The sequence below is a fragment of the Mesorhizobium sp. WSM4813 genome, assembly GCF_055811555.1.
Map to the genome: position 1 here is coordinate 27,587 of NZ_JBVVQU010000013.1, position 97,824 is coordinate 125,410.

Consider the following 97,824-nt stretch of genomic DNA (forward strand, 5'->3'; position numbering starts at 1 on the left):
CGTGGGGCCGGGGCGGCGCCCCCCCCCCCCCCCCCCCCCCGCGGCCCCCCCCCCCCCCCCCCGGGGGGGGGGGGGGGCCCCCCCCCCCCCCCCACGGAGAGGGGGCCGCGCTCTACGAAGCCCCCTCTCCGGCCGCTTCGCGGCCACCTCTCCCCCGCTTCGCGGTGGGCGAGGAACCCAAGTCTTGAGAGGTCGGAGGGACAGCACCCCCGCTGCCCTGCCGGGCATCTCCCCGCAAGGGGGGAGATCTGCAGCTTCACCGATGGCGCGCCTACTTGGCGCCTTCCAGCGCGTCGACCGTCTTCTTCAGATTCTCGTCCGGGATCTCGACCTTGGCCTCGGCGCGCAGCGACTTGACCAGCGCGATGTATTTGTCGCGGATGACCGCCTGACGGGCCTGGTCCTTGACTTGGTCGAAGGCCGGCGGCTGCTTGGCGCGCTTGTCCTCGACCTGGATGACGTGCCAGCCGAACTGCGACTGCACCGGCTGCTCGGTGTATTTGCCGACCGCCAGCGCAAAGACCGCCTTGTCGAACTCCGGCACCATCTGGCCGGGCCCGAACCAGCCGAGATCGCCGCCGCTGGTCTTGCCGCTCGGATCGCTGGTGTGCTCGTTGGCGAGTTTCTGGAAATCGGCGCCGCCGTCGAGCTGCTTGATGATGGCGTCGGCCTCTTCCTTCGACTTCACGAGGATGTGACGGGCATGCACCTCGTTTCTCGGCGGTGTGTTGGCGATTTCCTGGTCGTAGCGGGCGCGAACCTCGGCATCCGTGACCTTGCCGACGACATCCTTCTCGACCATCTCGCCATGCAGGGCGCGCTGCTGCAGGAACGCCATGCGGCGCTGGAAGTCGGGATTCTTGTCCAGGCCGGTGGTAACCGCCTGGGCGGCCATGACCTTGATTTCGATCGCCGCCGAAAGTGCTGCGGCGCGGCGCTGTTCGGGCGGCATCTGCGCGAACTGCTGCGACAGCTCGCCTTCGGCAAGCGCAAGGTCTGCCTCGGTCAGCGTCTGGCCGTTGATCGTGGCGACCACGGCGTTCGGATCGACAGGTGCTGCCGGCTGGGCGGGGGCGGCCGGTTGGGCCGGGGCTGGTTGGGCAGGCGCAGTGTCCTGCGCCATCAGTGGCGACAGCGACAAAGCCGACAGCCCGAATGCCAGGCCGAGGCTGGCGAGCGACGCGCGGCGGAACAATGAGGACATACGATTAACTCCAATAGGGGATAGCTAGAGCGTGATGGCTTCCAGACCAGCCGGATTGTGGCGGAATTTGGCACGGTCGTCAGGGCGAGCGCGCCGTTGACATCGATTGAGCCCCCTCTTATCTGTCCAACGACTTTGCGTCCAGAACCGTTTTCCGGGCGCTTTTTGCGTTTGTCCGCGTTTCACGTGGATTTGATGGGGCCGCCGGCACCCGTCGCAACGACTTGGAATGCTATCGAAAGGACCATTGAATGGTCAGTTTTGGCGGTCTCGCCCGTAAGGTTTTCGGCTCCTCCAACGATCGCCGGGTCAAGTCGACCCGACCGCGCGTCGAAGCGATCAATGCCATGGAAAACGAGATGCGGGCGCTCTCCGACGCCGAGCTGACGGCCCGCACGGAAAAATTCCGCCAGGACGTCGCCAACGGCGCCAGCCTCGATGATCTGCTGGTGCCGGCCTTCGCCACCGTGCGCGAGGCGGCGCGCCGCGTGCTCGGCATGCGCCCGTTCGACGTCCAGCTGATCGGCGGCATGGTGCTGCACAATGGCGGCATCGCCGAGATGCGCACCGGCGAGGGCAAGACGCTGGTCGCCACGCTGCCGGTCTATCTCAACGCACTCGCCGGCAAGGGCGTCCATGTCGTAACCGTCAACGACTATCTTGCCACGCGCGACTCCGAATGGATGGGCCGCGTCTATAAATTCCTCGGCCTTACCGTCGGCGTCATCGTCCATGGCCTGTCCGACGAGCAACGCGCCGCCGCCTACGCCGCCGACGTCACCTACGCCACCAACAACGAGCTCGGCTTCGACTACCTGCGCGACAACATGAAATTCGAGCGCGCCCAGATGGTGCAGCGCGGCCACAGCTACGCGATCGTCGACGAGGTCGACTCCATCCTGGTCGACGAAGCGCGCACGCCGCTGATCATCTCCGGTCCGCTCGAGGACCGTTCGGAAATGTACAACACCATCGACGCCTTCATGCTGAAGCTCGAGCCGGCCGACTACGAGATCGACGAGAAGCAGAAGACCTCGATCTTCACCGAGGAGGGCACCGAGAAGCTGGAGAACCTTTTGCGCGACGCCGGTCTGCTCAAAGGCGAGTCGCTCTACGACGTCGAGAACGTCGCCATCGTCCACCACGTCAACAATGCCCTGAAGGCGCACCAGCTGTTCCAGAAGGACAAGGACTATATCGTGCGCAACGGCGAGATCGTCATCATCGACGAATTCACCGGCCGCATGATGCCGGGCCGCCGCTATTCGGAAGGACTGCACCAGGCGCTCGAAGCCAAGGAGCATGTGGCGATCCAGCCGGAGAACCAGACGCTCGCCTCCGTCACCTTCCAGAACTATTTCCGCCTCTACAAGAAGCTCGCCGGCATGACCGGCACGGCGCTGACCGAGGCCGAGGAATTCGGCAACATCTACAATCTCGACGTTACCGAGATCCCGACCAATCTGCCGGTGATCCGCATCGACGAGGACGACGAGGTCTACCGGACCGTCGAGGAGAAGTACAAGGCGATCGTCAAGGAGATCAAGGAAGCCCGCGCCAAGGGCCAGCCGACCTTGGTCGGCACCACCTCGATCGAGAAATCCGAGCAGCTGGCCGCGCGTCTGCGCAAGGAAGGTTTTACCGATTTCGAGGTGCTGAACGCCCGCCATCACGAGCGTGAGGCGGCGATCGTCGCCCAGGCTGGAAAACCCGGCGCCATCACCATCGCCACCAACATGGCCGGCCGCGGCACCGACATCCAGCTCGGCGGCAATGCCGACATGCGCATCGCCGAGGAGCTTGGCGATATGCCTGAAGGCCCCGAGCGCGAAGCCAGGGAAAAGGCGATCCGCGACGACGTCGCCCGGCTGAAGGAAAAGGCGCTCGCCGCCGGCGGCCTCTACGTGCTCGCCACCGAACGCCATGAAAGCCGCCGCATCGACAACCAGTTGCGCGGCCGCTCAGGCCGCCAGGGCGATCCCGGCCGCTCAAAGTTCTTCCTGTCGCTGCAGGACGATCTGATGCGCATCTTCGGCTCCGAGCGCATGGACGGCATGCTGCAGAAGCTCGGCCTCAAGGAAGACGAGGCGATCATCCACCCCTGGATCAACAAGGCGCTGGAAAAGGCGCAGAAGAAGGTCGAGGCGCGCAACTTCGACATCCGCAAGAACCTGCTGAAATATGACGATGTCTCGAACGACCAGCGCAAGGTGGTGTTCGAGCAGCGTCTCGAGCTGATGGACGGTGAAGGCCTTTCCGAGACCATCGCCGAGATGCGCGAGGGTGTCATCGAGGAGATCGTCGCCAAGGCTATTCCCGAAAACGCCTACGCCGAGCAGTGGAACGTCGCCGGCCTCAAGGCCGAGGTCGCCGAATTCCTCAATCTCGACCTGCCGATCGAGGACTGGGTCAAGGAAGAGGGCATTGCCGAGGACGACATCCGCGAGCGCATCAGTCAGGCCGCCGAGACTGCCGCCAAGGAGCGTGCCGAGCGCTTCGGCCCCGACGTGATGACCTATGTCGAGCGCTCGGTGGTGCTGCAGACGCTCGACCATCTGTGGCGCGAGCACATCGTCAACCTCGACCACCTGCGCTCTGTGGTCGGCTTCCGCGGCTACGCCCAGCGCGACCCGCTGCAGGAATACAAGGGCGAGGCGTTCGAGCTGTTCCAGGCGATGCTCGGCAATCTGCGCCAGGCCGTCACCGCACAGCTGATGCGCGTCGAGCTGGTCCGCCAGGCCGCCGAAGCGCCGCCGCCCGAGGCGCCCGACATGTTCGGCAGCCATCTCGACGGCACCACCGGCGAGGACGATTTCGGCGAGACCGGGCTTCTGGTTCGCCAGGAGACCAACGCCATCGTCGCCCCCGAAAACCGCGACCCCAACAACCCCGCCACCTGGGGGAAGGTCGGCCGCAACGAGGCCTGTCCGTGCGGTTCGGGGAAAAAGTACAAGCATTGTCATGGGGCGTTTGCGTAAAGGGGCGTCATTTTCGGTTATTTGAATAAGTCAGCGGGACAGCGCCCCCTCTGTCCTGCCGGACATCTCCCCCACGTGGGGGAGATCGGCCAGCTTCACCTGATCAGGCCTCTTCAACGTTGGCGATTGGCGAAAGCCGAGGTGACACCCAATCTTCCCACCTGTGGGGGAGATGGCCGGCAGGCCAGAGGGGGGCGCCGTCCCGCCGGCGCACCGGAAATACTTATTACGGATCGGCAACGCCGTCCGCGTGATGCGCATTGCCACCGGCGAGGAAGCGACGACGTGAAGGACGATCTGGCTGCGCATGCGTTAGGTCGAAGGGTGAAAGAAGCGCGCCGAGAAACATCACGCCGGAGCGGCGGCCAAGATTTCGCGAAGGTCGCAAGCCACTGGAATTCGGAAGAAAAATAGGTTTTGAATTTTTTTTGTTGATTTTGCAAAACGCTGAGTTAAGGTGGCGAACCACTCGGGGACCGAATCAATGGATCAATATTCTGAATCTGACGTGCGTGAGGCTCTGGCGCCATATCATGCTCGCATCAAAGCGGTCGTGATGCTTGGCTTCAATGAATGGCTGTCCGTTTCAGAATGCAGGGCGGCGAAGGGTTTCCCTCCGGTTCTCTATCCCCGCACTGTCACCAACTACGTATTCGACGCCATCGCTCGCCATGCGCGCACGGAATTCGGCTTAGACCAGTCAGTACGCGTTCTTGATGAGGCTCAAACGGTGAAATTCTGTTTTGGTGACAAGGTTATCGGTCGATTCAAAAAGGGTGACGAAGACCATTTGGGGCAGAATATCCCTACACAAGCAGTGATTGATTTTATTGACCCGCAGCAGACGTTGCCGGGCTTTCCGCCGGAGGCAGCCAAGGTCGAATTCGTTTGGTCGGCGAACGATATCGGCACCGAGGTACAGACTATATTGGTCGTGGCTCGCGACAATGACCGTGTCCTGTGGTCGTATCCAATAGAGGATGCTGGTGAGGCTGGCGGTAGCGGCGTCGTGGTCTTCCCGACGCGCGAGCCGGATGACGATCAGCCGCTTGTCACGCCAAAAGACAAGCCTTCCGAAGAAACAGCCGAACGCGAATAGCCATGGCAACGTTTGGAGATTTGCTGCGCCTCGCGCGGCAACTAAGAGGATTCACACAAAAGAAGGCCGCTGACGATTTGGGGATCGCGCAGGCGGTTCTCTCTCGGATGGAAAATGGGCTGGTCGAGCCTGATGCTGAGTTCATCGAAGGCGCGTCCCAAACCTTCGATCTTCCAGCGGAGTTCTTCACAATACAGGATACCGTCTACGGCCCCCCTGTCAGCGTTCATACCATGCTGCGCGGCAAGAAGTCAGAAGTCTCTGCGCGTGATGTTGATATGATCACGGCTGAATTGAACGTTCGTCTTTTCCATCTTCGGCGCTTTATGGAGAATGTCGATTTCAATCCTGTGAATGAGCTTCCGGTTTTGGACGTCGAGCTATATGGGTCGATCCCGAAAATAGCATCGGTGGTGAGGGCGCACTGGAAAGTTACCAGCGGGCCGATAAAGAACCTCACGAGGCTCATGGAAAAAGCCGGGATCGTTGTGGGCGAGTCATCGTTCCACGGCGCTCCGGTCAGCGGCGTAACATTTGCAGCCCCAGGTCGCCCACCGCTTGTGCTCGTAAATAAGGATCATCCGGCAGATCGGCTCCGGTTTACGCTGGCGCATGAGTTGGGACATTTGATTATGCACCGGTTCCCGACTGCTCTCATGGAAGACGAAGCCAACCAGTTCGCCTCTGCGTTTCTGCTGCCGCCCCGCGAGCTTGTGGAGGTTTTCCGAGGACGAAAGATAACGCTCGAACTTCTTGCCTCTCTAAAAAAGGAGTGGCGGGTTTCGATGCAGAGCCTTTTGATGTCGGCGCAGAGCCTTAACGTCGTAACCGAAAATCAAGCGCGATATCTCTGGCAGCAGATAAGCGCGCGAGGATGGCGGACCAGAGAACCGGCGAGCCTCGATTTTCCTTTCGATCCGCCGACGGTCCTTCCTACAATTATCAAGTCTCATTTGGACGATTTGGGATTTGATGTGGCCGAGCTTGTTAAAATGTCACGCGTCAGGGAGTGGGAATTCAAGGAACTTTACGGCGCGATCTCCGAAGATCATCCAACGCGTCCGACGCTCCGGATAATCAACTGAAAACTTATACTTGGCACTTAGCATAAAAGTTCAGAGAGCAGGAGCGTGGACAAGCTGCCTGAAACCAAGGTGCTTGTGGATGCCGAAACGTTCTGCAAGCGTGGCTTCTACAAAGGCTCAGTGATCGGAGACATGTAATCGTGATCAACTCAAAGCACGTAAATATCTGATCAACCCGATGGCCGATGAACCGCTTCTTTCCAACGTAGTGAAGCGAATGAAAAAAGGCCGACATCCTCGGTGACAGGGGTTGGTCGTCCGGGTTTTTGAGGATCGGGATGGCCGCGCTGCTTCAGAAAGGGAGCGCCTTTCCCCTTCTGCCTAGTTGGTTTTCCCATAAACGGCGCTCACATAGACCCCATCAATCTGCGGCACAAAAATCCACGAATGCCTCAAGCAGAATGCCGTTTATTCCCGGCCCCGCGCGCAGAGAGTACGACGCAACGCCCCGGCGCCGCCCCTCATCCGCCTGCCGGCACCTTCTCCCCGTGAACGGGGAGAAGGGAGCATTCCGCCACCTCACCCAACCGTTTCTTAATCTGTCTTCGTTAGACGCAGAGCCAGAAAAGAAGCGGAAAACGGAGTGTGATCAGGGTGCGCTTTTCCGCGGCGACGACAGCCGGGCGGTTCCTGCCGCAGCGCCTTGCGCTGCGCGTAAAGCCGCTGCTTGGCCGCGTCGATGCCGTGCTGTTCACCGCCGACGAGCGCGGCGAAGCCGGCCGCATGTCGCTCATCGCCTTTTCCATCCGCATCGTCAGCGCCGCCATCGCCTTCGTCAGCCAGGTGCTGATGGCGCGCTGGATCGGCTCGTTCGAATACGGCATCTTCGTCCTCGTCTGGGTGACGATGGTCATCGTCGGCAACCTCGCCTGCCTCGGCTTCCACACTTCGGTCATCCGCTTCATTCCCGAATACCGCGAGCGCAACATGCTGGCCGAACTGCGCGGCATCGTGCTGACCAGCCGCCTGTTCGTGCTTGTTGCCTCGACCGCGATCGCCGGCTTCGGCGCGCTCGGCGTCTGGCTGCTCTCACCCTTTATCGAAAACTACTATGTCGTGCCGTTCATCCTCGGCTTCATCTGCATGCCGATGATCGCCATGTCCGACCTGCTGCAGGGGCTGGCGCGGGCCAACTCATGGGCGCTGTTTGCGCTGGCGCCGACCTATCTGGTGCGGCCGGTGCTGATCCTGGCGCTCATGGCGCTGATGCTTCTGGTCGGCTTTGCGCCCGACGCCAGGACCGCGATCTTCGCCTCGATCGCCGCCGCCTATGCCACCACGCTCGCTCAACTCATCGGCGTCACCGCGCGCATGGACAGGAATATCCCGGCCGGGCCGAAGAAGGTGCATTTCGCGCAGTGGTTCCTCGTGTCGCTGCCGATCTTCCTGGTCGAAGGTTTTTTCTTCCTGCTCACCAATGCCGACGTGCTGATGGTCGGCGCCTATATGAACCCCAACGACGTCGCCGTGTATTTCGCCACAGTGAAAACGCTGGCGCTGGTGCATTTCGTCTATTTCGCGGTCAAGGCGGGCGTCGCCCAGCGCTACGCGCAATTCACCCATGGCGAGCCCGAAAAGCTCGCCGCCTTCGCCCGCGAAACGGTGTCTTGGACGTTCTGGCCGTCGCTGCTGATGGCGCTGCTGGTGCTGGTGCTGGGCGAGCCGATGCTGAGCCTGTTCGGGCCTGAATTCGTAGCCGGCTACCCGCTGTTGTTCCTGCTGGTCTTCGGCGTCGTCGCCCGCGCCGCCGTCGGTCCCTGCGAAAGCCTGCTCACCATGAGCGGCAACCAGAACATCTGCGCCGCCGTCTACGCCATGACGCTGGCCTTCAACATCGGCCTCAATCTGGTGCTGATTCCGCTTTTCGGCCTGTGGGGCGCGGCGATGGCCACCGCCTTCGCCATGATCTTCGAGGCCGGCGCGCTGTCCTTCACGGTCTGGCGCAGGCTCGGCATCGTCATGGCCATTTTCGTAGCCGCCGAAGGAGCCGCATGATGGCTGCCATCCCGTTGCTCGAGGAAACCAGCGGCGGCCCGGCCGGCGCCATGGTGTCCGGCCTCGCCGGGCTCGCTCGTGAAGCCGACCCGGCCCATCTCGAGCTGCTGGCCAACGACCGGCCCGAGCGCAAACTGGCCGTCTACCCGGCCTCCGCCGGCTTCGATCTGGTCGAGGAACTCGATTATCTCTGCACCCGCACCATCGAGCCCAACGTCTTCTTCAACCCGCGCTTCCTGGCGCCTGCCATGCCGAGGCTGGAAGACCGCGAGGTGCGGCTGGCGGTCATCCGCGACGGCGACGAATACCGCAACCGGCTGCGTTTGCTGGTGCCGTTCTCGGTGGAGCGGCCGGCGATGCCGCTCGGTGTACGGGTCATGCGCACATGGTCGAGCCCGTTCGGCCCGATCGGCACGCCGCTGGTCGACCGTGACGATCCCGTCGGCGTCATCGAGGATTTCTTCTCGATGCTGTCGCGGCCGCATCTCAAGCTGCCGAAAGTCTTGGTGCTGCCCGACATCCGCCTCGACGGCCCGGTGGCCAGCCTGCTGGCGACAGTCGCCGAGACGCGTGGCCTGACGCTGGTCACCACCGGCAAGGCCGAACGCCCGATGCTCGAAAGCGAGATCGACGGCGATGACTATCTGAAGGCCTCGCTGCGCTCGCACCATTATCGCGAGTTCCGCCGCCTGAAGCGCCGCCTTGCCGATCTCGGCAGGCTGGAGCATCTGGTGGCGCGCGGACCGGAAAACATCCGCCATGCCATTGAACGCTTCCTGACGCTGGAAGCAGCCGGCTGGAAAGGCCGCGAGCGCACCGCCATGGCCGTCGACCGCTACCGCGCCGCCTTCGCCCGTGAGGCCGTGCACCGGCTGGCCGAACAGGATCTGTGCCGCATCCATTCGCTGACGCTCGACGACCGCACCATCGCCAGCCTGATCGTCTTCGTCGAGGCCGGCGTCGCCTACACCTGGAAGACGGCCTATGACGAGACGCTCGCCGCCTATTCGCCGGGCACGCTGCTGATGATCGAGGTGACCAGGCAGCACCTCGACGATCCCAACATCATGATGACCGATTCCTGCGCCGTGCCCGACCATCCGGTGATGAGCCGGCTATGGATGGAGCGCAGGCCGATCGGCACACTGGTCATCGGCCTGACGCCGGACGCCGACCGCCTCGCCCGCCAGGCGGCGTCGCAGCTTCACCTCTACCGCGAAACCCGCAACATGGCGCGCCTGCTGCGGAACCGGATGAAGAGCTTGCTGGGACGGCGGTAGGCTTGGTGGTGCTGCTGGTTTCACAGTGGAAGTCGATAATTCCCATCAGTGGCAATCGCAAACCGCTAGGATTAGCCGAAACCTCCACTTCGTCATCCTAGGGCGGAGCAGGAGCGAAGCGACGTCGCGCAGACCCTGGAATCCATGCCGTTACGCAAGAGCGTTGCCACGGTGCAGGACTTTTAATGCCGAGGGACAGCGCCCCCCTCTGTCCTGCCGGACATCTCCCCCACAAGGAGGGAGATTGGCAGCTTCAGCGCTCCGCTCGCTCCTGCGACGGTAGCGATTCGCGAAGCCGGTGGTGACGGCCGATCTCCCCACAAGTGGGGGAGATGTCCGGCAGGACAGAGGGGGGCGCGAAGGAGCGCTACGGAGCGCTTTTATTCTGAACCGCTGCATTCTTCGGCGGATGTCACGGCATGGATCCCAGGGTCTGCGCCGCGTCGCTTCGCTCCTTGCTCCGCCCTGGGATGACGAAGGCACAGTCGAAGACCTAGGTCATCAGGATTAATTCTCCCAACCAGCGGAAAGGATTAGCATCGGCGGTAATACGGCCGCGCAACTGGCATCATTGCCGCCTTGCACGGCCAGAACAAAAAAATCTGGGAGGAATGCATGACGAAAACAACGCACTTCAGGCGCCGCAGTATTCTCGCTTTGATCGGCCTCATCGGCGCCTGCCTGACTGCGGCTGCAGGTCAGGCTGCCGAGCCGGACAAGGCCGAAATCGATGCCCTGAAAAAATCGCTAGCGAAGTACGAAGACTACAAGGCCGCCATCCGCGACCTCTATCTGTCGACGGTCGGATGCGTTTATTACAGCGGCGAAAAAGTGGCTGGAGCTATGGATTATCCTAAGGGCGCGATGGGCATTCATTTCGTCAACGTCGGGAGCGTCAGCCCGACACCAGATCCGACGCGCCCCAATGTCCTCATCTATGAGCCGGTCGACGGCGGCTTGCGCCTAGTGGCCGTGGAATGGCTTGTTCCGCTGACGCCCGACACCAAGGAGCCGCCGAAACTCTTTGGACAGACCTTCCAGGGGCCGATGGAGGGACATTATCCGCTTATCCCGGTGGAGTTCTACCATTACGATCTTCACGCCTGGCTGTTCAAGGACAACCCCCTTGGAATGTTCAGCCCGACGAACCCGGACGTGAAATGCGACAATTACGCGTTTCCGATGCCGGAGCAGCCGACCAAGATGGTGCCGGGGCCGATGTGATGGCGACCTGAGCTACGGAGTCCGATCTAATCAGGAAGGACCGGCCTGGGCCTCGATTGCAGTTATCCCAGGGTGCGCCTGGGGTAACCTCCCACCGAGCTTCCAAGGTTTTCTTGGGTTGGCAATGGTGCCCCTAGCCGGGATCGAACCAGCACTCCTTGCGGAACTCGATTTTGAGTCGAGCGCGTCTACCAATTCCGCCATAGGGGCTCAGGCCTGAGGCCTGGATGGGCGCGGACTATACGGTTGGAGGCCTGTTCGTCAACTGGCCAATTCCCGGCATGCGGCCTTCGCTCAACCCCAGCCTTTCGATTTCGTGAAGCTCTGGCCATTGTGCAGCGCGAAAAATCTTTCTAGACAAGCGGCGCATTAAAGCGCGTCGCGGCTGGAGAGATTCATGTGGCGCGCGTTGGTCTTTGTTTTTATGCATGTCGTTATCCCAAAACCGCTGCGCATTTGGGCGACATACATTAGGGGTGCCGATGCTTCGCGGACTTTACGACTGGACCTTGTCGCTGGCGGCAAAGAAATCCGCCGAATGGTGGCTGGCCTTCATCGCTTTCGTCGAAAGCTCGGTATTTCTCGTGCCGGCCGATGTGCTCTACCTGCCGATGGCGCTGTCGCGGCCGGATCGCGCCTATCGCTACGCGCTGGTCGCCACGCTGGCCTCCGTTCTGGGCGGCATCGCCGGCTGGTACATCGGCCATTATGCGTACGACACGGTCGCGAAGCCGATCCTCGAATTCTACGGCAAGTATGACGACTTCGAGGCGCTGCGCGTCTCGTCGGGCGTCGGCTTCATCATCCTGATGCTGATCACCTCCGGCCTCGCCCATCTGCCGCCGATCAAGGTGGTGACGATCCTGTCCGGCGTCATCGGCGTCAATCTCCTGCTGTTCATCGTGCTGGCTATCGTGGCGCGTGGCGCCCGCTTCCTGTTCCTCGCCTGGCTTCTGCGCCGCTATGGCGAACCGATTCGCGAGTTCATCGAAAAGCGCCTTGGCATGATCGCGGGCGCCGGCGCCGCTGCCCTGATTTCGCTCTATATCGTCGTCAAATACGCCTTCTAGAATGAGAAGTCCGGGCTAGTATGAGAAGTCCGGGCTAGAGCAAGGATGTTCAAATTGACCCATCCTTTGCTCTGACGGGAATGGACGGTAGATCGATGACAGCGACCGTGAATGCCGACACAGGGCGCCAGCACATGCGGACGGCGGTGTTCCTCGCCGTCGCCATGGCCGCCACGGTCGGCTCGGCGCTGGCCTTCCAGTATCTGGGCGGCTACATCCCGTGCAAGCTCTGCCTGGAGCAGCGCACCCCCTACTACATCGGCGCGCCGCTGATGCTGCTTGCGGTGCTGTCGTCGGCGCTGCGCTGGCCGGCTTGGCTGACACGCGGCCTGCTGGCCGTCGGCGGCCTGCTGATGGCCTACGGCGTCTATCTCGGCGTCTATCATTCCGGCGTCGAATGGGCGTGGTGGCCGGGGCCGACCGATTGTGCGGCGGCTGCAGGACCGGTGGACACCGGCGGCAAGGGCGTGCTCGACGCGCTCGACCAATTCGTCCCGCCGTCCTGCGACAAGGCGGCACTGCGCATCCTCGGCCTGTCGCTGGCCGGCTGGAACGCCATCGCCAGCCTTGTCCTGGCGGTCATAGCGTTCCGCGGCGCCTTTGCCCGCGACTGAGCGGCACAGCGCAGAGTTGGTCCAGAAATTCGTCAGGCCGGATCGGGTGACGCGGCTTTCGAGAACCGGAGCGGAGCGTATTCAATTACGTGAGCACCGGGAGCGCAGAAAGCTGCGTCAGGCGGCCGGGCTCGCGGATTTCTGCCGAAACTCTATGGTTCCAGTTCGACATCCCAGTACAGATAATCCATCCAGCTTTCATGCAAATGGTTGGGCGGAAACAGGCGGCCGTTGTTGTGCAGATCATGCACCGTCGGCTGGTAGGGCTTCTGCAGCGGCCACATCTTGGCGTGCGCCGGCATCATGCCGCCCTTCCTCAGATTGCACGGCGAGCAGGCGGCGACGACATTCTCCCACGTCGTCGCGCCGCCGCGATGGCGGGGAACGACATGGTCGAAGGTCAGATCCTCCGGCGTGCCGCAATACTGGCACTGGAAACGGTCGCGCAGGAACACGTTGAAGCGGGTGAAGGCCGGATGCCGCGACGGCTTCACATAGGCCTTTAGGCTGACGACGCTCGGCAGCTTCATCGAGAAGGTCGGCGACGACACGGCGTGCTCGTATTCGGCGACGATGTTCACCCGCTCGAGGAACACCGCCTTGATGGCGTCCTGCCACGACCAGAGCGACAGGGGGTAATAGCTGAGCGGACGGTAATCCGCGTTCAGCACCAGTGCTGGAAGCCCATCCGGAGATACGGCAACCGTCACGTTATTGACCTCCTTGGTTCTAGAACCGATCGGCGTGGATACTGTAAGCCCGACATGACAGGGATGTGAAGCGGCTTGTCGATCAAACGCCACGCCAAAAGCGGCTGATTTCAATGCTTTTTTGTGAATTCAGGCCGGAGGCGCTGCGTCCCTGCCCTTCAATTCGCGATAATACGCCCAAAAAAGCCGCGATGCGACACCTCGCCACGGGCTCCATGATTCGGCGAGCTCGATCAGTGTTTTCTCGGGCGGACGCGGGTCGATGCCGAGCGCGTGGCCGACCGCGCTCTGCAGGGCAACATCGCGTGCCGGGAAGACATCGGGGTGGCCGGCGGCGAACAAAAGATAGACTTCCGCCGTCCACGGGCCGATGCCTGACACCTTGGTCATCGCCGTGATCGCCTCCGTGGCGTCGAGCAAGCAGAGGTGATCGAGGTCGAGGCCATCGACCACCGCCTGGGCCACGGCGATCAGGCCGCGCTGCTTCGGCCGCGACAGTCCGGCCTCGCGAAAGATGGCTTCGTCGGCGGCAAGGATGGCTTGCGGCGTCAACGGATCGACGAGTTTTGTCAGCCGCCCGAAGATCGCGTCGGCGCTGGCGCGGGAAACCTGCTGCGAAACGATGATCGAGGCAAGGCTTCTGAACCCCGGCTCGGACAGCCGAAGCGGCACCTCGCCGGCCATGCCGCGCACCTTTGCAAGACGCGGGTCGAGCAGGCAGAGCGCGTCGAGCCCTTGCGAGATGTCGTCGAGCGTGGCGATGCGTTGCATGTCTGCTTGTTCCCGGCGCAAAATGGCAGATGTAATCCGGCGCAAAGTAGCAACAGGCGAAAGCGCCGCACAACCCGATTGCCGCCGAAGGATGACACTCCTGACATTCCGCTTCGCGCCGAGCCCGAATGGCGAACTGCATCTCGGCCATGCCTATTCGGCGCTGCTCAATCAGAAATTGGCGAGGGCAACGGGCGGGCGCCTTTTGCTGCGCATCGAGGACATCGACACGACGCGCTGCACGCCGGAATTCGAGGCCGGCATTTTTCGCGATCTGAAATGGCTCGGGCTTGGCTGGGAACAACCGGTGCGCCGTCAGTCCGAGCATTTCGCCGACTATCAGGCGGTGCTCGATCGGCTGATCAGGGAAAAGCTCGTCTATCCGGCCTTCATGAGCCGTGGCGAAATCCGCGCCTTCATTGCCGACAGCGAAAAGCGCGGCCGCGACTGGCCACGCGACCCGGACGGTGTGCCGCTCTATCCCGCCGTCGACAAGGCGTTGCCTATGAGGGAACGCCAGCGACGGATTGCCGAGAATGCGCCTTTCGCCTGGCGGCTGGACGTCGATGCTGCGATGGTGCGCGTCGGCACAGACCTGTCATGGCTGGAATTTTCGAATGAGAGGCTTTCCGCAACACGCACGGTGGACGCCCGGCCGCAGGACTGGGGCGACGTCATCGTGGCGCGCCGTGAAATCCCGACAAGCTATCATCTCGCCGTCGTCGTCGATGACGCGCTGCAGGGCATCAGCCACGTCGTGCGCGGCCAGGACCTCTATTCCGCCACCGGCGTGCAGCGCCTGCTCCAGGAGATCCTCGGCCTGCCGCAACCAAGCTACTTCCACCATCGTCTCGTCCTCGGCCCGGACGGGCGAAAGCTGTCGAAGAGTTTTGCGGATACCGGCCTTGCCGCGTTGCGCGAGGCCGGCGCATCACCGGCCGATGTCCGGCGGCTGATTGGGTTCTAGATCGGCGCATACGACCGCAAGTATGAGCGCAGCCTTCAATTCGGATGAGCCTATGGATCAACCGTTTGGTTTTGCTTGCCAGGTTGAACCGCATTACAGCAGTCGGGACGGTCAACCCTCACCGAACACGCGGCAGCCTTCCGAAAATGCCCAGCATCAAGCGGTTCATCCCCGCCTCTTTCGTCGTCCTGTGGGCGACCGGCTTCATTGGCGCGCGGTACGCCATGCCATGGGCCGAGCCCTTCACCTTCCTGGCCGCGCGCTTCGTTCTGGCCGCTGTCCTCTTGGCCGCCTTGATGGCAGCACTCGGTTCCAGGCGGGCGACGCGTGCGGAAGCGCTGCACGCCACAGGCGCGGGCATCCTGATGCATGGCGTCTATCTCGGTGGCGTGTTCTGGGCCATCCACAGGGGCATGCCGGCCGGGCTTTCGGCCTTGATCGTCGGGCTGCAGCCGCTGATCACGGCGGTGATGGCCGGCCGGTTTCTCGGCGAGGCCATCCTGCCGCGCCATTGGGCCGGTCTCGGCATCGGCCTGGTCGGTGTTGTCATCGTGCTGTGGCCGAAGCTCGGAGCGCTCGGCGGCGGCGTGACGGCCGAGACGCTGGCAGCCTCGCTTGTCTCGGTGCTTGGCATGAGCGCCGGCACGATCTGGCAGAAGCGCTTCGCCTCCGGCGGCGATCTTGTGGCGGCCACCATGTGGCAATATGTCGGCGGCGCATCGCTGATGCTCCTGGCCTTGCTCGCTTTCGAGACGCGAACCGTCGTTATAAACGGCGAGCTGATCTTTGCCATGGCATGGCTGGTGCTGGTGCTGTCGATCGGCGCCATCTTCCTGTTGATGGTGATGATCCGCGACGGCGAGATGTCGAAAGTCGCTTCGCTGTTCTATCTGGTCCCGGCTGTCACCGCGGTCATCGCCTGGATATTGTTCGGCGAACAATTGAATCTGGTCCAGATCGTCGGCATGGCGATCGCGACGCTCGGCGTCGGGCTGGCAACCGCTCAGCCGGCCAAAGCATGATCCCGAACCGAAGGTCAGCGAAGCAAAAAGTGGGAACCGGTTTTCGGAGAAGATCATGTTCAAATAAGAATCAGCCAACGCGGGCGCGTGCCTCCAAATAGCGGCTGATCGCGGCGTTGAGCTCGCCGCCGAGGATGAAGATCGCAGAGACGATGTAGAGGAAGACGACCGCGACCATGATCGAGGCAAGGCCGGCATAGGTCGTCACATAGGACGAGAAACGGTCGAGATAGGCGGCAAAGATGGTCGACCCGATGAGCCAGGCAATCAGTGTAAAAATGATGCCCGGGATGATCGAGACGAAGCGGCGCTTGCCCGCGGGCAGCCAGTAATGCACCGCGAACAGCCCCCCGACGATGACGGCGGAGGCGATGATGTAACGCCACAGCGTGATCGTGCCCATATAGGGTTTTACCCATTCGAAATTGGCCTCGGCCAGCCGTCCCAGTATGGGCGCGAAAACCACGAGCACGCTGATCACCAGAAAACCTGCCGTGGCGATCAGCACGAAGGCGATGCTCTGCACCCGGCGATAGATGATGCCGCGCGTTTCGGAGACGCGGTAGGCGCGATTGAGCGAGGTGCGCAGCGCCTCAATCCCGTTCGAGGCGAAGAAGGCGGCAAGCAGCACGCCATAGGTCAACAGGTCGGTGCGCTGGACGGTGAGCACATTGAGCACTTCGCGCGCGATCGGATTGGCGATCTGCTCTGGCCAGGTGTCGAAGACGAGATGCACGGCGGTGTCGGCAAAAGCCTGTGCGCCGAGGAAACTGGCCAGCGTCGTGGCGAAAATCAGAAAGGGGAATAGCGCCATCAGCGCCGTGATCGCCAGATGACTGGCCATCGCCCAGCCATCGTCTGCATCGAAATGGCCGAACGCGTCATAGAGCACGCGTTTGACGGCTACGATCTTTCGCAACACGAACCGCGTTCCCTTCGATTGTCTCGACGCCGCGAATATGGGAAGGGATTGCGGCAAATGGCAAGCCTCGGTCAAACCACGCTTCCCCCTGGAGAAGAGTTGCGCACCATCATCGTCACCGGTGCTTCTTCCGGGATAGGCGCCTATTGCGCCCGGGCGCTGAAGGCGGAAGGGTGGCGGGTGTTCGCGACGGCGCGCAAGCCAGAGGACATCGCTGCCCTCGAAGCCGATGGCATCGAGGGCTTTTATCTGGACTACCGCGAACCCAGTTCCATCGAGACGCTGGTGGCGTCGGTGCTGGAGCGGACCGGCGGACGGCTCGATGCCCTGTTCAACAACGGCGCCTACGCCCAGCCCGGCGCCGTCGAGGACCTGCCGGTCGCAGCCCTCAGAGAGCAATTCGAGGCGAATGTCTTCGGCTGGCATGACCTCACCCGCCGTGTCGTGCCGGTGATGCGCCGCCAGGGCCATGGCCGTCTCGTCCACTGCTCCTCGATCCTCGGCCTGGCGCCGCTGCCCTTTCGCGGCGCCTACTCGGCGTCGAAGCATGCGATCGAAGGGCTGATGCTGTGCATGCATCAGGAACTCCAGGGCAGCGGCATCCACGTCTCGCTGATCGAGCCGGGGCCGGTGACATCGAAGATCGCCAGCAACGGCCTTGTGTGGTTTGTAAGGAATATCGACCGTGAGAATTCCGTCCACCGCCTTGCCTACGAGGCGCAGCTGCAACGGCTGCAGGCCGGCGGCAGCATGTCACGGCTGAAGCCCGGGCCGGAGGTGGTTCATGCGGCCTTGCGCCATGCGCTTCTGTCGCGGCGCCCGCGTCCGCATTATGTGGTAACGGTGCCGGCCAGGATCGGCGTTGTTCTCAAACGCATCCTGCCGGCATCAATGCTCTACCGCCTGCTTGCCAAACGCGCCTGAACGCAATCGACTGGAAACACACTATGGCAACCGTCTTCAACATCCTCGCTGTCCTCGTCATGGTCGCCGTGGTGGTCGTGCTGATCCGCGGCCTCATCAACATGATGCGCGGCGGCTCCGCCATGACCTCCAACAAGCTGATGCAGACGCGGGTGCTGCTGCAGTTCGTGGCATTGGTGCTGATCATGCTGGCGGTGTATTTCACCCGCAACTGACGAGGGTGGCGATTTCGGGAGGCAGAGCGTGGTCAAGCTCAACAAGATCTACACCCGCACCGGCGACGACGGCACCACCGGCCTTGGCACCGGTGAACGGCGGCTGAAATCCGATCTGCGCATCGACGCCTACGGCACGATCGACGAAGCCAATGCCTGCATCGGCATGGCCCGCATCCACACCGCAGCAAAATATCCGGCGGTCGACGCGATGCTCGGCCGCATCCAGAACGACCTTTTCGATCTCGGCGCCGATCTGGCCGTGCCGGATGACGGCAAGCCGCTCGGCTATGAGCCACTGCGCATCACCGCTGCGCAGACCGACCGTGTCGAAAAGGACATCGACCTGCTCAACAAGGACCTGCAGCCGCTCAAATCCTTCGTGCTTAACGGCGGCACGCCGGCGGCGGCTGCCCTTCACCTCGCCCGCACGGTGGCACGGCGGGCCGAGCGCATCATGGTGGCTTTGACGCAGGACCCAGGCGAGCATGTCAACCGTGAGGCGATAAGATACATCAACCGCGTATCGGACTTTCTGTTCGTCGCCGCACGCGCGGTCAATGACAATGGAAACGCCGACGTGCTATGGGTTCCCGGCAAGAACCGCTGAATCCGCGAGGCGGGAGGGGGTCCGATGTTCATCCCGCTTTATGACACCAACCGGCTGCGCCACATCAAGCAGCAATATGTGACGATCGGCCTGATCGCGTTCAACACGCTCATCTACTTCGCCACCGCGCTTGGCGGCGAGCAGTTCACCAACGCCGCTGTGCTGGGCCTCGGCTTCATCCCGTCGGTCGTCCACGACAGCGTCGAACTGGCTCCGCAGTTTGTCGTGATCCCGGAGAGCCTGAGCTACGTCACCTATTCCTTCCTGCATGCCGATATTTTCCACCTCGGCGGCAACATGCTGTTCCTCTGGGTGTTCGGCGACAATGTCGAGGACGCGCTCGGTCATATCCGTTTTCTCATCTTCTACCTGCTGTGCGCCATCGCCGGCGCCTTCTTTCAGGGCCTGATCGCGTGGGACTCGCAAGTTCCGCTGATTGGCGCCTCAGGCGCCATCGCCGGCGTGGTCGCCGCCTATCTGATCCTCTACCCACGCGTGAAGGTATGGGTGCTGGCCTTCGCCCGCATCCCCCTGCGCATCCCGGCCTTCATCCCGCTCATCCTGTGGATCCTGTTCCAGATCGTGATGTTCGCCGCCGGTGGCGAGGATCAGATTTCCTGGGCCTGCCATGTCGGCGGCATCATCGCCGGGGCCGTGCTGGTGCTCATCTTGCGCAATCGCGCCGTACCACTGCTTGCCGGTCCTGAGGAAGAGACCGCGCTGGTCGTCGGCCCGGCACCCGCTGCTGCAGAACCCACGGCAAGTGACCCGCTAGCGCAGCCGGCGCCGCGCTGGGGACGGGGAAGCGCGTCCAGTCCTGACTGAACCGATTTGAGTGCGGCGCGGATGATTTGGGCACCCCCGGATATTGACGTGCGGGGTCGCCGCAACTACGGAAGCTTTCCCACACTAATGCATGTCGCGCAAAAGTGTGCAGCGGTCTTGCGATGACGACATGCATAAACACACAACCTACAGCGCGTCGCGGGAGGCCGGTCAAATGCGACGCGCTTTAGGCGGTCGGAGACTAGAATTCCGTCCGGAATGTCGGCTTTCGACAACTCTGAAGAGGCGCACCCTGCTATAGCGCGCCCGACTATCTTGAAAGAGGTGGCTATCGTGAAAGAGGTGACAGGCAAATGAAGATCCTTGTGCCCGTGAAGCGGGTTGTGGATGCGAATGTGAAGGTTCGTGTGAAGGCTGACGGTTCGGCGGTGGAACTCGCCAACGTCAAGATGGCGATGAACCCGTTCGACGAGATCGCGGTCGAAGAGGCGATCCGGCTGAAGGAGGCCGGCAAGGCGGAAGAGATCATCGTAGTCTCGATCGGGCCGCAGCAGGCGCAGGAGACCTTGCGCACCGCCCTCGCCATGGGCGCCGACCGCGCCATCCTGGTCAAGACCGACGAACAGACCGAGCCGCTGGGCGTCGCCAAGGTGCTGAAGGGCGTGGTCGAGGCGGAAAAGCCCGGTCTGGTCATCCTCGGCAAGCAGGCGATCGACGACGATTCGAACCAGACCGGCCAGATGCTGGCCGCACTTCTGGGCTGGGCGCAAGGCACTTTTGCTTCCAAGGTCGTTATCGATGGCGACAAGGCGAAGGTGACGCGCGAGGTCGATGGCGGCCTGCAGACGGTGGAGCTGAAGATGCCGGCGATTGTCACCGCGGATCTTCGCCTCAACCAGCCGCGCTACGCTTCGCTGCCCAACATCATGAAAGCCAAGAAGAAGCCGCTCGACGAGAAGAGCCCGGCCGACTATGGCGCTGACGTCAAGCCGCGGCTGAAGGTGATCAAGACAGAGGAGCCGGGCGGCCGCAAGGCGGGCGTCAAGGTCAAGAGCGTCGCCGAATTGATTGACAAGCTGAAGAACGAAGCCGGCGTGCTCTAAGAAAATCCGATGAGGCCGGCCTGCAAACGGCCGGTTTCTCCGCTTCCGGTGCTCACGTACTGAAGTACGCTCCGCTCCGGTTCTCGAAACCAACCGTTTTCGACTCGGCCTGACCGGATTTCAGGGTGTCTCGAAAACGAAAGTCAGGGACATCATAATGGCTATTCTTCTGATTGCCGAACACGACAATGCGACGCTTTCCGACCAGACCGCCAAGGCGCTTTCGGCGGCACTGCAGATCGGCTCGGACGTGCATGTGCTGGTCGCCGGCAATGGCGCCAAGCCCGCAGCCGACGCCGCCGCCAAGCTCAAGGGCGTGAGCAAGGTGCTGCTCGCCGAAGCCGACGAACTCACCGAGCGGCTCGCCGAGCCGCTGGCGGCGCTCGTTGTCGGCATAGCCGGTGCTTATGACACGATCATCGCGCCGGCGACCTCGTCGGGCAAGAATGTCGCGCCGCGCGTGGCAGCCCTGCTCGATGTCGCGCAAGTGTCGGAGATCATCGAAGTGGTGTCGTCAGACACCTTCAAGCGGCCGATCTATGCCGGCAACGCAATCCAGACGGTGCAGTCCAGCGATGCCAAGAAGGTCATCACCGTGCGCACCGCCTCCTTCCAGGCTGCACCCGAGGGCGGTTCCGCCCCGGTCGAGACGGTTCAGGCAGCGGCCAATCCCGGCCTGTCGAGCTTCGTCGAGAACAGGCTTTCCGAGACCGATCGTCCGGAGCTGACTTCGGCCAGGATCATCATCTCGGGCGGCCGCGCGCTGGGCTCTTCGGAGAAATTCCAGGAAGTCATCCTGCCGATCGCCGACAAGCTCGGTGCGGCCGTCGGCGCCTCGCGTGCCGCCGTCGATGCCGGCTACGCGCCGAACGACTGGCAGGTCGGCCAGACCGGCAAGGTCGTGGCGCCCGATCTCTACATCGCCGTCGGCATCTCCGGCGCCATCCAGCATCTTGCCGGCATGAAGGATTCGAAGGTCATCGTCGCCATCAACAAGGACGAGGAAGCGCCGATCTTCCAGGTCGCCGACTACGGCCTCGTCGGCGACCTTTTCGTCATTCTGCCGGAACTGCAAAAGGCGCTTTGACGCCTTCTGCCAAAGCGTATTAAATTGTGAAGGGCGGGGTAGACGAAGTCGCCCCGCCCTTTTAGTTTGCACCGCACAAAAAGCAGGCCGCAAAGGCCTTTTGACGGGATCGGTGTAATGAACAAGATCGAGACGATCGGCATCATCGGCGCGGGCCAGATGGGCGGCGGCATCGCCCATGTGTCCGCGCTTGCGGGCTACAAGGTGCTGGTCTACGACATCTCACCCGACCGCATCGAAAAGGGCATCGCCACGATCAGCGGCAACATGGCCCGCCAGGTCGGCTCCGGCAAACTCGAGGAAAAGCTGCGCAACGAAGCTATGGCGCGCATTTCGGCAGCGCCCACCATGGCCGACCTTGCGGGTGCCGATCTGGTGATCGAGGCAGCGACCGAGGACGAGACGGTCAAGCGCAAGATCTACGCCCAGCTCTGCCCGCAGCTCAATCCGGAAGCCATCCTGGCGACGAACACCTCGTCGATCTCGATTACCCGTCTTGCCGCGCAGACCGACAGGCCGGAGCGTTTCATCGGCATTCATTTCATGAATCCGGTTCCACTGATGAAGCTGGTCGAGCTGGTGCGCGGCATCGCCACGGAGGACCAGACCTTCGAAGCGGCGAAGGCCTATGTGAACCATCTCGACAAGACGATCACCGTCTCGGAGGATTTTCCGGCCTTCATTGTCAACCGCATCCTGCTGCCGATGATCAACGAGGCGATCTACACGCTCTACGAGGGCGTCGGCTCAGTCGACGCGATCGACACCGCCATGCGGCTCGGCGCCAACCATCCGATGGGACCGCTGCAGCTCGCCGATTTCATCGGCCTCGACACCTGCCTGTCGATCATGCAGGTGCTGCATGACGGCCTGTCGGATTCGAAATACCGCCCCTGCCCGCTGCTGGTGAAATATGTCGAGGCCGGCTGGCTCGGCCGCAAGACCGGGCGCGGCTTTTACGACTATCGCGGCGAGCATCCCGTTCCGACGCGCTGACCGGCGATACGAGCCAACCGACATCGCGCGCGGTCGCGCTGACCATGCGGCTGTTCTGTCGACAGCTTCGTGGCTGCGGATCGAAGACCGCATCAGGCCGATCCTTGCCCGTTTGCTCGCCGACCGCCGAAGCCCGATGGATTTGGCTCAGACCAGCCCGGCAGAGCGTTCCACGTAAAGTATTTGCAGCCAAGTGGAATCACTTAGCGTCGCACTGCCGGTTCAAATCCAAACGCATTCCGCTTTAGGGTCAAAAACTCAATCAGCGGGCTGCCGCCAATGGCCGAGATGGGTGGTTTTCTGCCCTCCGCCTCGCCAATCGGAACGAGCAGGCAGCGCCATTTCCGGGCATTCGCCGACACAGCAGTGGGGGTCTCGTTACGGGTGGGTGAGCGGATCTTCGTAGCGATCTGCTTTGTTTTTCGCGGGTTGGTTGGCATACACACGCTTTAGGATTGCCGCTTCAGCTCTGATCCGGGCGCGTTGCCTGACCGGCTCGTTGTGCGGGAGGGACTGATATTGACTCTATGGCCCAGCAGGAGCAGTTGCGGCTGGAGGGCAGCGCCGCGAACTCTACGAGCGCTACCGTTATGACGGCAGGAACGAAGAAGCAGCAGGCATGGACCGAATCTATGCCTTCAATCACGCCCAGCATGGCGCGGACATCGGCGAACTCCGGCGAAGAGTTTGCCAGCGGAGATCAGCGCAAGATGTCCGACAGGCTCTCGGGCTTCTTCTCGCCAAGCGACAGATCAAGGCCCGACAGCAGGTCGACGAGATGACTTCGCATCAGGTCGGACGCGTCTTTTGCGTCGTGTTTTTCGATGGCATCGACAAGGGCGTGATGGGCCTGGCTTTCGCAGGTGGTGTCGCGGCGGCGCCAGTAAAGCGCGATGATCAGCGACGACCGCGACAGCAGGTCTTTGACGAAGCCGGTAAGGATCGAATGGCCGGCGATTTCGGCGATCCCGACGTGGAATTTTGCCGACAGCATGATGGCGTCGCTGTCGCGGCCGGCATGCAGGGCCTCATGCTCTTTTTCGAGATGAAGCCGCAGTTGCGCGATCTCGGCCGGCTTTGCCACGCCGGCGGCAAGCGCCGCGACCTTGGGCTCGATCAGCGCCCGCGCTTCGAACACCTCGCGCGCTTCCTGCTTGGTCGGCTGGGCGACGAACGCGCCGCGGTTCGGCTCGAGCCGGGCCAAGCGGTCATGCGACAGCGCCTGCAGCGCCGCGCGTATCACCGCGCGGCTCACCGAATAGATTGAGGCGAGTTCGTCCTCGGGTAGTTTTGTGCCCGGTGCGAGGCGGTGGCTGACGATGGCGTCGCGCAGGCCGGCATAGACCGGAAACCAGCGCATCGCCGGCTTGCCGTCCCGTGTCTTTGGTCGAAGCAGGTCCATCGTCTCATTGTCCCGGCGGCTGGATCGCATAGCGGCGCGAACACCGCGCTTCAGGCCGGACATCGAACATCCTGTGCGGGAATGTCAACAAATTTGCACGCATCAGGATGCACGGCCGGAGGGCGAGAAGGGCGCAAAGATTCCGGCGAAGGATTTTTCGAGTGGTACCTGGTAACCTCCGCGCTTCGAGGTCGACAGGCCAAGGCCGACGAGACTCTCGCAGAGTTTAACCGCGCAGGCGACGCCGTCGAGCACGGGAAGGCCATGTTCGCGGCTGAGCGCGGCGGCGAGATCGGCCATGCCGGCACATCCCAGCACAATCGCTTCGGCCCGGTCGTCGCGGATGGCGCACTCGATTTCCTCAGAAATTCGATGGCGGGCGTTGGAGCCGGGCACTTCGAGCTCCAGAACGGGAACGTCGCTTGCCCGCACCCTGGCGCAACGGCTGGCGAGGCCGTAGCGCACCAGATTGTGCTCGATCGCCGGCACCGAACGCGACAGCGTCGTCACGACGCTGAACCTGCCGGCAATCAGGCTCGCCATGTGAAACGCCGCTTCGCCGATGCCGACCACCGGCATCTCCCCGACGCAGCGCGCTGCGTCTAGGCCGGTGTCGTCGAAGCAGGCGATGACGCAGGCGCTCGCCGCCGGATGTCTCTGGATCTCGCCGATCATTCCCGGGATGGCGAATACCTCGTCGAAATAGCCTTCGACGCTCGGCGGCCCATCCTTCGGATTGATCGCGATGATCCTGGTGCCGGCCGAAGCCGCGCCGCGTGCCGCCTCGCCGATCTTCTCGGTCATGGACGCGGTGGTGTTGGGATTGACGACGAGTATGTCCATTTGCGCTTTCATATTTCGCCGCCGAGATAGAGTTTCTTGATCCGGTCGTCGCCAAGCAGCTCAGCCGAATGTCCGGCCAGCGCGATCTTTCCGGTCGTCAGTGCGTAGGCGCGCTGCGAGATGCGCAACGCCATGCGCGAATTCTGCTCGACCAAGAGAACGCTGACCTTTTCGTCGCGATTGATCGCCACGATGGAGCGGGCGATGTCCTGGACGAGCTTCGGCGCGACGCCGAGCGAGGGTTCATCGAGCAGCAGAAGCTTCGGTTTGGCCATCAGCGCCCGCCCGATCACCAGCATCTGCTGTTCGCCGCCGCTCATCGTGCCCGCCGTCTGGGAATAGCGTTCCTTCAGGCGCGGAAATCGCCCGAGCACCATGTCCAGCGTCCTCGCGATTTCGGCCTTGTCGGTGCGGGTGAAGGCACCCATCATCAGATTGTCGCGCACCGTCATGTAGGAAAAGACGCGCCGACCCTCCGGCACCATGGCGATGCCCATCCTGACCAGCTCGTCCGGGCGCGTTCCGTCGATGCGGTGGCCCTGGAAATGAATCTCGCCGCTGCGGACCTTCTTCAGGCCGGTGATGGCGCGCAGGATCGAGGATTTGCCCGCGCCGTTCGCGCCGATCAGCGCGACGGTCTCGCCCTCGTTGACGTTGAGCGACACGCCCTTCAGTGCATAGACATGATCGTAGTAGAGTTCGACGTCGGAGACTTTCAGCAGTTCGCCCATGGCTAAAATCCGATCGTCTCATCTTCGGCGCCGAGATAGGCCTCGATGACCTTTTCGTTCTCCTGGATTTCCTTTGGCGTTCCCTCGGCGATTTTCACACCGAAGTTCAGGACGACGATGCGGTCGGAAATGTTCATGACGGCGGGCATATCGTGCTCGACCAGCAGGACAGTCACGCCGCGCTTCCGCACGCCGCGCACCATCTCCACCGCGCGCACGGTTTCGTCATGGTTCATGCCGGCGAAGGGCTCGTCGAGCAGAAGCACGGTCGGGTTCGTGGCGAGCCCGATGGCAATCCCGAGCGCGCGCAGATGGCCGTGCGGCAGCGTGCTGGCTATCTCATGCCGTTGCGCGCCGAGATCGAGGAAGTCGATGATCTCGTCGGCCGAGCGGCCGAATTCATCCTCGTCCCGCCGTGCGGTATTCGTGCCGAGATAGAAGCCGGCAAGGCTGGCATTGGAACGCAGGTGATGCGCGATGATGACATTGTCGCGCACCGTCATGCCCTTGAAGATCGTCGTCTCCTGGAACGTGCGCACCACGCCCTTCCGGGCGACGATATGCGGCGCCAGGCCTGAAATCCGCTCTCCTCGGAACAGCACTTCGCCCGAGGTCGGATTGAGGAAAGAGGAAATCAGCTTGAACAGCGTCGACTTGCCGGCGCCGTTGGGGCCGATGACGGAGAGGATTTCGCGTTCGCGGACCACGAAGGAAACATTGTTGACCGCGACCAGTCCGCCGAAGCGTTTGGTCACGGCCTTGATCTGGAGAAGCTCGGTCATGGTCCTAGCCCTGCTTCTTGCCGAACAGCCTGAGGCTGAGTAGGCCGTTGGGAAGGAACAGCATCAGCGCGATCAGCACCGAAGAGAAGATCAGCAACTGGAACTCGCCGGTCTCGAACAGGAAATCCCAGCCGAAATAGAGCACGAAGGTGCCGATCATCGGCCCGAAGACGTGGCCGAGGCCGCCGAGGAAGCAGTTCAGCATGAAGTTCACCGAGTCGGTGACGGTGAAGCTCGACGGATAGATCGACTGCGAGATGGCGACGAACATCGCACCGCCGAGACCGCCGAGGAATGAGGAGATGGCGTAGGCGATAACGCGCAGATAGGCGATGTTGACGCCGATCGAGGAGGCCAGTTCCTCGTTCTGCTGCAACGACTGGCAGAGTTTGCCGATGCGCGAATGGACTAGGCGGTAGAGCGCCGCAAAGCACAGCACCATCAGCACGACCGACACCAGATAGAAGGCGGGACGCGGATTAGCGAGCGTCGCGAAATCTGGAAGGATGGTCAGCCCGAAGATCGAGATGCCGCCGGGGAGCGGAATGCTGACCATACCCTTGGCTCCGTTGGTGATCGGCAGTGCCAGCGCGAGCAGCCGCGCCACTTCGGTCAAAACCAGCGTGACCATGGCGAAATAGACGCCGCGAAGCCTGAGGATGGGCAGTCCGATCAGCACGCTTGCAGCGGCGCAGAATAGCCCAGCCAGCGGCAGTGTCAGCCAGAACGACACACCGTACTGGACGACAAGAATGGCCGAAACATAGCCGCCCATAAGCGCGAAGGCGCCCTGGCCGATATTGATGCGGCCGATGTAGAAAGTCACCCACACCCCGGCACTGGCGATGCTGAGCAGCGCGACCGAGGTCAGCGTGTAGTAGAGGTCGAGCCGACCGGTCGCTTCGATCAGCCAGGGCACGCCGACGAGTACGACCAGCAGGAAGACAGCGACGGCGAGGATGTTGCGTGTACGCTTCATGTCCATCATCCCCACGGCTTACCCATGAGCCCGTTCGGGCGGATGCTCAGGAACACCATCAGCGCGGCGAAGATGACGAGATAAGTGACGTCGCCATATTGGCGTAGCACCGTCAGGCCGACCGATTCCATCATGCCGAGGATGAAGCCGCCGGCGATCGCTCCGCTGACCACGCCGGCCCCGCCGATCATCACCATCAAGAACGCCTTGATCGAGATCGGCCCGCCGATGCCCGAATTGACGCCGGTGATGGCGACCAGCAGCCCACCGACTATGCCGGCAAGCATGGCGCCGAGCGCAAAGCCGATCATCGAATAGCGGTCGACCTCGACGCCCATCAGCTGCGCCGCGACCCGGTCCTGCGCCAGCGCCCGCATGGCGCGTCCCGGCTTGCTGTACTGCATGAAAAGCACGAAGGAGGCGATGAACAGTATGGCGAGTGCGCCGACCAGCAGCCGGTCGTAAGGCATTATGAGGCTGTCGGAGACGAAGACGCCGTTGACGATCTTCGGCACGCCGCGCTGCTTTTCACCGAACAGGAGGAGGATCACCGCGTCGAGGAAGAATGCGACCGCCGCCGCGAGAAGCATCGTACTTTCCTCCCGCACGCTCCGCCTAATCACCGTTCTGAAAAGGAATTTCTCGACCAGCGCTCCAATGACCAGCAGCGTGATCCCGGACGCGACGAGCGCGACGACGAAAGGCATGCCGAGCTGGCCATAGACGGTGTAGGTGACGAAGCCGCCGAGAACGTACATCTGCCCATGGGCAAAGTTAAGCACATTCATCAGCGCGAAGATCAGGGTCAGGCCGAGCGCGATCAAGGCGTATTGCGCGCCAAGATAAAGCCCGTTGGCGATGACTTGTTCCATCAGGATGGTTCCCGGCCATTCAGAGGCTCGAGGCGAATGCACGAGCCTCTGCGGCAATCCGCTTCAGTGCAGTTGCGTCAATCGACTTGAGCGACGAAGAGCGTCTCGAACTTGCCGTCGCGGTATTCCGTGACCACCATCGGGACCGAAAGCTGGCGCTTCTGGCCAAACGACGTCATTCCGACATAGGTCAGCTTGGCATCGCCCTTCAGATAGGGATTGGGCGCCGAGAAAGTGTCGATCGTCTTCTTGAACTCCTCGACATTGTCGATCGCGGCCGGGTTCGCCTTCAGCGTCTCGATGATGTATTCGAGCGCGTAGACCTTGGTGTTGGACTCGTCATTGTATTCGCCGAACATTTTCGTATAGCGGTCGACGAACTCCTTCATCGTGTCGGACGCGATTTCGGGCGTCGATGCGCCGCCGACCGAGATGAAGCCATTGGCCAACTCGCCCGCGCCCTCTTCCAGCACCTTGGCATCCTGCGCCGTTTCGGTGGAGATCAGACCTTCGTAGCCGAGCTCGCGCGCGGCGCGGATCAGCAGCGGCGCATTGCCGGGCGCGACACCCGAAAGCACCAGCAGGTCCGGTTTTTGCAAAACGATCGGCGTCAGTACCGGCGTGAAGTCGCGGGTATCGTTTTGGTAGACATCCGTGGCAGCCACAACCTCGAGCCCGAGCGCCTTTGCCGCGGCAACACCGCCATCCCGCTGGCTCAGCGGATCGGATTCGTTGGCGGCGACAAAGGCAACTTTTTTCACGCCCCTGTTTTCCATGAGATATTTGTAGATCGCCGGAGCCGACTGGTAGTTGGCGATCATGCCGAGCACGGCGTTGGACGCCGGCGGGGTGTAGAGTTCCTTCGGGAATGCGTAGGGAAAATAGATGATGCCCTTGGATTCTGCCACGGGACGCACCGCCGCCGCGCCGTCGTCGACATTCGGACCGACGACATAGTGGATGCCCTCCTGGGCCATCTTCTCCATGCCGGCGATCGCCCGCTTCGGGTCCTTCTGGTCGTCGAAGGTGACGATTTTGATGTCATAGGTCTCGTCACCAATCTTCACACCGGCGGTTTCGTTGATCCAGGCGGCGCGTGTCTGCATCGAGCGGACGTTGGATGTGCCCCACGCAGCGGCCGCGCCACTCGTCACGCCGACAAAGCCGATCTTGAGTTCCTTGTTGGCGGCGTGCACCGTGATTGTGCCGCCGGCCATGATTGCCAGCGCGGAGACGGCGCCGAGCGCGGCGAATGTGATTATTGAACGTCTGTTGATCATTGTTCTTTCCCCTTTGGAGGCCGCGCATTGTTGCGACAGAACTCGACCGATACGCGGACTTTTTTGAGTGAAGGCTCAAATCAATCACCTGTCAACAAAACTTTTAAAGATTGTTGACAATCTTGTGAGCGGTCGTAGATGGAAGAACGCAAAGATTCGAATCGGCGTCGAATTCGGGCCAGTGGTGGCGAGAACCATCGGGCACGGCAACACGTGGTCGATCCCTAGGCGACACGATTAATGTGGCTTCCCGCATCGCAGCCATACCAGCCCCCCGGGACGGTGGCGGCCAGCGGGGCCAGTTAGCATTGCATTCGCGCCCGCGGCCGCTCCCTCGGCCGCGTAGAAATAAAGGGGAAAGGCGGATCGAACCGGAACGATCTTAGCCACCGCCATGTCCATCGTTGGGCTCGGCTATCAGGCTGCGACCGTTCTCGACCAGCGGCAAAGGTCCGGTTCCGAGGTCGCTTAAGACCGCTTCAAGGTCCGGATTGGAGTCAGGATTTGCCCATCGTCTACCCTCGGGTAAAGTCTCGATTGGGTCAGGGCTTGCCGTAGAAGTTCTCCGAACGAAAGGCCGAGAAGGGTCGAACCAGGTCGTTCAGAATGAACGAATTTTGACGTTAGAGCATCACGGTCTCCGATCGCGGGCCGTCGCTACCAGCGCACGAAAATCCGGGCGCCGAGCGCACCGAGCGCGGCGAGGATGGCAATCGCGATCGTGTACCAGGTGGCGACGAAAAGCGGTGAGTCGTCGAAGCAGTGCGCGGCATAGAAAGTTGCCGCCAGCCCGCCGGCGAGCAGGCCCGCCACCGTTCCGGCAAGCACCGGCCGCGTCGGGGCGCCATAGCGCAGCACCGCCAGGAAGACGGCAAGGGGACCGATGCCGATCAGCGGAATGAAGGTCAGGCAGATGACCAGATTGCTGCCGATCAGGCGCGTGCCCCAGTCGGCCGCAGGCACGGAAAGGAGCTCCAGCATCACGGCAACGATCACCAGCAGCGGTGCGGCAATCATCCACGCCGCCGCCCTGCTTGTCGATGCACCGGGTGTCGACAGGGCGCGGATCAAGGCGAAGGCGCTGACAGCCAGAGCAATCGTGAAGACGAACTTGGCGAGGAAGCGCATCGTATGGATGGCGGTGGCGATGTCGGTGCGTGGGCCGATCGCCAGCCAGAACACCACCGCCGCGATCAGCGTAGCCGCACCTGCGCCTATCCACCAGGCCGAGCCAAGCGGCATCGTCGTGCTGCGGGCATCGGCGTCGAGCGCCTTGATGAGATCGTCGGTCCTCATGTCATTCCCGCTTGAACTGTTTGGCCCGCCCGAATTGTTTGGCCCCGAAGCGTTTGGCAATGGCTGCGAGCCCACGATGCAGCGACACGCGCACCGCCGTCTCGCTGATGCCGAACTTCGCCGCCGTCTCGCCGATGGAACGGCCTTCGACCGACACCGACGAAACCACGGAACGCTGCGCCGGCGGCAGGCCGTCCAACGCCCGATTGATGTCGCGCTCGCTGACCGTCTCGGCCTCCGGTTCGGCGAAGGTTTCGGCGATCTCGTCGATCTCGATCTCGATGCGCCGCCCGCGCCGCCGAAAGGCGTCGATCAGCTTGAAACGCGCTATGGCGTAGACCCAGGGCAGCACAGCCAGATCCTGGCGCCAGGTATGCCGTTTAACATGAATGGCCAGCAAGGTTTCCTGCACGACATCCTCGGGATCGACCCCGCCCTGAACGATCTTGCGCCTGATAAAGCCGCGAACGAGAGCAGCCGTCCGGTGCAGAAAGTCGGCGTAAGCCCTTTCATCTCCCGCGATCGCGGCCCGCATCAGCCGGGAAAGCTCGGCCTCGTCCTTGCCGGTCACAAGAGTTCACTCCCCGATATTCGCGCCTCGGCGCTGATTTGTTACGTGGCCGGCGAAATAATGTCCAAGCCAAAATATGGGAATATCACGAAGGTTTCACCTCCGGCGCCCGATTACGCAGCTCATCAATCTTGACTACACCGGTCAGGAATTGATAGGTGCAGCCGTGCTAAATCAAGACCATCGAGATCGAGAGGGATGACGTCCATGAAATATGCTCTTTCCGCCCTTGCCGGTGCCACGGCACTTGCAATCAGCCTGATCGCCGGCCCGGCGATGGCCCAGGACGGCGGCATCGTCGTCTACAACGCCCAGCACGAAAGCCTGACCAATGCCTGGGTGGAAGGTTTCACCAAGGAAACCGGCATCAAGGTCACCGTTCGCCACGGCGGCGACAGCGATTTCTCCAACCAGATCGTCGCCGAAGGCGCGGCGTCGCCGGCCGACGTGTTCCTCACGGAAAACTCCCCGGCCATGGTGCTGGTCGAATCCGCCGGCCTGTTCGCGCCGGTCGATGCCGAGACGCTGGCCCAGGTTCCGCAGGAGTACCAGCCATCCAGCGGCAAATGGGTGGGGATCGCCGCGCGCAGCACCGTCCTTGTGTACAACAAGACCAAGCTGACCGCCGAGCAGTTGCCCAAGTCGCTGCTTGATCTCGCCGATCCGAGCTGGAAGGGACGCTGGGCCGCTTCGCCCTCCGGCGCCGATTTCAAGGCGATCGTCAGCGCCCTGTTGCAGCTCAAGGGTGAGGCCGCAACGGCCGACTGGCTGAAGGCGATGAAAGAGAACTTCACCGCCTACAAGGGCAACAGCACGGTGATGAAGGCGGTCAATGCCGGCGAGGTCGAAGGCGGCGTGATCTATCACTACTACTACTACGGCGACCAGGCCAAGACCGGCGAGAACAGCAAGAACGTCGGGCTCCATTATTTCAAGAACCAGGATCCGGGCGCGTTCGTCTCGGTTTCCGGCGGTGGCGTGCTTGCCTCCAGCAAGCACCCGAAGGAGGCCCAGGCCTTCCTGAAATGGGTAGCCGGCAAGGGTGGTCAGGACGTTCTGAAGACCGGCAATTCCTTTGAATACGCTGTCGGCAAGGGCGCGGAATCCAATCCGGCGCTGGTGCCGTTGGCCGATCTGCAGGCGCCTAAGGTCGACGCGACGACGCTGAACTCCAAGAAGGTGACCGACCTGATGACGGCAGCCGGCTTGCTTTAGTCGGCGTTCGTCCTAAAAGGGCAACCGACTGCGCTCCTGCGGGAATTCGCTTCCGCAGGAGCGCTCTGTTTTCGAGGTGGCATTCGTCCATGACGACAAGCTGCGTTTTTGGCCATTTTTGCGGCCCTTCGACCGTTTCCGCCACCGCGCGGCAGCGGCGCGGCGTCTGAGCTGATGCAGTCTGCGGCCGAACTTGCACGTTCAGGCTTGCCGACCGGCGTGGCGGCTGGGCAATGGACGCGCCGGCGGCAGATATCCTGGATTTCGCTCGCCGCCGTCCTGGTCTCTCTTTTTTCGCTGCTGCCGCTCGCCTTCATCATCTGGATTGCCGTGCAGACCGGCTGGGAAACCGTATCGGCACTGGTGTTTCGGCCGCGCGTCGGCGAACTGCTGGTCAACACCTTGCTTCTGGTGGTGCTGGCCTTACCGATCTGCATCGTGCTCTCGGTGGCGCTGGCCTGGCTGACGGAACGCAGCAGTCTTCCCGGTGCCCGCCTGTGGGCCTGGCTGTCGGTGGCGCCGCTCGCCATCCCCGCCTTCGTCCACAGCTATGCCTGGATCACGCTGGTGCCGGGACTGCATGGCCTGTGGGCCGGCGTTCTGGTTTCCGTCGTCGCCTATTTCCCATTCGTCTATCTGCCGGTGGCGGCAGCTTTGCGCCGGCTCGATCCTGCCCTCGAAGATGCCGCGGCAGCCGTCGGCCTCGGGCCGTGGCGCGTGTTCCGGCGGGTGGCGCTGCCGCAGCTCAGGCTCGCCATCTGCGGCGGCTCTCTGCTGGTCGGCCTGCATCTCCTGGCCGAATACGGCCTCTACGTGTTCATCCGCTTCGACACCTTCACCACGGCGATCGTCGACCAGTTCCAGTCGACCTTCAACGGCCCCGTCGCCAACATGCTGGCGGCGGTGCTGGTGACATGCTGTTTCGTGCTGCTCGGGATCGAAGTGCTGGTGCGCGGCGAGGAGCGCTATGCCCGAGTCGGCTCGGGCGCCGCGCGCCAGCAGCAACGCACAAGGCTCGGCCGCGCCACGCTCCCTTGCTTGGCTCTGCCGGTCGTCACCACCCTGCTGGCGCTGGGCGTGCCGTTCGTCACCATCAGCCGCTGGCTCGTGGCCGGCGGTGCCGATGTCTGGCGCCTCGATGAGATCGGCCTTGCGCTCGGCCAGACCCTGTTCCTGGCGCTCGCCGGCGCCCTGCTCGCCACCATCGCCGCCATGCCGATGGCCTGGATCTCGATCCGCGCGCCGGGACCGCTGCAGCGTCTTCTGGAGGGTTGCAACTACATCGTCGGCTCGCTGCCCGGCGTCGTCGTGGCGCTGGCGCTGGTCACCATCACCGTGCGCGTCGCTCTGCCGCTCTATCAGACCCTGTTCACGATCCTCGTTGCCTATGCACTGATGTTCCTGCCGCGCGCCCTGATCAGCCTGCGGGCGTCGATCGCGCAGGCGCCGGTCGAGCTCGAACGCGCCGCCGCCAGTCTCGGCCGGTCACCGCTCAAGGCGCTCTGGTCGACGACGATCCGCCTGTCGGCGCCGGGGGCCGCGGCGGGCATGGCGCTGGTGGCGCTCGGCATCATGAACGAATTGACCGCCACGCAGATGCTGGCGCCCAACGGCACCCGCACGCTGGCGATGGCGTTCTGGGCGCACAGCGGCGAGATCGATTATGCATCCGCGGCACCTTACGCCCTTATCATGGTGGCGATGTCGCTGCCGCTGACCTGGCTGCTCTATGTCCAGTCGAAGCGGATGGCCGGACGATGAGCTTCCTCGAACTCACCGATGTGCGCAAGCACTACGGCCCGGTGGCCGCACTGGCCGGCGTCGATCTCAGCGTCGCCAGTGGCAGCCGCACCGCGATCGTCGGGCCGTCCGGCTGCGGTAAGACGACCTTGCTGCGGCTGATCGCCGGCTTCGAGCCGCCGGACCAGGGCCGTATCGTGCTCGACGGCGAGGTGCTGGCCAATGGCGGCGCCGCCGTGCCCGCATATCGGCGCGGCATCGGCGTGGTGGCGCAGGACGGCGCCCTGTTCCCGCATCTGAGCATCGCCGCCAACATCGGCTTCGGCATGAGCCACCACGCCGACAAGCGGACCGAGCGCATCGTCGAGCTTGCCTATATTGTCGGGCTCGACAAGGCGATCCTGAAACGGCGGCCGCACGAGCTCTCCGGCGGCCAGCAGCAGCGTGTGGCGCTGGCCCGCGCCATGGCCATGAAGCCGCGGCTGATGCTGCTCGACGAGCCGTTCTCGGCGCTCGACACCGGTCTGCGCGCCTCGATGCGCAAGGCGGTGGCCGAACTTCTGGAGACCGCCGGCATCACCACGATCCTGGTCACCCACGACCAGGCCGAGGCGCTGTCCTTTGCCAGCCAGGTGGCGGTGATGCGCGACGGCAAATTCTCGCAGGTCGGCACACCGCACGAGCTCTATCTCAAGCCGAAGGACAGGATGGTCGCTGAGTTCCTCGGCGATGCCATCATCCTGCCGGCCAAGATATCAGACGGTTTCGCCAGCTCGCCGCTCGGCCGCATCGCCGTCGACAGCACCGAGCGGCGCGATATCGCCCGCATCATGCTGCGACCGGAACAGGTGCTGCTGAAACGGACATCGCGCGAAGGCATGTCGGGCACGCCGGACATGCTGTTCGGCGAAGTGACGGAATCCGAATTCGCCGGTTCGATGTGCACCATCGCGGTGCGGCTGTTAAACAGTCCCGATCCGCCGGACGCAGCCGCGATCGGCAACACGCCGTTGATCCTGCGCAAGCCTGGCATGGACACACCGGTGGTTGGCGAGATCGTCCGGCTGACGGTGTTGGGCAAGGCGCATGTGTTTGCCTGAACGGTCTTGCGTCTCGCGCAGCTCGCCAGCCAAGACGACAGGCTGGCTTCAATCGACCCGTTTTCCGGCCTGATCGAACCAATGCAGCTTTTCGGCTTTGGCCACGACACGCAACTGGTCACCAGGCTTTGCGGCGGCACGCCCTGAGACGCGCACGACGATACGGCCGCCGCCTGCGGCGCAGTGAAGGAAGCTTTCGGCACCGACCGGTTCGACTGCCTCGACGGTCGCCGGCAGGACCAGCGCACCGGGCAGCGCCTCCGCATTGAAGGTGACGTCGGCATCTTCAGGGCGAAACCCCAGCGTCACGGCTGGCGTTTCGGGAGCCGCAAAGCCGATCGCCGTGCCGTCGGCCAGTACCGGGCCTGAGGAACTTCCGGTCAGCGCCAGAAGATTCATCGGCGGCGCGCCGATGAAGGAAGCGACGAAGATCGAGGCCGGCTTTTCGTAGACGTCGAGCGGCGCGCCCGTTTGCTCGACCAGTCCGGCGTTCATGACAACAAGGATGTCGGCCAGCGTCATCGCCTCGAGCTGGTCGTGGGTGACATAAACCGAGGTGACGCCGAGCGTGCGCTGCAAATTCTTGATCTCGACCCGCATCTGGCCGCGCAGTTTGGCATCGAGATTGCTGAGCGGCTCGTCGAACAGGAAGACTTTCGGATTGCGCACGATGGCGCGGCCCATGGCGACACGCTGGCGCTGGCCGCCGGAAAGCTCGCGCGGGCGCCGGTCGAGCAGCGCCGAAAGCTCCAGCACCTTGGCGGTCGAACGCACCCTGCTGTCGATCTCGTCCTTGGGCGTGCCGCGATTGCGCAGGCCATAGGCCATGTTGTCATAGACCTTCATATGCGGGTAGAGCGCGTAGTTCTGGAACACCATGGCGATGTCGCGCTCGGTCGGGCCAATGGCATTGACCACCTTGCCGTCGATGGCGACCGTACCGGCAGAAATGGTCTCCAACCCGGCGATCATCCTCAGCAGCGTGGACTTGCCGCAGCCGGAGGGGCCGACCAGCACGCAAAGCTCCTTGTCGGGAATGGCGATGGAGATGCCCTTCACGGCTTCGACGCCGCTGGGATAGACCTTCTTCACGTCCTTCAGATCGACGGTCGCCATCGGCTTCTCACTTTTCGGATTCGACCAGGCCGCGCACGAACCAGCGTTGCATCAGCACGACCACCAGGATCGGCGGCACGATGGCCAGCATCGCTGTGACCATGACCAGGTGCCATTCGGTGTCGGCATCGGCGAAGGAAACCATCTTCCTCAGCGCGATGACGATGGTGTTCATATCGTTGCTGTTGGTGACGAGCAGCGGCCAGAGATATTGCGTCCAGCCATAGATGAAGAGGATCACGAACAGCGCCGCGATGTTGGTGCGCGACAGTGGCAAGAGGATATCGAAGAAAAAGCGCCATGGCCCGGCACCGTCGACACGCGCCGCCTCGACCAATTCGCCCGGTATGGTCATGAAGAATTGGCGGAACAGCAGCGTCGCGGTGGCCGAGGCGATCAGCGGGATGATCAGGCCGGCATAGGTGTCGATCATGCCGAGATCGACCATCACCTTGTAGGTCGGCAGGATGCGCACCTCCACGGGAAGCATCAAGGTGATGAAGATCAGCCAGAAGAAGGTCATGCGTAGGGGAAAGCGAAAGAACACGATCGCGTAGGCCGACAGAATCGAGATGAAGATCTTTCCCACCGCAACGCCGAGCGCCATGACCGTGGTGTTGAGGAGCAGTCTGCCGACGCTGACACCGCCGATGCGGCCAATACCGCCGAACAGCGCCTCGCTGTAATTGTTCCAGAGCTGACCGCCGGGCAACAGCGGCAGCGGCGGCCTGAGGATGGTTTGCAGCGTGTGTGTCGAGGCAACGAACGTGTAGTAGATCGGAAAAGCCACGATCAATATGCCAAGGATAAGCACGGCATGGGCGATGAATGTGCGGAGTGGGGACTGGCCGATCATCGCTGCCCTCAACCGTAGTGGACTTTGCGTTCCACGTAGCGGAACTGGATGGCGGTGAGCGCAATGACGATGGCCATCAGGATGACCGACTGCGCCGCCGAGTCGCCCAGGATCAGATTGACGAAGCCGTCATTGTAGACCTTGTAGACCAGCGTCTCGGTCGCCTTGCCCGGCCCGCCGCCGGTGACGGCATGAACGATGCCGAAAGTGTCGAACAGGGCATAGACAGTGTTGACGACCAGCAAGAAAAACGTCGTCGGCGCAAGCAGCGGAAAGACGATGGTCCAGAAGCGCTTGGTCTCCCCGGCGCCATCCATGGCCGCCGCCTCGATCAGCGTTTTCGGTACCGCCTGCAGGCCGGCGACGAAGAACAGGAAATTGTAGCTGATCTGCTTCCAGGCAGCCGCGGACACCAGCAGGATCATGGCGTGGGTGCCGTTGAGCAGCGGGTCCCAGGCGATGCCGAGGCTTCTCAGCAAATAGGCCAGCGATCCGATCGAAGGATTGAACAGAAACAGCCACAGCATGCCGGCAATCGCCGGCGCCACGGCATAAGGCCATATCAGCAGTGTGCGGTAGAGGCCTTTACCGCGCACCGCCTTCTCGGCCATGACCGCAAGCAAAAGGGCCACACCCATGGCAACGATCGCGGTCGCAAGCGAGAACACCACCGTGACCTTGATCGAGTTGAGATAGGCCGGATCAGCCAGCACCTTCCGGAAATTGGCGAACCAGACGAACCTGCTCCTCAGCCCGAACGGATCTTGCCTGAGCATCGACTGGTAAAGCGCCTGACCGGCCGGCCAGTAGAAGAAAACCAGTGTTATGGCGAGTTGTGGCGCCACCAGCAGGTAGGGCAGGATCTTGTGGGGAAAGACGATGCGTGGAGACAGGCTGATTTCCCTCGCTACCTCAGGAGACGCCCACGCGAGCTCGCGTGGGCGATATTCAAACCGATACCAACCGGGATAATCTCGTCAGTTCTCCAGCGCTTCCTCGATCGCGGCGTTGCCGCGCGTGACCGCATTGTCAAGCGCCTGCTGAGCGGTTTGCTGGCCGGCCAGCATCTTCTCCAACTCCTCGTTCTGGATATCGCGCACCTGCGGCAGATTCGGCAGGCGCACGCCCTTCGAGTTATCGGTCGGCGCCTTGCCCGTCATCTGCAGGATGGGTGTCTCGCGGCCGGGGTTCTTGTCATAGAAGCCCGATTTCTTGGTCGCCTCGTAGGCGGCGAGCGTCACCGGCAGGTATCCCGACTTCTGGTGCAGATATTCCTGCACATCGGTCTTGGACAGGTAGGCGAAGAAGGCCGCGACGCCCTTGTATTGCTCGTCCGACTTGTTGCCGAACACCCACAGGCTGGCGCCGCCCGGCGTGGTGTTCTGCGGCGCGCCCTTGGCATCGCTGTCGTAGGGAAGCTGGCCGATGCCATAGTTCATGCCGGACTTGACGATGTCGCCGAGGCCGCCCGACGATTCGGTGAAGATGCCGCATTCGCCGGCAAGGAAGATCTGCTTGGCTTCGGAGGTGCGCCCGCCATATTTGAAGGTGCCGTCCTTGGCGAGGTCTGCCAGCGCCTGGAAGTGGTTGACGAAAATCGGCGCGTTGATCTTGAGTTCGACATCCCCGCCGGCCAGGCCGTTTTGCTGGCTGGCCCAGGGCACATCATTCCACGCCGCGAAATTCTCCAGATGGATCCAGGTCAACCAGGTCGAGGTGTAGCCGCATGAGGCGGCGCCGCTCGTCTTGATCTTCTTGGCAGCTTCCCACACCTCGTTCCAGGTCTTGGGCGGGCTGTTCACGTCGAGGCCCGCCTTCTGGAAGATGTCCTTGTTGTAGTAGAGGATCGGCGAGGAGGAGTTGTAAGGGAAGGACAGCATGGTGCCGTCTGGCTTCGAATAATAGCCGACGATGCCGGGCAGATACTGGCTCTTGTCGAAGGTCATCCCGGCACCGGTCATCACCTCGGCCACCGGCTTGATCGCACCCTCGGCCGCCATCATCACGCCAGTGCCGACATCGAACACCTGGAGGATATCTGGCGCCTGCCCGGCACGGAAGGCGGCGATGCCGGCATTCAGCGTCTCGGGATAGGTGCCCTTGAACACCGGCACCAGCTCATAGTCGCTCTGGCTGGCGTTGAAATCCTTAGAAATCTTGTCGACGACCTCGGCATTGGCGCCGGTCATGGCGTGCCACCAGCTGATCTGCGTGACGGCAAAGGCGGAGGTGGTGGAAAGCAGGGTCATGGTGGCGGCGACACCGGCCACGAAGCCGAAGAACTTCATGTTTCATCTCCCGTTTATCATTGGCGAAAGTGGCACTCTCGCAAAGGCAATATGTGCCGCTCGTGACAGTTGGACAACGGTTTTGTTGCGGATCGATGAACTCGATCTCCACTTAAAGTGGTGGACGCTTCGAAATAAGCGCCGATGGAAAGCAATTGAAAAGCCGGCTTACCACTCGAACAAAGGCGGGGACCGGCAGCAATCGCCGGCGCCTAGTCCGACTTGCCGAGCGCCGTTTCGACCAGCCGCTTGGCATCCGGGCTCGACCATTCGGCCGGGCCGTTCATGTGCGCGATCAGGCAGCCTTCTCCGTCGATCAGCATGGTGACCGGCAGGCCGAGCGCCAGGCCGCGCGTCTTGAGATCGTTGAACAGCGCCATCGTCGAATCGCGATAATAGCCGAGCGCTTCGACGCCGGTTTCCTCGAGGAACTTCTTCGGCTTGGTATCGTCGCCGACATCGACATTGACCGCGACGACCTCGAAGGCGTCGCTGCCCATTTCTTTCTGCAGCGCGTCGAGCGCCGGCATTTCGGCACGGCAGGGCGCGCACCATGTCGCCCACAGATTGAGCAGCACCGTCTTGCCGGCATGGTCGGCGAGCGTCAGCGGCTTGCCGCCGGGGTCGTTGAAGGCAAGACCTTTCAGCGATTGCGGCGGATCGGCCGGCAAAAGTGCTGCGACCTGGCCGGTGGCAGCCGCCGCGACCGTCTTGGCGCGGTCGGCCTTGGCGGCGCAGGCGACATCGTCCTTGCTGTCGCCAGCGGCAACTTGAGCGGGCGCGTTGTTGCCAGAACCGCTCTCGCTGACATATACCGCGACCGCGCCGGCCAGCACGCCCGCCACCAAAGCGGCGAGGATGAGGCGCGGGGCCGGAAAAAATTTATTGCCGTCTGCCATTTTCTGAAAACTGCTCCGGAGCACGGGTTATAGCGATGAGCGACAAGAAGGCCAGCAACCAGATGTGGGGCGGACGTTTTGCCTCGGGTCCGGCCGCGATCATGGAAGCGATCAACGCGTCGATCTCGTTCGACCGCAAACTCTACGCGCAGGATATCAGAGGCTCGATCGCCCATAGCGAGATGCTGGCCCAAACGGGCATTATTTCGGCGGCCGATCAAGAAAAAATCGCTCGCGGGCTGAACACGATCCTGACAGAGATCGAAGCCGGCACATTCGAGTTCTCGACCAGGCTGGAAGACATCCACATGAATGTCGAAGCCCGCCTTGCCGAGCTGATCGGCCCGGCCGCCGGCCGCCTGCACACCGCTCGTTCGCGCAATGATCAGGTGGCTGTCGACCTCAGGCTATGGGTCAAGGACGAATGCTTTCGCGTCGCCGAAGCGCTGAAGGGCCTGATCACGGCGTTCCTGGAACGGGCCGAGGAGCATGCGGCGACGGTGATGCCGGGCTTCACCCATATGCAGGCGGCGCAGCCGGTGACCTTCGGCCATCACTGCATGGCCTATGTCGAGATGTTTTCGCGCGACCTGTCGCGTGTTCGCGACGCCATCGAACGGATGGACGAAAGCCCGCTCGGTGCCGCCGCACTTGCCGGCACCAGCTTTCCGATCGACCGGCACCAAACGGCCAAGGCGCTTGGCTTCCGCGAGCCGATGCGCAATTCCCTGGACAGCGTTTCGGACCGCGATTTCGCACTGGAATTCTTGGGGCTGGCGGCGATCTGCGCGACGCATCTGTCGCGGCTGGCCGAAGAGATCATCATCTGGTCGACGCCGCAATTCGGCTTCGTCAGGCTGTCGGACTCATTCTCCACCGGCTCCTCGATCATGCCGCAGAAAAAGAACCCCGACGCCGCCGAACTGGTGCGCGGCAAGACCGGCCGCGTCACCGGCCATCTGGTTGGCCTGCTGACGGTGATGAAGGGCGTGCCGCTGACCTATGGCAAGGACATGCAGGAGGACAAGGAATCCGTATTCGACGCCGCCGAGACGCTTGACCTGATGCTGGCGGCGATGACCGGCATGGTGCGCGACATGACGGTGAACGCCGCCGCCATGAAGAAGGCCGCCGGGTCAGGCTATGCGACCGCGACCGACCTTGCCGACTGGCTGGTGCGCACCCTCGGCCTGCCGTTCCGCGAGGCGCACCACGTCACCGGCCGTGCGGTGGCGCTGGCCGAGGAGAAGAAAATCGGGCTCGACAGGCTGCCGCTGGAAGACTTGCAGTCCATTCACCCCGGCATCACAGCGGACGTGTTTTCCGTGCTTGCCGTGCAAAACTCGGTGAAGAGCCGCACGAGCTTCGGCGGCACCGCGCCGTCGGAAGTGAGGAAGCAGATCCGGTACTGGAAAAAGCACATCGCCAAGGCGTGATTAGGTGCAATGCCAGAAAAACTCGGCTAAAAGCGGCGGGCAAAAGTTTCGGACGGATGGATCGATGACCGCAAGCAGGATTTTGGTGTCGCTCGCGCTGCTGGCGGCGCTGGCAACCGTAACGGCCTGCGGCAGGAAAGCCGGCCTCGACACGCCCTATGAGGCGGCCGTGCAGGCGCGCAAGGACGCACAAAAGGCCGAGCAGCCCGTGCCGCCGGAGCCGGAAAAACCGGTCAAGGACAAGAAGTTCATTCTCGACCCGCTGATCTAGAGCCGATGAGATCGGTCGATCTCATCGTGCGCCAACTTCCGGAACCACTGTTGTGAACCATTTCGACTACCGCGACGGCATGCTATATGCCGAGGACGTGGCAATATCGGGTATCGCTGCAAGCGTCGGCACGCCGTTCTATTGCTATTCGACGGCGACGCTGACCAGGCATTTCCGCGTGTTTGCGCAGGCTTTTGCCGGGCTCGACGCGCTGGTCTGCTATGCGATGAAGGCGAATTCCAACCAGGCGGTGCTGAAGATCCTGGCAAAACTCGGCGCCGGCGCCGACGTGGTCTCAGAAGGCGAATTGCGCCGCGCGCTGGCCGCCGGCATTCCGGCCAACAAGATCCTGTTTTCCGGCATCGGCAAGACCGCCCGCGAAATGGATTTTGCGCTCTCGGCCGGCATTCTGTGCTTCAACGTCGAATCCGAACCGGAACTTGAATTGCTGTCGGCCCGCGCCACGGCACTGGGCAAGGTGGCGCCGATCTCGCTGCGCATCAACCCGGATGTCGACGCCAAGACCCACAAGAAGATCTCCACCGGCAAGGCCGAGAACAAGTTCGGCATTCCCTGGCAGAAGGCGCGAAAGGTCTATGCCCGCGCCGCTGAACTGCCTGGCATCAAGGTCACCGGCATCGACACCCATATCGGCAGCCAGATCACCGAATTGCAGCCGTTCGACGATGCCTTCGCGCTGCTGGTGGAACTGGTCGGCGTGCTGCGCGCCGACGGGCACGCCATCGAGCATATCGATCTCGGCGGCGGCCTCGGCATTCCCTACCGCGTCGACAACAGCCCACCCCCGTTGCCGGACGCTTATGCCCAGATCGTCAGGAAGCACGTCACCAAGCTCGGGCTGAAGGTGATGTTCGAGCCGGGCCGACTGATATCAGGCAATGCCGGCATCCTCGTCTCGCAAGTGATCTTCGTGAAGGAGGGCAACGCCAAGAACTTCCTGGTCGTCGACGCCGCGATGAACGATCTGATCCGGCCGACGCTCTACGACGCCTTCCATGACATCAAGCCGGTGGTGCAGCAGCCGGCTGCAGCACCGCGCATGACGGTCGACGTGGTCGGCCCAGTCTGCGAGACCGGCGATTATCTTGGCCTCGACCGTGACCTGCCGCGGCTGAAGACCGGCGACCTGATCGCCATCGCCACCGCCGGCGCCTATGGCGCGGTGCAGGCCGGCACCTACAACACCAGGCCGCTGGTGCCCGAAGTGCTGGTCGACGGCGACCGTTTCCACGTCGTGCGCCCGCGCCAGACGTATGAGGAACTGATCGGGCTGGATTCGCTGCCCGATTGGCTGGAATAGCCTGCAGCGCTACAGCCGGTGCTGAATCAGCGCCCTGGTCTGCGCAATCCTGCCCTCGTCGCGGCGATAGAACGTCCACTGCTTGATGCGCTTGCTGCGCAGAAGGCCCGCCTGGGTCAGCACTCGCATATGCTCGCTGAGCGTCGCCTGGGTGATCCCCAGCTTTTCCGCGATCAGCAGCGCGCAGACGCCGTCCTCGACCAGATCGCCATCTGCCTGCGGCGAAAAATGCGCGCGCGGGTCCTTCAGCCAATCGAGGATTTGCAGCCTGCGCTCGTTGGCAATCGCCTTGAAGACATCAACCTCTTGCATTTAGCCACTTTGCTAAGTTACTAAAAGATGTCAACCCTGGGAGCAGACCATGCTGAACGGCAATAGGATCACACGCGAACGCATCGCCGCAATGGAGCCGTGCATCCGGCCATTCGTGCGCCACACGCCGGTGCTGCGCGTCGACATGGCCGATTTCGGCCGTCCGCCGCTTAGCGTCGACCTGAAGCTCGAATGCCTGCAGCATTCCGGCTCGTTCAAGGCGCGCGGCGCGTTCACCAATCTTCTCGAACGGCCGGTTCCCAAGGCCGGCGTCGTCGCGGCATCGGGCGGCAATCATGGGGCCGCGGTCGCCTATGCCGCCATGCGGCTCGGCCACAAGGCAACAATTTTCGTTCCCGATGTGAGCCCGCCGGCCAAGCTGGAACGCATCCGCAGCTACGGCGCCGAACTGGTTGTGGGCGGCGCGCGCTATGCCGAGGCGCTGGCCGCCAGCGAAAGCTTCGCCGAAAAGTCCGGCGCGCTGCAGATCCACGCCTTCAACCAGGAGGAGACGCTGGTCGGGCAAGGCACGCTCGGCCTCGAGATCGAGGCCGACCTGCCTGAGCTCGACACGCTGCTGGTCGCCGTCGGCGGCGGCGGCCTGATTGGCGGCATCGCCGCCTGGTTTGCCGGCCGCATCAGGATCATCGCCGTCGAGCCCGAGGGTGCGCCGACGCTTCATCGCGCCTTCGAGGCCGGCCGGCCCGTCGATGCGCCGACTGAGGGCATCGCCGCCGATTCGCTGGCGCCGAAGCGCGTCGGCGAAATGATGTTTCCAATCGCCGAGGCCTTCGTCGAGCGTTCCATATTGGTCAGCGACGATGAGATCATCGCCGCGCAGGCGGCACTTTGGGACCGGATACGAATCATCTCCGAACCGGGCGGCGCTGCAGCCTTTGCGGCGGTCCTGTCCGGCCGTTACGCGCCGGCTGCGGGCGAGCGTGTCGCCGTGCTGGTCTGCGGTGCGAACGCCAATCCGACTAAATTCTGACGATAATGGAGGCAGTCTTGTTCACGTTTTCGGGAACCGCCTCGCCTTCGCCGTGTTTGTTGATATGCTTCGAGTGACGTGCATCTAAGACTTTGAGTCCTTCGCATCCGATTTTCGGGCCGATGCGATAGATTTGTGAGGTTCGGGTTATCCCGCCCGAATCAGGAAGGGCCGATGACCCAACGACCCACCTTCAGCAGCGATCGCAGCCTGGCCGGGCGCCTTGCCCTGAGCCGGCTGGCGACGCGGGTCTCGATGACGGTCGAGCGTGGCTGGCCGTTGCTGCTTCCGCTGGTCATTGTCGCCAGCCTGTTCCTCAGCGCCTCGTGGCTCGGCCTCTTCCTTCTGCTGCCCGACACGGCGCGCATCGGCCTGATGGCAGTGTTCGGCGTCGCAGCCCTTGCCGCGCTCTATCCCCTGCGTTTCTTTCGGGTGCCGTCCAGTGCCGAGATCGACCGGCGCATCGAGGCGGCCAACCAATTGCTGCACAGTCCGGTGCTGGTGCAGACCGACCGGCCGAGCGGCAGGGAGAGCATTTTTTCGCAAGCGCTGTGGCGCGAGCACCAGAAACGCATGGCCGAAAAACTCGGCAACCTCGGTGGCGACCTGCCGCGCACCCGGGTGCCGGAGCGCGACCCGTGGGGGCTGCGCGCCGTGGCGGCGCTTTTGTTGGTCACCGCCTTTGCCTTCTCCTTCGGACCGTCTGGCGGCCGCATCGCAGACGGGTTCAGTGCCCACGCGGCGCGCGACGCGGTGCCGCCGCGCATCGACGCTTGGGTGACGCCGCCGGCCTACACCGGCAGGCCGCCGGTCTTCCTCACGTCCCCAGCCCTCGCCAACCCAGCCCTCGCCGACAATGGCAATCAGGCTGCGCCCACCTTCACCGTTCCGGAAGGCAGCGATGTATCGCTGCGCGTCACCGGCGGTTCCGGCGAGGAAACGCTGAGCTACGCCGACGCCGACGGCAACGCCCGCACCATCGAGCCGGCCGGTCAGCAGGCCGACGCGGCCAAGCCGGCGGCGGCAAGGCCCTCCACGGCAACGCCCTCCACGGTGCGCCAGTTTACCGGAAAGCTGACCGCCAACGGCACGCTGACGCTGAAATCAGGCAATGACGAACTCGGCAACTGGGCCTTCGCAGTGATCCCGGACAAGCCGCCGCAGATCCGCTTCGTCGGCGAGCCGAAACGCGCCGTCAACGGCTCCTTCGAACTCAACTACCAGATCGACGACGACTATGGCGCGGCCTCCGCCAAGGCGGATTTCGTATTGGCCGATCCACCGGCGGCGAATGCGCATCCACTCTATGGCCCGCCCGAAATGCCGCTGACGCTGCCACGCCGCGGCGCCAAGGGCAATGCCGCCAAGACCACGAAGGACCTGACCGAGCATGTCTGGGCCGGCGGCAACATCAAGCTCAGGCTTGTCGCCACCGACGACGCCGGACATACGGCAACCAGCGAAATCAAGACGCTGGTGATGCCGGAGCGGCCGTTCTCCAACCCGCTGGCAAGGGCTGTGATCGAGCAGCGCCGCGTGCTGGCGCTCGACGCCAACGCCAAGAACCGCGTGCTCGACCTGATGGACGCGATCACGCTCAGGCCCGAAGATACGTTCGACAACATGGCGCACTACCTCGCCATCATGAGCGCCCGCACCCGGTTGAAGATGGCCGACAACGACGACAAGTTGCGCGACGAGGTCGCCTACCTCTGGGAGATCGCCCTCGGCATCGAGGAAGGCAATCTTTCCGAAGCCGAGAGGCGGCTGCGCCAGGCGCAGCAGGCGCTCCAGGACGCGATCAAGAACGGCGCCAGCGATGAGGAAATCGACAAGGCGATGAAGGAACTGCGCGAGGCGATGAACCAGTTCCTGCAGGAATTCGCCCAACGTGCGCAGCAGAATCCGAACGCGCCGCAGATGCAGCAGAACGGCCAGGAACTGCGCCAGAGCGACATCGAACGCATGATGGACCAGATCGAGAATCTGGCGAAGTCCGGCGATCGCGACAGCGCGCAGCAATTGCTTTCGCAGCTGCAGGACATGATGAACAATCTGCAGGCCGGACGTCAGCAGCAGGGCGGCCAGCAGAACAGCGAAATGCGCCAACAGATGGACAAGCTCGGCGAGATCATGCGGCGTCAGCAGGAGATGATGAACGAAACCTTCCGCCTGGACCAGATGCAGCGCGGCCAGCAACAGCGCGGCCAGAACCGCGACGAGCAGCTCGGCGAGAACGGTGAGCAGGGCCAAATGGGCGAACAGGGCGAGCAGCCCGGCCCAGGTGAAGACCGCGATCCGCTCGGCCGGCCGAAGCCGATGACGCCGCAGGAATTCGCCGACGCGCTGAAGCAGTTGCAGGAAGGCCAGGGCAAGCTGCAAGGCGACCTCGACCAGCTGAGAAAAGGTCTCGAAGGCATGGGTCTCGAGCCCAATGAAGGGTTTGGCGAGGCCGGCAAATCCATGGGCAACGCCGAACAGGCGCTTGGCGACAGCGATGGCGACCAGGCCGTCGGTCACCAGGGCCGCGCGCTGGAAGCGTTGCGCAAGGGCGCCAAGGACATGATGAAGCAATTGCAGGCCATGCAGGGCGACGAGGGCGACGGTGAGCGGGGCGGCCGCCAGCAGAACGCCGACCGCGATCCGCTCGGCCGGCCACGCGCCACCGAGGGTCCCGATTTCGGCGAGTCGGTGAAGGTGCCGGACGAGATCGACGTGCAGCGCGCCCGCCAGATCCTCGAAGCGATCCGCAAGCGGCTCGGCAACGCGCTCAGCCCCGACATCGAGCGCAGCTATCTGGAGCGGCTGCTGGAGCTGAAATAAAGCCGTCCTCTATATCAGGAAGATCGCAGTGCGCGGATCCAGGTGGCCGCCATCGCCGGGCTGCACACTTTTGGGCGATATGCTCCAGGGTCAAACCCCAATCACTCTGAACGACCGAATTCGACCCTTTTCTGCCGTTCCATCGGAGAGGTTGAAGGGGAAACCATGACCCAACGGCGACATTTGTCTGGACCGTCGGTAGGTCTCGTCAGGGTGGAAACCGGAGTTCGACGCGAACCTAACAGAGAGCTCGCCGGCTGCTCTACGCGCTCAGTCCTCGGTCAAGCCGGCCAGAGAACTATCCTTTCAGAAGCGACGCGGGATCAAGGGACGTCGCCTGGCCGGACGTGACGCGCAGAAGAGGGCTCTTTGCGACCGCGACGATCACTCCGGCACGCCGGAGATGCCCAGCGCCTCGACGTAACTCTCGGCGAACACCTTGTCCCGCCACGGGTTGATCTGTCTCTGCAGGGTGAGCGTGTAGGTCGGGAATGCCTCCATCAGCCGCCGCGCTGCCGCCTGCGCCTCGTCCAGCCGGTTGAGTTTGACCAGCGCCATGATTACCACCCGGTGCGAGGAGCCGTAGTTCGGCATCTCGTGCAGCGCGCGTTCTCCCCATGCCAGCGCTTCTTCATAGCGCTCGAGCATCAGGTAGCTCATCCCGATGCCGGAGAGCGCGATGCCCTTCTCGGGGTCGACCGGGCTCAGCCGCATTGCCCTGTGAAAGTGCTCGATCGCGACGAGAGGGCGGCTGGAATGCGCGTTCACCCAGCCGCTGCCCGTATGGCCCTGCGCCGAATTGGGGTTGAGCAGCAGGGATCGTTCGATCGTGCTCAGCGCCATCTCGTAGTCCTTCGCGCTGTAGGCGATCACCTGCGCGGCGAAGCGTAGGCTCGTGGGGTCGTCGCGCGCTTCCGCCAGTACCTCGCGCGCCATGCGCGCGGCGACTCGGATATCGTCGGGCTCATGCCAGCACTGGCTCACGGATAGGCTGCGGATATAGGCGCCGAGTGCCTTCGCCAAATTGAAGCTAGGGTCGATGCTGAGCGCCTCGTTGGTGAGCCGGCGCACGTCGGCAAAGCCTTCGCGCGTCATGCTGTAGAAGCGCGGCAGCGCGCGAAGGTAGAGGTCGTAGGCGCTAATGTAGTCGGTCGGCTTCATGCGCGCCTGCCTGATCTCCTCCAGCCGGATGGTCGGTTCGACAGCGCCGACGACGCTCTCGGTCACCTTGTCCTGCAGGTCGAAGATGTCGCTCACGTCGCCCTCGAAGCGGTCGGCCCAGACGTGGTGTCCGCTGGTCGCGTCCACCAACTGCCCACTGATGCGCACCCGCGATCCTGCTCTGCGGATGCTGCCTTCGAGCACGTAGCGGACGCCCAGCTCGCGCCCGACCTGGCGTAGGTCCACCGCCCGGCCCTTGTAGGTGAAGGACGAGTTGCGGGCGATCACGAAGAAGGAGTTCACCCGGCTCAATCCCGTAATGATGTCCTCCACCAGCCCGTCGGCGAAGTATTCCTGGTCGGGATCGCCGCTCATGTTGGTGAAAGGCAGAACCGCGATCGAGGGTTTCTCGGGCAGCGGAGGCAGTGCAGCCACCGAGGCGCTGGCGTCGGTCTCGACGCGGTAGGCGCGCACAGGCCGCTCGATGTTCTTGAGGCGCAGGTTGCCGAGCGGCGTGAAGCCGCAGTCGAGCTTGCCCTGAAGGTGGTCGTAGGCGGTACCCGAGACGACCACGGTGCCGGGATCGGCGATGCTTTCGAGACGGGCGGCGATGTTGACCGCGTCGCCGTAGAGGTCGCCGTCCTCCTCGCACACCACGTCGCCGAGATTGACACCGACGCGGAAGCGAATCCGCTCCTCCTCGGGCGTCTCCGCCTCGTGTTCTGCCAGGGCCTGCTGGATCGCCATCGCCGAGGTCACCGCGTTGACGACGCTCGCGAACTCGCACAGCATGCCGTCGCCGGTGAGCTTCACGATCCGACCCCCGTGCTCGGAGACCAGCGGTTCGAGGAGGTCCTTGCGGTAGATCTTCAGCCGCTCGAGCGTGCCGCGCTGGTCGCGCTCCGTCAGGCGCGAATAGCCGACCACGTCGCAAGCCAGGATCGCTGCGAGGCGGCGCTGCGTGGTCATTGCACCGCTCAGCCAAGCGCCTGCACGCGGACCGCCCCGCGTCCACGTCCTGCCAACTTCCGGACGCCCTACGTGCATGGTATCCATCTCTCCCAGTCGCCGCTCGTCGCCGATACAGAACGGAGAACGCAGCTTGACCTTGCCTTCACGAGACTTCGCTATCCCGCTTGCGAGGCGTGGAGCTTTCCAGTCGCCGCGCTAACAGCCAACCGACGACACGCTCACTCAGCCTCTGGGGACGCTGACCACTCCCAGAAGGCCGGAGATATTTCCTGCTCTGTGTAACCGGTTGACGCCACCGTGGCGGTGCTTTTGTCACCGCGATGTAACAGCGAGATGCCTACGAACGCCCGCATCGGGCATCACACCAGGCGTTCGCGCTTAGAGGTGCTGAGGTCGGCAAGTGGCGCTACCTGCACATTCCGTTAGTCGGCTCAGAGCGGCGGACTATCAAGTCGAACCGTGCCGGCCCTCTATGTTTGTTTGAGAATCGGATTTTCCCCGGTACCCACTTTGGTCCGATGCTCTTAGCGGTTGGTGAACGCCTCTCGGATCGCCTCTTGCATGCCGTCGATGGCCTCGCCGGACGCGTTCGGATTGCGCCGCAGCACCACGTTCGAGGAATCGATGTCGCCGAACCCGTCGGCGGCCGTAAGTTCGCGGCAGCCGGCCGGGATGTTGCTGCGCGAGATCGGCGCGATCGCCAGCCCGGAGGTGACGGCGAGCCGCAGGCCGCCATTGGTATCGCTGGTATAGGCGACACGATAGGCGAGACCGCGCTGCTCCAGCGACTTGATGGCGAAATCCTTGCACCAGCCGGCACGGTTGTAGAGCGCGATCGGCACCGGCCGCTCCTCATGCATGTGATGCAGCTCCGACGTTACCCACACGGTCGGGTCATGCATCAGCACCTCACCGCCGGAGAGATCCTGCCATTCGAACACCACCGCCAGGTCCAGCTCGCCGGCAGCGAGCGCTGCGATCTGCGCACCGGAATGCGCGTAGCGGACTGTGATGTCGACCCGAGGATGGCGCTTGGCAAAGGCGCCGAGCGCGCGCGACAGGATCGCGTGGCCATATTCCTCCGGAATGCCGATGCGGACCGGCCCGCCAAGCGGCGCTGCGACCATCGATGCCGCCGTCTCGTCCAGCAGCGACACGATCCGGCGGGCGTTGACGATGAGTTCGCCGCCGCGGCGCGTCAGCGCCACACCACGCGAGCCGCGCTCGAACAGGCTGTCGCCGACCACATCTTCGAGCTTCTTCATCTGCATCGAAACCGCCGATTGGGTACGGCCGGCCTGCTCCGCCGCCTTGGTGAAATTGCCGGTGTCGGCAACCGCGACGAAGGTGCGCAGCAGATCGCTGTCGAGTGTGGGCTTCATTTGTGCGCCATAAGAAAATCTGATTGCTGGCATCATTCCAATTCGTTTGCAACATATCAAACGGCGGATAATAGTCGCTTCACCCATTGGATATGCGGCTGCGAAATCGGCTGCGGACCAATCAGTCCTCACTCGTACCCGCTGCCCGAAACGGTGGCGGGTTCTTTTTGATGCATGTCGCCCAAAAGTGCTCAGCGGTTTGGGGACAACGACATTCATAAAACAAAAATTACGCGGGCCCGGCTCTCGGGCCGCACACGCAAGGAGCCGTCGAAAAACATGCAGAACCGGATCGTCCTCGGCATGGCAAGCCTTTGCCTCGGTGTTCTGGTGTTCTCGCTCCAGGACCCGCTGATCAAGGCCGTATCGAGCACTTATCCGGTGACCGAGGTGATGGCGATCCGCTCGATCGTCGCCCTGCCCATTCTTCTCGTGCTGGTTCATGCCGATGTCGGGCTCAGGGCGATCTTTTCGAAGCGATTTCGCATGCTGACGATGCGCGCCTTCATCCTGTTCACCTCCTACACGGTCTACTACCTGGCGATCGCCGCCCTGCCGCTTGCCGACGCGGTGGCGCTTTATTTCATGGCACCGCTGTTCATCATGGCGCTTGCCGGTCCTTATCTCGGCGAACGAGTGGCGTGGCAGACGCTGGTCACCGTCATGGTCGGGATGCTGGGCGTGCTGGTGATGCTGCGGCCCGGTGCCGGGCTGTTTGACTGGGCGGCGCTGCTGTCGCTGGCCTCGGCGGTGCTGTACGGTTTTTCGCAGTTGATGGCCCGCAAGATCGGCGACACCGAATCATCCACGGTCATGGCGTTCTATCAGAACGGCGTCTATCTCCTGGGCGCTGCAGCGGTCGCCGGGCTGTTCTGGCTGGCAGGAATTGCTCACGCCACGCATCCGAGCCTCGAATTCCTGGTCAGGCCATGGATCTGGCCGACGCCGATCGATTTTCTGACGATGGCTGCCTGCGGCTTCGTCGCTTCAGCCGGGATGATCCTGTTGTCGCAGGCTTACCGGCTGGCGCCCGCCAACAGCGTCGCCACCTTCGAATACACCGGCATCATCTGGTCGCCGCTGTGGGGCTTCCTGTTCTTTGCCGAAGTGCCGCGATCGGCCACCGTGGTCGGCGCCGCCCTCATCATCGGCGCCGGTCTGTTCGCGCTCCATGCCAGCCGGCACCGGAGCAGCGCGCCGGCAATCGCGGCGACCTGCGATCCGGCCTGACCGCGGTCAGGCTTGGATTCTAGGCAAAACAGGCGAGCGCCTTTTCGACACGCGCGCGGATTTCGGCCAGCGTGAACGGCTTTTGCACGACGTCCACAATGACACCGTTCAATTCCTCGGCGCGCTCGCGCTGGTCGGCATAGCCGGTCATCAGCAAGATCTTCATCGTCGGGAAAAGCGACGCCGCCGCCTTGGCCATTTGGATGCCGTCCATTTCCGGCATTCGGATATCAGAGACAACAAGGTCGTAGCCGCCACGTGCTGCGCGGATCAGGGCAAGCCCTTGCGCGCCGTCGGCGGCGATGTCTATCATATGCCCGGCGCGTTCGAGCGCGCGGGCGGCGAGGGTGCGGACGGACTCATCGTCCTCGACGATCAAGAGCTTTGCCATAGCGGAACATTTGGCGGTGAAAAGTTGACTTTTTCTGAAGGCGCCGAGATCAGTGAGGCCTTTTCAGAATTCGCTCCGGCGAGTCAGATGGCGTGGTAACCGCCGCAGTAGAATTATCAAAAGGTCTCAGGCGTCGCCCTTGACGACACCGACAAACGGCAGCTCGCGAAAGGCGTGGGCGACATCCATGCCGTAGCCGACGACGAAATAGTCGGGGCAGTCGAAGCCGACATAGTCGGCGTTGAGCGCGGTCTGGCGGCGCATGCGCTTGTCGAGCAGCACGGCGATGGCGCAGCTTTTGGCGCCGCGCGACAGCATCAGATCGCGGGTGAAGGACAGCGTCTTGCCGGATTCGAGAATATCGTCGATCAACAGCACGTCGCGGCCGGCGACCTCATTATCAATGTCGCGCAGCACCCTCACCTCGCCGCTGGTGGTTCCGGCGCCGTAGCTGGAGATGAAGATGAACTCGACCTCGGGCGACAGGCCGACATCGTGCATGGCGCGGATGAGATCGGCGGCGAAAATGAACGACCCTTTCAGCACCGAAATCACCAGAAGGTCCTGATAGTCGCGCTCGGCGATCTCCTTGGCGAGCTCCAGATTGCGGCGGGCAATCGCCGACGCCGAAAACAGAACCTCGATATCCTTGCCGCGCACGACTGGCATTGGCAGCCTTTCCAGAAATGACGCCCTAGTTGGCGAAGGTGACCGAGACGGTCTTGACCCCGTTTCTAGGCACGTCGAGCCGGCTCGAAAAGCCAAATCTTTCGCCGGGCGCCAGCGAACGGTTGAATGTCCCCAGCGTATAACGGGTCATGCGCCTGTCATTTCCGGTGACCCGGATTTCCAGCGGCGGCAATGGCGACGGGCTGGCGCCTTCATTCGCGGCCTCGCCACCGACGAACAGGACAGGTTTCAGCCCGGACGCATCGATACGCGACGTAACGCCTGAAATGGTGAGTGCAGTGCCCGTTTCCTGGGCTGCGAGAAGAAGCGGCGCCTGGCGCACCAGCGCGTGCCCGCCCGAGATCCAGAAGGCTGCAAACGCGGCACTGAGGCCGGCGATCCAGAAGATCGGCCCGCCGCGCGACGCCCGCAGCCGTTCCATCGCAGCTTTGGGCTTGCGCAGCATGTCCATGCCTTCGAGCGATGGCGTAGCGATCACGCGCGAAAGCGGCGGTGAAGGGTCCATGCTGGCGGTGAGGCGCGGCAGCACCTCGTAGTCGGCATCGACGATGTCATCGGCTGGATCACTTTTAATGCGTTCCGGCACAGGATTTGCGGCCGAATCGGTCATGATTTCGCCGGAAACCGGGCGCGCGGTTCGATCGTCAGCCATCACGGCCCCAGCACTACGGCACTTGTTCGCTCTTCGTTTCTTTTGCGTAAACGGAAATGGTTAACGCTTCCCCACCGGAACCCTTGTGACGCGCTCAAAAAACCTCAGAATTAACCGCCGGTTAACCATGCCGGCCGATGGTCTCTTCTCAGAGAAGGCTGGCTCGTCGCCACCGCAAGTTTCAGGTCGTCGAACGTGATCCGCTTCGAAAATGTCGGCCTCCGCTATGGCATGGGTCCGGAAATCCTCCGCGACATTTCCTTGCACATACCGGAGCGCTCCTTCCAGTTCCTGAGCGGCCCTTCGGGCGCCGGCAAGACGACGCTGCTGCGGCTTTTATTCATGTCGCTCAAGCCAACGCGCGGGCTGATCACCATCTTCGGCAAGGACCGCTCGCGCATCTCGCGCACCGAGCTGCCGCATCTGCGGCGGCGCATCGGCGTCGTGTTCCAGGACTTTCGCCTGCTCGACCACATGACGACCTATGAGAATGTGGCCTTGCCGCTGCGCGTGCGCGGGCGCGAGGAGGCGAGCTACCGCACCGACGTGACCGAGCTCTTGAAATGGGTCGGCCTTGGCGAGCGCATGCATGTGCTGCCGCCGGTGCTGTCGGGTGGCGAGAAGCAGCGCGCCGCAATCGCCAGGGCGCTGATCGAGCAGCCCGAGATCCTGCTTGCCGACGAGCCGACCGGCAATGTCGATCCGCCGCTGGCGCGACGCCTGTTGCGGCTGTTCATCGAACTCAACCGGCTGGGCACTGCGGTGGTGATCGCAACGCACGACCTCGGCCTGATGGAACAGGTCGACGCGCGGCGCATGATCCTGGCCGGCGGAAGGCTGGATATCTATGACTGATCTTTCCGTTCACCATGGCGAAGACCAGCACGCCGGGAAGGCTGCGACGACGCAGCGCGTTCAACGCAAGATGGCGCCGATCGTGCCGGCGCAGAACATCGCCGGCCGGGCGCTGGTCCTGGTCATTGCCATCATGACGTTCCTCTCCTGCCTGACCTTCGGCGCGGTGACGCTGGTGCGCGACACCGCCTCGGTCTGGGAGAACCAGATATCACGCGAGGCGACGATCCAGATCAAGCCGGCAGATGGTCTCGACATGGAGGCAGCACTTGCCCAGGCCTCGCAGATCGCCGGCGAATTTCCTGGCGTGAAGAGCGCCAGGATCGTCGACCGCGACGCCACGGCGCGGCTACTGGAGCCGTGGCTGGGTTCGGGTCTCAACATCGACGAGCTGCCGGTGCCGCGTCTGATCATCGTCACCATAGACGAGAACAACCCGCCCGACTTCGCCGCAATGCGCGCCGCGATCACGCCGAAGCTGCCCAGTGCAGCACTTGACGACCATCGCACCTGGGTCGACCGGCTGGTGGCCATGGCCCGTACCACGGTGACAATCGGCATTGCCGTGCTGGCGCTGATGCTGTCGGCAACCGTGCTGACCGTGGTGTTTGCAACGCGCGGCGCCATGGCCGGCAACGGCCACATCATCGAGGTGCTGCATTTCGTTGGCGCCGAAGCGCGCTTCATCGCGCGCGAATTCCGCCACCACTTTCTCGTCACCGGCATGAAAGGCGCAGCCGCCGGGGGTGCGGCGGCGGTGCTCGTCTTCATCGTCTTCTCATGGTGGTCGTCGCGCAACATGGCAACGCCTGAGGCCGATCAGGCGACCGCCTTGTTCGGCAATTTCGCCATCGGTTCGGCGGGCTATCTCGGCGTCGTCCTCATGGTGCTGGTCATCGGTGCGCTGACGGCGGCAACCTCCCATTTCACCGTCGTCACCTATCTCAGCGACATCGATGTCCGGCAACCGGACGCGGGGTGATCACGAATAGAGAATTAACGTAACGTAATGTGTGCTTCTCCACCTACTAAACGCCGCATTTCGGGGTTAACGATAGAGATGATGGACGCGCGCGACTCGACCGGAATGGCTGGACAGTTGCCCTTGGTGATTACGCGTCCCCGCGAGCGCGCCAAGCCCAGCCGATTGGCGGGCGCGTTGCGCATCTCCGCTTTCTTTCTGCTCGTGCTGGCAACGCTGTTTGCCGGCGGCTTCGGCTGGTTCGCCAATACCGTCAGCCGACTCGCGACGCCCGCCAATCCAGCAAAAGCCGATGCCATCATCGTGCTGACGGGCGGCCACTCGCGTCTCGATGCCGCTATGGGTCTGCTGGCGTCCGGCAAGGGCGAGCGGCTGCTGATCAGCGGCGTGCATCCTTCCGCCAGCCGCCGCCAGCTTCAGGTCGCGACTCGCGGCGACAAGAAATTGTTTTCCTGCTGCGTCGACATCGACCGCGCCGCGCTCGACACGATCGGCAATGCCGAGGAAAGCGCCAAATGGGTGGAAGATCACGCCTATGGCACCGTGATCCTCGTGACCAACAACTATCACATGCCGCGCAGCCTGCTGGAAATGGGCCGGCTGCTGCACAAGGCCAAGCTCGAGCCCTATCCGGTGGTCAACAGCAATCTTGGCAATGGCGGCTGGCTGACCAAGCCGAGGGCGCTGCGCGTGCTGTTCACCGAATACAACAAATATCTGCTGGCGCTGGCCCGCGGCATCGTGCCGGTGAAGCCAACGCCGACCGGCATCGCGCTGGCCGAGGCTGCTGCGCCGAACTGAGCCTATCGTTATTATTCCTTGACCGTGGCGCTTGAAGCTCCGCGCAGGCGCGCGATCTCCTGTTCGAGCCATTCGATACGCTTGTCCCGCTCGGCCAGCGCCGCCGCCACATCGGCCGCTTCGAACCGCTGTGGAATATGCTGCGGGCAATTGGAATCCCAAGCCGAAACCGTGAACAGGACGATTTGCTCGGGCCGCGCCTTGTAGCCCTCCGGCATCAGCTTCGCCATCAGTTCGGTGTCGTCCTCGACGACACGCGCGCTGCCCCAGATCTTGATGCGCTGCCGGTGCGCATAGTCGATCAGGAACAAGAATGCGCGGGGGTTGTCGTCCAGATTGCCCTGGGTGATGAATTGCCTGTTGCCGGAGAAATCGGCGAAGCCGATCGTCCGCTTGTCGAGCACCTTGAGGAAGCCGGCCGGCCCGCCGCGATGCTGGATATAGGGCTGGCCGTCACCATTGGCCGTCGACAGGAAGACGCTGGTCTGCGCCTCGATGAAGGCGGCGAGATCGGGCGTGATATCAGCTTGCCAGCCGCCGCGCTCCTCGACGCGGGCATAGGCCTCGCGCGAGCCTTTGCGGGCCTGGATCGCCTTGACGGTTGGCGTAAAGGCGACATCGCTAGTGAAGGCGTGAGCATTCATGGAACCTTCCTTTGCAGACAGAGCTGCGAGCCATAGTCAGCAAAGATAAGGCCTTCCAACTTTTGGATGTAGATGTCATAGTTGCAACCGATCCTTCCATTTTCCAGGAGAAGCATGGATCGCCTCGAGGCCATGTCGCTGTTCGTCGCCGCAGTGGAGGCCGGCAGCCTTTCGGCCGCCGGACGCCGTTTCGGCATTCCACTCGCAACGGTCAGCCGCAAGGTCTCCGACCTGGAGCGGCATCTGAAGACGCGTCTCCTGAACCGGTCGACGCGGCAGCTGACGCTGACCGACGCGGGTCACGCCTACCTCGCTGCCTGCCGCCGCATTCTCGACGAGGTCGACGAGGCCGAGCGGACCGCCGCCGGCGAATACAGCGCCCCGACGGGCGAACTGATCATCACCGCACCGATCGTCTTTGGCCGCCTGCATGCGCTGCCGGTCGTCACCGGTTTTCTCGCCGCCTACCCCGACGTGGCTATCCGCCTAATGCTCGCGGACCGGATAACCCAGTTGACCGAGGAGCACATCGATCTTGCGGTCCGCATCGGCGAGCTTCCCGACTCGAGCCTGGTGGCCACCCGCATCGGTTCGATCCGGCGCGTTGTTTGCGCGAGCCCGGCCTATCTGGCCGAGCACGGCACGCCGGAGACCCCGCAAGACCTTGCGGCACACAGCTGTATCACCTTCGAGGGGCTCACCGCTCCCGCCGCATGGACTTTTGCCGCCGGCAAGACCGACCTTACCGTTCCGATCCGCTCACGGCTTCGGGTCAACACCGCGGAAGCGGCGGTCGATGCAGCGATTGCCGGCGTCGGGTTGACGAGGGTGCTTTCCTACCAGATCACAGCTGCAGTGCGGTCGGGCACACTCCGAACCGTGCTGGAGGCATTCGAGCCGCAGCCATGGCCAGTCAGTCTCGTGCATGCCGGCCAGGGTCTGCTGCCGGTGAAACTGCGTGCGTTCCTCGACTTCGCCGCCCCACGCCTGAAGAAACGGCTGGCGCAAGCGACCTGGCAGGCCTGACGAACGGGCTATCGCACCGTTTCCTTTTTGCCTGCGCTTGGTGTAACCAACGCACACCTCCTCACCGGGCACCTCCCCCATGCTCCTTATCCGCTCGCTGGCGTTCAACTTCGTCTTCTACGTCAATCTGATCGTCCAGATGATCATCTGGACCCCGTACTATTTCCTGTCGCCGCGCCACCGCGCCTGGTTCGTACCGAAATTCTGGTCCCACACCAGCATGTGGCTCTACGACAAGATCGCCGGCACCAAAAGCGAGATCACCGGCCAGGAAAACCTGCCCGAGGGTTCCTTCATCCTGGCGCCGAAGCACCAGTCCTTCTGGGACGCGATCGCTTTCTTCCCGTTCCTGCAGGATCCGATTTACATCCTGAAGCGGGAACTGACCTGGATCCCGTTCTTCGGCTGGTACATCCTGAAAATGCGGATGATCCCGGTCGACCGCGGCAGCCGCTCGAAGGCGCTGAAAGCGGTGGTCGCCGCGACCAGGCAGGAGCTGGCGCGCAATCCCCGCCAGCTGATCATCTATCCCGAGGGCACGCGGCGGGCGCCGGGCGACGAGCCGGCCTATAAATACGGCATCGTCGAGCTCTATACCCAGCTTGGCGTTCGGGTAGTGCCGGTTGCCCATGTCGCCGGCCTCTACTGGCCGCGCCGGAAATTCCTGCGCTATCCCGGCACGATCAAGGCGCGCTTCCTGCCGCCGATCCCGGCGGGGCTGGGCAAGGAGGAATTCATGGAACGGCTGATCGGCGAGACGGAAGCCGCCTGCGACCAGCTGCTCATCGAGGCATCCCGCGCGCCGAACCCGCCGCCCCTGCCGCCGACGGCGGTGAAGCGGCTGAGGGAACTGGGCTTCGATACCCCGGCCTGAATCATCTGCTTGACCGGTAAGATCGTCAAACTTCCGCCGCGCACGGTCCTTGACTGCCGTTTGAGCAGGCCGCCGCTTGGCGCCAGCTTCTACGCACTCGCGCTGTCGAGCTCGGCGATATCGTCCGGACTGAGATTCAATGATGCGGCGCAGACGAGGCTGTCGACCTGGTCCAGCGTCGTGGCGCTGGCGATCGGCGCCGTGACGCCGGGCCGCTCGATCACCCAGGCGAGCGCCACTTCCGCCGGCTTGGCCGCGTAACGCGCCGACACGGCGTCGAGTGCCGCCAGGATGCGCATGCCGCGGGCGTTGATATAACCCCTCACGCCGTCGCCACGCGCGCTTTTGCCGAGATCGGCTTCGCTGCGGTACTTGCCGCTCAAGAACCCCTTGGCGAGGCTGAAATAGGTGATGACGCCGATATCCTCTGCCATGCACAAATCGCGAAGCGGCCCATCGAAAGAGGCGCGATCGTAGAGATTGTATTCCGGCTGCAGCACTGCGTAGCGCGGCAGGCCCCGCAGACTTGCCACGTCGAGCGCGGCGCGCAACTGGCCGGCGTCGAGATTGGAGGCGCCGACGTAGCGGATCTTGCCCTTGTCGAGCAGCTTCTGGTAGGCGCCGAGCGTTTCCTCGTAGGGGGTGGTCGGGTCCGGCCAGTGCGACAGATAGAGATCTACGACATCGGTCTGCAGCCGCTTCAGCGACGCATCTATCGCCTTTTCGATGTAAGTGGCGGAGAGGTCTTTCTTGCCCTGTCCCATGTCCGACCCGACCTTGGTGACCACCACGACCTTGTCGCGATTGCCGCGGCTCTTCATCCATTTGCCGATGATGGTTTCGGATTCGCCGCCCTTGTTGCCGGGAGCCCAGCGCGAATAGGAATCGGCCGTGTCGATGGCGTTGAGGCCGGCGCCGACGAACCGGTCGAGCAGGTCGAAAGAGGTTTTCTCGTCGGCGGTCCAGCCGAAGACGTTGCCACCCAGAACGGGCGGCGCGATGGACAGGTCGGTTTGACCGAGACGACGTTTCTGCAAGACTGATCTCCGTGGGGAATGGAAAGAATGGGCGAAAAGCCCAGGCTTAACCTAGGTCTTGCCGCACCGAGGTCAAAGGCCTGGCCGCCCTTTCCGACAGACCAGTGCTTCACAAGCGCGCGATCCGCCGCGCTCCAAGTTCCAGCCGATGTCTACTGGCTCTGGCGCCGGTATTCACCCGGCGGCAGTCCGATCACGCGGTTGAAAAGCCGGCTGAATGAGGCCGTATCCCGGTATCCGACCTGGTAACATATTTCTGAAATACCGAGCTTGGTGCTTTCAAGAAGCGCCTTCGCGGCCTCGAGGCGCCGGTCCTGGATCCATCGGCCGGGAGTGGTGTGCAATTCATCGGAAAACCGGCGCGCCAGCGTTCGCGGCGACAGGCCGAGTTGCGCGCCGAGGAAGGCAAGGTCGAGCGCCTTGAGCTGCTTTCTGGACAAGGCTTCTATCCGGTCGCGGAACGGCTCTTGCGAAGGCAGGAGATCGGTGAGCGGGAACTCGTAGGGTGTCTGGATCTGCCGCGACGGCGGCAGCACCAGCAATTTGCGAACCAGGCGCTCCTCCCTGGCGAAGCCAAGATCCCGCAGCAGCGCCTTGCCGAGCTCCAGGCCTGAAAAACCGCCGCCGCAAGTGTAGATCCGTCCGTCCCCGATCAGCACACGAGAAGCGTCCCAACGCACCTTCGGAAAGCGGCGCTGGGCATCGGTCTTCAACCACCAAGAGATCGTCGCGCGCTTTCGGTCGAGAAGACCGGCGTCTGCCAGGAAGTATCCGGCCCCGCAATGCGCGGCGATGATGGCGCCGTCGCGCTGCGCGCTTGCGATAAGCGGCGCGGCGTGGCAGCTCTCTTCCTCCAGCGCGGCAACAAGCTGCGGGATTTGCATGCCGGGCATGGCCAGCAGGATCAGCAGGTCCATGCGCTGCGAGGGTTTGCGTCTGGTGTGAAAGGAAATTCCAGGGGTCGTCGTGGCGTCGGCCTGCCGCGCTACGAATTCGAAGGAAATCGCCGGCGCGCCGCGAATGGTGTTCACCAGCTCGAACATTTCGACAAGTGTCGCGGCGACGGCCGAATAGAAGGTCGACGGCAGCCAGATCACGGCGTGGACGGGACGATTCTCCAAGATGGGCTCCTTTGAACAGCTATGGCAAGTTTAGCACATAGACTGTCAAATCTGCCAATTTCGATTTTTGCCCGCGAGCTTAGGTTCCGCGACACCGATGCAAACACCGGTGCCGCAATCTGGTGACGTCCAGGCTGCTTGCCCCAGATCGCCCGTTATTGGAGACCCCCATGAAAGCAATCGTATTCGACGCAATCGGCTCGCCGCGCGACGTGCTCTATCTGCACGACATGCCCATGCCGCGAATTGGCGACGGCGAGGTGCTGGTCAGGATGGTCTCCGCCTCGGTCAACCCTGGCGACTTCCTGTTCATCCAGAACCTCTATCCCGATCCGAAGAAGCCGCATTTCCCCCGGCAGATCGCCGGAAACCATGGCGCCGGCATTGTCGAGGCCGTGGGCGCGAACGTCGCTTTGAAACCGGGCACGCTTGTCGCATTCGGCCACTACAACAGCTGGGCCGAATATGCGGCCGTTCCGGCCGAATGGCTGATACCGCTGCCCGCCGACTATCCGGTCGAACGCGCCGGGCAGATGGTGAACCCCATCACCGCCTGGGACCTGCTGGCGGATTCCCGTGTGCAGCCTGGACAGTGGCTGGCCGTCACCGCCGGCTATTCATCGGTTTCGACGATGGTGATGCAGTTCGCCCAACGGCGCGGCATCAACGTGATCGCGCTCGTGCGTCGCTCTCACGACAGGCTGGACCTGAAGGGGCTTGGTGCCACAGCCATCCTCGACCTGTCGAGCTTGAAGGTCGGTATCAGAAAAGCAGTCATGGACATGACGGACGGCGCCGGACTGAACGGGATCATTGACAATGTCGGCGGACCCGCCAGTGGCGAATTGATCCGTACCCTCGCGATGGGCGGGCAGATGATCATCAATGGCGGCATGAGCACCGAGCGTTTCGAGCTGCACAATTTCGACGTGCTGCTGAGCGGCGTCGAGATCAGGGCAAACATCTACCGCTACTTCTTTTCGCCGCCTGTTGAAGCCGACCGGCCGGTGTTGCGCGAGATTGTCGACATTTTTGGCCAACTCGATTTCCATGTCCCTGTCGGCGGCATCCATCCGCTGGCGGAGTTCAAGCTTGCTGTGACGAACAGCCTGGATCGCGCCGATCTCGGAAAGCAGATTTTCAGGATGTAGCCCGGACCATGATCCCGAACCGAAGGTCAGCGAAGCAAAAATGGGAACCGGTTCGGAAAAGATCACGGTCAAACAACGAAAGAGATCACGACCCGATCCGTTTCGCTACCTCCTCCAGCCAGTGGTCGCGGATCCCTAGCGCTTCGAGGTGCTCCAGCGTGCTGAGCACGTAGTCCTCGTTCTTTCCCGACTGGCCGACGGCGCCGCGAACGACGGTCGCCGCATCGGCAGCATCGAGCGCACCGGCATATTGCTCGTGGGTACGGTCGACGACATAGGCGACCGCCGAGACCGTCTCGCCCCCGTCCGTTTCGCTGTTCGTATCGCCATTGTCGAGGCGAATGCTAAGCATGCGCTCGAGATAGACATTGGTGACCAGCTCGCGTTCGCGCAGATAGGTGATGACCTCGTTGCGCAGATCGCCGGGAACGCGGAAAGCCAGCCCGATGCAGGAGCCGCCACGGTCGAGGCCGAGCACCAGGCCGGGCCGTTCGCGCGTGCCGCGATGCACGAAGGAGTAGACGCACAGCGACCGGCGGTAGCCGTGAAGGCGGGCGCGCCGCGTCTCGACATGCGCAAAACCCGGCCGCCAGATCAGCGAGCCGTAGCCAAAAACCCAAAAATCGCCCATATCGCCAAGCCTGGTTGCAGCACCGCACTGGAATCGGTGTTTTTTCGATCCTTCTCCGTCTACCCGATGTTGCCGGAAACGACAGTCCCCTCTGCAACACGCGCCAACGAGAGCCGCAGCATGACGTCAAATGACGAACGCCCGCCGAATTTTCTCCGCCGGCTGTTCTGGCTCGGCGCTTTCATCGTCGTGTTGTTCGGCCTCTACAGCGCCGGCTGGTTCTACCTGGCAGACAAGGTCAAGAGCGAAGCCGACAAAGCGGTGGCCGAGCTCAATCGCGAGGGCATCGAGGCGGACTGCGCCAATCTCACGGTCAGCGGCTATCCCTCGAGCTTCGCCGTTTCCTGCGACAGCCTGGTTTATCAGGACGACACCAGGAACGTCGCCGCCTCGCTCGGCAGCCTCAATGCAGTCACGCACATCACCCAGATCCTGTCGCCTGGCGCCGACCTGCGGGGGCCGCTCAGGACCTCCGTGCCCGGGACGGCGCCGCTGTGGATCGACTGGGACAATCTGCGAGCCAACGTGAAACTGTCCTGGCCCCTGCCCCGACGCGTTTCGCTGGAGGCCGAGGGCCTGTCCGCCCAGACCGATCCGGCTGATGGCACTGACCCGGTCGAGCTGTTCAGCGCCGGGACAGCGGCCGGACAATTGCGTCCGAACGGCCAGGACATCGACTATGCCGGGAGTTTTACCGCTCTCGAAATCGATCCAGGGGCGATCGATGGGCGCGTGTTGCCGCCACTCGACGGCAGCGGCGACGTGACGCTGAAGAACGGCGTGGCTCTGATCAAGACGCAGCCAAAGAGCCTGCGCGGGCAGGCGGTCGACATCGGCAAGCTCGCCCTGTCGTCGGGGACCGCACGTATCACCATTTCCGGACCGGTTTCCGTCGATGCCGACGGGCTGATCGACGCCGACCTGATGATCAAGTTCAGCGACCCGAAAGCCGTGGCGGCAATCCTCGGCAAAGCCATTCCCGAGCAGAAGAGCCAGATCAAAACAGGCTTCGCCGGGCTGGCGCTGCTTGGCAACGAACCGTCGATGCCCCTCAAGATCGTCAAGGGCAAGGCCTCGCTCGGTTTTATCCCGCTGGGCAGGATCAAGCCGGTCGATTAGACCGTGATTGCGGAATCTCCAGTTTGGAAAAAGACCATGATCAAACAGGAAGATAGATGAACCGCCCGGTCAAGCTCCTGAGTGTTGGCGCGCTGACGCTTGATACGATCCTTCGCGTCGACACGCTTCCGGCGCGTCAGGGCAAGTTCATCGCGGCCGACGGCGTCCAGATCGCCTCGGGCATGGCTTCGAGCGCGGCCTGCGCCGCACGCCGCCTCGGCGCGGACGTATCGCTATGGGCGAGCGCAGGAGGCGACCTCGTCGGCGATCAGCTGGTCGCCGGGATCGGGGCCGAAGGCGTCGATTGCAGCTTTGTCCGGCGCGTCACCGGCGCGCGGTCGGCACTTTCGGCCATCTTGGTCGACACGCATGGCGAGCGCATCATCGTTCCTTTCTATGACAAGCTCGCCCAGGCCGACCCCGAGGCGCTCCCCATTCAAGATCTCGCCGCATTCGACGCCGTCCTGGCCGATGTGCGCTGGCCGGGCGCGGCAGCTTTGGCCCTGGCGGCGGCGCGCGAAATCGGCCGTCCGGCCATACTGGACGCCGACACCGCGCCACGGGACGTGCTGGAGCGGCTGTTTCCGCTCGCCTCGCACATCGTCGCGTCGGAGCCGGCGGCGTTCATCCTCTGCGGCGAGGAGCAAGGTCCGCAAGAGGCCTGTGAAGCGCTCGCCAGACGCACCGATGCATTCGTCGCGGTGACGGGCGGCGCGGCGGGAAGCTGGTGGTTCGACCGCTCGGCGGGGTCTGCGCGCCATGTCGCGGCGCCAAGGATCAAGGCAGTGGATACGCTTGCCGCCGGCGACGTGTTTCACGGCGCCTTCGCCGTCGGGTTGGCGGAAGCGATGCCGATCGAACGGACATTACGCTTTGCCAGCGCCGCCGCCGCGCTCAAATGCCTGCGCTTCGGCGGCAGGCTGGGCGCGCCGGACAGGGCCGAGACGCTGGCGATGATGGCGGCTCACTGGCCGGCGGACTGACGGCCGGGCGGTCGAGACAGGCTACGGCTTGGCTGGGTGCTCGACCGCCTGCCGGCCAAAGTCCGGTACGTCGATATCCTGGCCGGCCTCGATGATCGAGCGGCGGACGGCGCGGGTGCGGGTGAACAGGTCGAACAGTTTTTCGCCGTCGCCCCAGCGGATCGCCCGCTGCAGCGAGGCCAGATCTTCCGAGAACCGCGCCAGCATTTCGAGGATGGCGTCTTTGTTGTGCAGGCAGACGTCGCGCCACATGGTTGGGTCGGAAGCGGCAAGGCGCGTGAAATCGCGAAAGCCGGAGGCCGAATATTTGATCACCTCGGACTTGGTCACCGACTCCAGATCGTCGGCGGTGCCGACGATGTTATAGGCGATGATGTGCGGCAAGTGCGAAACGATGGCCAGTGTCATGTCGTGATGCTGGGGATCCATCGTGTCGATGTTGGAGCCGCAACGGCGCCAGAATTCCGAGAGCTTTTCCAATACTACCGGATCGGTGCCCGGCAGCGGCGTGAAGATGCACCAGCGGTTTTCGAACAGTTCGGCAAAGCCGGCGTCCGGACCCGATTTTTCCGTGCCGGCCAACGGGTGGCCGGGAATGAAATGCACGCCGGCAGGCACGTGCGGCTGCATTTGCGCTATGACCGACGCCTTGGTCGAGCCGACATCGGTGAGGATCGCGCCCTGCTTCAGCGCCGGTGCGATTTCCTCGGCGACCTCGCCCGAAGAGCCGACCGGCACCGAAACGATGACTAGGTCGGCATCGCGGACCGCCTCTTTCGCATCCATCGCGTAGGAGGAGCCGAGGCCGAGTTCCCGCGCCCGCGCCAGCGTCGTTTCGCTGCGCGTCGAGATGGCAATATGGCGGGCAAGGCCTTCGCGATGGATTATGCGGGCCAGCGACGAGCCGATCAGGCCGATGCCGACCAGCGCGATCTTTTCGAACATCGGTGATGTCATGGTGTTCTAGCTTTTCAGAAATGTCGTGAGGGCGGCGACAACGCCGCGATTGGCCTCTTCGGTGCCGATGCTCATGCGCAGTGCATTCGGGAAGCCGTAGCCGGAAACGCGCCGCAATATGTAGCCGCGCGCCCAGAGGTAATCGTCTGCAGCCGCCGCCGAATGCCTTTGGTCCTCGGGAAAGTGGATAAGCACGAAATTGCCGACGCTCGGCGTCACCCGCAGTCCGAGCTTGGTCAATTCCTCGCTCACCCATCGCAGCCAGGTCTCATTATGCGCCACGCTGCGCTCGACATGGGCGCGGTCGCGGATGGCGGCGATGCCGGCCTCGATCGCCGTCGCGTTGACGTTGAAGGGACCCCGCACGCGGTTGATCGCCTCAATGATATGCATCGGCGCGTACATCCAGCCGATCCGCGCGCCGCCGAGGCCGAGCTTGGAGAAGGTGCGGGTCATGACCACGTTTTCTGCACCAGCCACCAGCTCGACGCCGGCTTCATAGTCGTTGCGGCGGACATATTCGGCATAGGCTGCATCCAGCACCAGAAGCACGTTTCGAGGCAGGCCGGCATGCAGGCGGCGCACCTCCTGGAACGGCAAATAGGTGCCGGTCGGGTTGTTGGGGTTGGCGAGGAAGATGATCCTGGTACGCGACGTAACGGCGGCGAGGATCGCATCGACGTCGGCGCGCTCATTGGTTTCCTTGACCGATACCGGGACAGCACCAGCCGACTGGATGTAGATCTTGTAGACCATGAAGCCGTGTTCGGTGATGACAGCTTCATCGCCGGGCGCGAGATAGGTCTGCGCAAGCAGGCCCAGAATCTCGTCGGAACCATTGGAACAGACGATGTTCGCCGGGCTGAGACCATGCACCTCGGCGATCGCCTCCCGCAGGCGCCTGGCAGTGCCGTCAGGATATATGTCGAGTTTGGCCGCGACGTCGCGCGCGGCTTCTATCGCCTTCGGCGAGGGGCCAAGCGGGTTCTCGTTCGACGACAATTTGTGGACCTTGGCAACGCCGGCCGGCGCCGTGCTTTTGCCCGGCACATAGGCTTCGATGTCCATGATCCCCGCGCGGGGCGTTGGACGTGCCTGATCCGATGCCTGGTTCATATGCAAAAATCCGTCGAAAACGCTTCCTCCCGGGAAGCCGCAGCGGAAATACAAGCCGTGGCCTGGAATGTCGAGAGGCGGCTGTCATGGGTGAGCGACTGGCATGGGTGAACGACTAGCCGTTGACGCCGAGGCGCGCCGGTCCTAGAAGAAGCGAAATCCCGTGGTGATTTGGCCGGTCGGCTTGCAGCCACGTTAAACAACTCGCTAAAGGGCCGTTTGCATCCTGTAACCGGCTTTGCGAAGGCGATGCCGGTTTTTTTGTTGTCCGTAGCCGGCCGGACAGTCGCATCGACCCGAAAATCGGAATCGACTTTCGGAAAGCGCGATGGATTAATGTAAGAGGATGCGATGGTCGCGCTGCGCACTAAAAGAACCAACAACGAGGCCGACGAGCCGTCGAGCCCGGTGTTGCGTTTCGGTGCCGACAAGCCGCTCAAGCTCGATGCCGGCACGCTGCTGTCACCGTTCCAGATCGCCTACAAGACTTACGGCACGCTCAACGACGCCCGCTCCAACGCCATCCTCGTCTGCCATGCACTGACCGGCGACCAGCATGTCGCCAGCACCAATCCAGTGACCGGCAAGCCGGGCTGGTGGGAAGTGCTGATCGGCCCCGGCAAGATCATCGACACCAGCCGCTTCTTCGTCATCTGCTCAAACGTCATCGGCGGCTGCCTCGGCTCGACCGGCCCCGCCTCGACCAATCCAGCCACCGGCAAGCCCTACGGGCTCGACCTGCCGATCATCACCATCCGCGACATGGTGCGGGCGCAGTTGATGCTGGTCGATCATTTCGGCATCGAAAAACTGTTCTCGGTGCTCGGCGGCTCGATGGGCGGCATGCAGGTGCTGCAATGGGCGTCGAGCTATCCGGAGCGCGTTTTCTCGGCGTTGCCGATCGCCACTGGCGCGCGCCATTCCTCGCAGAACATCGCCTTCCATGAGGTCGGCCGGCAAGCGGTGATGGCCGATCCGGACTGGCATGGCGGCAAATATTTCGAGCAGGGCAAGCGCCCGGAAAAGGGACTGGCCGTGGCGCGCATGGCCGCTCACATAACTTACCTGTCGGAGGCGGCCCTGCACCGGAAGTTCGGCCGCAACCTGCAGGACCGTGACGCGCTCACCTTCGGTTTCGACGCCGACTTCCAGATTGAGAGCTACCTGCGCCATCAGGGCATGACCTTCGTCGACCGCTTCGACGCCAACTCCTATCTCTACATGACCCGGGCAATGGACTATTTCGACCTCGCCGCCGACCATGGCGGCCGGCTGGCCGACGCCTTTGCCGGCACCAGGACCCGTTTCTGCCTGGTCTCCTTCACCAGTGACTGGCTGTTCCCGACCGAGGAGAGCCGCTCGGTCGTTCACGCGCTGAATGCGGCCGGCGCCTCGGTGTCCTTCGTCGAGATCGAGACCGATCGCGGCCACGACGCCTTCCTGCTCGACGAGCCGGAGCTGTTCGCGGCCATCAACGGCTTCATCGCCTCGGCGGCCCGCGCCAGGGGGCTTAGCGCATGACCCCTGAAGATTGCAGGCTTTCCGGACCGGCATCATGCGCCAGGCATCAGCGCATGACCCCGAAAAATTGCGGACTTTTCGGATCAAGGTCATGCGCCAAGCAGCGCATGACCCCGAAAAGTTGCAGACTTTTCGGATCGGGATCATGCGCCAGACAAAAGGCACGATCATGAGTGTCAACCACGCCCAGCGCGTCGACCTCGAAGTCGTCGCCGATCTCATCCCGCCGCAGTCGCGGGTGCTGGACGTCGGCTCCGGTGATGGCCTGCTGCTCGAATTGCTGCAGGCGACGAAGCAGGTCGACGGCCGCGGGATGGAACTGTCGCAACGTGGCGTCAACGAATGCGTGGCGCGCGGCCTGTCCGTCATCCAGGGCGACGCCGACAAGGACCTCAAATTCTATCCCGACAAGGGTTTTGATTTCGTCGTCCTGTCGCAGACCTTGCAGGCGACCCGCAACCCGAAGCTGGTGCTCGACGAATTGCTCAGGATCGGCAAGCACGCCATCGTCTCCTTCCCCAATTTCGGCCACTGGCGGGTGCGCCTTTCGCTGTTCCTCGAAGGGCGGATGCCGGTGACCAAGGACCTGCCCTATTCCTGGTACGACACGCCCAACATCCATTTCTGCACCATTCGCGACTTCGTCAATCTCTGTGATGAGCTCGGCGCAACGGTGGAAAAGGCAACCGCGCTCGACGCCAATGGCCAAAAAATCGGCCTCTCGATGCCATGGTGGTTCTGGAATTTCTTTGGCCAGCAAGCAGTGTTCTTGTTGAGGCGATAACGGCCGTCGCTCTAGCGATTAAGTTCCGGAAAATACGGATCGGAGAAAAACCGCCGGTCGCGCTCGCCTTGCAAACAGTCGACCGGTGCTGCCGCATCGACCCGGATCGGTCCGGGATCGGCCCCGGGACCCTCAATACCGCTGACCTCCAGGACCAGCTTGCGGCGTATAGCGGTCACGAATTCGGAAGCGGCATAGACCGGCAGCACGAAGGAGCCTAGCCCGCCGGTAACGCACTCGGCATAGTATTGGTCGAGATGGCTGAAGCTGGGCGACGGGCTGATCAGGATCGGCAGGCCGTTGATGACGGTGCCCTTTGCCACCGCGGCGTCGCGTGTCGTGGTGACGGGCGTCCCGGTATTGTTGGGGCCATCGCCTGAAATGTCGATGACGCTGCGCGTCGCATCGAAAGCGGCTCCATCCAAAAGCTTGGCGCCGAAGGCGAGCGCACCGGAAATCGAGGTGCCGCGAAAGCTCCTGAACGGGCGCGCCTCGATCTTGTCGGCGAAAGCGTTGGCGCTCTCAGCATTGTCGATGACCTGCCATGCAATGACCGCATCGTCGCGGACGGTGCCTGCCCATTCGAAATAGGCTAGCGCGATGCGGCCGGTCACGCCCGAACGCACCGCATTGATGAAGTCGGGGTGGCGCAGCGCCTCGACATAGCCGGCGCGCTGCAGGGCGAATTCCTTTTCGTCCATGGAGTGCGAAATGTCGACCGCCAGCACCAGTTCGACGTCCACTGCAATGGTATCGGCGGGCGTGGCCAGTGGCGCTGCCTGGGCGCAGGCGAGGCAGGCAAGCAGGCTAATGCATGTCGCCCAAAAGTGCGCAGCGGTTTTGGGGTAACGACATGCAAAGAAACAAAGGCTTAAAGCGTGTCGCATGAATCTCTTCAACGGGACGCGCTTTAAGCGCGTCAAGCATGGTTCCAACGCCGCAGGCTTCCGAACTATACCGGCGATCTTTCGCCGCGATCACGGCGAAATAAAGCTTGGCTGCGCATAGTCGGCTACGTCTCTTGGTAGGCTGCGGCGACGGCCGGAGGTGGTTCGATCGCGCCGGCCCTGACACGGACTGGCTTGAGAGCCGGTCGCTCGACGTCTTTCACGATCGCCAATGAGCGTGGAAAGAATTCAATGTTCTGCTGGCCACGGCCGATGTTGAGGATCGCGGCGTCGGCGAGACGCGCCTCCAGCATCGACAGCACCCGCCTCAGCGTTGCGCCTTCGAACGTGTCCAAAGCCTCGTCGATGATCACCCATTTCGGCTGCCGCAAGACCAGTCGGGCAAAGGCAAGCAGGCGCTGCTCGTCATCGCTCAATTCGCGCTCCCAGCGCGCCGAGCGGTCGAGCGAGGACGACAGACGCCCGAGACCGACCTCGGCAAGCACCGCCGAGATCTCGGCGTCGCTGACCGCGGCATCGGCGTGGTCGAGCACCTCGCGCAGCGTGCCGAGCGGGAAATAGGGCTTGCGGGGAACGAAGGCGGGCACCTCTCCGGCCGGCATGCCGATCCGCCCGCTTCCCCACGGCCACAGACCGGCAATGGCGCGAAAGAACAGCGTCTTGCCGGCGCGCGGATCTCCGGTGATCATGACGCGCTCGCCGGCGCGGATTTCGACATGGGGTTCGGCGAGCTTCGTGCATCCATCCCGCGACGCAACCTCGAGGTTCTCGAATGTCAGCCTGCCATTCGGGTTTTCGCCGATCATGATGCGTTCTTCGGTGTCGTGCAGCACATCCGTTTCACCGAGCGCGATGCGGAAATCGGCGACGCGCATCAGCGTGGCGCGCCAATCGGCGATGCCGCCGATATTGTTGATGAACCAGCGCAACGAGGCATGCACCTGGTTGAAGGCGCCAACAGCCATCATCAGCCCGCCGAAGCTGATATCGCCGGCGAAATAGACCGGCGAGGCCACGAGGATCGGCGCGACGACGGTGATCCAGCCATAGGTGTCCGTCACCCAGGAAAGATTGATCTGGGCGCTGTAGATGCGCCGCATCGCGCCCAGCACCGTGCCGAGGTCGAGCTCGAGCCGTCGCCTGGCGTCGGCCTCGCCATGCGCAAGCGCGATTGCATCGACATTCTCGTTGACGCGGACCACCGAGGAGCGCAGCTCCGCCTCACGCGTATAGCGGTCGCTGTTGAAGCGGATGAGCGGCCGTCCGACCAGCCAGCTCAGCCAGGAGGCGGTGCCGGCATAGAGGATCGCGGCCCACACCATGTAGCCCGGAATGGCCAGCGAATAGCCGCCGATATGGAAGACGAAGCCCGAAGACAGCGACCATAAGACGCCGACGAACGAAACAAGCAGAATGAACGACTGCAACAGCCCTATGCCGAGACCGGTGGAAAGGTCGGAGAGATGCCCGGCATCTTGCTGCAAGCGCTGGTCAGGGTTGACGCCGATAGCGCCGGCGTTAGCCAGCCGGAAGGCGCGCGCCGGCCGCATCCATTCACCGATCAGATCGAGGGTCAACGCCTCACGCAGCTTCAGCCGGATCATCTGGTCGAGCCAGGTCTGGCCGATATTTAGCACCAAAAGCCCGCCGGCGATGGCAGCAAAGACCAGAAGCTGGTGCAGGAAACCCTGCATGTCGCGCCGAGCCAGCGCGTCATAGAAGGGCTCGTTCCAGCGATTGAGCAGAACCTGCCCGATCGAGGTTGCCCACAATGACGGCGACTATGCCGACGCAGGCCCAGAGCAGGTGTTTGCGGATAGGCGAGGTCGCCAGCGCCTGCTTGATCGTCGCCAATTGGTCGCGCAGGCTGCTGGCCTCGATCGACGCGGCAGCCGGCTTGGCGCTGCCTTCGACATCCGGATAATCAGCCATGGTGAAGTCCTTGAATTCGGAAGCGGTGCTGAAACCGATGAACAAGTCGACTCAACCGGGTACCAAACCCGCTCTCGACAGATAGGTGAGAAAAAGCGCGATTCCGATCACGAACATGTCATCGACGGATCGGCGATGTCGCCTTCCCGGTCGGCGATATCCGGCCGAGCCTTGTGGCGCCGTGCGGCGAGAATACCGGCACGAAGACGCGGCGAGAGGCGCGCTGGACAACTGGCACGCCCTGATAGAGCCTCTTCTGCGCCTCGACCACGATGACGCCGGAAAAGATCGGCCAGAACCTGCGGCCGGCGCGCTCCAGCACATTGTGGAACTGCATCATGAAGCGCCGCCGTGACGGCGGGAAGAACAGGGCGTCGGACCACGCCGCGGGCGTGAAATTCGCTTCGCGCAGCAATTCGGTGAGCTGGCCGCGCGAGAAAGGCCGGCCGCTGCCGAAAGGTGTATGTTCGAAACGGGCCCAGACACCACGCCGGTTGGGCACGACGATGACGACGCGGCCGGCAGGCGACAGCACTCGCCAGATTTCGTTCAGCGTCTCGCGCGGGTTCTCGGCATGTTCGAGCGAATGGACGAGCAGCATGCGATCGATGGAGGCATCGACCAGCGGCAATTCCTCGTCGAAGACCAGTGCGGTCGCGGTCGGCCCCGTAGCCGGCCAGACCACCGCGCCTTGCGTCCCCGGCATGAAGGCAAAGACACGCTCCGCGTCGGTGCCGAATCGCTCCAGCCACGGCAAGGTGTAACCGAGGCCGACCAGCCGCTCATTGGGCACGACAGCCCAAATCGAGGACAACGCCATAGTGATCGAGCGTTCGGCCAAGCGCCCGAGCGTGGTCGAATAGAAGGAGCGAATGTCGACGATATCGGAATGCATGCGCGGGACGGTATCTTCGATGCTGTCCAAGTTCAACAAAGGCGCCAAGTTCTACAAAGGCGCCAAGTTTTACAAAGTCGGATGACATCCGCGGGCAAGCGCCCTATGTCTGCGGCGACAACTGCATCGGCCCGAAATCGGTTTCGATTTCGGAAAGCACGATGCAGCAGATAAAAAGTGTTAGAGCGTCCTTTGTGCGTCCAACTGGACGCACGGCGCTAGTGGAGAGACGCCATGCCGGTTGAAATCGAACAGTTCATGTGCCGCAGCGACAATTTCGGCGTGCTGGTGCATGACCCGAAAAGTGGCCAGACCGCGATCATCGACGCGCCCGAGGAAGCGCCGATCCTGGCTGCGATCGAGCGTACCGGCTGGACGCCGACGATGATCCTGATCACCCATCACCATGTCGACCATGTCGAGGCCAATCTGGCGCTGAAAGAGCGCTTCAAGCTGCGCATCGTCGGACCGGAGGCGGAAAGGGCCAAAATCCCCGGCATCGACGAAACCGTAGAGCAAGGTTCGGTCATCCACCTCGGCGAAGAGAGGATCGACGTGATCGCCACGCCCGGCCACACGGCGGGTCATGTTTCCTATCATCTGCCGGCATCGAAAGTGGCGTTCACCGCCGACACGCTGTTCGCGCTCGGCTGCGGCCGGCTGTTCGAATGCAAGCCGCCGGTGATGTATGATTCGCTGAAAAAGCTCGCGGCACTTCCGGCCGAGACGGTCGTTTATTGCGGCCATGAATACACGCTTTCCAACGCCCGCTTCGCGCTGACCGTCGACCCGACCAATTCGGCGTTGAAGGAGCGCGCTGCGAAAATCGAGGCGCTGCGCGCCGACGGCAAGCCGACGCTGCCGACCACGATCGGTGAAGAACTGTCGACCAATCCGTTCCTGCGCTGGCACGACCCGGCAATCCGCAAGCATCTCGGCATGGAGAACGCCTCCGACGCCGAAGTGTTCGCCGAGATCCGCAAGCGCAAGGACGATTTCTGAGCACCATTGATGGTGACCACTTCCGCCGAAATCATCGCAACGCTCGGCCTGAAACCGCATCCGGAAGGCGGCTGGTATGCCGAAACCTTTCGCGATGGCGCGGAAGGCGCGCGCGGCCATTCGACCGCGATCTATTTCCTTTTGGAGCAGGAGCAAGTGTCGGCCTGGCACCGCGTCAAGGACGCGGCCGAGGTCTGGCACTTCTATGCCGGCGCCCCGCTGGCGCTGTCGATACATCGGGAAAACGGGCCGGTGTTCGAGCAGGTGCTCGGCACGGCATTGGCGGCGGGCGAGCGGCCGCAGATCGTCGTGCCGGCAGGCTGGTGGCAGTCGGCACGCAGCCTGGGCGAGTGGACACTGGTCGGCTGCACCGTGGCTCCGGGCTTCGACTTCGCCGCCTTTGAACTGGCCGAATCGGGCTGGCAGCCGGGAACGCCCTAGCTATGTCGACATTCAGGTCCGGCCGAGCCGGAGTCGAAGACGGATGCGAAGCGACCAAACCGGTGGACTCCGATAATCGGAACGGAGCGTAACGTTTGGGTACGTGAGTGCCGGAAGCGCAGGAAACCGCAATTTGCAGGCCGGCATCACCTGAATATCGACATACCTAAACCAGCAGGAAACCCATCGTGATCCCCAGCTGGGCGGCGTAATACAGCATCCAGACCGCGTGGCGTGTCCAGGCGCGGTGCGGCGAGATGGCGGTCATCAGGAACTTTTCCGAGGCGAGCAGCCCGTCGGACGTCATGAACAGCACGGCACCGCCGATTACCCAGTAATTGCTCAGGGTGAGGGCCGAAATCCCCATGGCGAGGATTGCCGCGATATAGACGCCGACCGGAAGGCGCAAGGCGGGGCCGATACGGCGCCAGAGCGCAAAAAGCATGGCGAGCGCGAACACGGCCATTGCCAGGGCAATCGCCGCGCGCCACGGCTCGGCCGACAGCAGCCCGATCCCACCACCGAAGCGCAGGAACAACGCGATGTAAAGCCCATGCGCAACGAGAAAACTGGCCAGCCCGCCGAGAAAAGCCTTTTCACCCTCGCGCGACAGCAACGCATCCCCGATGGCGCTGAACGCCAGCGCCGCGACGAGCAGCCCTGGACCGCCCTGCAGCGATGCCAGCACGGCAAGCATTGCCACGGCCAGCGTCTTGACCGCAGAACGCGCAGGCTTTGGCGGCATGTCGATGGTGAAGGCGTAGATCACCGCCGCGGCCAGCGAAAACAGGAGCGTCGCATTGGCGTTGGCTTCGATACCGCCGGGAAACGGCATCACGCCCCTGCCTCGCTCGCAGCCCTCTTGCGCAAGAACAGCGATTTCGCCGCAAGCGCTGCCCCGCCGGTGATCAGCACGCAGGCGGCGAGGATACGCAGGGACGGCTCGGCGAAACCGGCTGATATCAGCACCAGCGTCGACAGCAGCGGCGCGGCATAGCTCGCCGCGCCCAGCACCTGGATGTTGCCGCGCTTGACCCCGATATCCCAGGCGTAGAAGGCCGCGCCCACCGGCATCAGTCCGAGGCCGAGCACGGCCAGCCACTGGCCGGCGCCGACAGGCAGCACCGTCTCTTCCAGCATGAGATGGCAGACAAGCGAAAGCGCTGCCGTAGCCGCACAGAACCAGGTGACGATGCTGGTCGGCACCGACTGGAAGCGCCGCGACAGCAGCGAATAGGCCGACCACAGCACGGCGCAGACGCCGGCCATCGCATAGCCGAATGCATAACGCGCGTCGAAGGCAAGCCCGCCGCCCTTGGTGACGATCAGGAAAGTGCCGGCAAGGCCGAGCAGTGCGCCGACGACATGGTTCCAGGCCAGCCGCTCGCCCGGCATCAGCGCCGATCCGAGCACGATCAGCAGCGGCCACAGATAGGCGATGAGGCTCGCCTCCACCGCCGGCGCATTGCGCAGCGCGGTGAAGTAGAAGAAGTGATAACCGAACAGGCCGGCAATACCGATCACCCACACTTGCGGCGGTATCTTCTCGCTGCTGGCGGCGGCCGGCATGAACAGCCGCGCGACGAGCCCGACGCCGGTGCCGATCGTGAAGGTGATCGCCGAAAGCAGGAATGGCGGCACCGCACCGGAAGCGTCCGTAAGCAGCGCCAGCAGCGCCCACATGGCGACCGCCGAGAAGCCGATCAGTGTTGCGCGCCCCATGTCCGTCTCCGGCGGCGCGCCATCGCGCCTATTCTGTTGCTTCGAACCGCTCCGCGCTGACGGTGAGAGTGCCGATTTTCGTGCTGATCGTGGCGTGGATCGGCGCATATACGCCGGTTTGGCCGACCGGTGCAAACGTCACCATGATGCGGCTGCGATCCTTCAGGTACTTCAAGGCTTTGCGGTTCTTGCGGTAACCCGCCACCGGCTCAAAGCCAAGCCTGCAGGTGACGGTCTCGCCCTTGTAGCCGCGCACGGAGGTAGAGCCTTTCGAATCGTAGGTCAGCGTCAGATTGGCGCGCATCTCGCCGTCATAGAGTTTCACCGTGCGCCCACAGACCTTGTCGAGGCTATCGGCATGGATGACGGTGGCGGCCATTGGATCAAGCACCGATGCGAGATGGCTGGCGCCCAGCGGTATCCAATTCTTGGGATTGCGCTTCTTCGGCGCAGGCACGACCTTGGTCGCGATAACAGTGCCATTGGCGAACTGGATATCGATCATCGACGCCTTGTCGCCTGACTTGTAGTCGGCGCGGAACGTTTGCGGCTGCAATCGCTTGCCCGAAATCTTGCCCTTCGACGAGACCCTGCCCCGCGTGTCGTCGAAGATTGTGGCGAGGCCGGCGCTGGAGACGCTGCCCTCGATCGAATAGGCATCGCCTTCGTAATTGCTGGAAAAGCTTGCCTTCGCCACCGAGAAGCCGTGGATCGAAACCGTATACTCGCCCTTGAAGGATTGTGGCGTGGCGGCAGACGTTGCTGTCGGCAGCGCAACGGCAAGCGAGGCAAAGAGAGCATGAGACGAACGAAGCATGGCGGGATCGATCCTCGATTTTTCAGCGGAAGCGGACAACTCCGGCCTGGCATCTCCTTGTGCGACCGCTTATAGGCTGAATTCCGGCCTTTATGTGAAAGGCGTCGTCACAGCCGCGCGCAAGCCGGAGCTTGACGCATCGGCGAAATGCAACTATGGAACGCCAACTTTTTCCATAAGGCCGCCTGACCGAAACCGCGCGCCACCCGGCGCGGGTCGAATGTTTGGCCAGACCGAGAACTGAAGGTTTAGAACCATGTCCCGTACCTGCGAACTCACTGCCAAGGCAGTCATGTCCGGCAATAATGTGAGCCACGCCAACAACAAGACCAAGCGTCGCTTCCTGCCCAATCTCGTCAATGTGACGCTGATCTCCGAAGCGCTGAACCAGAATGTGCGCCTGCGCATCTCGGCCAACGCGCTGCGTTCGGTCGAGCATCGCGGCGGCCTTGATGCGTTCCTGGCCAAGGCCGACGCCAAGGAGCTGTCGCAGCGCGCGCGCCTGCTGAAGAAGCAGATCGCCAAGAAGCTTGCCGAACAGCCGGCCGCTTAATTTTTTCAGGCAACCGCCTTCCAAGGAGTGTCGTCCGAACTCGGCATGACACCCGCTGGTTCCATTACCCAGGATAAAAAAATGAATTTTTTCTCCCGATATCTGCCCTTTGTTGCGGCCATGGCGCTTGTCGTGGTGGCGTCGAACATCCTTGTGCAGTTCCCGCTGCAAGGTGCGATCGGCGGCCTGTCGCTGGCCGACATTCTGACCTGGGGCGCCTTCACCTATCCCTTCTCCTTCCTGGTCACAGACCTTGCCAACCGCCGCTACGGCCCAGCCGTGGCGCGCCGGATCGTGTTTGTCGGCTTCACGGCGGCGGTGATCTGCTCGATTCTCGTCCCGCCCTTGCTGTTCCGCTACGGTCTGATCGAGTTCGAAACGGCCGCCGACCGGCTGGTCCGCATTGCGGCGGCTTCCGGCACCGCGTTCCTGATCGCGCAACTGCTCGACGTGACCGTGTTCAACCGGCTGCGCCGGCAGAGCTGGTGGCGGGCGCCGATCGTCGGCACGCTGGTCGGCTCGGTGTTCGACACCGCCGTATTCTTCACCGTCGCCTTTTCGGCGGCCTTCGCTTTCGCTGGCCCGAACGATGGCTTTGCGCTCGAAACCGCACCGCTGATGGGCGTGCTGCCGGTCGAGACCATGCGCTGGGTGTCATGGGCGCTCGGCGACCTCGGCGTGAAGCTGATCATCGCCGTGGTGGCGCTGATCCCCTACCGGCTGCTTGCCGCCCGCTGGAGCCAGCCTGCACTGGCGGCATAGAGCATGATCCCTGAAAGTGGGAACCGGTTTTCGGAAAAGATCATGCTCACAGGGTCTCGAGCATGATCCCATGGGTTCAGCTCGAGACCGCGAAAACGCCTGACGGCGACCACGAGCTTCGCCTGAAACAACGCGACGCCGAATTCTCGATCATGCTCGGCTCGAACGAACTGATGAACAGCCGCCTCAGCGGCTCCGAGGAAGCGCTGGCAAGGCTGTCCTGCCAAAGGATTGCCGGCCGCCGGCAGCCGAAAATCCTGATCGGCGGGCTGGGCATGGGTTTCACGCTACGCGCCGCCCTTGCCGAGCTGGGCGCCGATGCCGATATCGTTGTCGCCGAGTTGGTGCCCGCCGTCGTGGCGTGGGCACGCGGCCCGATGGCGGCGGTGTTCGGCGGCTGTCTCGACGATCCGCGCGTGACTGTTCGCGAGGCGGATGTCGGACAGCTCATACGATTGGAAGCCTCGGCTTGGGATGCCATCCTGCTCGACGTCGACAACGGTCCGGAAGGGATCGTCCACAAGGCCAACGATGCTCTTTACAGTATGGCCGGGCTGATCAGCGCGAGAGCAGCGCTCAAGCCCGGCGGCGTGCTGGCGGTCTGGTCGCAGGGACCCAACAGCGGTTTTAACCGCAGGCTCAAGCAGGCGGGCTTCGCGGTGGACGAAGTAAAGGTCCGCGCCAACGGCAAGCGCGGGGCGCGCCACGTCATCTGGATCGCGACGAACGGACCCCAGCCTGCAGAAACCGGCGCGAAGCAGTAGACTTGTTATCAGCCGTCCCTTGCCGAACGCCTCTCAATCTTCGTGCAGGATGAATTCTAGGTAGAGATTGCGCTGTAGCATCGAGTGGTTGTCGTCGGAGATCAGCGACACCATCAGTGCGCCATCGTCGCGGGTCCAGACGTCTAGGCCTTCCATGTTGTCGATCTGGTAGGACATGTCGGCTTCCATCAGCACCGGCCCGTCGGCAACGGCGCCCTTCTCGACGCTTTCCCCATAGATGCGCCGCAGCCGCATCTTGACGCCGCCGGCCATCGAAAAGCTGCGCTCCAAAAGCAGAAGGTCGCCGTCCGGCAGGAAGGCGCCGTCGGTGATGTCGAAATTGCCGTTACGCTTGACGGTGAAGACGCCCTTGTGCGGCCCTTCGATAACAGCCGCATAGATGTTGCCTGATGTGTCGAGGCTCTTCTCCGACACCACGACCAGCCCGCCTTGGTGCTGGCCGTTAGGATGGGCGTGGGTGATGGTCTCGAAGCCGCGATTCCGGCGAAGCTCCCAGGCTGGAATCAGGAAATCCAATTGCTTGAACGGCGGTTCCATATCGTGCGGGTCGATCTTGAACTGGGAAACACGGTGGGTGCGCTCGAAGCCCACCGTGGCAATGCCGTCCTTGACCGCAAGGCCTTCGGCGTCAACCTCCCATTTCTCGTCGATCAGCTGGCCCGGCTCGTCCATCTGCTGCATACGGAAATTCCGCATGCCCGATGGGCGCTTGTCGGCATCATGGGTAACCGTGCCGAAGAACCAGAAACCGGTATCGGCGACGCCGATGAAATCACTGCCGGGCTTGAGGAAGCGAAACGCCGACAGCGCGCCGAAATCGCGTGACCGCGAGGTCATTTCCAGCCCGCCGACGAATTCGAGCGGGCCGAACCGCTTTTCGTCACGGCCGATGTGAAACCGGTCTATCGGCCGTGCCGAGATTTCGATCGGCTCGACCGAAACGGTGCCAGCGGCGATGCAAGGCGACAGGGCGATGCCGGCAACGAACAGCGCTGTGGCGGCGAAAAGCGTCTGCCGAAAGCCGCCGCCCGAAAAAATCATCCGGCGCGCCGCATGCCGCCGCGTCGCGTGTCCCGCGTACTTTCCTCGCCAAACAGCGAGGCCAGTTGCTCGGTCATGGCGCCGGCCAGTTCCTCGGCATCGACGATGGTGACGGCGCGGCGATAGTAGCGGGTGACGTCGTGGCCGATGCCGATGGCTAAAAGCTCGACCGGCGAGCGCGTCTCGATCAGTTCGATCACCGCGCGCAGATGCCGTTCGAGATAGTTGCCCGGATTAACCGACAGCGTCGAATCGTCGACCGGCGCGCCGTCCGAGATCATCATCAGGATCTTGCGCTGCTCCGGCCGGGCGATCAGGCGGTTGTGCGCCCACAGCAGCGCCTCGCCGTCGATATTTTCCTTGAGCAGGCCCTCGCGCATCATCAGGCCGAGATTGCGGCGCGCCCGCCGCCACGGATGGTCGGCGGATTTGTAGATGATGTGGCGCAGGTCGTTGAGCCGGCCGGGATTCGGCGGCTTGCCTTCCTTCAGCCATTTCTCGCGTGCCTGCCCGCCCTTCCAGGCGCGGGTGGTGAAGCCGAGGATCTCGACCGAGACGCCGCAGCGTTCCAGCGTGCGCGCCAGAATGTCGGCGCAGGTGGCGGCGACCGTGATCGGCCGGCCGCGCATCGAGCCCGAATTGTCGAGCACCAGCGTCACCACCGTGTCGCGGAATTTGGTGTCACGTTCCTGCTTGAAGGACAGCGGCTGCATCGGATCGATGACGACGCGCACCAGCCGCGCCGGATCGAGATAACCCTCTTCGAGATCGAAATCCCAGGACCGGTTCTGCTGCGCCATCAGGCGCCGCTGCAGCCGGTTGGCCAGCCGGCCGACGACGCCGGACAGGTTGGCAAGCTGCTTGTCGAGGAAAGCGCGCAGCCGATCTAATTCCTCTTCCTCGCACAGGTCCTCCGCACCCACCGTCTCGTCGAAGGCGGTGGTGGAGACCTTGTAGTCGATCTCCTTCGACAGATTGGTGAAGGGATTGTCGTTGCGGCGCGCCTCGCCGGGCGTCTCGGCATCGGCGTCGTCATCGTCGGACAGGTCGTCGGCGGTGGCATCGGATGCCTCCGTCTCGGCCGACTGCTCGTCGTCGGATGACGCTTCGGTGTCGTCGGACTGCGACTGCTCGGAGCCGGAATCATCCTCGCCGCCCTCCTCGCTCTGCTCCTCGCCTTGCGGCTGGTTGTCGTCATTGTCCTCCGAGTCTTCCGTGTCCTGGTCGTCGCCGAGTTCCTCGGCCATTTCCATGGAAGCCAGCATCTCGCGCACGACACGGGCGAAGGCCTGCTGGTCGTCGAGCTTTGCCGACAGCCCGTCGAGATCGGCACTTGCCTTCTCCTCGACCCACGGGCGCCAGAGGTCGACCAGCCGCTCGCCGCTCTTCGGCACGGCGCGGCCGGTCAGCTTTTCGCGCACCATCAGGGCCAGCGCTTCCTCGATCGGCGCATCGGCCTTATCCTTGACGTCGATGAGGTTGGCCCTGGCGTATTTGTCCTCGAGCATCGAGCCGATATTGTCGGCGACACCTTGCATGGCGCGGGAGCCGATCGCCTCGACGCGGGCCTGCTCGACCGCATCGTAGATGGCGCGAGCCTGTTTGCCCTCCGGCGCCAGCCTGGTGTGAATGCGCGTGTCGTGGCAGGCGCGCTTCAACGCCATGGAATCGCCGAGGCCGCGCGTGATGGCGATATCGGTCTTCGAAGCTTTCTTCGGCAGTTCAGGCAGCCGGGCGCGGCTGCCGGCGAGCGCCGGCCGATCCTTGGCGAAACCGACTTCGAGGTCCTTGTCGCCGGCAATCGCGCGCATGCAGACGGTGACGGCGCGCTTGAAGCTGTCGGCTTCAGAACCCGTCTTCGACTTGTTGCGCGTGTTGTCGCCCGGACCCGCCATCGATCATCCCTTGACGCACGACCTTGTCCGAAAAGCGTTGCGACTTTTCAGAGCCATGCTTACCCCAGCACCACGTTCGCCGCGCTCTCCGGCAGATCCTGGCCGAAGGCGCGCTGGTAAAACTCGGCCACGAGCGAGCGTTCCAGCTCGTCGCACTTGTTGAGGAAGGTCAGCCTGAACGCCATGCCGATATCGCCGAAGATCTCGGCATTCTCGGCCCAGGTGATGACCGTGCGCGGGCTCATGACAGTCGACAGATCGCCGTTGATGAAGGCCGAACGCGTCATGTCGGCGACGCGCACCATCTTGTTGACGATCTCCTTGCCCTTGACGTCGCGATAGTGCTTGGCCTTGGCCAGAACGATGTTCACCTCATTGTCGTGCGGCAGATAGTTCAGCGTGGTGACAATCGACCAGCGGTCCATCTGCGCCTGGTTGATCTGCTGGGTGCCGTGATAGAGGCCGGTGGTGTCGCCGAGGCCGACGGTGTTGGCGGTCGAAAACAGCCGGAACGCCGGATGCGGGCGGATGACCCGGCTCTGGTCGAGCAGCGTCAGCCGGCCGGACGATTCCAGCACGCGCTGGATGACGAACATCACGTCCGGACGGCCGGCATCGTACTCGTCGAAGCACAGCGCGACATTGTGCTGGTAGGCCCAGGGCAGGATGCCGTCGCGGAATTCGGTGATCTGCAGCCCTTCCTTGACGACGATGGCGTCTTTGCCGACGAGGTCGATGCGGCTGACATGACTGTCGAGATTGACGCGCACCATAGGCCAGTTGAGGCGGGCGGCGACCTGCTCGATATGCGTCGACTTGCCGGTGCCGTGATAGCCCGACACCATGACGCGGCGGTTGTAGGCAAAGCCGGCGAGGATCGCCATCGTCGTGTTCTTGTCGAACAGATAGTCGGGATCGATGTCGGGCACATGCTCGCTCGTCACCGAATAGGCCGGCACCACCATCTTGGACTCGAAGCCAAATTTCTCCTTCACCGGCACGGTGGTGTCGGGCAGGTTGGCGATGTCGCGATCGACCTTGTTCATCTTTATCAACGTCTCCACGGGCGAACGCCGCGTTTCGCCGGCAATCGATTTTGTTCGGGGGCGGTCTTAGAGCCTTTTCCAACCTTATGAAAGTTGGAAAACGACACGAACCGAATGGTCGCTCAGCACAATCCTGCCTGCTTGAGCACGCGATAGGCCTGGAGCACATCGCGGAACCGGTCTTCCGAACCTCTGTCGCCGCCATTCGCATCCGGATGATGGCGTTTCACCAGTTCCTTATAACGCGCCTTGATATCCTTGCCAGTCGCCTTTGTATCAAGGCCAAGCGTTTCCAGCGCCTTGGCCTCAAGCGGCTTGGCCTTGCGCTCGCGTGCTTCGCGCGGATCCTTCGGGCCTTTGAACAGGTCGAACGGATCGCGCATGCGGTTGTAGTAACCGGCGCGGCCGGAACGCTGCTGGGCGAAATCGGGCGAGGAGCGCGTCGAGGCGCCGTTGACGCCCATCTTCCAGGTTGGCCGGTGGCCGGTCATCGCTTCCTTCTGGAAGCGGGCGATCTCGGTATCGGGGACACCGGAGAAATAATTGAAGCCCTTGTTGTACTCGCGCACATGATCGAAGCAGAACTGGAAATATTCGCCCTCCTTCATGCGCCCGACCGGCGCGCGATGGGTGCCGGCCTCCTTGCAACCGTCCCATTGGCAGATCGGCGAGCGTGACTTCAGCTCCGCATCTTTCTCCGGGCGGATGCGAATTTTTTCGAAATATTTGGGGTACGGTTTCATCTCACCCATTTATGGGCTGTTCGCTGGTGCGAAACAAGAATTGACATTTTTGCAATGATCGCCCTAACCGCTGAATCGCGGCATAAAGCGGACGATCGGCGAATTTTGTCGCGGCGACGGCACCGCGCGTCCTTCCGGACGCGCAAAGGGCGCCGATTTTCGGGGGTCATGCGCCCGCCATATGTGGTGAAGGGAAGTACGAATGTCCATACAGTCAACGATGGAAGGCAAGTTGAAGAAGGCGTTCTCGCCGGAGCGGCTGGTCATCATCAATGAAAGCCATCTGCATGCCGGCCATCACCATCAGGATTCCGACCATCACGGCACTTATGACGGCACCGGCGAGACGCATTTCCGCGTCCGCATCGTCTCCTCAGCCTTTGCCGGCATGAGCCGAATCGAGCGCCATCGCGCGGTCAACGCATTGCTGGCCGACGAGCTGAAGGCTGGTGTCCACGCGCTGGCGATCGAGCCGGCCGCGCCGGACGAAAAGACCAGGTGGTAGGCATTAGAGCAATTCCAGGAAAAGTGTGAAACGGTTTCCCCGGGAAAAGCGCATAGCGCTTTCCCTAGGGAACTGCGCAAAAACAAAGAGATAGAGCGGTTCGGCGTTTCCGTGAAACGATGAACCGCTCTATCCGCGCGCTGCCTTCAGGAAAATCATCACTGCACGGGTCAAGGCGTCGCCTTCGTCGCCGAAATCGCGATTGATCGACATGTGCGAATAGGCGCTGCCATCGAACAGTGTCACCTCCGTTCGGGTCGCCCGCAGGCGCTCGGCGAAGGCCTGTGAGGCCGCCGCACGACCAGTTGCGCGCGAATAGGTGATGAAGGTCGGCGGATGTTTGCGGCTCCCGACATGGGTGGCCGGCGACAGCGCGCGCCACTGCGCCGGGTCGGGAAAGGCCCGGGCATAGGCCGGTGTCATGCCGCCGCTCCTCGCGAGCGCCTCCAGATCATAGGCCCTGGTATCGTTCAGAACCAGCGCCGCGACGCCGGGCAGACCGCCGCGCAGCCCGGTCAATGCGGAGAGATGGCTGCCGGCCGAATGGCCCATCACCGCTATCCGGTTCGGATCGCCGCCGTATCTGGCGATGTTGGCGCGCACGTAACGATATGCCTGCTCGACATCGTCGGCTTGGGTGGCGACATCAGCCTTAGGCAGCATCCGGTAGTCGATCGAGACGAAGCAGAAGCCATTGTCGAGCAGGAAGCCCGGCTTGACGTCGACGTTGGTGCGATTGCCGGCCCGCCAGGCACCGCCATGGATGAAAAAGACCACAGGGAGGCCGCTCGCGCCATCGCGCAAGTAGATGTCGAGCCTGGCCGGTCCGTAATCGAAGCTTTGCGGAGACGGCGAAAGCCGGCGGGATGCAGCCGAAGCGCTGGCCGGCAACAAAGCCATCGACATCAAAAGCAGGGTTCGCCGATCGATCACCGCCATCTCCAGACAGCCCAGTCGAAAGTGCATGCCGGCGCGGCCGAGCGTCCAGTCAAGGATTGGTTAGCCGCGACAGAACCTACCAGAACTAATGCATGTCGCCCAAAAGTGCGCAGCGGTTTTGGGACAACGAGATGCAAAAAAACAAGAGTTTAAAGCGCGTTGCGTGAATCTTTCAGTCGCCGGGTGCTTTAAATGTCGCCAGCCGGTCTGATCCTCAGCCTTGCGATCCGGTTCTTGTCGCGCTTCATGACGACGAAGCGCTTGCCGTGAAAGGTGAAAGCCTGCTTCTCGTCCGGGATCAATTGCGTCTCGTGGATGACGAGACCGGCAATTGTGGTGGCTTCTTCGTCCGGCAGGTCCCATTCGAGCGCCCGGTTCAGGTCGCGGATCGACACGGTGCCGTCGACGACGACGGAGCCGTCGGCCTCCTGCTTGACGCCCTGCATATCGATATCATGCTCGTCGGCGATCTCGCCGACGATCTCCTCGATGATGTCCTCCAGCGTCACCAGCCCTTCGACCTCGCCATACTCATCGACGACGACGGCGAAATGCGCCTTGCGGCGCAGGAACGCATTGAGCTGTTCCTGCAGCGTCGTGGTATCGGGCACGAACCACGGTTTTGAAGCGATCTTCATCACGTCGATCTTGGAAAAGTCGTTGCCGACATCGTTCAGCGCGCGCAGCAGGTCCTTGGCATGCAGCACGCCGACGATGTTGTCGAGCGAGCCCTTCCACAGGGGCATGCGGGTATGCGGGCTCTGCAGGATCTCGCGCACCACCGCTTCCGGCGGATTGTCGGCATTAACCGAGCGCATGTTGGTGCGGTGGACCATGACATCGGACACTTCGAGTTCGTCGAGATCGGACAGGCGGCCGATGCGGGCGCGATCCTCGCGCACCACCTGGCCGTCGCGTCGAAAATCATCGACGGCGCCGCGCGCTTCATCATGGTTCGAATGCTTCGGCCCGATGCGCTGCAGTTCATAGCCGAAGGCGGCGAGCAGGCGCGCCCGAAAGGCGAAAGCGAGCGAGCCGAGCCCGGCAAGGACAGCAGCGACGATCCAGCCGGCCTCGTTCATCCCGGTCGGCTCTTCGGCTGACCCGGGCGGCCTTTCGGCTGACCCGGGCGGCTTTGCTGACCCGGATGGTTATCCCTCAGAAATGACAGCACTTCCGACGCCGGCACATCCCTGGCGATGAAGGCCTGGCCGATGCCGCGCGTGAGGATGAAGGTCAGCGCGCCGCGCGACACCTTCTTGTCCTGGGTGATGAAGGCGAGCAGCGCCTCGGCATCAGGCAATTCACCCGGAATGTCGGCCATGCACCAGGGCAGGCCAACAGCGCGAAGATGCGCCTCGACGCGCGCCGCGTCGTCGGGACTTGCCAGATTGAGGCGTGACGAAAAGCGATAAGCCAGCGCCATGCCGATGGCGACCCCCTCGCCGTGGACGAGTCGGGCGCCGTCATAATGGGTGGCGGCCTCCAGCGCATGGCCGAACGTGTGGCCGAGATTGAGCAGCGCGCGGTCGCCGGTCTCGAACTCGTCGCGGGCGACGACATCGGCCTTGGCGCGGCAGGCTTCGGCGATGGCCTCGGCCCGCTCCGGGCCGCCGGCGAACACTTGGCCCCAGTTCTCCTCCAGCCAGGCGAAGAAGCCGGGGCGGTCGATGAGCCCGTATTTGGCGAGTTCGGCGTAACCCGCCCTGAATTCCCGGATCGGCAGCGTGTCGAGCACTTCGGTGTCGGCCAGCACCAGTTTCGGCTGATGGAAGACGCCGACGAGGTTCTTGCCGCGCGCACTGTTGATGCCGGTCTTGCCGCCGACCGAGGAATCGACCTGCGCCAGCAGCGAAGTCGGGATCTGCACGAAATTCATGCCGCGGCGCACGATTCCGGCGGCAAATCCGGCCAGATCGCCGATGACACCGCCGCCGAGCGCGATGACGACATCGCCGCGCTCAAGCCTGGCTGCGAGCACGCCGTCCACCACCTCCTCGAGATGCGCGAAACTCTTGGTCTTTTCCCCAGCCGGCAGCGTGATGACGGCTGGCTGGATGCCGCCCTTTTCGAGGCCGGCCTTCAACGTATCGAGGTGTGCTGCGGCGACATTGACGTCGGTGACCACTGCGGCGCGTGTGCCGGGCAGGCGGCGCGAAATCTCGCTGCCAGCGCGCAAAAGCAGGCCGGAGCCGATCAATATGTCATAGGCACGATCGCCGAGCCCGACTTCGACGGTGACTGTCGCATTGATGCTCACGAGCGCACCTCGCCTGTCGCGGAGGCGACACCGAAATACCCACAAAGCGCGTTCACCACCTCGGCCGCGATGACCTCCTTGCGATCGTCGCGGGTCGGCACAGTGACATCTGCGGCTGCGTAGACCGGATAGCGCTCGGCCATCAACCGCTCGATCACGGCGCGGGGATCGGCGCTTTTCAGGAGCGGCCGGTTTTGCTTCTTGGAAACGCGGTCCATCAAGAGGTCGATCTCGGCCTTCAGCCATACCGACACGCCATGGCCGGCAATCGCCTCCCGCGTCTGCGCGCTCATGAAGGCGCCGCCGCCCGTCGACAGCACTTGCGGGCCGTGTTCCAGCACGCGCAGGATGACGCGCTGCTCCAGCGCCCGGAACTCGGGCTCGCCATAGCGTTCGAACAGTTCCGGGACGCTCATGCGCGACACGCTTTCGATCTCCTGATCACTGTCGATGAAAGGCAGTCCCAGCATCCCCGCCACCTTGCGGCCGATCGCCGTCTTGCCGGCGCCCATAAGGCCGACAAAGACGATGGAACGGCTGCCCAGCCGGCCGAGCAGCGCGGCATGGCTCTCATCGGGAGGATTTGCTGGTAGTGCGTTCATGACACCATGATGTTTCTAAGCAGGTTCCGCAAAAGTGTCCCACGTTTTGCGACAAGAACCTGCGACAAGCCAAGAATCCAAGCAGGCATTCATGGGCCAGCCCACGAATGCCTGCTTAGGCCCTCTTTGCCGGCGTATCGACATCAAAAGCCTGATTGCGTCAAGCGTGGCGCGGCCGCGCATCATCCGAGCTTGGCCCTTGAATTGGCCGGATTGGCGTCTCATAAGGGCACAGGGTTTGGAAACGCAGAACAAGAAGACGGGCGAAAATTGATGCCGACACTGTTCCGCTTTGTCGTGACGCTCACGATTCTGACCGGCATTGTCTATGGCGCGATGTTCGCTCTGGCGATGTTCGTCGAGCCGAGAAAGGCCGAAATGAGCGTGCGCATTCCACCCGAAAAGCTGAATCCCCAGAAAAACTGAAGAATCAAGAAAAACTAAATCAAGAAAAACTGACCCAAGAGATAATGAACAGCGCGGCCCGCATCGAAGCCTTTCTGGAAATGATGAGCGCCGAGCGCGGCGCTGCCGAAAACACGCTTTCCAGCTATCGCCGCGACCTCGAAGACGCGTCAGTCGAGATCGACGGCGGGCTCGCGGGTGCCGCCGCCGCCAATATCCGCGCCTATCTCGACGAGATCGCCGCGCGCGGCTTTGCTGCCACCTCGCAGGCACGCAAACTGTCGGCGATCCGCCAGTTCTTCAAGTTCCTCTATGCGGAAGGCCTGCGCGGCGACGACCCGACCGGAACCTTGGACAGTCCGAAGAAAAGCCGGCCGCTGCCGAAGACGATGAGCGAGGCCGACACCGGCCGGCTGATCGACCGTGCGGCGCAAGAGGCAGCTGACGGCTCGCTGAAAGATGGCGACAGCCTGGCGGCGCTGCGCCTGCACGCGCTGGTCGAGGTGCTCTACGCCACCGGCCTGCGCGTTTCCGAACTGGTCGGCCTGCCGGTAACGGTGGCGCTGCGCGACGATCGTTTCTTCATGGTGCGCGGCAAGGGTGACAAGGAACGCATGGTGCCGCTGTCGGCAAAGGCGCGCATGGCGATGCGGGCCTGGCTCGCTGCCCGGGCAACGGTGCAGGCTTTCGCAGATAGCCCGTTCCTTTTTCCGGCAGCAAGCGACAGCGGCTATCTCTCCAGGCAGGTCTTCGCCCGCGACCTGAAGGGCCTTGCCGCGCGCGCCGGCATCGCCTCGGCGAAAATATCGCCGCATGTGCTGCGCCATGCTTTCGCCAGCCATCTCCTGCAGAACGGCGCCGATCTCAGGGCCGTGCAGCAGTTGCTTGGCCATGCCGATATTTCAACGACGCAGATTTACACGCATGTGCTGGAGGAGCGGTTGGTGCGGCTGGTCAACGATCATCATCCGCTTGCCGACTAGGCGTCATATCGCTATGTGAGGACGACGTTCCACCGCCCGGCGCCTCTATTTCCCAGGTTCCGCCAGTCATTGCCTCCCGGCTTATCGGTCCGCTCAAGAATGTACAATTACCTCGATTTCGAAAAGCCGGTTGCCGATCTCGAAGGCAAGATTGTCGAGCTGAAGAAGCTCGCCGAGAATGGCGAGGCGGTCGATGTCGGCGATGAGATCAGCCGTCTTGAGAAACGCGTGCGCGACGCATTGCGCGACACTTATAGGGCGCTGACCCCGTGGCAGAAGGTGCAGGTGGCGCGCCATCCGGACAGGCCGCATTGCGTCGACTACATAAAGGGCCTGTTCAACGATTTCACGCCGCTTGCTGGCGACCGCAATTTTGGCGAGGACCAGGCGATCGTCGGCGGCTTCGCCCGCTTCCGCGGCGAGCCGGTCGCGATCATCGGCCAGGAAAAGGGTTCGGACACGGCCAGCCGGCTGAAGCATAATTTCGGTTCGGTGCGGCCGGAGGGCTACCGCAAGGCGGTCCGGCTGATGGAACTCGCCGACCGCTTCAATATCCCGTTGCTGACGCTGGTCGACACGGCCGGCGCCTATCCCGGCGTCAATGCCGAGGAGCGCGGCCAGGCGGAAGCCATTGCCCGCTCGACCTCGGCCTGCCTCGGCCTGAAGGTGCCGTCGATCTCGGTGGTCATTGGCGAAGGCGGCTCAGGCGGTGCCATCGCGATCGCCACCGCCAACCGCGTCTACATGCTCGAACACGCCATCTATTCGGTGATCTCGCCGGAGGGCGCCGCCTCGATCCTGTGGCGCGACACCACCCGCTCGAAGGATGCGGCGACCAATATGAAGATCACCGCACAGGATCTGCTGGAGCTGAAGATCATCGACGCCATCATTCCCGAACCGCTCGGCGGCGCCCATCGTGGCCCGGAAACGGTGATTGCCGCCACCGGCGACCTCATCGCGAAGACGATGAAGGAGTTCTCCGGCGCCAACACCGATTTTCGCGAGCAGCGCCGCGAAAAATACCTGGCTATGGGGCGAAACCTTTAGCGCGAGATGGGTGTCCGCGCCGCAATGTGGCAAGATTGAGCGCTTCCGCCACAAAAATGCCGCGGCATTCGGTTCAATCAAATTGCTGTAAGGGGATGCGTCCGGCGCTTGCGGTAAGGAATTTTCAAGGTTAACGGGCTTAGGGTTGGGCCTGACGGCGCTGATGCCTGCGGTTCGAAAGAAAAGACATAGCCATATCCATGTTTGCCAAGCTTGCCCGCACCGGACTTCTGATTGCCGCGATAGGCGTCGCCGGCTGCAATGATTCTTCAATGAAGGATTTTGCCCCCCACGCCAATAAGCCGCTGCCCGACAAGATCCTAGCCAGCATGAACGCCAAGGGCATGACCCGCACCTCACCGGTGATGGCCCGCATCTTCAAGGAAGAGGGCAAACTCGAAATCTGGAAGGCCAAGACCAACGGCCGCTACGACCTGGTCGCCAGCTACGATATCTGCAAATGGTCGGGCAAGCTGGGTCCCAAATTCACCGAAGGCGACCGCCAGGCGCCGGAAGGCTTCTATACGGTCCGTCCGGCGCAGATGAATCCGCGGTCGAGCTACCACCTTGCGTTCAACATCGGCTATCCCAACGCCTACGACCGCGCCAATGGCCGCACCGGTTCCCATCTGATGGTCCATGGCGCCTGCTCGTCGTCGGGCTGCTATTCGATGACCGACGCACAGATCGAGCAGATTTACGCCTTCGGCCGCGATGCCTTCCTGGGCGGGCAGACCGAGTTCCAGATCCAGGCTTTTCCGTTTCGCATGACCGCCGCCAACATGGCGCGTTATCGCAAAGATCCGAACTACGAATTCTGGAAGATGCTGAAGGTCGGCTACGACAATTTCGAGATCACCAAGGTGCCGCCGAAGGTCGATGTCTGCGAGAAGCGCTATGTCTTCAACCAGGTCGCGGCTGACGGCGCGACCTTCGATCCGACCGGCGCCTGCCCCGCGACGACGCAGCCGGATTCGCTGAAGAGCGCCTTCAATGCCTATCAGAGCACCTACGAATCGGCTTTTAACGGCGCGGTCAAGGCCAGCGTGCCGGCGCCCAAGCCGACCATCGCCGGGATCAAGGAAGCCAGCATCGTCTCCGAGTGGTCGAAGAAGCGCGCCCGTGGCGAACGCGTGCCGATCGAGCCGCCCTCGCTCAACGCCGACGGCTCGTTGACGGCGACGGCGCGCATGGGCCGCATCGATTCGCCGGCGGGCCGCAAGATGGCCGCGCTCGACGCCGAAAAAGCCGCCAAGCAGAAGGCCGAGGAGCAAAGGCTTGCCGCGATAGAAGCAGCCAAGGCCGAGAAAGAGGCGGCTAAGGCGCAGGCACTGGCCGAGAAGGAAGCGGCTAAGGCCGCCGCAGAAACGCCTGTCGTCACCGCCACCGTAGCGCCATCGGAGGCCGCCCCGGCAGTCGAAACGCAGGCCGCGGACGCCGAAAGCACGGCGACAAGGTTGAAGAAGAAGCTGCTTGGCATGTTCGGCGGCTGAGGTTCCCAGCCTTGGCCGGGCGCGTTGCCACTTACGATCTCAAGGGGCTGAACTGTCCCCTGCCGGTGCTCAAGGCGAAGAAACGGCTGGCGGCGATGCAGCCTGGCAGCCGGCTTTGGCTCGAAACCACCGACCCGCTCGCCGTCATCGACATTCCCGCCTTCTGTACCGAGGACGGTCATTACCTGGTCGAATCGACAGCCGTTTCCGGCGGCCATCGCTTTCTGGTCGAGCGCGGCGGCGGCTGAGCGGGATAAACCTCCCCTCTCGAGGGGGGAAATGTCGCCGAAGGCGACAGAGGGGGGTCGCCTCGCGTAAAGCGCCAACCTTGATCTGCCGCAGGAGGCCGCGTCCGGTCGCGCCGACCCCCTCTGGCCTGCCCTCTTTGCCACCACTTGGCATCTCCCCCTCGAGGGGGAGATTGGCAGCTTCACGGACGCCCGGCGATGGCCAGCGGATTGCTTTCGAGCGCTGCGCGGTCCGGTGTGTCGATCGATGGCCGGTTGGTGAAGGCAGCAAACAGCCGGCGAACGTAGTCTTCCGGCATGTCGAGCGTGATCAGCACCAGCCTTGTGCCGCGTTGACCGTCCGGCCAGGACGGCAGCCGCGCCGGCGGATGCAGGATCTTCTGGACGCCGTGGACGACCAGCGGCCGCGACGGGTCTTCCAGCAATTCGATGACGCCCTTCATGCGCAGCAGGCGCTCGCCATGCGCCGATCGCAACAGGTCGAGGAACATCTCGATCGCCGAAAACGGCACCGGCCCGTCATGAACCAGCGAGTAGGCGCGCACGCGGGAATCGTGCCGATGATCGTGCTCATGATCGCCATAGTCATGATCGTCATGGTGATCATGGGCGGCTTCCTCGCCCAGCCATCGCCGCACGTCGGCGGACTTGGTGGCTGGGTTGTAGAGGCCGCAATCGAACAGCGCCGCTACATCGGTCCTTCTATCACTGGCATCGAGCAGTTCGGCACTCGGATTGATCTGCCGCAGCCGGTCCCGCAACGCCTCGACGTCGCGCGGATCGGTGGCCAGATCGGCTTTCGTCAGCACGGTGCGGTCGGCGACGGCCACCTGCTTCACCGCCTCGACATGGGCATCGAGCGTCGCATTGCCGTTGACCGCGTCGACCAGCGTGATGACGCCATCGAGCCGGAAGGCATGGACCAGCGCCGGATGCGCCATGATCGACTGCAGCACCGGCGCCGGATCGGCGAGGCCGGTGGTTTCGATGACGACACGGGCAAGCCGGGCGATGCGGCCGGTCTGCAGCCGGTCGACGAGATCGGCCAGCGTGTCGACCAGTTCGCCGCGCACCGTGCAGCAGAGACAGCCGTCGGAAAGCTGGATGATGCCGTCGGAGGCCTGTTCGACCAGGAGATGGTCGATCGCCACCTCGCCGAACTCGTTGATGATGACCGCGGTGTCGGCAAGCGCGGGATCCCTGAGCAGCCGGTTGAGCAGCGTCGTCTTGCCGGCCCCGAGAAAACCGGTCAGCACCGAGACGGCGATGGGAAAGCCGCTACTCATCAGGCTAGTTCACGGCCTTGGCGGGCTCCTGGGCCGCGGTGGCGGAACCGATCACTGTCGGCTCGGCGCCGGGCGGCGGTGGCAGGTCGGGCCGCCAGCTCGGCAGTGGCACGTCGGCATATTCCCGGCCTGATGCATCGAGCATCGCCTTCGGCTTCGGCCCGGTGGCGCCGCCAAGGCCGACGGCGACCAATGTCGGCACATGGTCGAGCTTTTTCCGATAAGGAGATTTTGGCGCATTCTTATCGCCGACAGTGACAGCTTCCGACTGCTCCTTAGCTGGCTTCTTCCTGCAAATCTCGTCATTCAGGTCGTTGACCGATGTGGTGTCGCCATAGGAAGGCAGAGCCGCCACAGTCAACCAGCCCGGTGTCGGAGTGGCAAAGCCGTGGTCGAGCAGCCTGGCGACGGTCTCGGCGCGGGTGACGGCCGACTTCTCGCCAAGCACCACCGCCACCAGCGTGCGCCCGTCGCGTGTTGCCGAGCCGATCATGTTGAAGCCCGAGGGACAGACGAAACCGGTCTTCATGCCGTCGGCGCCGGGATAGCGGCCGATCAGAAGATTGTAGTTCGGGATCTGCTTCTTGCCGACGGCCAGGCCCTCGATCGAGAACCATGGGGCATATTGCGGAAATTCCGTGCGGATCGCCATCACCAGCAAGCCGAGGTCGCGCGCCGTCGTATACTGGTCCGGCGAAAACAGCCCGTTCGGGTTGACGAAATGCGTTCCGGTCATGCCGAGCCGGCGCGCCTCGGTGTTCATGCGTTCGGCGAAAGCGGCCTGCGAACCGCCGATGTTCTCGCCGACGGCCATGGCGACGTCGTTGGCCGACTTGACCAGCATCATCTTCAGCGCGTTGTCGAGCCGCATGACCGAGCCCGGCTTGAAGCCCATCTTGCTCGGCGGTTCGCCGGCGGAACGTTTCGTGATCTTGATCGGCGAATCGAGCTGGACCTCGCCCGCGGCAATCGCACGAAATGCCACATAGGCGGTCATCAGCTTGGTCAGCGAGGCAGGATACCAGCGCTTGAAAGCCTCCTGGTGCTGGAGGATCTTGCCGTTGCCCAGTTCGAATACGATCGTCGGATTGGCGAGAGCCGGTCCGGCCGGCACCGGAAGCGCCACGGCGCCCGCCAGCAATGCATGTCGCGCAAAAGTGCGCAGCGGTTTTGCGATAACGACATGCATAAAAACAACACCGCTAAAGCGCGTCGCATGAGGCCGGTCAAACGCGACGCGCTTTAGTTTGAGGAAATGCCTGTACCGCATGGTGGAATCCGAAATCGCCTCTTGCCGCAGTCGCCTCTGGCTCCGTAAGGTTTGTTACGCGATCGCCAGCATGGTGATCCGGCCCCTATCCGGATCGCAATCTTGCGGTGCTATTTAGCCTATGTGACGTCAACATGGCAAAGTGCCTGAATGACAATTGTAAAACAGCAGGCACAATTTGCAAAGCAGCAGGCAGAGCCCGTCTGCTCCAACAGCGAGATGGAACCATCATGCCGATCCTGAACCGCGCCGCCGAAATGCAAGACGAGGTCGCCGGCTGGCGCCGCCATCTGCACCAGACGCCAGAGCTGAATTTCGACGTCTTCAAGACCGCCGCCTTCGTCACCGACAAGCTGAACGCCTTCGGTTGCGACGACGTGGTGACCGGGCTCGGCAAGACCGGTGTCGTCGGCATCATCCGCGGCCGCCTGGGCGATGGTACGACCATCGGCCTGCGCGCCGACATGGACGCGCTGCCGCTCAATGAGACCACCGGAAAAACCTACGCCTCGACCGTTCCGGGCAAGATGCACGCCTGCGGCCATGACGGCCACACCGCGATGCTGCTGGGTGCCGCCAAATATCTTGCCGAGACGCGCAATTTCGCCGGCTCCGTCGCAGTGATCTTCCAGCCGGCCGAAGAAGGCGGCGGCGGCGGCAACGAGATGGTCAAGGACGGCATGATGGAGCGCTTCGGCATCTCCAAGGTATTCGGCATGCACAACATGCCGGGCCTGCCGGTCGGGCAATTCGCCATCAAGCCGGGCCCGATCATGGCGGCGACCGCCGAATTCACCATCACCGTCAAGGGCCGGGGCGGGCATGCAGCGATGCCGCACGGCACGATCGACCCGATCGTCATCACCAGCCAGCTCGTCGGCGCTCTGCAGACGATCGCCTCGCGCAGCACCGATCCGGTCGAGGCTGTCGTGGTGTCGGTGACGAAATTCCACGCCGGCGACGCCTACAACGTCATTCCCGAGAGCGCCGAGATCGCCGGCACCGTGCGCACGCTGAAGGGCGAGGTCGCCAGGAAGGCTGAGCAGCGCGTGCGCGCCATCTGCGAGGGCGTGGGCGCGGCCTTCGGCGCAACGATCGAGGTCGATTACAATGCCAATTATCCCGTCACCTTCAACCATCCGGAGGAGACGGCCTTTGCCAGCGACGTCGCGGCTGAAGTCGCCGGCGAGGCCCATGTGCACCGCGCCATCCAGCCGGTGATGGGCGGCGAGGATTTCTCCTATATGCTGGAGGCGCGGCCCGGCGCCTTCATCTTCATCGGCAATGGCGACACCGCCGGTCTCCACAATCCGGCCTACGACTTCAACGACGAGGTCATCCCGCACGGCATGAGCTATTGGGTGAAGCTGGCGGAGGCGGCGCTGGCAGCCTGATTTGCCGGACCGCTATGGTCCGCTCTTCGGGTCGTCAATCTCCAGCGCCTCCATGACGGGCGCCAGATCACTCTCTTCGGCCGTAGCCTGCGGCTCTTCGCCTGCCCTGGCCCTGCTCAGGGCTTCCGCAATAGCCTCTTCAATGTCGCCGATCTCGTCTTCGCGCACCTCGTGACCATAGCCAGCCGCGTCGGCATCTTGTTCGAATTGCTGAGCCAGGACCGCCACGCTCACCTCGCTTTCAGCGGGCATGTTACCGACGTTCTCCTGGAGCCAGGTTTCAAAGAACTCTTTCGTAGCACTCATGCGGCATCTCCTTCGGCACACTAAAGCGCGGCGGTGGTCCGAAGTTCCGCGATCCCCAGCTCATCTTTGCGATCCACTCGCAACCGGCCGATTGCATCGAGCCTGCCTCTTGGCGAAACGGTCCGAAGCGGTTATGTGTCGGGCCGCGTGGTCCCGTAGCTCAGTAGGATAGAGCGGCAGATTCCTAATCTGTAGGTCACAGGTTCGATTCCTGTCGGGATCACCAAGATTCTGACCAGCAACGAAACGCGCTGTTAACGCCGTTCGCGGGTGACAGGATGTAGGCCGCAGGTCGAAAGTGGAGTCTGCATTTCGCTGTCAGCCGCGGAGGCGGAAATGAAGTTGCTTCGGATTGCGCTCCTGTGCACGGCCATGATCGGCCTTGGAATGCCGCCCGTTCGAGCTGAGGATCAGCCGGCTCCGCCGAACAGCGAAGCAGCAACAGAGCAGCCGCCAGTTCATTGCGAGGGGCAAAACTGTCTCCCGCCGGCGGATAACCCTGTGCAGGAATGCACCGGACAAGATTGCATGCCAGCTCCGCCGAGTGGATAATGTCCTGAAGGTTCTGCAAAAAGCTTTGGAGAGAGAACAGCCCTTGCTCTGAGGCGAGGGGCGGCCATGGCACGCTGGTGACGTTGCGATCACCGATTCCCGTGGAAGGGGAAGTGCCATGAC

The 97,824-nt window shown here is 63.0% G+C and carries 94 protein-coding genes, 2 tRNA genes, 1 pseudogene and 1 riboswitch; of the genes and pseudogenes, 49 read left to right on the plus strand and 48 right to left on the minus strand.

The annotated features are described in order from the left end of the window. Window positions 1-271: 271 nt before the first annotated feature. On the minus strand, window positions 272-1,204 hold the full coding sequence (locus AC0L25_RS09695) for a peptidylprolyl isomerase (protein ID WP_473595288.1): 933 nt from the start codon (window positions 1,202-1,204) through the stop codon (window positions 272-274). 251 nt (window positions 1,205-1,455) lie between these two features. Here AC0L25_RS09695 and secA point away from each other — a divergent pair, with 251 nt between their 5' ends. The 6 genes from secA to AC0L25_RS09725 all read left to right on the plus strand — a co-directional run bounded on the left by secA (window position 1,456) and on the right by AC0L25_RS09725 (window position 10,865). Continuing rightward, a complete protein-coding gene (gene secA, locus AC0L25_RS09700) occupies window positions 1,456-4,182 on the plus strand; it encodes a preprotein translocase subunit SecA (protein WP_473595289.1) in 2,727 nt (908 codons plus the stop codon). 484 nt (window positions 4,183-4,666) lie between these two features. Further along, window positions 4,667-5,281: a hypothetical protein gene (locus tag AC0L25_RS09705; protein WP_473595290.1), complete on the plus strand. Its 615-nt coding sequence runs from the start codon at window positions 4,667-4,669 to the stop codon at window positions 5,279-5,281. Between the two features lie 2 nt (window positions 5,282-5,283). Continuing rightward, window positions 5,284-6,366: a helix-turn-helix domain-containing protein gene (locus AC0L25_RS09710; RefSeq protein WP_473595291.1), complete on the plus strand. Its 1,083-nt coding sequence runs from the start codon at window positions 5,284-5,286 to the stop codon at window positions 6,364-6,366. Window positions 6,367-6,960: 594 nt separating this feature from the next. Then, the gene (locus AC0L25_RS09715; RefSeq protein WP_473595357.1) at window positions 6,961-8,361 is read left to right on the plus strand and encodes a lipopolysaccharide biosynthesis protein; all 1,401 of its coding nucleotides are present in this window, start codon (window positions 6,961-6,963) and stop codon (window positions 8,359-8,361) included. Then, a complete protein-coding gene (locus AC0L25_RS09720; protein ID WP_473595292.1) occupies window positions 8,361-9,641 on the plus strand; it encodes a GNAT family N-acetyltransferase in 1,281 nt (426 codons plus the stop codon). Before AC0L25_RS09715 ends, AC0L25_RS09720 begins: the two co-directional genes overlap by 1 nt. A 615-nt stretch (window positions 9,642-10,256) precedes the next feature. Continuing rightward, window positions 10,257-10,865 (plus strand): hypothetical protein, encoded by a 609-nt coding sequence (locus AC0L25_RS09725; protein ID WP_473595358.1) that lies wholly within the window; start codon window positions 10,257-10,259, stop codon window positions 10,863-10,865. Window positions 10,866-10,990: 125 nt separating this feature from the next. Here AC0L25_RS09725 and AC0L25_RS09730 read toward each other — a convergent pair. Beyond that, window positions 10,991-11,075: transfer RNA gene (locus AC0L25_RS09730), tRNA-Leu, on the minus strand. A gap of 272 nt (window positions 11,076-11,347) precedes the next feature. Here AC0L25_RS09730 and AC0L25_RS09735 point away from each other — a divergent pair. Together AC0L25_RS09735 and AC0L25_RS09740 are read left to right on the plus strand one after the other, a co-directional pair. After that, window positions 11,348-11,935: a YqaA family protein gene (locus AC0L25_RS09735; RefSeq protein WP_473595293.1), complete on the plus strand. Its 588-nt coding sequence runs from the start codon at window positions 11,348-11,350 to the stop codon at window positions 11,933-11,935. A 95-nt stretch (window positions 11,936-12,030) separates the two neighbouring features. Then, entirely contained in the window at window positions 12,031-12,549 is a 519-nt protein-coding gene (locus tag AC0L25_RS09740) for a disulfide bond formation protein B (protein WP_473595294.1), read from the plus strand. A 152-nt stretch (window positions 12,550-12,701) separates the two neighbouring features. Here AC0L25_RS09740 and AC0L25_RS09745 read toward each other — a convergent pair whose 3' ends face one another. Beyond that, window positions 12,702-13,259, minus strand: coding sequence for an HNH endonuclease (locus AC0L25_RS09745; protein WP_029348574.1), 558 nt, complete (start codon window positions 13,257-13,259; stop codon window positions 12,702-12,704). A gap of 129 nt (window positions 13,260-13,388) precedes the next feature. Continuing rightward, complete coding sequence (locus AC0L25_RS09750) at window positions 13,389-14,030, minus strand: DNA-3-methyladenine glycosylase family protein (RefSeq protein WP_473595295.1); 642 nt, start codon at window positions 14,028-14,030, stop codon at window positions 13,389-13,391. A gap of 91 nt (window positions 14,031-14,121) precedes the next feature. Between AC0L25_RS09750 and gluQRS the strand changes: the two genes are divergently transcribed. Further along, complete coding sequence (gluQRS, locus tag AC0L25_RS09755) at window positions 14,122-14,997, plus strand: tRNA glutamyl-Q(34) synthetase GluQRS (protein WP_473595296.1); 876 nt, start codon at window positions 14,122-14,124, stop codon at window positions 14,995-14,997. Between the two features lie 146 nt (window positions 14,998-15,143). Beyond that, window positions 15,144-16,019 (plus strand): DMT family transporter, encoded by an 876-nt coding sequence (locus AC0L25_RS09760; protein ID WP_473595297.1) that lies wholly within the window; start codon window positions 15,144-15,146, stop codon window positions 16,017-16,019. A 70-nt stretch (window positions 16,020-16,089) separates the two neighbouring features. Here the strand turns inward: AC0L25_RS09760 and AC0L25_RS09765 are convergent, their stop codons facing one another. Then, window positions 16,090-16,941, minus strand: a complete 852-nt coding sequence (locus AC0L25_RS09765; RefSeq protein WP_352953661.1) for a YihY/virulence factor BrkB family protein — start codon at window positions 16,939-16,941, stop codon at window positions 16,090-16,092. 57 nt (window positions 16,942-16,998) lie between these two features. Here AC0L25_RS09765 and AC0L25_RS09770 point away from each other — a divergent pair, with 57 nt between their 5' ends. From AC0L25_RS09770 to AC0L25_RS09800, 7 genes are all read left to right on the plus strand, one after another. Then, complete coding sequence (locus tag AC0L25_RS09770; protein ID WP_473595298.1) at window positions 16,999-17,865, plus strand: SDR family oxidoreductase; 867 nt, start codon at window positions 16,999-17,001, stop codon at window positions 17,863-17,865. A 23-nt stretch (window positions 17,866-17,888) separates the two neighbouring features. Next, complete coding sequence (locus AC0L25_RS09775) at window positions 17,889-18,080, plus strand: twin transmembrane helix small protein (RefSeq protein ID WP_473595299.1); 192 nt, start codon at window positions 17,889-17,891, stop codon at window positions 18,078-18,080. A 28-nt stretch (window positions 18,081-18,108) separates the two neighbouring features. Continuing rightward, window positions 18,109-18,690, plus strand: coding sequence for a cob(I)yrinic acid a,c-diamide adenosyltransferase (locus AC0L25_RS09780; protein WP_473595300.1), 582 nt, complete (start codon window positions 18,109-18,111; stop codon window positions 18,688-18,690). A 24-nt stretch (window positions 18,691-18,714) separates the two neighbouring features. Further along, window positions 18,715-19,515, plus strand: coding sequence for a rhomboid family intramembrane serine protease (locus tag AC0L25_RS09785; protein WP_473595301.1), 801 nt, complete (start codon window positions 18,715-18,717; stop codon window positions 19,513-19,515). Window positions 19,516-19,829: 314 nt separating this feature from the next. Beyond that, on the plus strand, window positions 19,830-20,579 hold the full coding sequence (locus AC0L25_RS09790) for an electron transfer flavoprotein subunit beta/FixA family protein (RefSeq protein ID WP_127248531.1): 750 nt from the start codon (window positions 19,830-19,832) through the stop codon (window positions 20,577-20,579). Between the two features lie 157 nt (window positions 20,580-20,736). Beyond that, window positions 20,737-21,666 (plus strand): electron transfer flavoprotein subunit alpha/FixB family protein, encoded by a 930-nt coding sequence (locus AC0L25_RS09795; RefSeq protein WP_473595302.1) that lies wholly within the window; start codon window positions 20,737-20,739, stop codon window positions 21,664-21,666. Between the two features lie 117 nt (window positions 21,667-21,783). Continuing rightward, the gene (locus AC0L25_RS09800; protein WP_029348585.1) at window positions 21,784-22,662 is read left to right on the plus strand and encodes a 3-hydroxybutyryl-CoA dehydrogenase; all 879 of its coding nucleotides are present in this window, start codon (window positions 21,784-21,786) and stop codon (window positions 22,660-22,662) included. 700 nt (window positions 22,663-23,362) lie between these two features. Here the strand turns inward: AC0L25_RS09800 and AC0L25_RS09805 are convergent. The 9 genes from AC0L25_RS09805 to AC0L25_RS09845 all read right to left on the minus strand — a co-directional run bounded on the left by AC0L25_RS09805 (window position 23,363) and on the right by AC0L25_RS09845 (window position 31,418). After that, window positions 23,363-24,064 carry a GntR family transcriptional regulator gene (locus AC0L25_RS09805; protein WP_473595359.1) on the minus strand — a complete coding sequence of 234 codons (702 nt, stop codon included), beginning with the start codon at window positions 24,062-24,064 and terminating at the stop codon, window positions 23,363-23,365. A gap of 102 nt (window positions 24,065-24,166) precedes the next feature. Beyond that, window positions 24,167-24,907, minus strand: coding sequence for an aspartate/glutamate racemase family protein (locus AC0L25_RS09810; protein ID WP_352953670.1), 741 nt, complete (start codon window positions 24,905-24,907; stop codon window positions 24,167-24,169). Window positions 24,908-24,915: 8 nt separating this feature from the next. Beyond that, a complete protein-coding gene (locus AC0L25_RS09815) occupies window positions 24,916-25,638 on the minus strand; it encodes an ABC transporter ATP-binding protein (protein WP_473595303.1) in 723 nt (240 codons plus the stop codon). Between the two features lie 2 nt (window positions 25,639-25,640). After that, window positions 25,641-26,420, minus strand: coding sequence for an ABC transporter ATP-binding protein (locus AC0L25_RS09820; RefSeq protein ID WP_473595304.1), 780 nt, complete (start codon window positions 26,418-26,420; stop codon window positions 25,641-25,643). Between the two features lie 4 nt (window positions 26,421-26,424). After that, window positions 26,425-27,399, minus strand: a complete 975-nt coding sequence (locus AC0L25_RS09825) for a branched-chain amino acid ABC transporter permease (protein ID WP_023797267.1) — start codon at window positions 27,397-27,399, stop codon at window positions 26,425-26,427. A 5-nt stretch (window positions 27,400-27,404) separates the two neighbouring features. Continuing rightward, window positions 27,405-28,271: a branched-chain amino acid ABC transporter permease gene (locus AC0L25_RS09830; protein WP_091600116.1), complete on the minus strand. Its 867-nt coding sequence runs from the start codon at window positions 28,269-28,271 to the stop codon at window positions 27,405-27,407. 77 nt (window positions 28,272-28,348) lie between these two features. Beyond that, the gene (locus AC0L25_RS09835; RefSeq protein ID WP_473595305.1) at window positions 28,349-29,551 is read right to left on the minus strand and encodes an ABC transporter substrate-binding protein; all 1,203 of its coding nucleotides are present in this window, start codon (window positions 29,549-29,551) and stop codon (window positions 28,349-28,351) included. A gap of 657 nt (window positions 29,552-30,208) precedes the next feature. Continuing rightward, window positions 30,209-30,847 (minus strand): NrsF family protein, encoded by a 639-nt coding sequence (locus AC0L25_RS09840; RefSeq protein WP_473595306.1) that lies wholly within the window; start codon window positions 30,845-30,847, stop codon window positions 30,209-30,211. A 1-nt stretch (window position 30,848) separates the two neighbouring features. Further along, window positions 30,849-31,418, minus strand: a complete 570-nt coding sequence (locus tag AC0L25_RS09845) for a sigma-70 family RNA polymerase sigma factor (protein ID WP_473595307.1) — start codon at window positions 31,416-31,418, stop codon at window positions 30,849-30,851. A gap of 207 nt (window positions 31,419-31,625) precedes the next feature. Between AC0L25_RS09845 and AC0L25_RS09850 the strand changes: the two genes are divergently transcribed. The 3 genes from AC0L25_RS09850 (at window position 31,626) to AC0L25_RS09860 (ending at window position 35,473) form a co-directional block, all read left to right on the plus strand. Then, window positions 31,626-32,633 carry an iron ABC transporter substrate-binding protein gene (locus AC0L25_RS09850; protein WP_473595308.1) on the plus strand — a complete coding sequence of 336 codons (1,008 nt, stop codon included), beginning with the start codon at window positions 31,626-31,628 and terminating at the stop codon, window positions 32,631-32,633. A 174-nt stretch (window positions 32,634-32,807) separates the two neighbouring features. Further along, complete coding sequence (locus tag AC0L25_RS09855; RefSeq protein ID WP_473595309.1) at window positions 32,808-34,394, plus strand: ABC transporter permease; 1,587 nt, start codon at window positions 32,808-32,810, stop codon at window positions 34,392-34,394. Then, window positions 34,391-35,473 (plus strand): ABC transporter ATP-binding protein, encoded by a 1,083-nt coding sequence (locus AC0L25_RS09860; protein WP_473595310.1) that lies wholly within the window; start codon window positions 34,391-34,393, stop codon window positions 35,471-35,473. The genes AC0L25_RS09855 and AC0L25_RS09860 overlap by 4 nt, the downstream gene beginning before the upstream one ends. Window positions 35,474-35,521: 48 nt before the next feature. Here the strand turns inward: AC0L25_RS09860 and AC0L25_RS09865 are convergent, their stop codons facing one another. From AC0L25_RS09865 to tlpA, 5 genes are all read right to left on the minus strand, one after another. Further along, on the minus strand, window positions 35,522-36,589 hold the full coding sequence (locus AC0L25_RS09865) for a sn-glycerol-3-phosphate import ATP-binding protein UgpC (protein ID WP_473595311.1): 1,068 nt from the start codon (window positions 36,587-36,589) through the stop codon (window positions 35,522-35,524). 7 nt (window positions 36,590-36,596) lie between these two features. Beyond that, a complete protein-coding gene (ugpE, locus tag AC0L25_RS09870; protein ID WP_192356013.1) occupies window positions 36,597-37,445 on the minus strand; it encodes a sn-glycerol-3-phosphate ABC transporter permease UgpE in 849 nt (282 codons plus the stop codon). Between the two features lie 8 nt (window positions 37,446-37,453). Then, window positions 37,454-38,338, minus strand: coding sequence for a sn-glycerol-3-phosphate ABC transporter permease UgpA (gene ugpA, locus AC0L25_RS09875; protein ID WP_473595360.1), 885 nt, complete (start codon window positions 38,336-38,338; stop codon window positions 37,454-37,456). A gap of 84 nt (window positions 38,339-38,422) precedes the next feature. After that, entirely contained in the window at window positions 38,423-39,733 is a 1,311-nt protein-coding gene (ugpB, locus tag AC0L25_RS09880; protein WP_473595312.1) for a sn-glycerol-3-phosphate ABC transporter substrate-binding protein UgpB, read from the minus strand. 212 nt (window positions 39,734-39,945) lie between these two features. Further along, entirely contained in the window at window positions 39,946-40,632 is a 687-nt protein-coding gene (tlpA, locus tag AC0L25_RS09885; protein WP_473595313.1) for a thiol:disulfide interchange protein TlpA, read from the minus strand. Between the two features lie 35 nt (window positions 40,633-40,667). On the opposite strand from tlpA, the gene argH reads away from it, so the two are divergent. From argH to lysA, 3 genes are all read left to right on the plus strand, one after another. After that, window positions 40,668-42,068 carry an argininosuccinate lyase gene (argH, locus tag AC0L25_RS09890; protein ID WP_473595314.1) on the plus strand — a complete coding sequence of 467 codons (1,401 nt, stop codon included), beginning with the start codon at window positions 40,668-40,670 and terminating at the stop codon, window positions 42,066-42,068. A 64-nt stretch (window positions 42,069-42,132) separates the two neighbouring features. Continuing rightward, window positions 42,133-42,339 (plus strand): hypothetical protein, encoded by a 207-nt coding sequence (locus AC0L25_RS09895; protein WP_473595315.1) that lies wholly within the window; start codon window positions 42,133-42,135, stop codon window positions 42,337-42,339. A gap of 52 nt (window positions 42,340-42,391) precedes the next feature. Next, a complete protein-coding gene (lysA, locus tag AC0L25_RS09900) occupies window positions 42,392-43,660 on the plus strand; it encodes a diaminopimelate decarboxylase (RefSeq protein WP_473595316.1) in 1,269 nt (422 codons plus the stop codon). Between the two features lie 9 nt (window positions 43,661-43,669). Here the strand turns inward: lysA and AC0L25_RS09905 are convergent, their stop codons facing one another. Next, entirely contained in the window at window positions 43,670-43,972 is a 303-nt protein-coding gene (locus tag AC0L25_RS09905; RefSeq protein ID WP_473595317.1) for an ArsR/SmtB family transcription factor, read from the minus strand. Between the two features lie 49 nt (window positions 43,973-44,021). On the opposite strand from AC0L25_RS09905, the gene AC0L25_RS09910 reads away from it, so the two are divergent. Together AC0L25_RS09910 and AC0L25_RS09915 are read left to right on the plus strand one after the other, a co-directional pair. Further along, complete coding sequence (locus tag AC0L25_RS09910; RefSeq protein ID WP_473595318.1) at window positions 44,022-44,963, plus strand: threonine/serine dehydratase; 942 nt, start codon at window positions 44,022-44,024, stop codon at window positions 44,961-44,963. 174 nt (window positions 44,964-45,137) lie between these two features. Further along, on the plus strand, window positions 45,138-47,786 hold the full coding sequence (locus AC0L25_RS09915) for a TIGR02302 family protein (RefSeq protein ID WP_473595319.1): 2,649 nt from the start codon (window positions 45,138-45,140) through the stop codon (window positions 47,784-47,786). A 384-nt stretch (window positions 47,787-48,170) separates the two neighbouring features. On the opposite strand, the gene AC0L25_RS09920 is transcribed toward AC0L25_RS09915, so the two are convergent. Both AC0L25_RS09920 and AC0L25_RS09925 read right to left on the minus strand, forming a co-directional pair. Then, window positions 48,171-49,916, minus strand: a complete 1,746-nt coding sequence (locus AC0L25_RS09920) for an adenylate/guanylate cyclase domain-containing protein (RefSeq protein WP_473595320.1) — start codon at window positions 49,914-49,916, stop codon at window positions 48,171-48,173. A gap of 527 nt (window positions 49,917-50,443) precedes the next feature. Then, window positions 50,444-51,301, minus strand: a complete 858-nt coding sequence (locus tag AC0L25_RS09925) for a LysR family transcriptional regulator (protein ID WP_473595321.1) — start codon at window positions 51,299-51,301, stop codon at window positions 50,444-50,446. Between the two features lie 279 nt (window positions 51,302-51,580). On the opposite strand from AC0L25_RS09925, the gene AC0L25_RS09930 reads away from it, so the two are divergent. Then, complete coding sequence (locus AC0L25_RS09930) at window positions 51,581-52,531, plus strand: DMT family transporter (protein WP_473595322.1); 951 nt, start codon at window positions 51,581-51,583, stop codon at window positions 52,529-52,531. A gap of 19 nt (window positions 52,532-52,550) precedes the next feature. On the opposite strand, the gene AC0L25_RS09935 is transcribed toward AC0L25_RS09930, so the two are convergent. From AC0L25_RS09935 to AC0L25_RS09945, 3 genes are all read right to left on the minus strand, one after another. After that, the gene (locus AC0L25_RS09935; RefSeq protein WP_095493420.1) at window positions 52,551-52,922 is read right to left on the minus strand and encodes a response regulator; all 372 of its coding nucleotides are present in this window, start codon (window positions 52,920-52,922) and stop codon (window positions 52,551-52,553) included. A gap of 126 nt (window positions 52,923-53,048) precedes the next feature. Then, entirely contained in the window at window positions 53,049-53,591 is a 543-nt protein-coding gene (hpt, locus tag AC0L25_RS09940; RefSeq protein ID WP_095493421.1) for a hypoxanthine phosphoribosyltransferase, read from the minus strand. A gap of 25 nt (window positions 53,592-53,616) precedes the next feature. Then, window positions 53,617-54,267, minus strand: coding sequence for a hypothetical protein (locus tag AC0L25_RS09945; RefSeq protein ID WP_473595323.1), 651 nt, complete (start codon window positions 54,265-54,267; stop codon window positions 53,617-53,619). A 192-nt stretch (window positions 54,268-54,459) separates the two neighbouring features. Between AC0L25_RS09945 and ftsE the strand changes: the two genes are divergently transcribed. From ftsE to AC0L25_RS09960, 3 genes are all read left to right on the plus strand, one after another. Further along, a complete protein-coding gene (gene ftsE, locus AC0L25_RS09950; protein ID WP_010911739.1) occupies window positions 54,460-55,119 on the plus strand; it encodes a cell division ATP-binding protein FtsE in 660 nt (219 codons plus the stop codon). Continuing rightward, a complete protein-coding gene (locus tag AC0L25_RS09955; RefSeq protein WP_473595324.1) occupies window positions 55,112-56,101 on the plus strand; it encodes a cell division protein FtsX in 990 nt (329 codons plus the stop codon). Before ftsE ends, AC0L25_RS09955 begins: the two co-directional genes overlap by 8 nt. Before the next feature lie 78 nt (window positions 56,102-56,179). Then, window positions 56,180-56,902: a YdcF family protein gene (locus tag AC0L25_RS09960; RefSeq protein WP_473595325.1), complete on the plus strand. Its 723-nt coding sequence runs from the start codon at window positions 56,180-56,182 to the stop codon at window positions 56,900-56,902. 11 nt (window positions 56,903-56,913) lie between these two features. Here the strand turns inward: AC0L25_RS09960 and AC0L25_RS09965 are convergent, their stop codons facing one another. Next, window positions 56,914-57,546 (minus strand): pyridoxamine 5'-phosphate oxidase family protein, encoded by a 633-nt coding sequence (locus AC0L25_RS09965; RefSeq protein WP_473595326.1) that lies wholly within the window; start codon window positions 57,544-57,546, stop codon window positions 56,914-56,916. A 114-nt stretch (window positions 57,547-57,660) separates the two neighbouring features. On the opposite strand from AC0L25_RS09965, the gene AC0L25_RS09970 reads away from it, so the two are divergent. Together AC0L25_RS09970 and AC0L25_RS09975 are read left to right on the plus strand one after the other, a co-directional pair. After that, window positions 57,661-58,572, plus strand: coding sequence for a LysR family transcriptional regulator (locus AC0L25_RS09970; protein ID WP_473595327.1), 912 nt, complete (start codon window positions 57,661-57,663; stop codon window positions 58,570-58,572). Window positions 58,573-58,651: 79 nt separating this feature from the next. Next, on the plus strand, window positions 58,652-59,446 hold the full coding sequence (locus tag AC0L25_RS09975; RefSeq protein WP_473595328.1) for a lysophospholipid acyltransferase family protein: 795 nt from the start codon (window positions 58,652-58,654) through the stop codon (window positions 59,444-59,446). Between the two features lie 89 nt (window positions 59,447-59,535). Here the strand turns inward: AC0L25_RS09975 and AC0L25_RS09980 are convergent, their stop codons facing one another. Together AC0L25_RS09980 and AC0L25_RS09985 are read right to left on the minus strand one after the other, a co-directional pair. Next, a complete protein-coding gene (locus AC0L25_RS09980) occupies window positions 59,536-60,483 on the minus strand; it encodes an aldo/keto reductase (RefSeq protein ID WP_473595329.1) in 948 nt (315 codons plus the stop codon). Window positions 60,484-60,635: 152 nt separating this feature from the next. After that, window positions 60,636-61,604 carry a GlxA family transcriptional regulator gene (locus AC0L25_RS09985; RefSeq protein ID WP_473595330.1) on the minus strand — a complete coding sequence of 323 codons (969 nt, stop codon included), beginning with the start codon at window positions 61,602-61,604 and terminating at the stop codon, window positions 60,636-60,638. A gap of 170 nt (window positions 61,605-61,774) precedes the next feature. On the opposite strand from AC0L25_RS09985, the gene AC0L25_RS09990 reads away from it, so the two are divergent. Then, a complete protein-coding gene (locus tag AC0L25_RS09990; protein ID WP_473595331.1) occupies window positions 61,775-62,755 on the plus strand; it encodes a quinone oxidoreductase family protein in 981 nt (326 codons plus the stop codon). A gap of 85 nt (window positions 62,756-62,840) precedes the next feature. Here AC0L25_RS09990 and AC0L25_RS09995 read toward each other — a convergent pair whose 3' ends face one another. After that, entirely contained in the window at window positions 62,841-63,386 is a 546-nt protein-coding gene (locus tag AC0L25_RS09995; RefSeq protein ID WP_473595332.1) for a gamma-glutamylcyclotransferase, read from the minus strand. Between the two features lie 120 nt (window positions 63,387-63,506). Between AC0L25_RS09995 and AC0L25_RS10000 the strand changes: the two genes are divergently transcribed. Next, complete coding sequence (locus tag AC0L25_RS10000) at window positions 63,507-64,505, plus strand: DUF2125 domain-containing protein (protein WP_473595333.1); 999 nt, start codon at window positions 63,507-63,509, stop codon at window positions 64,503-64,505. A gap of 56 nt (window positions 64,506-64,561) precedes the next feature. Next, on the plus strand, window positions 64,562-65,488 hold the full coding sequence (locus AC0L25_RS10005) for a PfkB family carbohydrate kinase (protein WP_473595334.1): 927 nt from the start codon (window positions 64,562-64,564) through the stop codon (window positions 65,486-65,488). A gap of 21 nt (window positions 65,489-65,509) precedes the next feature. Here the strand turns inward: AC0L25_RS10005 and AC0L25_RS10010 are convergent, their stop codons facing one another. Then, window positions 65,510-66,445 (minus strand): prephenate/arogenate dehydrogenase family protein, encoded by a 936-nt coding sequence (locus AC0L25_RS10010; protein ID WP_473595335.1) that lies wholly within the window; start codon window positions 66,443-66,445, stop codon window positions 65,510-65,512. A 6-nt stretch (window positions 66,446-66,451) separates the two neighbouring features. Continuing rightward, window positions 66,452-67,561: a histidinol-phosphate transaminase gene (gene hisC, locus AC0L25_RS10015; RefSeq protein ID WP_473595336.1), complete on the minus strand. Its 1,110-nt coding sequence runs from the start codon at window positions 67,559-67,561 to the stop codon at window positions 66,452-66,454. Between the two features lie 153 nt (window positions 67,562-67,714). Further along, a riboswitch (SAM riboswitch) is annotated at window positions 67,715-67,792 on the plus strand. Window positions 67,793-67,912: 120 nt separating this feature from the next. Here hisC and metX point away from each other — a divergent pair. After that, window positions 67,913-69,082 carry a homoserine O-acetyltransferase MetX gene (metX, locus tag AC0L25_RS10020; RefSeq protein ID WP_473595337.1) on the plus strand — a complete coding sequence of 390 codons (1,170 nt, stop codon included), beginning with the start codon at window positions 67,913-67,915 and terminating at the stop codon, window positions 69,080-69,082. Between the two features lie 169 nt (window positions 69,083-69,251). Continuing rightward, entirely contained in the window at window positions 69,252-69,866 is a 615-nt protein-coding gene (metW, locus tag AC0L25_RS10025) for a methionine biosynthesis protein MetW (protein WP_473595361.1), read from the plus strand. 11 nt (window positions 69,867-69,877) lie between these two features. On the opposite strand, the gene AC0L25_RS10030 is transcribed toward metW, so the two are convergent. The 3 genes and pseudogenes from AC0L25_RS10030 to AC0L25_RS10040 form a co-directional block, all read right to left on the minus strand. Further along, window positions 69,878-70,678, minus strand: a complete 801-nt coding sequence (locus tag AC0L25_RS10030) for a DUF1194 domain-containing protein (RefSeq protein WP_473595362.1) — start codon at window positions 70,676-70,678, stop codon at window positions 69,878-69,880. 200 nt (window positions 70,679-70,878) lie between these two features. Then, window positions 70,879-72,706: pseudogene (locus AC0L25_RS10035) on the minus strand (ABC transporter ATP-binding protein/permease). Window positions 72,707-72,824: 118 nt separating this feature from the next. After that, window positions 72,825-73,601, minus strand: a complete 777-nt coding sequence (locus AC0L25_RS10040) for a class I SAM-dependent methyltransferase (protein WP_473595363.1) — start codon at window positions 73,599-73,601, stop codon at window positions 72,825-72,827. Between the two features lie 234 nt (window positions 73,602-73,835). Here AC0L25_RS10040 and gloB point away from each other — a divergent pair, with 234 nt between their 5' ends. Then, the gene (gene gloB, locus AC0L25_RS10045) at window positions 73,836-74,603 is read left to right on the plus strand and encodes a hydroxyacylglutathione hydrolase (protein WP_473595338.1); all 768 of its coding nucleotides are present in this window, start codon (window positions 73,836-73,838) and stop codon (window positions 74,601-74,603) included. Window positions 74,604-74,615: 12 nt separating this feature from the next. Then, window positions 74,616-75,044 carry a cupin domain-containing protein gene (locus AC0L25_RS10050; RefSeq protein ID WP_473595364.1) on the plus strand — a complete coding sequence of 143 codons (429 nt, stop codon included), beginning with the start codon at window positions 74,616-74,618 and terminating at the stop codon, window positions 75,042-75,044. A gap of 166 nt (window positions 75,045-75,210) precedes the next feature. Here the strand turns inward: AC0L25_RS10050 and AC0L25_RS10055 are convergent, their stop codons facing one another. The 3 genes from AC0L25_RS10055 to AC0L25_RS10065 are packed head-to-tail and all read right to left on the minus strand — an operon-like array spanning window position 75,211 to window position 77,583. Then, the gene (locus tag AC0L25_RS10055) at window positions 75,211-75,879 is read right to left on the minus strand and encodes a lysoplasmalogenase (protein ID WP_473595339.1); all 669 of its coding nucleotides are present in this window, start codon (window positions 75,877-75,879) and stop codon (window positions 75,211-75,213) included. Continuing rightward, window positions 75,879-76,766 carry an aromatic amino acid exporter YddG gene (gene yddG, locus AC0L25_RS10060; RefSeq protein WP_473595340.1) on the minus strand — a complete coding sequence of 296 codons (888 nt, stop codon included), beginning with the start codon at window positions 76,764-76,766 and terminating at the stop codon, window positions 75,879-75,881. The genes AC0L25_RS10055 and yddG overlap by 1 nt, the downstream gene beginning before the upstream one ends. A 28-nt stretch (window positions 76,767-76,794) precedes the next feature. After that, on the minus strand, window positions 76,795-77,583 hold the full coding sequence (locus AC0L25_RS10065; protein WP_473595341.1) for a DUF3108 domain-containing protein: 789 nt from the start codon (window positions 77,581-77,583) through the stop codon (window positions 76,795-76,797). A gap of 256 nt (window positions 77,584-77,839) precedes the next feature. Here AC0L25_RS10065 and rpmB point away from each other — a divergent pair, with 256 nt between their 5' ends. The 3 genes from rpmB to AC0L25_RS10080 all read left to right on the plus strand — a co-directional run bounded on the left by rpmB (window position 77,840) and on the right by AC0L25_RS10080 (window position 79,662). Continuing rightward, window positions 77,840-78,136: a 50S ribosomal protein L28 gene (gene rpmB, locus AC0L25_RS10070; protein ID WP_006328411.1), complete on the plus strand. Its 297-nt coding sequence runs from the start codon at window positions 77,840-77,842 to the stop codon at window positions 78,134-78,136. Between the two features lie 81 nt (window positions 78,137-78,217). Next, complete coding sequence (locus AC0L25_RS10075) at window positions 78,218-78,898, plus strand: queuosine precursor transporter (protein WP_473595342.1); 681 nt, start codon at window positions 78,218-78,220, stop codon at window positions 78,896-78,898. 62 nt (window positions 78,899-78,960) lie between these two features. Further along, complete coding sequence (locus AC0L25_RS10080) at window positions 78,961-79,662, plus strand: spermidine synthase (RefSeq protein ID WP_473595343.1); 702 nt, start codon at window positions 78,961-78,963, stop codon at window positions 79,660-79,662. Between the two features lie 33 nt (window positions 79,663-79,695). On the opposite strand, the gene AC0L25_RS10085 is transcribed toward AC0L25_RS10080, so the two are convergent. The 4 genes from AC0L25_RS10085 to AC0L25_RS10100 all read right to left on the minus strand — a co-directional run bounded on the left by AC0L25_RS10085 (window position 79,696) and on the right by AC0L25_RS10100 (window position 84,417). Next, window positions 79,696-80,724 (minus strand): esterase-like activity of phytase family protein, encoded by a 1,029-nt coding sequence (locus tag AC0L25_RS10085; protein ID WP_473595344.1) that lies wholly within the window; start codon window positions 80,722-80,724, stop codon window positions 79,696-79,698. Continuing rightward, the gene (gene cobT, locus AC0L25_RS10090; protein WP_473595345.1) at window positions 80,721-82,619 is read right to left on the minus strand and encodes a cobaltochelatase subunit CobT; all 1,899 of its coding nucleotides are present in this window, start codon (window positions 82,617-82,619) and stop codon (window positions 80,721-80,723) included. Before cobT ends, AC0L25_RS10085 begins: the two co-directional genes overlap by 4 nt. Window positions 82,620-82,678: 59 nt before the next feature. Continuing rightward, window positions 82,679-83,665, minus strand: a complete 987-nt coding sequence (gene cobS, locus AC0L25_RS10095) for a cobaltochelatase subunit CobS (RefSeq protein ID WP_292511879.1) — start codon at window positions 83,663-83,665, stop codon at window positions 82,679-82,681. A gap of 122 nt (window positions 83,666-83,787) precedes the next feature. Continuing rightward, window positions 83,788-84,417, minus strand: coding sequence for a J domain-containing protein (locus AC0L25_RS10100; protein ID WP_036262308.1), 630 nt, complete (start codon window positions 84,415-84,417; stop codon window positions 83,788-83,790). 193 nt (window positions 84,418-84,610) lie between these two features. Here AC0L25_RS10100 and AC0L25_RS10105 point away from each other — a divergent pair, with 193 nt between their 5' ends. After that, window positions 84,611-84,913, plus strand: coding sequence for a BolA family protein (locus AC0L25_RS10105; RefSeq protein ID WP_077372975.1), 303 nt, complete (start codon window positions 84,611-84,613; stop codon window positions 84,911-84,913). A gap of 129 nt (window positions 84,914-85,042) precedes the next feature. Here the strand turns inward: AC0L25_RS10105 and AC0L25_RS10110 are convergent, their stop codons facing one another. The 4 genes from AC0L25_RS10110 to AC0L25_RS10125 all read right to left on the minus strand — a co-directional run bounded on the left by AC0L25_RS10110 (window position 85,043) and on the right by AC0L25_RS10125 (window position 88,714). Next, a complete protein-coding gene (locus AC0L25_RS10110) occupies window positions 85,043-85,846 on the minus strand; it encodes an alpha/beta hydrolase (protein WP_473595346.1) in 804 nt (267 codons plus the stop codon). 194 nt (window positions 85,847-86,040) lie between these two features. Continuing rightward, window positions 86,041-86,934: an HlyC/CorC family transporter gene (locus AC0L25_RS10115; protein WP_473595347.1), complete on the minus strand. Its 894-nt coding sequence runs from the start codon at window positions 86,932-86,934 to the stop codon at window positions 86,041-86,043. After that, window positions 86,931-88,112 carry a 3-dehydroquinate synthase gene (gene aroB, locus AC0L25_RS10120; RefSeq protein ID WP_473595348.1) on the minus strand — a complete coding sequence of 394 codons (1,182 nt, stop codon included), beginning with the start codon at window positions 88,110-88,112 and terminating at the stop codon, window positions 86,931-86,933. Before aroB ends, AC0L25_RS10115 begins: the two co-directional genes overlap by 4 nt. Further along, window positions 88,109-88,714: a shikimate kinase gene (locus AC0L25_RS10125; protein ID WP_473595349.1), complete on the minus strand. Its 606-nt coding sequence runs from the start codon at window positions 88,712-88,714 to the stop codon at window positions 88,109-88,111. Before AC0L25_RS10125 ends, aroB begins: the two co-directional genes overlap by 4 nt. Before the next feature lie 273 nt (window positions 88,715-88,987). Here AC0L25_RS10125 and AC0L25_RS10130 point away from each other — a divergent pair, with 273 nt between their 5' ends. From AC0L25_RS10130 to AC0L25_RS10150, 5 genes are all read left to right on the plus strand, one after another. Next, window positions 88,988-89,140 (plus strand): histidine kinase, encoded by a 153-nt coding sequence (locus AC0L25_RS10130; protein WP_473595365.1) that lies wholly within the window; start codon window positions 88,988-88,990, stop codon window positions 89,138-89,140. A gap of 44 nt (window positions 89,141-89,184) precedes the next feature. Next, window positions 89,185-90,102 (plus strand): site-specific tyrosine recombinase XerD, encoded by a 918-nt coding sequence (locus AC0L25_RS10135; RefSeq protein ID WP_473595350.1) that lies wholly within the window; start codon window positions 89,185-89,187, stop codon window positions 90,100-90,102. Window positions 90,103-90,201: 99 nt separating this feature from the next. Beyond that, a complete protein-coding gene (locus AC0L25_RS10140) occupies window positions 90,202-91,152 on the plus strand; it encodes an acetyl-CoA carboxylase carboxyltransferase subunit alpha (protein ID WP_029348641.1) in 951 nt (316 codons plus the stop codon). A 200-nt stretch (window positions 91,153-91,352) separates the two neighbouring features. After that, window positions 91,353-92,645: a L,D-transpeptidase family protein gene (locus AC0L25_RS10145; protein ID WP_473595351.1), complete on the plus strand. Its 1,293-nt coding sequence runs from the start codon at window positions 91,353-91,355 to the stop codon at window positions 92,643-92,645. Between the two features lie 11 nt (window positions 92,646-92,656). Continuing rightward, window positions 92,657-92,893, plus strand: coding sequence for a sulfurtransferase TusA family protein (locus tag AC0L25_RS10150; RefSeq protein ID WP_473595352.1), 237 nt, complete (start codon window positions 92,657-92,659; stop codon window positions 92,891-92,893). Window positions 92,894-93,075: 182 nt separating this feature from the next. Here AC0L25_RS10150 and AC0L25_RS10155 read toward each other — a convergent pair whose 3' ends face one another. Further along, window positions 93,076-94,179 carry a CobW family GTP-binding protein gene (locus AC0L25_RS10155; RefSeq protein ID WP_473595353.1) on the minus strand — a complete coding sequence of 368 codons (1,104 nt, stop codon included), beginning with the start codon at window positions 94,177-94,179 and terminating at the stop codon, window positions 93,076-93,078. Window positions 94,180-94,183: 4 nt separating this feature from the next. Then, window positions 94,184-95,368 (minus strand): D-alanyl-D-alanine carboxypeptidase family protein, encoded by a 1,185-nt coding sequence (locus tag AC0L25_RS10160; RefSeq protein ID WP_473595354.1) that lies wholly within the window; start codon window positions 95,366-95,368, stop codon window positions 94,184-94,186. A gap of 311 nt (window positions 95,369-95,679) precedes the next feature. Here AC0L25_RS10160 and AC0L25_RS10165 point away from each other — a divergent pair, with 311 nt between their 5' ends. After that, a complete protein-coding gene (locus AC0L25_RS10165) occupies window positions 95,680-96,843 on the plus strand; it encodes a M20 aminoacylase family protein (RefSeq protein WP_473595355.1) in 1,164 nt (387 codons plus the stop codon). 12 nt (window positions 96,844-96,855) lie between these two features. Here AC0L25_RS10165 and AC0L25_RS10170 read toward each other — a convergent pair whose 3' ends face one another. Next, window positions 96,856-97,149, minus strand: coding sequence for a hypothetical protein (locus tag AC0L25_RS10170; protein WP_473595356.1), 294 nt, complete (start codon window positions 97,147-97,149; stop codon window positions 96,856-96,858). A gap of 149 nt (window positions 97,150-97,298) precedes the next feature. On the opposite strand from AC0L25_RS10170, the gene AC0L25_RS10175 reads away from it, so the two are divergent. After that, window positions 97,299-97,375 (plus strand) — tRNA-Arg (locus tag AC0L25_RS10175). Window positions 97,376-97,824: the final 449 nt, after the last annotated feature.

What these genes read in the sequence shown, in the direction of transcription:
- AC0L25_RS09695 (WP_473595288.1), bottom strand. Translation starts at nt 1,204, where the DNA reads ATGTCCTCATTGTTCCGCCGCGCGTCGCTCGCCAGCCTCGGCCTGGCA.
- secA (WP_473595289.1), top strand. Translation starts at nt 1,456, where the DNA reads ATGGTCAGTTTTGGCGGTCTCGCCCGTAAGGTTTTCGGCTCCTCCAAC.
- AC0L25_RS09705 (WP_473595290.1), top strand. Translation starts at nt 4,667, where the DNA reads ATGGATCAATATTCTGAATCTGACGTGCGTGAGGCTCTGGCGCCATAT.
- AC0L25_RS09710 (WP_473595291.1), top strand. Translation starts at nt 5,284, where the DNA reads ATGGCAACGTTTGGAGATTTGCTGCGCCTCGCGCGGCAACTAAGAGGA.
- AC0L25_RS09720 (WP_473595292.1), top strand. Translation starts at nt 8,361, where the DNA reads ATGGCTGCCATCCCGTTGCTCGAGGAAACCAGCGGCGGCCCGGCCGGC.
- AC0L25_RS09725 (WP_473595358.1), top strand. Translation starts at nt 10,257, where the DNA reads ATGACGAAAACAACGCACTTCAGGCGCCGCAGTATTCTCGCTTTGATC.
- AC0L25_RS09735 (WP_473595293.1), top strand. Translation starts at nt 11,348, where the DNA reads ATGCTTCGCGGACTTTACGACTGGACCTTGTCGCTGGCGGCAAAGAAA.
- AC0L25_RS09740 (WP_473595294.1), top strand. Translation starts at nt 12,031, where the DNA reads ATGACAGCGACCGTGAATGCCGACACAGGGCGCCAGCACATGCGGACG.
- AC0L25_RS09750 (WP_473595295.1), bottom strand. Translation starts at nt 14,030, where the DNA reads ATGCAACGCATCGCCACGCTCGACGACATCTCGCAAGGGCTCGACGCG.
- gluQRS (WP_473595296.1), top strand. Translation starts at nt 14,122, where the DNA reads ATGACACTCCTGACATTCCGCTTCGCGCCGAGCCCGAATGGCGAACTG.
- AC0L25_RS09760 (WP_473595297.1), top strand. Translation starts at nt 15,144, where the DNA reads ATGCCCAGCATCAAGCGGTTCATCCCCGCCTCTTTCGTCGTCCTGTGG.
- AC0L25_RS09770 (WP_473595298.1), top strand. Translation starts at nt 16,999, where the DNA reads ATGGCAAGCCTCGGTCAAACCACGCTTCCCCCTGGAGAAGAGTTGCGC.
- AC0L25_RS09775 (WP_473595299.1), top strand. Translation starts at nt 17,889, where the DNA reads ATGGCAACCGTCTTCAACATCCTCGCTGTCCTCGTCATGGTCGCCGTG.
- AC0L25_RS09785 (WP_473595301.1), top strand. Translation starts at nt 18,715, where the DNA reads ATGTTCATCCCGCTTTATGACACCAACCGGCTGCGCCACATCAAGCAG.
- AC0L25_RS09790 (WP_127248531.1), top strand. Translation starts at nt 19,830, where the DNA reads ATGAAGATCCTTGTGCCCGTGAAGCGGGTTGTGGATGCGAATGTGAAG.
- AC0L25_RS09795 (WP_473595302.1), top strand. Translation starts at nt 20,737, where the DNA reads ATGGCTATTCTTCTGATTGCCGAACACGACAATGCGACGCTTTCCGAC.
- AC0L25_RS09800 (WP_029348585.1), top strand. Translation starts at nt 21,784, where the DNA reads ATGAACAAGATCGAGACGATCGGCATCATCGGCGCGGGCCAGATGGGC.
- AC0L25_RS09805 (WP_473595359.1), bottom strand. Translation starts at nt 24,064, where the DNA reads ATGGACCTGCTTCGACCAAAGACACGGGACGGCAAGCCGGCGATGCGC.
- AC0L25_RS09810 (WP_352953670.1), bottom strand. Translation starts at nt 24,907, where the DNA reads ATGGACATACTCGTCGTCAATCCCAACACCACCGCGTCCATGACCGAG.
- AC0L25_RS09815 (WP_473595303.1), bottom strand. Translation starts at nt 25,638, where the DNA reads ATGGGCGAACTGCTGAAAGTCTCCGACGTCGAACTCTACTACGATCAT.
- AC0L25_RS09820 (WP_473595304.1), bottom strand. Translation starts at nt 26,420, where the DNA reads ATGACCGAGCTTCTCCAGATCAAGGCCGTGACCAAACGCTTCGGCGGA.
- AC0L25_RS09825 (WP_023797267.1), bottom strand. Translation starts at nt 27,399, where the DNA reads ATGAAGCGTACACGCAACATCCTCGCCGTCGCTGTCTTCCTGCTGGTC.
- AC0L25_RS09830 (WP_091600116.1), bottom strand. Translation starts at nt 28,271, where the DNA reads ATGGAACAAGTCATCGCCAACGGGCTTTATCTTGGCGCGCAATACGCC.
- AC0L25_RS09835 (WP_473595305.1), bottom strand. Translation starts at nt 29,551, where the DNA reads ATGATCAACAGACGTTCAATAATCACATTCGCCGCGCTCGGCGCCGTC.
- AC0L25_RS09840 (WP_473595306.1), bottom strand. Translation starts at nt 30,847, where the DNA reads ATGAGGACCGACGATCTCATCAAGGCGCTCGACGCCGATGCCCGCAGC.
- AC0L25_RS09850 (WP_473595308.1), top strand. Translation starts at nt 31,626, where the DNA reads ATGAAATATGCTCTTTCCGCCCTTGCCGGTGCCACGGCACTTGCAATC.
- AC0L25_RS09855 (WP_473595309.1), top strand. Translation starts at nt 32,808, where the DNA reads ATGCAGTCTGCGGCCGAACTTGCACGTTCAGGCTTGCCGACCGGCGTG.
- AC0L25_RS09860 (WP_473595310.1), top strand. Translation starts at nt 34,391, where the DNA reads ATGAGCTTCCTCGAACTCACCGATGTGCGCAAGCACTACGGCCCGGTG.
- AC0L25_RS09865 (WP_473595311.1), bottom strand. Translation starts at nt 36,589, where the DNA reads ATGGCGACCGTCGATCTGAAGGACGTGAAGAAGGTCTATCCCAGCGGC.
- ugpE (WP_192356013.1), bottom strand. Translation starts at nt 37,445, where the DNA reads ATGATCGGCCAGTCCCCACTCCGCACATTCATCGCCCATGCCGTGCTT.
- ugpB (WP_473595312.1), bottom strand. Translation starts at nt 39,733, where the DNA reads ATGAAGTTCTTCGGCTTCGTGGCCGGTGTCGCCGCCACCATGACCCTG.
- tlpA (WP_473595313.1), bottom strand. Translation starts at nt 40,632, where the DNA reads ATGGCAGACGGCAATAAATTTTTTCCGGCCCCGCGCCTCATCCTCGCC.
- argH (WP_473595314.1), top strand. Translation starts at nt 40,668, where the DNA reads ATGAGCGACAAGAAGGCCAGCAACCAGATGTGGGGCGGACGTTTTGCC.
- AC0L25_RS09895 (WP_473595315.1), top strand. Translation starts at nt 42,133, where the DNA reads ATGACCGCAAGCAGGATTTTGGTGTCGCTCGCGCTGCTGGCGGCGCTG.
- AC0L25_RS09905 (WP_473595317.1), bottom strand. Translation starts at nt 43,972, where the DNA reads ATGCAAGAGGTTGATGTCTTCAAGGCGATTGCCAACGAGCGCAGGCTG.
- AC0L25_RS09910 (WP_473595318.1), top strand. Translation starts at nt 44,022, where the DNA reads ATGCTGAACGGCAATAGGATCACACGCGAACGCATCGCCGCAATGGAG.
- AC0L25_RS09915 (WP_473595319.1), top strand. Translation starts at nt 45,138, where the DNA reads ATGACCCAACGACCCACCTTCAGCAGCGATCGCAGCCTGGCCGGGCGC.
- AC0L25_RS09920 (WP_473595320.1), bottom strand. Translation starts at nt 49,916, where the DNA reads ATGACCACGCAGCGCCGCCTCGCAGCGATCCTGGCTTGCGACGTGGTC.
- AC0L25_RS09925 (WP_473595321.1), bottom strand. Translation starts at nt 51,301, where the DNA reads ATGAAGCCCACACTCGACAGCGATCTGCTGCGCACCTTCGTCGCGGTT.
- AC0L25_RS09930 (WP_473595322.1), top strand. Translation starts at nt 51,581, where the DNA reads ATGCAGAACCGGATCGTCCTCGGCATGGCAAGCCTTTGCCTCGGTGTT.
- AC0L25_RS09935 (WP_095493420.1), bottom strand. Translation starts at nt 52,922, where the DNA reads ATGGCAAAGCTCTTGATCGTCGAGGACGATGAGTCCGTCCGCACCCTC.
- hpt (WP_095493421.1), bottom strand. Translation starts at nt 53,591, where the DNA reads ATGCCAGTCGTGCGCGGCAAGGATATCGAGGTTCTGTTTTCGGCGTCG.
- AC0L25_RS09955 (WP_473595324.1), top strand. Translation starts at nt 55,112, where the DNA reads ATGACTGATCTTTCCGTTCACCATGGCGAAGACCAGCACGCCGGGAAG.
- AC0L25_RS09960 (WP_473595325.1), top strand. Translation starts at nt 56,180, where the DNA reads ATGATGGACGCGCGCGACTCGACCGGAATGGCTGGACAGTTGCCCTTG.
- AC0L25_RS09965 (WP_473595326.1), bottom strand. Translation starts at nt 57,546, where the DNA reads ATGAATGCTCACGCCTTCACTAGCGATGTCGCCTTTACGCCAACCGTC.
- AC0L25_RS09970 (WP_473595327.1), top strand. Translation starts at nt 57,661, where the DNA reads ATGGATCGCCTCGAGGCCATGTCGCTGTTCGTCGCCGCAGTGGAGGCC.
- AC0L25_RS09975 (WP_473595328.1), top strand. Translation starts at nt 58,652, where the DNA reads ATGCTCCTTATCCGCTCGCTGGCGTTCAACTTCGTCTTCTACGTCAAT.
- AC0L25_RS09990 (WP_473595331.1), top strand. Translation starts at nt 61,775, where the DNA reads ATGAAAGCAATCGTATTCGACGCAATCGGCTCGCCGCGCGACGTGCTC.
- AC0L25_RS09995 (WP_473595332.1), bottom strand. Translation starts at nt 63,386, where the DNA reads ATGGGCGATTTTTGGGTTTTTGGCTACGGCTCGCTGATCTGGCGGCCG.
- AC0L25_RS10000 (WP_473595333.1), top strand. Translation starts at nt 63,507, where the DNA reads ATGACGTCAAATGACGAACGCCCGCCGAATTTTCTCCGCCGGCTGTTC.
- AC0L25_RS10005 (WP_473595334.1), top strand. Translation starts at nt 64,562, where the DNA reads ATGAACCGCCCGGTCAAGCTCCTGAGTGTTGGCGCGCTGACGCTTGAT.
- AC0L25_RS10010 (WP_473595335.1), bottom strand. Translation starts at nt 66,445, where the DNA reads ATGACATCACCGATGTTCGAAAAGATCGCGCTGGTCGGCATCGGCCTG.
- hisC (WP_473595336.1), bottom strand. Translation starts at nt 67,561, where the DNA reads ATGAACCAGGCATCGGATCAGGCACGTCCAACGCCCCGCGCGGGGATC.
- metX (WP_473595337.1), top strand. Translation starts at nt 67,913, where the DNA reads ATGGTCGCGCTGCGCACTAAAAGAACCAACAACGAGGCCGACGAGCCG.
- metW (WP_473595361.1), top strand. Translation starts at nt 69,252, where the DNA reads ATGAGTGTCAACCACGCCCAGCGCGTCGACCTCGAAGTCGTCGCCGAT.
- AC0L25_RS10040 (WP_473595363.1), bottom strand. Translation starts at nt 73,601, where the DNA reads ATGCATTCCGATATCGTCGACATTCGCTCCTTCTATTCGACCACGCTC.
- gloB (WP_473595338.1), top strand. Translation starts at nt 73,836, where the DNA reads ATGCCGGTTGAAATCGAACAGTTCATGTGCCGCAGCGACAATTTCGGC.
- AC0L25_RS10055 (WP_473595339.1), bottom strand. Translation starts at nt 75,879, where the DNA reads ATGCCGTTTCCCGGCGGTATCGAAGCCAACGCCAATGCGACGCTCCTG.
- yddG (WP_473595340.1), bottom strand. Translation starts at nt 76,766, where the DNA reads ATGGGGCGCGCAACACTGATCGGCTTCTCGGCGGTCGCCATGTGGGCG.
- AC0L25_RS10065 (WP_473595341.1), bottom strand. Translation starts at nt 77,583, where the DNA reads ATGCTTCGTTCGTCTCATGCTCTCTTTGCCTCGCTTGCCGTTGCGCTG.
- rpmB (WP_006328411.1), top strand. Translation starts at nt 77,840, where the DNA reads ATGTCCCGTACCTGCGAACTCACTGCCAAGGCAGTCATGTCCGGCAAT.
- AC0L25_RS10075 (WP_473595342.1), top strand. Translation starts at nt 78,218, where the DNA reads ATGAATTTTTTCTCCCGATATCTGCCCTTTGTTGCGGCCATGGCGCTT.
- AC0L25_RS10080 (WP_473595343.1), top strand. Translation starts at nt 78,961, where the DNA reads ATGATCCCATGGGTTCAGCTCGAGACCGCGAAAACGCCTGACGGCGAC.
- AC0L25_RS10085 (WP_473595344.1), bottom strand. Translation starts at nt 80,724, where the DNA reads ATGATTTTTTCGGGCGGCGGCTTTCGGCAGACGCTTTTCGCCGCCACA.
- cobT (WP_473595345.1), bottom strand. Translation starts at nt 82,619, where the DNA reads ATGGCGGGTCCGGGCGACAACACGCGCAACAAGTCGAAGACGGGTTCT.
- cobS (WP_292511879.1), bottom strand. Translation starts at nt 83,665, where the DNA reads ATGAACAAGGTCGATCGCGACATCGCCAACCTGCCCGACACCACCGTG.
- AC0L25_RS10100 (WP_036262308.1), bottom strand. Translation starts at nt 84,417, where the DNA reads ATGGGTGAGATGAAACCGTACCCCAAATATTTCGAAAAAATTCGCATC.
- AC0L25_RS10105 (WP_077372975.1), top strand. Translation starts at nt 84,611, where the DNA reads ATGTCCATACAGTCAACGATGGAAGGCAAGTTGAAGAAGGCGTTCTCG.
- AC0L25_RS10115 (WP_473595347.1), bottom strand. Translation starts at nt 86,934, where the DNA reads ATGAACGAGGCCGGCTGGATCGTCGCTGCTGTCCTTGCCGGGCTCGGC.
- AC0L25_RS10125 (WP_473595349.1), bottom strand. Translation starts at nt 88,714, where the DNA reads ATGAACGCACTACCAGCAAATCCTCCCGATGAGAGCCATGCCGCGCTG.
- AC0L25_RS10130 (WP_473595365.1), top strand. Translation starts at nt 88,988, where the DNA reads ATGCCGACACTGTTCCGCTTTGTCGTGACGCTCACGATTCTGACCGGC.
- AC0L25_RS10135 (WP_473595350.1), top strand. Translation starts at nt 89,185, where the DNA reads ATGAACAGCGCGGCCCGCATCGAAGCCTTTCTGGAAATGATGAGCGCC.
- AC0L25_RS10140 (WP_029348641.1), top strand. Translation starts at nt 90,202, where the DNA reads ATGTACAATTACCTCGATTTCGAAAAGCCGGTTGCCGATCTCGAAGGC.
- AC0L25_RS10145 (WP_473595351.1), top strand. Translation starts at nt 91,353, where the DNA reads ATGTTTGCCAAGCTTGCCCGCACCGGACTTCTGATTGCCGCGATAGGC.
- AC0L25_RS10155 (WP_473595353.1), bottom strand. Translation starts at nt 94,179, where the DNA reads ATGAGTAGCGGCTTTCCCATCGCCGTCTCGGTGCTGACCGGTTTTCTC.
- AC0L25_RS10160 (WP_473595354.1), bottom strand. Translation starts at nt 95,368, where the DNA reads ATGCATGTCGTTATCGCAAAACCGCTGCGCACTTTTGCGCGACATGCA.
- AC0L25_RS10165 (WP_473595355.1), top strand. Translation starts at nt 95,680, where the DNA reads ATGCCGATCCTGAACCGCGCCGCCGAAATGCAAGACGAGGTCGCCGGC.
- AC0L25_RS10170 (WP_473595356.1), bottom strand. Translation starts at nt 97,149, where the DNA reads ATGAGTGCTACGAAAGAGTTCTTTGAAACCTGGCTCCAGGAGAACGTC.